Source organism: Streptomyces sp. AK010, from assembly GCF_014207295.1.
GTDB lineage: Bacteria > Actinomycetota > Actinomycetes > Streptomycetales > Streptomycetaceae > Streptomyces > Streptomyces massasporeus.
In genome coordinates, this window is sequence record NZ_JACHCX010000019.1 from 52,608 (window position 1) to 154,488 (window position 101,881).

Genomic DNA, 101,881 nt, shown 5'->3' on the forward strand with positions numbered 1-101,881 from the left:
TCCTTCCCGTACCCGGGCTTGTCTTCCCCGTACCCGGGCTTGTCCTTCCCGTACCCGGGCTTGTCTTCCCCGTACCCGGGCTTGTCCTTCCCGTACTCGGGCTTGTCTTCCCCGTACCCGGGCTTGTCCTTCCCGTACTCGGGCTTGTCTTCCCCGTACCCGGGCTTGTCCTTCCCGTACTCGGGCTTGTCTTCCCCGTACCCGGGCTTCTCGTCGCGGTAACCGCCGTCGTCGTCGTCCCCGTAGCCGCTGTCCTGCGACTCGGACGGCTTCACCTCTGCCGGCAGCGTGCTGGGGGCCGGCGTCGCAGCGGCGCCGGTCGGCTCCTCCGACTCCTCACTGCCGTAAGAGCCCTTACCCTCACCGCCATCCTCGTCACCGCTCGCGGTGGCAACGCGGCTGCTGCCGTCCGTGTCGTCGCTGCCGTCGCCTACGGGTACGGCGGCCGACTGCTTGTCCTTCAACGTGGCCAGAGCGCGCTTGACCACCGTGTCGGCATAGCTCTCCCGCTCGTCCGAGCCGTCGATGCGAGCGGTGCCGGGGGCGCCGTTCGACCCCTGCGCGTTGGTGCCGCTGGTGCAGCCGTTCCCAGAGGAGGGGCCGTTCACGGCTGCCCCACCAGAGGAGTGGCCGCAGGCGTTGGGGAGAGCCTCGCCATGCGAGTTGGCCAACGCCGGAATGCCGTACAGGGGCAGAATGCTCGTCGCGGCCGCAGCCACAACCAGCCCCTTGCTCAGTTTCTTTCGCATCGTCGTCTTCCTGCTCAAGGAAAGAGAAAAGGGGAACAGCCGACCCTGACCAGAAGAGAGAATCCTCAGGGTAGGCCCATGCCGCAGCAATCGAGCCGACGCGTCAACGAACCTCACCCATGACGGACCGGCAGGTGCTACGGGGAATCCGGTACAGGAGCACCGTGGAAACGACCAGGGGAACGACTGAGTGGGATCCAGCTCGCCGGGCTGTGTGCCACGGCGCGCGGATGTCCCCTCAGCGTTTCCCTCTCTTTTTGCGACGGAGGGACGGGGCCACAATTCCTCCTCCCAGAGTCTCCCCTCCGCTTGTTTTCCTGGCTGGCCCAGTGGCGGGTTGCGATGAAGTGCCAGCCCCCACAATCCGAGCACCGGTGGATGCAGTCAGGGGTTTTCTCAACTGATGACTGCTTGACCAGCCAGAGCCTCGCCTCGGATTTACACGAACCGAACTTTCGCATATCCGGGCATCGTGGCAAGATGATCATACCACTCACACCATCTCAACTATGCGCCTTATAGCCTCCTTCACCCAAAAAGCGGAACCGAATGCCCATCTGCAGGAAAGCCGAAATAGGTGGGTGACACCCTTACCGGCCAACCTCCTTCAAGCATCATCCGAACGGCGTCCGTTCGGAAACAGATGCGAATGTACGTCAATCAATGAAGGAAGGTCGCCAGGCCGGCGGCTGATATCTCCAAGCACCTTGAGAGGAGGCCATCGGAAAGGATGGCCGCAACCGGCACTCAGGCGATTGACGCAATGGAACGAAATCGCCCCTCCCTCCGCCAATGAGGATGTTCACCCCATCCGCCCGTAAGGGAGGGACGATTTCAGATCAGAGCTCCATCCCGAGGAATCGAGATAAGGCCCCAAACCGCCGAACGGTATTCGAACTGTCGAAACCCGGACCCAAAGGGATCAGGCTGTTCAGACGCCCGCGTCGAGGAGGTCGGCGATTACCACCGTGGCCGTGGCCGTAGCGGTGTTGGTGTTGCTGTTGGTGTTGCTGTTGGTGTTTTCGTTCTCGTTGACGATGACAATGGAGCCGTCGCGGCCGTTTTCGTCGTCGTCGCAGACGGCGCTGGCAGCGGAAGCGGAACCCGCGAGAAGGGCCACCACCGCGAGGGTCGACGCAGCCCCACGCTTCATGGTCATACGCATTACTTTCTCCGATCCAGTTTTCTTCCCCGTTGGAAGAACGAATCAGATCCTTCCGTGACACTGGAGACCGCACAACTTGGATGGGCTCTGAGTCCGAAACTTCACCCATATGGCCCTGCGCTTCAGGTGATGCTGATGATCAAGCGCTCAGGCAGGCCAAAGAAATGACTGCACTCCAACTCGAGTCAGACGGATAAAACAAGGAGGACAAGGAGGGGCCGACCACCACAGGCGACCAGCCTCTAAGAATGCACAAGAGGAATGCACAAAATTACCCTGGAATCATTCGGGGGCGAGGGCAAACGAAATGCGCGGCTCGAGGCCGCGCATTCGCCTTGGCTTGCCACCCTTCGAGCGGGTCTCCTCTTCCCCGGCGGATGAGGACGTAGCCCCATCCGCCAGTCAGGGAGAAACGCTGCAGGTCGAGCCACGATCCCCGATCGAGAGAATCGAATAGCCGTCGAGCTGGACTCGAACAATCACCAGTCGACTGTATGGGCTCAGCCCAGCGTCACAGCGCCGCCAGCAGGAAACCCAGGATGCTCGGGTCCGAGGCAGAGCTCTGCGCCGCAGGGGCGGCAGCCGGGGCGGGAGCCGGGGCGGCCTCTTCAGTAAGCTCGACCGTGGCGGTGGCCGTGGCGGTCGCCGAGTTGTCGTTGTCGTTGCTGTTGGTGTTGGTGTTCTCGTTCTCGTTGACGATGACGATGCCCGGCTCGTCGAAGTCGCCGGCGCTGGCAACCGAGGCGGAACCGGCGAGAAGGGCCGCCGCCGCGAGGGCCGCCGCAGCCCCGCGCTTCACGTTCTTGCGCATTGATATCTCCGTTCTGTTTCTTCCAGGCTGGAAGAACAAAACCAATATTGCCTCAACTCCGGGGCACGCTCCACTTGGAATGCCCGTAGCTCCGGAACTTCATCCACATGGCCCCCTTAGACGGATCATATGAGTGCGCAATTTCCCTGGTGGCGACGGGTCGATCAACCCATCGGAGTAATGACACACCGGTTAACCAGCAGAGTGGGCTCACGCCCTTATTCCTCGACGGAGTACGCGGCCCTCTTATGGCGAGTGGCGATGCCTCGCCGCTGCTCAGGCGGTTGACGCACTGCTCGACGTGGTGCGCTGCTCGGAGGCGGCGCGGTCGAAGGCCGGTGGCCTGCTGCCCGGCTTCCCAGCCGAAGCCGGTGCCGGCCGTGGTGCGGGACTGTCTGTGGCGCGCCGGGGGAACACGCGGACCGCCGTCGCGTAGGTCAAAGCGGGCATAGCGGCGGCCTGTCCGGCGGTGGAGACGAAGGCTAGGGGTGGTATTTGCCGACAGCTGCGCAATGAAACCTCGTGGTCATCCGCCGGGGGACCGGGTGAGGCCCAGTCGTCAAGCGCGTTGGCCGGGGCCCGTTCTGCGGGCCCCGGCCGCGCGTTGGTGAGCGCGCACGATCGTGGAGAGCACCGAGGGTGCCGTTCAGGTTTTCGTCTTTGTCTGCCGGACCGTCACCGAGGAGGGCGCGCTCGCATCGATCACCTCATGGTGGCCCCACCATCGGCCATCTGGCGTCGGCGGCCCTGGGCTGCGCCTGAGTGCCGGTGACGGCCGTCGCCCACCCAAGCCTTGGGGATCGTGGAGTGGGCGGCGGCGTCGCTAGAGGACTGACGGAGCGGGGCCGAGTCAGCCGCAGATCTTGAAGCTCTCACCATCGGTCTTCAGCGTTGCGCAGACCGGGGCCCTGGGCGCGGTGACAGTGACGCTCTCCTCGACACCCGCCTTGACGGTCTTCTTCACGTTCGCGAGTTCCGTGTCGCCCGAGGTGATGCGGATGCTTACGGTCCGCTTCTGGTCGCAGGTGACGCTGACCGTGAACTTCTTGACCAGCTTGCTGGTGGCCGCGTGGCTGCCGACGCTGCAGGGGAAGGGGTGCTGAGGAGCAGCCTGCGCGGGCGCGGCAGCGATGAGTGGCGCTGAAACCAGCAGCGCGGTGGCCGCAGAACGGAGCATGCGATGAGGCACTGGTTCTCCAAGGTGTTCAATTCGGCTGGCCGCCCGGGCGGCCAGCCGCTCGATCTCGGCGCGAAATGTTCCTTAAGCGCCTTTGGCGGGAAGATGTGACCACGGTCGGGATGAGCTCTGCAACACGGCGAACCATGGCCATCCGCCACTCGGGTGACGCGCCTCCGGAATCGCCCCGTGCCTGCATGTGCTTGGCGCCAACTTCCGTCACGACGTCGGTACCAGCGGGTATGCCGGCTCAGGTCAGTGCGCTGAGTACAGATCATGCCGAGCAGGGGATGGGGAGTTGGAGCCAGCGCGGGCGTCGCCGAAGGGTCGGGCGCTGGTGGTCCGAGCCGGTCTGCCGAAGTCGTGGACGGGGCACCTGGAGCGGCTTCTCCATGCCTGCGGCAGTTCGATCCTTGAGCGGCCGTTAAGGGGTCCTTTCACTATGAGCGTCCGATCAGGGCGCGTGGTCTGGTGCCGTGCGTCGCAAGGCGCCGGGAAGCCCTCGTAGCGGAGCTACTAGGGCTTTTCGGCAACGCGGCGAGGTGCGGCACCAGGCCGCGCGACCCGGACGGGCATAGTGAAAGGACCCCTAAGTGTGCGGGGCCCGGCTCCGGCCGCTCGACCGGCCTGGGGAGCCGACCGCCACGCACACGATTCTCCCGTGCAGGATCATCGCCCGACGCCACGAGCGCAGTCGGCAAGGCCGGGAGGATCCGTTGGTGATCTGTAAGCCCTTGGAGGTGATTAAGGACCAAAAGGGCTAATAGCACATTGTATTGACTAACAGCCAGGTCATCCTCGAATCAGCGTCAGCCAACACGTCAGGAAGGCCATTCAGGATGCGCGAAATCTTCACCGTCCGACGGCGGATCGTCGCAGCGATCTCCGCTATGGCTGCGGCGGCCGTCATCGGGGGCGGTACCGCTCTGCCCGCCGAAGCCACCCCGTCCGCAGGAAGGATCCTGCAAGAGGATTCCGCCAACGCGGTCGAGAACGGCTACATCGTTGTACTGAAGGAGTCCGCCGGGTTCAGGGCGAACTCCACCAAAGGCGAAGATCTGATGGCCAAGTACGGCGCCACCGTGGACTGGACCTACGACGCCGTACTCAACGGCTACGCCATCCGTATCAGCGCCTCCGGAGCGAGAGGTTTGGCAGAGGACCCGGCCGTGGAGTTCATCGAGCAGGACCAGACGGTCCAACTCGAGGCGACCCAGTACGCCCCTCCGTGGGGCCTCGACCGTATCGACCAGCCCCGGCCTCCGCTCGACCTGGCGTACTCCTATCCGGAGACGGCCGGCAAGGCTGCGACCGTGTACGTGATCGACACGGGAGTGCGCATCACGCATACCGAGATCGCGGGGCGCGCCAGGCACGGCTACGACTTCGTCGACCGTGACACCAACGCTTCTGACGGCAACGGTCACGGAACGCACGTTGCCACCACGGTCGCCGGCAGGACGTACGGCGTGGCGAAGCAGTCCAAGATCGTGTCGGTGCGCGTTCTGAACAACAGTGGGTCAGGCACCCTCTCCGGTGTCATCGCGGGTGTCGACTGGGTCACGTTGCGTCGCGTCAGGCCCGCGGTCGCCAACATGTCCCTGGGCGCCGGCATCAGCACGGCACTGGACTCCGCGGTGAGGAACTCCATCGCGTCGGGTGTCACCTACGCGGTGGCCGCCGGCAACGCGAACGCGAACGCCGCCTCCTTCTCACCCGCCCGTGTGAGTTCCGCCCTCACCGTGGGGGCCACTACCCTGACGGACCGCAGATCCAGTTTCTCGAACTACGGTCCCCTGCTCGACATGTTCGCCCCCGGTTCCTTGATCACCGCCGGCTGGAACACCAGCGACACGGCGACGGCCACGCTCTCCGGCACATCCATGGCGACCCCCCATGTCGCGGGAGCCGCGGCCGTCTACCTCACCTCGCACCCCAGTGCCGGTCCGGCGACCGTACGCAACGCCCTCGTGAACGGGGCGACAACCGGAGTCCTGAACGACATCGGGCCCGGTTCACCCAACAGGCTTCTCAGACTCGTGCCCTGACTCCAGCGGCAGCCGCCACGGCCGGCCGCGCTGCACGACACCGCCCCGGCGCCGGACCACGCCGCCGGCCTGGCGAACTGCGACTCGGTCAGCCCGGAGAACGGCTCGATCCACTTCGAGTCATCTGCTGAGATCACCCCGCCCATGCCCAGCCAACGCACCAACCGCCCCACCGGTACGGGACAACCTGGAGCTGATCGACCCCAGTGACGAGTGGTCAAAGGCGGTCCGTGAGCACTGAGCATGACCGGTGAGGCCTGTGTGCCGGACGGCTTGACGAAGTTCAGTGATTGCGCGGGAAGCCCAGGTCCACACCCGCCGGGGCGTCGGCCGGGTCGGGCCAGCGCGTGGTGACGACCTTGCCGCGGGTGTAGAAGTGCGTGCCGTCGTTGCCGTAGATGTGGTGGTCGCCGAAGAGCGAGTCCTTCCAGCCGCCGAAGGAGTGGTAGCCCACGGGGACCGGGATCGGGACGTTGATGCCGACCATGCCGGCCTCGACCTCCAGCTGGAAGCGGCGGGCCGCGCCGCCGTCCCGGGTGAAGATCGCGGTGCCGTTGCCGAACGGCGAGGCGTTGATGAGGTCCAGGGCCTCCTCGTAGGTCTCGGTGCGCAGCACGGTCAGCACCGGACCGAAGATCTCGTCCTGGTAGGCCTTGGCGGACGTGGGCACCTTGTCGAGCAGCGAGATGCCGATCCAGTGGCCGTTCTCGAAGCCGTCGACTGTATGGCCGGTGCCGTCCAGGACGACCTCGCAGCCCTCGGCCGCCGCGCCCTCGACGTAGGAGGCGACCTTGTCGCGGTGGACCTTGGTGATGAGCGGGCCCATCTCGGAGGTCGGGTCGTTGCCCGGGCCGATCTTGATCTTCTCGGCGCGCTCGCGGATCTTCTCCACCAGTTCGTCGCCGATCGAGCCGACCGCGACGACCGCGGAGATGGCCATGCAGCGCTCGCCGGCCGAGCCGTAGGCGGCCGACACGGCGGCGTCGGCGGCCGCGTCGAGGTCGGCGTCCGGCAGCACCAGCATGTGGTTCTTGGCGCCGCCGAGGGCCTGCACGCGCTTGCCGTTGGCGGAGGCGGTGGTGTGGATGTAGCGGGCGATCGGGGTCGAGCCGACGAAGGAGACAGCCTTGACGTCCGGGTGCTCCAGCAGGCGGTCCACGGCCACCTTGTCGCCGTGGACGACGTTGAAGACGCCGTCGGGCAGGCCCGCCTCGGACAGCAGCTCCGCGATCTTCAGCGAGGCCGAGGGGTCCTTCTCGGACGGCTTCAGCACGAAGGTGTTGCCGCACGCGATGGCGATGGGGAACATCCACATCGGCACCATCGCCGGGAAGTTGAACGGGGTGATGCCCGCGACGACACCGAGCGGCTGGCGGATCGAGGAGACGTCGACACGGCTGGCGACCTGCGTGGACAGCTCGCCCTTCAGCTGCACGCTGATGCCGCAGGCGAGGTCGACGATCTCCAGGCCGCGCGCGACCTCACCGAGGGCGTCGCTGTGCACCTTGCCGTGCTCGGCGGTGATCAGCTCGGCGATCGCGTCCCGGTTGGCGTCCAGCAGCGCCCGGAACTTGAACAGGATCGAGGTGCGCTGGGCCAGCGAGGACTGGCCCCAGGTCAGGTAGGCCTCCTTGGCGGCGGCGACCGCCGCGTCCACCTCGTCGACCGAGGCGAACGCGACCTTCGTCGTCACCTCGCCGGTCGCCGGATCGGTCACCGGCCCGTACGTGCCCGAGGCGCCTTCGACGGTCTTGCCGCCGATCCAGTGGTTGACGGTCTTCGTCATGGCCCAGAACTCCTTCACAGATGGCGGCGTCGGGTGGAGACGTGCCGTTCGTACAGCTCACGTGCCTTGACCGCGGACGGCCGTGTCGCGGTCTCGGCCACGGGTACATCCCACCAGGCCTGCGCGGGAGGCGCGCCCGACACTGTGTCTGCCGTTTGGGTCTCGACGTAGACACATGTGGGAGTGTCGGCCGCCCGGGCCTCGGCGAGGGCCTCCCGCAGGTCCCGGACGGTCTTCGCGCGCAGGACGCGCATGCCGAGGCTGGCCGCGTTGGCGGCGAGGTCCACGGGCAGCGGCGGCCCGGTGTACGAGCCGTCCTCGGAGGGGTAGCGGTAGGCGGTGCCGAACCGCTCGCCGCCCACCGACTCCGACAGGCCGCCGATGGACGCGTAGCCGTGGTTCTGGACGATCAGGACCTTGATCGCGACGCCCTCCTGCACGGCCGTGACGATCTCCGTCGGCATCATCAGGTACGTGCCGTCGCCGACCAGCGCCCACACGGGCCGGTCGGGAGCGGCCAGCTTCACACCGATGGCGGCCGGGATCTCGTAGCCCATGCAGGAGTAGCCGTACTCCAGGTGGTACTGGTCGGGCGACCGGGTCCGCCACAGTTTGTGCAGGTCGCCGGGGAGGGAGCCGGCGGCGTTGATCAGGATGTCCGACTCGTCGGCGATCTCGTCCAGGGCGCCGAGGACCTGCGGCTGGGTCGGGCGCGTGTCCGGTTCGTCCACCTCGTAGCAGGCGTCGACGCGCTGCTCCCAGCGCTCCTTGTCCTCGGTGTACTCGGTGGCGTAGGTGCCGGCGACCCGGTGGGCGTGCATCCGGAGTGCGCCGGTGAGCTCCTGGAGGCCGCTGCGGGCGTCGGCGACCAGGGGCTGCCCGGCGAGCTTGTGGCCGTCGTAGGGCGCGATGTTGAGGTTGAGGAACCGGACGTCCGGGTTGCTGAACAGCGTGCCGGAGGCGGTGGTGAAGTCGGTGTAGCGGGTGCCGACGCCGATCACCAGGTCGGCGGTGCGGGCGAGTTCGTCCGCGGTGGCGGTGCCGGTGTGGCCGACGCCGCCGACGTCCTGGGGGTGGTCGTGGCGCAGGGAGCCCTTGCCGGCCTGGGTGGAGGCGACCGGTATGCCGGTGGTCTCGGCGAACTCGGCGAGGGCGTCCTCGGCGCGGCTGTGGTGGACGCCGCCGCCCGCGACGAGCAGGGGCCTCTTCGCCGAGCGGATGATCCGTACCGCCTCGGCCAGTTCCGCCGGGTCGGCGCCGGGACGCCGTACGGTCCAGACGCGCTCGGCGAAGAACTCCTCGGGCCAGTCGTACGCCTCGGCCTGCACGTCCTGGGGCAGGGCGAGGGTGACGGCGCCGGTCTCGACGGGGTCGGTGAGGACGCGCATCGCGTTCAGCGCCGAGGGGATCAGAGCCTCGGGCCGGGTGATCCGGTCGAAGTACCTCGACACCGGGCGCAGGCAGTCGTTGACCGACACGTCGCCCGCGTACGGGACTTCGAGCTGCTGGAGGACCGGGTCGGCGGGGCGCGTGGCGAAGATGTCACCGGGCAGGAGCAGCACCGGCAGGTGGTTGATGGTCGCGAGGGCGGCGCCGGTGACGAGGTTGGTGGCGCCGGGGCCGATGGAGGTCGTCACCGCGTGCGTGGACAGGCGGTTCGACTGGCGGGCGTAGCCGACCGCCGCGTGCACCATGGCCTGTTCGTTGCGGCCCTGGTGGTACGGCATCTGCTCGGCGTGCTCCAGGAGCGCCTGGCCGATGCCGGCGACGTTGCCGTGGCCGAAGATGCCCCAGGTGGCGCCGATGAGCCGCTGCCGGACGCCGTCGCGTTCGGTGTACTGGGCGGACAGGAAGCGCACGAGCGCCTGTGCGACCGTCAGCCTCGTCGTCGACGTCATCGTCGTCCTTCCCTCGGGGTGGTCACGGGTACGCGTCGGCCGCGGCGGGCGTTCACGCCGTGCGCGGGCGCCCGCTCCTTCTCGGCGGAACGCCTCCTGCGGGGGACCTCCGGCGCGGGGCCGTAGCGGGCGGGGAGTTGTCGCTCGCTCTTCGCTCCTGCCAAAGCAAAGCGGCCTCCCGCGCCGGAGGCGATCTGGGCCCGGGACCTGCCCGGGTGAGGGAAAGCTCGGTCTTGTGCGCTGTCGCCCGTGGTGACGGTGTGGGTGGTCATGAGGCGGCCCTCACAGCAGTCCGACGGCGGTGTCCACGGCGGCGGCCACATCCCCGTCCGCCGGGTACAGCAACGAACGTCCCACGACCAGCCCGCACACGGTGGGCAGTTGGAGGGCGCCGCGCCATTTCTCGTACGCCCCGTCCTGATCGTCGCCCACCTCGCCGCCCAGCAGTACGGCGGGCAGCGTGGAGGCCGCCATGACCTCGGCCATGTCGTCGGGGTTGTCGGTGACCGGGACCTTGAGCCAGGTGTAGGCGGAACTGCCGCCGAGGCCCGAGGCGATGGCGATCGACTTGGTCACGGCCTCGGCGGAGAGGTCGTTGCGGAGCCGGCCCCGTTCGTCGCGGTGGCTGATGAACGGCTCGACGAAGACGGGGAGCCGCCGGGCGGCCATGGCGTCGACGGCCCGGGCGGTGGACTCCAGGGTGGTCAGCGAGCCCGGGTCGTCGTAGTCGATGCGCACAAGCAGCTTGCCCGCGTCGAAGCCGAGGCGCTCGATGTCCTCGGGGCGGTGGCCGGTGAAGCGGTCGTCGAGTTCGAAGCGGGCGCCCTGGAGGCCGCCGCGGTTCATCGAGCCGACGACGACCTTGCCGTCGAGGGCGCCGAGCAGGAGCAGGTCGTCGAGGATGTCGGCGGTGGCGAGGACGCCGTCCACGCCGGGGCGGGACAGGGCCAGGCAGAGGCGTTCGAGGAGGTCGGCACGGTTGGCCATGGCGAGGGCACGGCCGCCGACGCCGAGGGCGCCGCGGGCGGGGTGGTCGGCGGCGACGATCATCAGGCGGCCGTCGCCGTTCAGCAGCGGCCGGCGGGGGCGGCGGGCGGCGGCCTCGGCGATCGCCTCCGGGCGTTGGCCGCGCAGGCGGACGAGTTCGGAGACGTCGACGGTCACTGGACGGCCCCCGCGGTGACGGCCGCCTCGATCTCGTCCGGCGTGGGCATCGCGGAGGAGCACTCCAGGCGGGAGGCGACGATGGCACCGGCGGCGTTGGCGTGCCGCATGGTCTTCTCCAGGTCCCAGCCGGCCAGCAGGCCGTGGACGAGGCTGCCGCCGAAGGCGTCGCCGGCGCCGAGTCCGTTGAGGACGTTCACCGGCAGCGGCGGGACCTCGGCGCTCTCACCGGCGCTGTTCACCGCGAGGACGCCCTTGGGGCCCTGCTTGACGACGGCCAGTTCGACGCCCGCGTCGAGCAGGGCGCGGGCGGCGGCGTGGGGTTCGCGCACGCCGGTGGCGACCTCCACCTCGTCGAGGTTGCCGACGGCGACGGTGGTGTGGCGCAGGGCCTCCGCGTAGAAGGGCCGCGCGGCCTCCGGGTCGCTCCAGAACATCGGGCGCCAGTCGAGGTCGAAGACCGTGGTGCCGGCCTTGGCGCGGTGAGCGAGGGCAGCGAGGGTCGCCGTGCGGCTCGGCTCCTCGCTCAGGCCCGTGCCCGTGACCCAGAAGACCCGGGCGTCGCGGATGGCGTCGAGGTCGAGTTCGTGGGCGTCGATCTCCAGGTCGGGGGCCTTGGGCCGCCGGTAGAAGTACAGCGGGAAGTCGTCCGGCGGGAAGACCTCGCAGAAGGTGACCGGCGTGGGCAGGCCGGGGACCGGGGTGACCCAGCGGTCGTCCACGCCGAAGCCCCGCAGGGCCTCGTGGAGGTAGGTGCCGAAGGGGTCGTCGCCGGTGCGGGTGATCAGCGCCGTGCGCCGTCCCAGGCGGGCCGCGGCCACCGCGACGTTGCTCGCCGAGCCGCCGAGGAACTTGCCGAAGGACGTGACCTGCGGCAGCGGGACGCCGGTCTGGAGCGGATACAGATCCACTCCGATCCGCCCCATGGTGATCAGGTCGTACGCCATCGGTGTCCCCTCGATGCTCGGCTCTCCCCGGTTTTGTAGCCCCCTCTCGAGGCCCTGTCAATGTTTTGTCCAGACATTCTGACCAGATCATGGCAGCGCTTTCCGTTTGTCCGGATCCGCGTCAAGGCACCCCGCCGACGCCGGGACCCGCCCATGTGCCGCAGCTGTGTCACAAACACCTCCCTCGTGTCACGTGTGTCACGAGTACGCAGGTCTTCCGTCACATTCGGCGCACAGGCCCTGCCCCGTGTCACCGAGCGTCGTTGACCGGGCACAGGCTTGTTGATCGCCAGCGCAGCGCCCGGCTCCCCCGGACGGCCGTCCACGGCCGCCGCCGCGGTGCGCGCGGGGAGGTGCACGTCATGGCCGACCGAAGGCTCTGGTCCTACAAGGAGATCGCGGCACACATCCGGGTGCAGCCCGACACCGTGCGGTCCTACCGCAAACACGGGCTGCTGCCCCCGCCCGACCACGTCGAGAGCGGCAAGCCCTACTGGTACGCCGACACGGTCCGGGCCTGGGTCGCCTCCAGGCCCGGCAACCGCCGAAGAGCCGACTGACCCACTCCCCTGCCTCGGTCCCGTGCCCCACCGCCGTGGTGGGGCACGGTCGTTCGCGCGTGCGTCACCTCCACGGTTCGACGACCGTCAGCTCCACGGTTCGACGACAGTCAGCTCCACGGGCTTCACGGGTGGATGACCGTCAGCTCCACTGGTGGATGACCGTCAGCTCCACGGGCGGATGACCGTCGCCCCCGCTCCCGGCGCGGCCCCCATCGCCGCCAGAGCCGCGGGCACCTCGTCCAGGGTGATCGTGGACGTCACCAGCAGGTCGGGGCGGAGCACGCCGCTGCGGACGATGAACGGCACGGTGACCCGGTCCCCGGGCCGCCAACGGGTCACGCGGGCGCCCATCGCCTCGACGACCCCGGCGAGTTCGTGCCCGGGCACGTGCGGCAGCGTGATGTCGGGGTCGTGGCCCTGCCAGCCGTGCCAGTCGCTGCGGCACAGTCCGGTGGCCTCGACCCGCACGACGACCCCGTGCTCCGCGGGCTCCGGGTCCGGCACGTCCCGCACCTCGGCAGCCTCCCCGTACCGCTCGAACACCACGGCCCGCATGGATCCACCCGCCTCTCACTCATGCCGTGCCCGCTCCCGCGGGGGCACGCTAGCGGTGGGCCGGGGAGCGCCGCCGGCCCGGGCGCCGCGTCGGCGGCGGGCGTCGTGAACCGATACCCCCTAGGGGTACAGTGGGGTATGCGGGTCCCCAGCGGACCCCACAGCCCCACATGCCTCGACGAGGAGTAACGACATGACCGCCCAGACCGACACCACGGGCCCCGTCACCACCGTCTTCAAGGTGAGCGGCATGAGCTGCGGACACTGCGAGGGCGCGGTCTCCGGCGAGATCTCCCAGATCCCCGGCGTGAGCTCGGTGACGGCCGTCGCCAAGACCGGCGAGGTCACCGTCGTCTCCGCGGCCCCGATCGACGACAAGGCCGTACGCGACGCCGTCGACGAGGCCGGTTTCGAACTGGCCGGCCGGGCCTGAGACGCACCAGACCTGGCACTCGTACCCGTGTACGGGCCGTACGGCCGCCGCCCCGGCCCGTACGGCCCGTTGCGTTTCCCCGGGCGCCCCGCATCTCCTGGAGTGAGGACATGACCAGCACCACCGACCGGGCACCGGCCGGTCGCGAGCCGGCCCTCGCCGAAATCGAGCTGCTCATCGGCGGGATGACCTGCGCCTCCTGCGCGGCCCGCGTCGAGAAGAAGCTCAACCGGATGGACGGCGTCTCGGCCACGGTGAACTACGCGACGGAGAGGGCCCGGATCACCTGCCCCGAGGGCACCGAGGTCGCCGATCTGATCGCCACCGTCGTGAAGACCGGGTACACCGCCGAGGAGCCCGCACCCCGGCGGGAGGAGGCCTCCACCGCCGAGGACGAGGACCCCGAGCTGACGGCCCTTCGCGGGCGCCTCGCCGTCTCCGCCGCCCTCGCCGTGCCCGTGATCCTTCTGGCGATGGTCCCGGCGCTCCAGTTCGACAACTGGCAGTGGCTCTCGCTGGCCCTCGCCGCGCCGGTCGTCGTCTGGGGCGGGCTGCCCTTCCACCGGGCCGCCTGGACGAACGCCCGGCACGGCGCCGCCACCATGGACACCCTGGTCTCCCTCGGCACCCTGGCCGCGTTCGGCTGGTCCCTGTGGACGCTGTTCCTCGGTGACGCGGGGATGCCGGGCATGCGGCACCCCTTCGAGTTCACGGTCTCGCGCGGCGACGGCGCCTCCTCGATCTACCTGGAGGTCGCCTCCGGCGTCACCGCCTTCATCCTGCTGGGCCGCTGGCTGGAGGCCCGCTCCAAGCGCCGTGCCGGAGCGGCGCTCAGGGTGCTGATGGAACTGGGCGCCAAGGACGTGGCCGTGCTGCGGGGCGGGCGCGAGGTGCGGATTCCGGCGCAGCGGCTGGCCGTCGGCGACCGGTTCGTCGTGCGGCCCGGCGAGAAGATCGCCACCGACGGCACGGTCGTCGAGGGCTCCTCGGCCGTGGACGCCTCGATGCTGACCGGCGAGTCGGTGCCGGTGGACGTGGCGGCCGGGGACCCGGTCACCGGCGCGACGGTCAACGCGGCCGGACGGCTGGTCGTCGAGGCCACCCGGGTCGGCGCCGACACGCGGCTCGCCCGGATGGCGAAGCTGGTGGAGGACGCGCAGAACGGCAAGGCCGAGGTGCAGCGGCTCGCCGACCGGATCTCCGGGATCTTCGTGCCGGTGGTGCTGCTGATCGCCGTCGCCACGGCCGGGGCGTGGCTCGGACTGACGGGCGACGGCGTCGCCGCGTTCACCGCGGCCGTCGCGGTGCTGATCATCGCCTGCCCGTGCGCGCTGGGCCTCGCCACGCCGACCGCGCTGATGGTCGGCACGGGCCGCGGCGCCCAGCTCGGCATCCTCATCAAGGGACCGGAGGTACTGGAGTCCACGCGCCGCGTCGACACCGTCGTCCTGGACAAGACCGGCACGGTCACCACCGGCCGGATGACCCTCCAGGAGGTCCACGCCGCCGAGGGCACCGACGAGAAGGAGGTGCTGCGTCTGGCCGGCGCCGTCGAACACGCCTCCGAGCACCCCGTCGCCCGTGCGATCGCGCTGGGCGCCGAGGAGAGGGCCGGGCGGCTCCCGGAGGTCGACGGGTTCGAGAACGTCCCCGGGCGGGGCGCACGCGGGCGCGTGGAGGGCCGGGACGTCGCCGTGGGACGGCTCTTCGACGACGTGCCGGCGGAGCTGGCCCGCGCGCGGGACGAGGCCGAGCGGGCCGGGCACACGGCCGTCCTGGCCGGCTGGGACGGGACGGCGCAGGCCGTTCTGGCCGTGGCGGACGCGGTCAAGGAGACCAGCGCCGAGGCCGTGCGCGAGTTGCGCGCCCTGGGGCTCACGCCGGTGCTGCTGACCGGGGACAACCGTGCGGTGGCCGAGACGGTGGCCGCGGCCGTGGGGATCGAGAAGGTGGTGGCCGAGGTCCTCCCCGAGGACAAGGTCGACGCGGTACGGCGGCTGCAGGCCGAGGGGCGGGTCGTCGCGATGGTGGGCGACGGCGTCAACGACGCGGCCGCGCTCGCCGCCGCCGATCTGGGCCTGGCCATGGGCACCGGCACGGACGCGGCGATCGAGGCGGGCGACCTGACCCTGGTCCGCGGCGATCTGCGGGTGGCCGCGGACGCGATCCGGCTCTCGCGCCGGACCCTGGGCACGATCAAGGGCAATCTGGTGTGGGCCTTCGGCTACAACGTTGCGGCGCTGCCGCTGGCCGCCGCGGGGCTGCTGAACCCGATGATCGCGGGAGCGGCGATGGCGTTCTCGTCGGTCTTCGTCGTCACGAACAGTCTGCGACTGCGGACATTCCGGTGAAGTCCCCCGAATTCCCCCTAAGTTCACGGCGAACGTGATTTGAGCCCCTCTGGAGTCCCGGGCCGCGCTCACATAAGCTCTTCACAAGGCTCGCGCATCATCCTTACGCTTGGGTCCCGGTCGGCATATCCGGGCTCTTGCGCAGCTGACGGACATATGCGAGAGACGCAGATCACAGTGATGTGAACGTAACCATCGAAGGGGTTCGAAGGTCTAAGTTGACGATGTCAGGGAGCGTCTTGGGGGGCGCCACCTGGCATCTGGAGATGTCTTGGGGGACTTCTCCAGTTGGGGGTACCTCCCTGCTCGAACGGAGTTGAGAGCTTGGGGGAGCGTTGCCGGGGCACGTACGCCGGGAAGCTTTGAGCGGCCCTCCCGGGCGTGCGCTGTCCCGGCAGAGCGCACACCACAGCAGTACGACGAGTTTTGCTCGTTCCGCTCAACAGCGATTCAGGCGCTGTCCTCACAGACGCCCGGCCGGATCCCGTGGGGGGAATCCGTACCGGGACTGGGAAGGCGCCCTGGACGTCGGCCCGTGGGGGGACCGACGCCGGGGCGCCTTCTTCATTGCGTAAGAAATCACGTGAGGGATCATGCGGCGCACGTGAGGGATCACGCGAGACCGGCCGGTGATCCACGAACCACGCCAGGGATCACGCGAGAGCCCCCGCATCAGGATTCCGGATGCGGGGGCTCTGGCGGTACCGCGCCTCAGGGCTCCTGGGCGGCAGCCTCAGCGCTCCTCGACGGGCACGAAGTCGCGCTCGACCACGCCCGTGTAGATCTGGCGCGGGCGGCCGATGCGGGAGCCCGGCTCCTTGATCATCTCGTGCCACTGGGCGATCCAGCCCGGCAGCCGGCCGAGGGCGAACAGGACCGTGAACATCTCGGTCGGGAAGCCCATGGCCCGGTAGATCAGGCCGGTGTAGAAGTCGACGTTCGGGTAGAGGCTGCGCTGGACGAAGTAGTCGTCGGAGAGCGCGTGCTCCTCCAGCTTCAGCGCGATGTCCAGCAGCTCGTCGGACTTGCCGAGGGCGGACAGCACGTCGTGCGCGGCGGCCTTGATGATCTTGGCGCGCGGGTCGAAGTTCTTGTAGACCCGGTGGCCGAAGCCCATCAGGCGGACGCCGTCCTCCTTGTTCTTCACCTTGCGGATGAAGGAGTCGACGTCGCCGCCGGAGTCGCGGATGCCCTCCAGCATCTCCAGCACCGACTGGTTGGCGCCGCCGTGCAGCGGGCCCCACAGGGCGTTGATGCCGGCGGAGATCGAGGCGAACATGTTCGCCTGCGAGGAGCCGACCAGGCGGACCGTGGACGTCGAGCAGTTCTGCTCGTGGTCCGCGTGCAGGATCAGCAGCTTGTCGAGCGCGGAGACCACGGTCGGGTCGAGGTCGTACTCCTGCGCCGGGACCGAGAACGTCATGCGCAGGAAGTTCTCGACGTAGCCGAGGTCGTTGCGCGGGTAGACGAACGGGTGACCGATCGACTTCTTGTACGCGTACGCGGCGATCGTCGGGAGCTTGGCGAGCAGGCGGATCGTCGAGAGGTTGCGCTGGCGTTCGTCGAACGGGTTGTGGCTGTCCTGGTAGAACGTGGACAGCGCCGAGACGACCGAGGACAGCATGGCCATCGGGTGGGCGTCGCGCGGGAAGCCCTTGTAGAAGTTCTTGACGTCCTCGTGCAGCAGGGTGTGCTGCGTGATGTCGTTCTTGAACACCGAGAGCTCGTCGACGGTCGGCAGCTCGCCGTTGATCAGCAGGTAGGCGACCTCCAGGAAGGTGGAGCGCTCGGCCAGCTGCTCGATCGGGTAGCCGCGGTACCGCAGGATGCCCGCTTCGCCGTCCAGGTACGTGACGGCGGATTTGTACGCGGCCGTGTTGCCGTAACCGCTGTCCAGCGTCACCAGACCGGTCTGGGCGCGGAGCTTTCCGATGTCGAAGCCCTTGTCACCGACGGTGCTGTCGATCACCGGGTAGGTGTACTCGCCGTCGCCGTACCGCAGTACTACAGAGTTGTCGCTCACGTCTTCCCTCACCGACGTTGTGCCTCATCTTCGAGGTTGCCCTGACTGTCTCTACCATCCCCCACTTGGCTCAGGAGAGTGCACTCGGGGTCGACCATCGGGCCTATTGACGGCACTGAGTGCCGCCAACTTGCTCATCCTGCCCCCTGCGTTCCCCTTCTGGAAGTGTCTTGTGACCTTCACGACTCGTTTGATCGATCATTTTTCGTTGAACCGAGCCGGAAGTCGAGTGCCGTGCACCGCCGGCCCGCCGAAACCGTGCGCACCGCCTGGCCGATCGCCTTGCGCGAGCCGACGAGGACGACCAGCTGTTTGGCCCGGGTGACGGCCGTGTAGAGCAGGTTCCGCTGGAGCATCATCCAGGCGCTCGTGGTGACCGGGATGACGACCGCGGGGTACTCGCTGCCCTGAGAGCGGTGGATCGTCACGGCGTACGCGTGGGCAAGCTCGTCGAGCTCGTCGAACTCGTACGGCACCTCCTCGTCCTCGTCCGTGAGTACCGTCAGGCGCTGGTCGACGGGGTCGAGCGAGGTGACCACGCCGACGGTGCCGTTGAAGACCCCGTTCTCGCCCTTCTCGTAATTGTTGCGAATCTGGGTGACCTTGTCGCCGACGCGGAACACCCGTCCGCCGAATCTCTTCTCGGGCAGGTCGGGGCGGCCCGGGGTGACGGCCTGTTGCAGCAGGCCGTTGAGGGTGCCCGCGCCGGCCGGGCCGCGATGCATGGGGGCGAGGACCTGGACGTCCCGGCGCGGGTCCAGCCCGAACTTGGCCGGAATGCGACGGGCGGCCACGTCCACGGTGAGGCGTCCGACAGCCTCGGTGTCGTCCTCGACGAAGAGGAAGAAGTCCTTCATGCCGTCCGTGACCGGATGCTGTCCGGAGTTGATCCGGTGCGCGTTCGTGACCACACCGGACTGCTGGGCCTGCCGGAAGACCCGGGTGAGACGGACCGCGGGGATCGGGCCGCCGTCGGCCAGGAGGTCGCGGAGCACCTCCCCCGCGCCGACACTGGGCAGCTGGTCGACGTCCCCCACGAACAGCAGGTGCGCTCCCGGCGGGACGGCCTTCACCAGCTTGTTGGCGAGCAGCAGGTCCAGCATGGACGCCTCGTCGACCACGACCAGATCGGCGTCCAGCGGGCGGTCCCGGTCATAGGCCGCGTCGCCGCCGGGCTTGAGCTCCAGCAGGCGGTGGACGGTGGAGGCCTCGGCGCCGGTGAGCTCCGACAGGCGCTTGGCGGCCCGGCCCGTGGGGGCGGCGAGCACGACCTTCGCCTTCCTGGCGCGGGCCAGCTCCACGATCGAGCGGACCGTGAAGGACTTGCCGCAGCCCGGGCCGCCGGTGAGGACGGCGACCTTCTCGGTCAGCGCCAGCCTGACGGCGGCCTCCTGCTCCGGCGCGAGCTCGGTGCCGGTGCGCCCCTTCAGCCAGCCCAGCGCCTTGTCCCACGCCACGGTCCGGAAGCCCGGCATGCGGTCCTCGCCGGTGTGCAGGAGGCGCAGCAGCTGGGCGGAGAGGGAGAGTTCGGCGCGGTGGAAGGGGACGAGGTAGATCGCGGTGACGGGCTCGCCGCCGTCGGGGCCCGGCACCTTCTCGCGTACGACACCGGGGTCCTCGCCGTCCTCGGGGGGTTCGGCCAGCTCGGCCAGGCACTCGATGACCAGGCCCGTGTCGACCTGGAGGAGTTTGACCGCGTCCTTGATCAGCTGCTCCTCCGGGAGGAAGCAGTGGCCCTGGTCGGTGGACTGGGACAGCGCGTACTGCAGGCCCGCCTTGACGCGGTCCGGGCTGTCGTGCGGGATGCCGACGGACTGGGCGATCTTGTCGGCGGTGAGGAAGCCGATGCCCCAGACGTCGGAGGCGAGCCGGTAGGGCTGGTTCTTCACGACGGAGATGGAGGCGTCGCCGTACTTCTTGTAGATGCGCACGGCGATGGACGTGGACACCTCGACGGTCTGGAGGAAGAGCATGACCTCCTTGATGGCCTTCTGCTCCTCCCAGGCGTCGGCGATCTTCTTCGTCCGCTTGGGGCCGAGGCCGGGGACCTCGATGAGGCGCTTGGGCTCCTCCTCGATGATCCGGAGGGTGTCCATGCCGAAGTGCTGCGTGATGCGGTCGGCGAAGACCGGGCCGATGCCCTTGACCAGACCCGAGCCGAGGTAGCGGCGGATGCCCTGGACGGTGGCCGGCAGGACGGTCGTGTAGTTCTCGACGTGGAACTGCTTTCCGTACTGCGGGTGGGAGCCCCAGCGGCCCTCCATGCGCACGGACTCGCCGACTTGCGCGCCGAGCAGGGCACCGACGACCGTGAGCAGGTCGCCGCCGCCTCTGCCGGTGTCGACCCGGGCGACTGTGTAGCCGTTCTCCTCGTTGGCGTACGTGATGCGTTCGAGTACGCCTTCCAGCGTGGCCAGTCGCCGCTCGCCCGTCTGGGCGGCCCCCGCCTGATCGGTCATGATCCGACGGTACAGCCCGGGTACGACAGTGCGGCCGGGGCGGAACGCCGATGACCGGCGCATGAAGCGACCGATCAGTATGCCGGCCCGCGCTGACGACGACGCCCCGGAGGCTTTCAAAAATCCGGCAAGAATTTCTTACTTCGCCGTGCAACCCTTTCGGCCCCACCGCGGTCGTACTGGGCGTCAGGACTTCTGGAGGGGGATCTGGGGGGATCGCGGGGGACCTGACGGGAGGGGAAAGGCCGAGGGGGCCCGGTCGACGGACCGGGCCCCCTCGAAACCGTTCGGGCCTGTTCAGAGGCCGTTCGGGGCCTCTTCGAGGCCGTCAGAAGAAGACGCCGCACCGCATCAGGACGTTCGCGTACGGCCGTGCCTCGCCCGTGCGGACGACGAGCCGGGCACCCGCCGACAGCTCCTTGAGGCGCTCGTGCGACACCAGGTCCAGTCCGGGGAAGCGCCCCTCCAGCAGGGCCGACGCCTCCGGGTTGGCCTCCCGCACCTCCTGCGCCGCCGTCGCCCCCTCGACCACCAGCTCGGCCAGCAGCCCGTCCAGCACCTCGGCGAACGCCGGCACCCCGGCGCGGAAGGCCAGGTCCACCACCCGGGGGCCGTCGGGGATGGGCATGCCCGCGTCGCACACCAGCACCCCGTCGCCGTGGCCGAGTTCGGCCAGCGCACCGGCGAGGTGACGGTTCAGTATTCCGGTCCTCTTCACGGTGCGGCGACCTCCGCCGCCGTCGGGAAGGACGCCTGCGCGCCCTCCTTCGTCACGGTCGCGGCGCCCACCCGCGCCGCGTACGCCGCCGCCTGGGCGAGCGACGCGCCCGCGCCCAGCCGGTAGGCCAGCGCGGCGGTGAAGGAATCGCCCGCGCCCGTCGTGTCCACCGCGTCCACCGTCACGGCCGGCACCCGCGAGACCCCCTCCGCCGACGCCACCAGCGCGCCCTTTGCGCCCAGCGTCACCACCACCGACTTCGGGCCCTTGGCGAGGAGGATCCGCGCCCAGTCCTCGGGGGTGTCCCCGACGGCTGAGCCGCCCAGGATCACCTTGGCCTCGTGCTCGTTCACGATCAGCGGGTCGCAGGCCGCCAGCACCTCCTGCGGCAGGGGGCGCGGCGGGGAGGGGTTCAGCACGAAACGGCTTTCGGGCGACAGGCTCCGCACCGTCTCCACCACCGTCTCCAGCGGGATCTCCAGCTGCGCCGACACCACCCGCGAGCCCTGGAAGAGGCACCCGGCGGCGCTCACGTCCTGAGGGGTCAGGCGGCCGTTCGCGCCGGGCGAGACCACGATGCTGTTGTCCCCGCACGGGTCGACCGTGATCAGCGCGACGCCGGTCGGTGCGCCGCCCACCAGGACTCCCACCGTGTCGACGCCCGCCGCGCGCTGCGACTCCAGCAGCAGCCGGCCGTGCGCGTCGTCGCCGACCCGGGCCAGCAGCGCCGTACGGGCACCGAGCCGGGCGGCGGCGACCGCCTGGTTCGCGCCCTTGCCGCCCGGGTGGACGGCCAGGTCGGAGCCGAGCACGGTCTCGCCGGCGCCGGGCCGGCGCTCCACAGAGATCACCAGGTCGGCGTTGGCCGACCCCACGACCAGGAGGTCGTAGTCGTACATGAGTTGTCTCCCCACGTGAGTCACATGGGCGGGCGGTCACGCACACCGTGTGCGACCGCCCGCCGTTCCCCGATGTCAGCCGCTGAAGCCGGCCACGTTCTCCTTGGTGACCACCTTCACCGGCACCTTCACCGTCCCCTCGACCTTCTCGCCCTTCAGGGCCCGCAGGGCGTTGTCCACGGCGATCCTGCCGAGCTGGGACGGCTGCTGCGCCACGGACGCGTACAGCGTGCCGCCCTCGACGGCCTTCAGTCCGTCAGGCGTGCCGTCGAAGCCCACGACCGAGACCGACTTGCCGGCCTTGGAACCCAGCGCCTTGATCGCGCCGAGCGCCATCTCGTCGTTGGCGGCGATGACGCCCTGGACGTCCGGGTGGGCCTGGAGCAGGTTCGACATGACGTCGAGGCCCTTGGTGCGGTCGAAGTCGGCGGGCTGCTGGGCGACGACCTGGATGCCCGGGAAGGCCTTGAGGCCGTTCGCGAAGCCCTGCGCGCGCTCCCGGGCCGCGGACGTGCCGGCCTGGCCCTGGAGGATCACGATCTTGCCCTTGCCGCCCAGCTTGTCGGCGACGGTCTTGGCGGCGAGTTCACCGCCGGCGACGTTGTCGGAGGCGACCAGGGCGTCCACCGACGCCTTGTTGACGCCCCGGTCGACCGCGATGACCGGGATCTTCGCCTTGTCGGCGGCCTTGACGGAGTTGCTCGCCGCGTCGGAGTCCACGGGGTTGACGATGATCGCGCCGAGGCCGGAACTGGTGAAGTTCTGCAGCTGGTTGGCCTGCTGGGAGGCGTCGTTCTGGGCGTCGGTGACGGTCAGGTCCACGCCCCGCTTCTTCGCCTCGGCCTGGGCACCCGCCCGGATCTGCACGAAGAAGGGGTTGTTGAGGGTGGACAGCGACAGGCCCAGCTTCGGGGTGCTCGTGGCGGAGGAGCCGTTGTGCAGGAAGGACGTGGCGCCGACGATCGCGACGGTGACCACGGCCGCGAGCCCGTACGTCGCCGCCTGCTTGCCCTTGCCCCCTTGGGAGGCGCCGGACACCGGGGTCGCCCCCGCCTTGCGCCGAAGCGTGTCGAACAGCACCGCGAGCGCGATGACGACACCGATGACGACCTGCTGCCAGAACGCGGAGACGTTCAGCAGGTTGAGGCCGTTGCGCAGCACGGCCAGGATCAGGGCGCCGATGAGCGTGCCGGACGCCTTGCCGGTGCCGCCCGCGAGGGAGGCACCGCCGATGACGACGGCGGCGATCGCGTCCAGCTCGTAGCCGTCGGCGGCCTGGGGCTGCGCGGAGGAGAGCCGGGCGGCGAGGACGACACCGGCGACGGCGGCGAAGACGCCCGAGAAGGCGTAGATGGCGAGCTTCTGCTTCTTCACGCGCAGGCCGGACAGCCGCGCGGCCTCCTCGTTGCCGCCGATCGCGTACATGGAGCGGCCGATGTAGGTCCGGCCGAGTACGAAGGCCGCGATCAGACCCATGACGATCATCACCAGGACCGGCACCGGCAGCCAGCCGCCGAGCGTGTCGCCGAGGTGGGAGACCGAGTCGGGGAAGGCGATCGGGGAGCCCTCGGAGATCACCAGGGACAGGCCGCGGGCCACGGACAGCATGGCCAGCGTGGCGATGAACGGCGGGAGCTTGCCGTAGGAGATCAGGATGCCGTTGACCAGGCCGCAGACGATGCCCGTCGCTATGGCGAGCAGGACGGCGAGGAGGACCGGGACGCCCGCGGAGGTGGCGCTCCAGGCGAGGACCGTGGCGGACAGCGCTGCGACCGAGCCGACCGACAGGTCGATGCCCGCGGAGACGATCACGAAGGTCACGCCGAAGGCGAGGATGGCCGTCACGGCCGCCTGCACACCGACGTTGAGGAGGTTGTCCGTCGTCAGGAAGTCGCCCGACAGCGCCGACATCGCGATGACGAGGACGATGAGCGCGGTGAGCGCGCCGTTGTCGAGCAGGAGGCGGCGCAGGCCTCCCGAGGCGCCACCCGCGCCCGTTGTGCTCTTGAGCGTGTCAGTGGCCACGGGAGGCCTCCGTTCCGTTCGTGGTCGTCGTCGTGGTCGTTGTCGTGCTCGAAGTCGTGGGGGTGCTGACGGCGAGTGCCATCACGGCGTCCTGGGTCGCCTCGTCGGCGGAGAGCTCACCGGCGATCCGGCCCTGCGCCATCACCAGCACCCGGTCGCTCATGCCGAGCACCTCGGGCAGGTCGCTGGAGACCATCAGGACGGCCGCTCCGGCGGCGGTGAGTTCGTTGACGAGCTGGTAGATCTCGACCTTGGCGCCGACGTCGATGCCGCGCGTCGGCTCATCGAGGATCAGCACCTTGGTGTCGGCGAGCAGCCACTTGCCGATGACGACCTTCTGCTGGTTGCCGCCGGAGAGGGTGCGCACGTGCTGGCCGAGCCCGGCCATCCGCACGCCGAGCTGCTCCGCGATCCGCTCGGCGGACTCGCGCCGGCCCTTGAGGTCGACGAGCCCGCCGCGCGTGGCCGACCGCAGCGTCACCAGGCCCAGGTTCTCCTCGACCGAGGCGTCCAGCACCAGGCCCTGGCCCTTGCGGTCCTCGGGCACGAGTCCGATGCCCGCGGTCATCGCCGCGTTGACGTCGGACTTGGCGATCGGGGCGCCGGAGACCTTCACGGTGCCCTTGTCGTACCCGTCGGCCCCGAAGACCGCCCGCACGACCTCGGTCCGGCCCGCGCCGACCAGCCCGGCGATGCCGACGACCTCACCGGCGTGCACCTCGAAGCCGACGTCGTGGAAGACACCGTCGCGCGTGAGGCCCTCGACGGACAGCAACGCGGCGCCGCGGTCGGCGCGTTCACGCGGGTACTGCTGCTCGATGGCGCGGCCGACCATGAGCCGGACGAGCTCGTTTTCGGGGGTGGAGGCGGGGACCTGCCCGACGCTCTTCCCATCCCGGATGACGGTCACCCGGTCGCCGAGGGCGGCGATCTCCTCCAGGTGGTGGGTGATGAAGACGATCCCGACGCCGTCCTCGCGCAGCGTGCGCACGATCGCGAAGAGCTTGTCGACCTCCTCGGAGGTGAGCACGGCGGTCGGCTCGTCCATGATCAGCACGCGGGCGTCCAGGCTGAGCGCCTTGGCGATCTCGACCATCTGCAGGCGTGCGATGCCGAGGTCGCGGACCCGCGCGCGGGGCGAGACGTTCACGCCGACCCGCCGCAGCAGGACCTCGGCGCCGGCCTCCATCTTCTTCCGGTCGATCATCCCGAACCGGCGTGGCTGGCGCCCGAGGAAGATGTTCTCGGCGACCGTCAGATCGGGTACCAGGTTGAACTCCTGGTAGATCGTGGCGATCCCGAGCCGCTCGGAGTCCTGCGCCCCCTGGATGCGCGTCTCCTCGCCGCCGACCAGGATCCGCCCGGCGTCGGGGGTGTAGGCGCCGGAGAGCATCTTGATGAGGGTGCTCTTGCCGGCACCGTTCTCACCGAGCAGCACATGCACCTCGCCCCGGCGCAGGTCGAAGTCGACGCCGTCCAGCGCGACCACGCCCGGGAAGGTCTTCCGTATGCCCTCGATGCGCAGCAACTCGTCCGCGTTGCTCACGTCGTGCTCCTTTGCACTGGGGTGGGGTGTTCGCCGCACGAGCGGCGTACGACGAGCCGGGCGGGGAGCGTGACGGACTCGCCGGGCCGCCCCTCGATGCGGTCGACCAGGGCCCGTACGGCGGCCCGGCCCAGCTCGCCCGTGGGCTGGGCGATCGCGGTGATGGGCGGATCGGTGTGCACGAACCACCGGATGTCGTCGAAGGCGGCCAGCGCGAGGTCGTCCGGTACGCGCAGACCACGCGCGCGTAAGGCGTCCAGGGCGCCGAGCGCCATCAGGTTGTCGGCCGCGAAGACGACCTCGGGCGGGTCGGCCAGGTCGAGGAAGCCCTCGGTGACCAGCCGGCCGCTCTCGGCCTGGAAGTCGCCCTGCCCTGTGTAGGCGTCGGGCAGTTCGAGCCCGTACGCGCCGAGCGCCTCCCGGAATGCCTCCACGCGCTCGCGGCCGGTCGTGGTCGCCGCCGGGCCCGCGATGATGGCGAGCCTGCGGTGTCCCAGCCGGTGCAGATGCGCCACGAGGTCCCGCACGGCGCTCCGCCCGTCCGCCCGCACCACCGGCACGTCCACGCCCGGGATCCACCGGTCCACGAACACCATCGGCGTCCCGGCCCGCGCGGCGTCCAGCATCAGCGGCGAGCCGCCGTCCGTCGGGGAGACGAGCAGCCCGTCGATACGCCGGTCCAGCAGGGTGCGTACGTGGTGGTCCTGGAGGTCCGGCCGCTCGTCGGCGTTGCCGATGATGACGCTGTAGCCGAGCGCGCGGGCCTCCTCCTCGACGGAGCGGGCCAGCTCGGTGAAGTACGGGTTCATCACGTCGCTGATGACCAGGCCGAGGGTGTGGGTCTGGTCGGTGCGCAGGGAGCGGGCGACGGCGTTCGGGCGGTAGCCCAGGGTCTCGACGGCGGCCAGCACGCGGGTGCGTGCGTCGGCGCTGACCGACGGGTGGTCGTTCAGGACGCGCGAGACCGTGGCGACGGAGACGCCGGCCTCGGCAGCGACGTCCTTGATGCTGGCCACCGCCGCTCCACCTCCTTGTGGATCAGTCGTGGGAGCACCGGGTGAGTGCTCGTGGAATCGATTACATCGACGGGAGCATGGAATCGATTCCACACAGCGGAAGCAAGCCCCCGGCGGTACCTCTTGACCGGATCGTGATGTCGCGGGGCGCGGCCCGGCGGGCCAGGCTGGAGGTACGGGGGTTACCTGACGGGCGTTCGAGGCCCTGGCGGGCCGGAGCGGAGGAAACCATGACGGCGGCGACCCGGAACGACGTACCCGTGGCCCTCGAAGGCGACGGAGTGGAACTGCGCATGATGCCGATCGGCGGCGGCATGTCGGTCGGCTACATCACGCTGCCCCAGGGCACGGACATGGGCCCGGCCCTCAAGGGCCTGCCCGACGACGCCTGCCAGTGCCCGCACTGGGGCTACCTGCTCAAGGGCCGGATCATGATGCGCACGGCCACGGGCGAGGAGGAGTACGAGGCGGGGCAGGCGTACTACTGGGGCCCCGGCCATGTGCCGGTGGCGCTGGAGGACAGCGAGCTGGTGGAGTTCTCGCCGAGTGAGGACTTCCAGCAGGTGATCGACCACGTGGTGGCGCAGGCCGGGTGACGCCGGAGCCCTTGGGTCGCCGGGCGGGCGCCGATGAGTTTTGCCGGTCCGGGCGGTCTCTGTTGCGTCGACCTCAGGAGGAGCGCCGTGACACAGCTGCTGCGCGTGCAGAATTTCAACGTCTCGAGTGACGGGTTCGGGGCCGGTGAGGGCCAGAGCCTTGAGAGGCCGTTCGGCCACGCCGACCCCGGCACGATGTTCGCCTGGGCCGGGGCCACGGCCAGCTGGCCCAACCGCACCGACCCGGGCGGGAGCCGCGGCCTCGACGACTACTTGGTGCGCGACTTCCACCACGGCATCGGCGCCGAGATCATGGGCCGCAACAAGTTCAGCCCGCAGCGCGGCCCGTGGGAGAACCACGAGTGGCAGGGCTGGTGGGGTGACGAACCTCCTTTCCACACGCCGGTGTTCGTGATGACCCACCACGAGCGTCCCTCGTTCACCCTCTCCGACACGACGTTCCACTTCGTCGGCGGGGATCCGGCCGAGGTCCTCGCCCAGGCGCGCAAGGCGGCCGGGGGCAAGGACGTACGGCTCGGCGGCGGGGCGGCGACCATCCGGCAGTTCCTGGACGCCGACCTGGTGGACACGCTGCACGTGGCGGTCTCGCCCGGCGTGGTGCTCGGGTCCGGCTCACGGCTGTGGGAGTCGCCCGAGGAACTGCTCGACCGCTTCCACCGCGACGTCGTACCGAGCCCGAGCGGGGTGATCCATCACCTCTTCTGGCGCAAGTGACGCCAGGTCAGGCGCCCTTGCCCCAGTCCAGCCGGTCGGTGAGTCCGGCGGCGGTGAAAGCGGCCTCCAGCGCGTCGCCGCCTTCGGTGAAGTGGGACCAGCTGTCGTAGTGGACGGGGACGACGCGGCGGGCCTCGAGGATCCGGGCGGCCTCGGCGGCCATGGCGCTGTCCAGGACGACGACCCGGTTGTCGAAGAGGACGGGGAAGCGGGGCGCGCCCGCGAAGAGCACGGCGGTGTCGACGGGCGCGAAGCGGCCGGCGATCTCACGGACCGCGTCCAGTGAGGCGTTGTCGCCGCTGACGTAGACGGTGGGCAGGCCCTCGCCGGTCAGGACGAAGCCGACGACCTGGCCGGTGAACGGCTCGACCTGCTTGCGGGGACCGGGGCCGTGCACGGCCGGGACCCCGGTCACGGTGACCGTGCCGCCGCCGGGCCGGTCCACTTCGACGGACTCCCAGTCGGCCAGGCCCCTGACCTTGTCGCCCAGGCTCTCACGCAGGCGCTCGCCGCCGCCGGGCGTGGTCAGCGTCAGCGGTATGCCGGCGAGCAGGGCCCGGCCGGAGGTGTCCAGGTTGTCGGCGTGCTCGTCGTGGGAGAGCAGGACCACGTCGATGCGGCCGAGGTCGGCGGGGCTGCTCGCGGCGGGCGCGGTCTTGGTCAGGACCGGGCCCCCGGGCCGGGCGTAGTCGCCGGGCGCGTCGAAGGTCGGGTCGGTCAGGAAGCGCAGGCCGCCGTACTCGAACAGGGCGGTCGGGCCGCCGAGGACGCGGATGGGGAAGTCGGTCGCCACGGATACAGAAGACATGCAGCACCTCACGGATAGACGTAATCGAACCGTGAGAAGACCGTAGCCGCTCCTCACGGATACAGGCAAGCCGTACCATGAGAAGCATGGAGGAGTCCTTGACCGAACAGCCCGCCCCGCCGCCCGCCCAGGGCGAGGAGGAGCACTCCTCCCTGGCCCTCGCCAACACCGCGATCGCCCTGCCCGGCGGGCGCACGTTCGACCTCCTGGGCACGCCCGCGCAGGCGAACCACTGGCTGGCCCAGCGAGACCTCGCCCCGGTCGACGCCGGCATGCGGGAGATGTGCGCGGCCCAGCTGCGGTCCCTGCGCGAACAGATCAGGTCCCTGTTCGCCGCCCGCGTCGACGGCGTACCCGCCCTGCCCGCCGCGGTGGCGGCCGTCAACGACGCGATGACCAGGGTTCCGACGGCCCCACTGCTGCGGTGGGACGACAGGACCGGCCCCTACCGGACCGCCCCCCACCCCACCACCGCGATCGTCGACCTCGCGCTGGCGACCCTCGCCGCCGACGCCGCCGACCTGCTCACCTCCCCCGAGGCCGAGCGCCTGACCGCCTGCGGCTCCCCGCCCTGCAGCCGCTACCTGCTCCGCCACGGCCGCCGCCAGTGGTGTTCCACCCGCTGTGGCGACCGCGCCCGCGCAGCCCGGGCGTACGCCCGCCGCACCGAGCAGCGCTGACACCGTCTCGGTCAGCGCCGGGGCGGACGGGCGAGCCGCGCCCCTCTGCTCTCCGCGACCCCCGTGACGTCCCGTAGCGACTCGCTGAGCCGCAGGGCCAGGTAGTGCAGCTCCGCGCCGGTCACGCGGCGTTCCGTGAGGAGTTCGGCGGCGTGCCCGAGCAGCTGGTCCGCCATGTCGATCTGCACGTCCTCGATCTCGTCGGCGAGCCGTGAGACATGGCCGGTTCCGTCCCCCACGAGGTAGCACGGCTTTCCGTCGACGCCGGTCCACGGCAACAGCCGCCCGGCCACCGCGCGGTCGCGTTCTCCGCCGGTCATGCACCCGCCTCCGCCATCAGGTAGGGGCGCACCAGTCGGTTGTCCTCTCCCCGGAGCGGACGCGCGTCGGGACGGCAGCAGGCCACCGGGCATGCGTACGGGCTCGGGGAGGGTGCCGCCGATCGCCGTCGCCTGCCCCGGGGAGGGAAAAGGATGCGGAGGAACGGTTCCAGGAGCCGGGCGATGAGGTCTGCCAGACCGCCTACGCTCTGGCTCTGAGCGACGCGTTGTCGCGGCAGGAATCACTGGCCCTCGTCAGATCGGCAGCGGAGGATCACGCGCATGATCAGCAGTGAGTACACCGGGTGGTTCAAGTCCAGTTACAGCGGCGGTAGTCAAGCCGAGTGCCTCGAAGTCGCCCCCGGCCGCCCCGACGTCCCCGTGCGGGACAGCAAGGCCACCCACATCCCCGCCCTGCTCTTCTCGCACCGCGGCTGGACCGCGTTCGTCGCCGCCGTCAAGGACGGGCACATAGAGGCCTAGGAGGACAGCGCGAGGCCGAGCGGCGGGTAGTTCTCGCCGCCGACGCGTTCGGCCGCCTCGATGTAGTCGGCGAGGGCGTCACGGGACTGCGCGAGGCTCGCCAGCTGGTCGTCCAGCCGCCGCAGCCGTGACCGCATCGCGGCCAGCAACTCGGGACACCCGACCAGCGTCGGGGCCTCCCCCGTCGCACAGGGCAGCAGATAGGCGATGTCCTCCGAGGACAGGCCGGCCCCGAGCAGGTGGCGGATCTGTTTCACGCGCAGCAGGGCGCTCTCGTCGTACTCGCGGTAGCCGTTCGCCCCGCGGGCCGGTTCCAGCAGGCCCTGGGCCTCGTAGTAGCGGAGCTGATGGGCGTGGACACCCGTCCGTCGGCTCAGTTCCCCGATCCGCATCGACAGCCTCTCTTGACCTTCACACCGGTATCAACGTTGACGATGCTGCCATGGACGACAACACCGGAACACCCGTGACTGTCCTCGGACTTGGCCTGATGGGTCAGGCGCTCGCCGGGGCGTTCCTGAAGGCAGGACACCCCACGACCGTGTGGAACCGTACGGCCGGCAAGGCCGACCGGCTGGTGGCCGAGGGGGCGCGACCGGCGCCGACCGTCGGCGACGCGATCGAGCCCGGTTCCCTGACGGTCATCTGTGTCACCGACTACCGAGCCGTGCGCGAGACACTCGGCGCGGCCGATGTGAAGCTGGACGGCACGACCCTGATCAACCTGACCTCGGGCGACTCGGGCCAGGCCCGGGAGACGGCCCGGTGGGCCGCAGCGCGAGGCGCCCGCTACCTGGACGGCGCCGTCATGGCCGTCCCGTCGACCATCGGCACCCCTGACGCGGTGATCCTGCAGAGCGGGGCGCGCGCGGACTTCGACGCGCACGAGCCGGCACTCGGCGCGCTCGGCACCGTCACCTACCTCGGTGCGGACCACCGTCTGGCGTCGCTGTACGACGTGGCCGGCCTGGCCATGATGTGGAGCGTGCTGAACGCCTGGCTCCAGGGCACGGCCCTCCTCCGGACGGCCGGCGTCGACGCGGCGGCGTACGCGCCCTTCGCGCGGCAGATCGCCGCCGGTGTCGCCGAATGGCTGCCGGGGTACGCCGAGCAGATCGACAGGGGTTCGTTCCCCGCCGAGGTCTCGGCGCTGGAGACCGACCTGCGGGCGATGGCGCATCTGATCGAGGAGAGCGAGGCGGCGGGGATCAATGCCGAGTTGCCCAGGCTGCTCAAGGCGATGGCCGATCGTGCGGTCGCCGCCGGGCACGGCAGGGAGCAGTATCCGGTGCTGATCGAGGAGTTCGGCAAGCCCGGCGCCCGCTGACCGACGCCTTCGGCCGGAGTGCGACATCACCCCTGACCGGCACGGGTGCCGTCGAGGCCATGCTGCTCGGCGAGTGCGTCGCCCTGCTCGCGGTCCTGGCCCTGGGGGCCGCCCGGGCCGCCGAGGGCTGACGCGTCACGCCGACTCGTTCAGCAGCCTGCTCAGGTGCTCACGTCCGGACTCCAGGAGGTCGGGCAGCGGCGCGGCCTCCTGGTACCAGCGCTTCTCGTACTCCCAGCAGAGCCAGCCGTCCCAGTTGTGGCGGGAGAGGACCTCGACGCATTCGGCCAGGGGGAGCACGCCCGCACCGAGCGGCAGGGGGGTGGTGTCCTCGACGGAGGCGATGTCCTTGACCTGGACGTAGCCGAGGTGGGGGGAGAGGGCAGCGTAGGTCTCGGAGGGCTGTTCGCCGCCGAGCCAGGTGTGCATCACGTCCCAGAGGGCGCCGACCTGGCGGTGCCCGACGAGGCCGAGGATCCGCATCGCGTCGGCGGCGGTGCGGTGCGAGTCGTGGGTTTCGAGGAGGATGCGTACGCCGAGGTCATTGGCGTGTTCGGCAGCCGTGCCCAGGCGGCGGGCGGCCGTCGCGTCGGCCTCCTCGGGAGTCTGGACGTCGAGGTCGCCGCCGGGGAAGACCCGGATGTACGGGGCGCCGAGGTCGCGGGCCAGGTCCAGGAGGGCGCGGATCTCGGCCAGGACGGGCTCGTCGTCGCCCGGCGCGGCGACCTGTGCGTAGCCCGCCAGACCCAGGAGCTCTACGCCCGCTCCCTTGAACTCGGCCGCGACGTCCGCCCGTTCGGCGGGGCCGAGGCCGGTGTGGACCGGTTCCTCGGGATGGGTGCGCAGCTCCACGCCGTGATAACCGTGGGCGGTCGCGAGCCGCAGGACGTCGGGCAGGGGCAGGCCGGGGACACCGAGGGTGGAGAACGCCAGCTTCATGTGGACGGACCCTACCCGGCGCCTCCCCCCATGACTCCTCTTGGTCACTCGGGTGTTGCGTGAAGATCCAGTCGCCAGTCCTGGCCCGTCAGGTCCTGGCCGAAGGAATGGTGCGGTTGCTCCGCGACCAGGACGAAACCGCGGCGCCGGTAGATGCGGCGGGCCGCTCCGAGGATGCCGTTGGTCCACAGGACGACCTCGCGGTAGCCGGCCTCGCGGGCGAAGTCGACGAGCGCCCCGACCAGGCGGTCGCCGATGCGGAGGCCGCGCGCGTGCCGGCTCGACGAGCAGGAGCCGCAGGCGGGCTGCGCCGGGCGTGTCGTCCCGGACGCACATCACGCACCCCACCGGCCGGCCGTCCAGCTCGGCGATCCAGGTCCGCTCCAGGTTCGGGTCGTGGTCCTCGCCGTAGTCGGCGACGATCCTCGCCACCAGTGCCTCGTAGTCGGCGTCGAAGCCGTACTCGGCGGCGTAGAGCACGGCGTTGCGCTGCACGATCCAGCCGAGGTCGCCGGGGGCGGGCTCGCGCAGGACGACGTCCTCGGGGCGTGGGGCGCCGCGGTCGCCGTCGCCAGGGCCACCACCGTCGCCGTCGCCGTCGCCGTCGCCAGGGCCACCACCGTCACCGTCACCGTCACCAGGGCCACCACCACCGTCGCCGTCGCCGTCGCCGTCGCCCAGGATCGTCCGGACGGTCCGCATGGCCTCCGCCAGCCGCGGGCGGTCCTTGTCCGGGACCGTGTCCAGCATCGCCCCGACCGTCTCCCGCGCCCGCTCGTCGAGCAGCGCGGCGGCCTCCCGTCCGGGTGCGGTGAGCGTGATGCGTCGGCGGCGCGGCCTATCCCAACGGGCTGCAGAAGAACGTCTTCGACGTCGTCCGCTGACGCCCCCCGCCCGGACGAGGCTCGCGCACTCGCCCTGCCTACGCGTTCCCAGGCGGGGCACGCGCCGGAGGTGCCTGCCCGGCGGGCTTGCCCGGAAGTGGCTGCCCGGCGGGGCCTGCCCGGAAGTGGCTGCCCAGCGGGCCTGCCCGGAACGGGCTACCCGGCGGGGCCTGCCCGGAAGTGGCTGCCCAGTGGAGCCTGCCCGGAGCGGGCTGCCCGGCGGGGCCTGCCCGGAGGTGACTGCCCAGCGGGGCCTGCCCGGAACGGGCTACCCGGCGGGGCCTGCCCGGAAGTGGCTGCCCAGTGGAGCCTGCCCGGAGCGGGCTGCCCGGCGGGCGTCGGGCGGATGAGGGCCGAGGCCGTTCACGCCGAAGCGAGCCCCCGGCATCAACCCCCCGAGCCCCCAAGCCGCAGCGGCTCAAGAAGTCCGCGGCACCCCGGAGGACCCGCGCACCATCAACTCCCCCCGCACCGAGGCGATCCCCCCGGGCGGTGCATCCTCGCGTCCCATCGCGATCCGGCCGGCCCGCGCCCCGGCCTCCGCCAGCGGCAGCCGTACCGTCGTCAGCGACGGCACCGCGTCGATGCTGAACGGCAGGTCGTCGAAGCCCGCCACCGACACGTCCTCCGGGATCCGCAGGCCGGAGTCGCGCAGGGCGGCGCACGCCCCCAGCGCGACGGAGTCGTTCGCCGCGACGACCGCCGTCAGCGACGGGTCACGGCGCAGCAGTTCCAGCGTCGCCTCGTAGCCGGACCGCCGGTCGTAGCGCCCGTGCACCGTCCACCGGGGGTCCTCCTCGATCCCGTGCGCGGCCAGCGCGGCCCGGTGCCCTTCCAGCCGGTGGCGCGTGGTCGTGCGCTCCTCGGGGCCCCCGATGTAGCCGAGCCGCCGGTGCCCGAGGCCGATGAGGTGTTCGGTCAGCTCCTGTCCGCCGCCGCGGTTGTCGAAGGTCAGCGCGATCGCCCCGGTCTCCGGCGCCGGCGGGCGTCCGCACAGCACGACCCGTGTCCCGGCCTCCGCCAGCTTCCGCACCTTCGCGTCCATGGCCGCCTGGTGCGCCGCGTCCTCGATCGCCCCGCCGGTCAGCACCACGGCCGCGGCCCGCTGCCGCTGCAGCAGCGTGAGATACGTCAGCTCCCGCTCCGGGGAGCCGCCCGTGTTGCAGACCACCGCGAGCCGCTCCCCGCCCGCCCGGCCGCCCGGTCCGCCGATCTCGGCCTGGATCGCGCTCGCCATGATCCCGAAGAACGGGTCGGCGATGTCGTTCACCAGGATCCCGACCAGGTCGGAGGTGGCGGCGGCCAGGGCGCTGGCCGGCCCGTTGAGCACGTAGTCCAGCTCGTCCACGGCCTTCAGCACCCGCTCCCGGGTGGACGCGGCCACGGGGTAGTTCCCGTTCAGCACGCGCGACACCGTCGCGGGCGAGACCTGCGCGCGGGCCGCCACGTCCGCCAGGGTCACCGTCATCTCGTCGTCCTCCGGTCGCGCATCTCGTTGCTCGTCTCCGCCCTCGTACACACCTGGACCACGGGCCATGGTTCCGAACGGAACAGCAGGTCGACCGCCTTGGTCCCGACGGACCCATGGCCAAGGTTCCGTGCAGACCCTAAGCCCCCGGCCCCGGGTTGTTCGCCCCCTCGAACAACTCGTCCTGGTCACGGTCTTGTCCGGACCGCGGTTCAGAGGCTAGCTTCTTCGTACATAGAAAGCGCTTGCTGCAACGCTCACCAGTCCACAGGCGCCCCCAGGGGCCGCCTGTGAAGGGCGGGGCGTACGCGGCGCGACGACCGCGTACGAAAGGGACCGACGTGACACGCAAGACGGTGCGTATCGCCATGAACGGCGTGACCGGGCGCATGGGCTACCGCCAGCACCTGGTCCGCTCCATCCTCGCCCTGCGCGAGCAGGGCGGCCTCGACCTCGGTGACGGCACCGTGCTGTGGCCCGAGCCGATCCTGGTCGGCCGCCGGGAGCACGCGCTGAAGGCGATGGCCGAGCAGCACGGGCTGGAGCACGTCTCGACGGACGTGGACGCGGTCCTCGCCGACGAGACGGTCGACATCTACTTCGACGCGCAGGTCACCTCCGCCCGCGAGGAGGCGCTGAAGAAGGCCATCGCGGCCGGCAAGCACATCTACACCGAGAAGCCGACCGCCACCGGCCTCGACGGCGCCCTGGACCTCGCCCGGCGGGCGAACGCGGCCGGCATCAAGCACGGCGTCGTCCAGGACAAGCTCTTCCTCCCGGGCCTGCTGAAGCTGAAGCGCCTGATCGACGGCGGCTTCTTCGGCCGGATCCTCTCCGTGCGCGGCGAGTTCGGCTACTGGGTCTTCGAGGGCGACTGGCAGACCGCCCAGCGCCCCTCCTGGAACTACCGGTCCGAGGACGGCGGCGGCATCGTCGTCGACATGTTCCCGCACTGGGAGTACGTGCTGCACGAGCTGTTCGGCCGGGTGAAGTCCGTCCAGGCGCTCACCGCCACGCACATCCCGCAGCGCTGGGACGAGAACGACAAGCCCTACGACGCGACCGCCGACGACGCCGCCTACGGCGTCTTCGAGCTGGAGGGCGGCACGATCGCCCAGATCAACTCCTCCTGGGCCGTCCGCGTCAACCGCGACGAGCTGGTGGAGTTCCAGGTGGACGGCACCGAGGGCTCCGCGGTCGCGGGTCTGCGCAACTGCCGCGTCCAGCACCGCAGCGCCACCCCCAAGCCGGTCTGGAACCCGGACATCCCCGCCACGGAGGTCTTCCGCGACCAGTGGCAGGAGGTGCCGGACAACACCGAGTTCGACAACGGCTTCAAGGCCCAGTGGGAGCTGTTCCTGCGGCACGTCTACGCCGACGCCCCCTACCACTGGGACCTGCTGGCCGGTGCCCGCGGTGTCCAGCTCGCCGAGCTGGGCCTCAAGTCCTCGGCCGAGGGCCGCCGTCTCGACGTACCGGAGATCACGCTGTGACGATCCGACTCCCCGGCGCCGACGGGGCGTTGCGGACCTACGAGCCCCGCACCGAGCCCCTGGCCGTGCCCCCCGGCACGCCCTTCACCTCCCGCACCGTCTTCTCGGCGGCGCACGTCGTCGCGGACCCGTTCGCCGACGTCTCCCCCGACTCGCCCGCCGCGGTCGACTGGGACGCCACCCTCGCCTTCCGCCGCCACCTGTGGTCGCACGGGCTGGGGGTCGCCGAGGCCATGGACACCGCCCAGCGCGGCATGGGCCTGGACTGGGCGGGCGCGGCGGAGCTGATCCGCCGGTCGGCGGCCGAGGCCACGTCGGTCGGCGGGCGCATCGCCTGCGGTGTGGGCACCGACCAGATCGCCTCCGGTTCGCTCGCGGAGGTCCGCGCTGCCTACGAGGAGCAGCTCGCCCTCGTCGAGGAGTCCGGCGCGCAGGCCATCCTGATGGCGTCCCGGGCGCTCGCGGCGGCGGCCTCCTCCCCCGAGGACTACCTGGAGGTCTACGGCCATCTGCTGCGCCAGGCGGCCGAGCCGGTGGTCCTGCACTGGCTGGGCCCGATGTTCGACCCGGCCCTCGAGGGCTACTGGGGGTCGGCCGACCTGGACGCGGCGACGGACACGTTCCTGGAGGTCATCGCCGCCCACCCCGACAAGGTCGACGGCATCAAGGTCTCCCTGCTGGACGCCCGGCGCGAGGTCGACATCCGCCGCCGGCTCCCCAAGGGCGTGCGCTGCTACACGGGCGACGACTTCAACTACCCCGAGCTGATCGCGGGCGACGAGCAGAACTTCAGCCACGCGCTGCTCGGCATCTTCGACCCGCTGGGCCCGCTGGCGGCTCAGGCGGTCCGGGCCCTGGACACCGGCGATGTGCAGGGCTTCCGCGATCTGCTGGACCCCACGGTCGGGCTCTCCCGGCACCTGTTCCAGACCCCGACCCGCTTCTACAAGACGGGCGTGGTCTTCCTGGCCTGGCTGGCCGGCCACCAGTCGCACTTCACGATGGTCGGCGGCCTGCAGTCGGCCCGCTCGCTGCCGCACTTCGCGACGGCGTACGAACTGGCCGACGGGCTGGGGCTGTTCCCCGACCCGAAGCTGGCGGAAGAGCGGATGAAGACACTGCTGAGCGTGTACGGGGTGAACCAGTGAGCGGATCCCTGGAACGCTTCTCCATCAACCAGATGACCGTGAAGCAGCTGTCGCTCCCGGAACTGGTGGACGGTTGCGCCCGCTTGCGCATCCGCAACGTGGGGCTCTGGCGCGAGCCGGTGCGGGCGCACGGCCTGGAGGCCACCGCCAAGCTGGTCCGGGACGCGGGGCTGACGGTGACGACGCTGTGCCGGGGCGGCTTCTTCACGGCCGTCGATCCGCGGGAGCGGGCGGAGGCCCTGGCCGACAACCGCCGCGCGATCGACGAGGCTGCGGCGCTGGGCACGGACACGCTGGTCCTGGTCTCGGGCGGGCTGCCCGCGGGTTCGAAGGACCTGCACGGCGCCCGGGAGCGCATCGCGGACGCCCTCGCGGAACTCGGCCCGTACGCGGAGCGGCACGGCGTCCGTCTGGCGATCGAGCCGCTGCACCCCATGTACGCCTCGGACCGCTGTGTGGTGTCGACGCTGGCCCAGGCCCTGGACATCGCCGAACGCTTCCCGGCGCAGCAGGTCGGCGTCACGGTCGACACGTACCACATCTGGTGGGACGACACCGCGCCCGCGCAGATCGCCCGGGCGGGCGCGGGCGGCCGTATCCACACCTTCCAGCTCGCCGACTGGACGACGCCCCTCCCGGAGGGCGTCCTCACCGGCCGCGGTCAGATCGGCGACGGGTCGATCGACATGCGGGAGTGGCAGGATCACGTGGAGGCGGCCGGTTACACCGGCGCCATCGAGGTGGAGCTGTTCAACGACGTCCTATGGGCACGGGACGGCCAGGAGGTCCTGGCCGAGACGGCGCGGAGGTTCACCGAGCACACCCGCTGACCGGGCCGCTGCCCCGCCCCGCCGGCCAGGGGGCGGGGCAGCGGCGTGTCCGGGCCGTGGGCCCCGCCCGACCACGGCCGGCACCGGCGTCGGCGGCGCCCCGCCGCTCCGGATGCACCCGTCCCTGGGCGCGACACGCTTTTCCCAAGGACTCGGCCGGTCGTACCGCTCTGGCTTCCCCTCGCCCTGATTCGGAGAGCAGCCATGGCTGACTTCCTCGTCAACACCACCAAGGAGCTCGGCGGCGAGCGGTGGATCTGCCAGCCGCCGGGGCGGGTCTGCCACGACTGGCTGCTGCGGACGCTGCGCACGGCCGGGCACGAGCCGGACATCGTCCACCAGGCCGACGAGAACCCCACCCTCGTGGCCCTGGTCGCGGCCGGGCTCGGGGGGGGGCGCTCATCCCGCGGCTGGGACGCGGGCCGCTGCCCGCCGGGGTGGTGGAGGTGCCGCTCGATCCGATGCCGGTGCGCCGGCTGTACGCGCTGTGGCGGACGGGGCGGCGCGGCGTCCGGCCATCGCGGAATGCGTCCGGGTGCTCGGCGAGCAGTGGCCGAGGGTGGCGGCTCACCCGCCCCGTTGAGCCCCTGGTTCCTCCCGCGTACCGACTTGCGGAAATCCGGGCCGAGTCGGGAACCCGGGCCGGACCGGGCCCGTCCAATCGCAGGCCGCCGGAGAGTCACCACGGTGCGGTGTCGGCCCTCGCCACTGGCTGCGATCGCTGACCACCCTCTCCGCCGTACCGCGGCAGGCGGCCCCACCGCCATCGGCGCGCCCCCCTCCAACCGCGCCGGTGGCGGCCCCTGTGCGGTTGCTGCGCGCTCCCTTGACTGGCAGAAACTTCCATAATGGTGACCTCTTGGAAGTTTCCTTCAGTGGATCCGAGCGGATCACCTCCGGAAGGGGCGCACGTGCACGACACCGGCACGGGAAGCACGGGAAACACCGCACAGCCCTCCAGACGCACCGTCCTCGCCACCACGGCCGGCGTCACCGCCGCCCTCGCGGCCGCCGGGCCCGCGCACGCCGCCGCCCCGGACGACAGCCGGCTGCGCGCCCTCGTCTCCCGCATGACGCTGGAGGAGAAGGTCGGCCAGCTCTTCGTGATGCGGGTCTACGGCCATTCCGCCACCGCACCCGACCAGGCCGACATCGACGCCAACCTCAAGGAGATCGGGGTCCGCACGGCCGCCGAGCTGCTCGCGAAGTACCGGGTCGGCGGCATCATCTACTTCGCCTGGGCGCACAACACCCGCGAGCCGCACCAGATCGCCGACCTCTCCAACGGCATCCAGAAGGCCTCCCTGCGGCTGCCGCGCGGGCTGCCCGTGCTCATCTCCACCGACCAGGAGCACGGGATCGTCGCCCGGGTGGGCAAGCCCGCGACGCTGTTCCCCGGGGCGATGGCCGTCGGGGCGGGCGGGTCGCGGTCCGACGCCCGGACGCTCGGCCGGATCGCGGGCGCCGAGCTGCGGGCGATGGGCATCCGGCAGGACTACTCCCCCGTGGCCGACGTGAACGTCAACCCGGCCAACCCGGTCATCGGCGTACGGTCCTTCGGCGCCGACCCACGGGCGGTGTCCCGGCTGGTGGCCGCCGAGGTCGCCGGGTACCAGGGGTCCGGGGTCGCCGCGACCGCCAAGCACTTCCCCGGGCACGGGGACACCAACGTCGACAGCCACACCGGCTTCCCCACCATCACGCACAGCCGGGAGCTGTGGGAGAAGCTGGACGCACCGCCGTTCCGGGCCGCGATCGCCGCGGGCATCGACTCGATCATGACCGCGCATCTGATGGTCCCGGCCCTCGACGACTCCGGCGACCCGGCCACCCTCTCCCGCCCGATCCTCACCGGCATCCTGCGCGAACGCCTCGGCTACGACGGGGTCGTGGTCACCGACTCCCTCGGCATGGAGGGTGTGCGCAGCAAGTACGGGGACGCCCGGGTGCCGGTGCTCGCCCTGAAGGCGGGCGTGGACCAGCTGCTCAACCCGCCCGATCTCGACCTCGCCTGGAACGCCGTCCTGACCGCCGTGCGCGAGGGCGAGCTCACCGAGGCACGGCTCGACGAATCGATCCTGCGGGTGCTGCGGCTGAAGTCCAGGCTGGGGCTGTTCCGTTCGCCGTACGTCGGTCAGGGCGGGGTCGACCGCACGGTCGGGACCCGGGCACATCTGGCGGCGGCCGACCGGATCGCCGAGCGGACGACCACGCTGCTCGTCAACGAGGGGCGGCTGCTGCCGCTGTCGCGCCGCCGGTACCCCAAGGTGCTGGTCGTCGGGGCGGACCCGGCGTCGCCGTCCGGTACGACGGGACCGCCCACGGGCGTGCTCGCGGGCGCGCTGAACGAACTGGGCTTCACCGCCACGGCCCTGTCGACCGGCACGGCCCCTTCGGCGGCGACGATCGCCAAGGCGGTCGCGGCGGCGCGGGACGCGGACGCGGTGGTGGCCGCCACGTACAACGTCACTGCGGGCAGCGGCCAGAAGGCGCTGGTGGAGCAGCTCGTGGCGACCGGCAGGCCGGTCGTGGCGGTGGCGATCCGCAACCCCTACGACGTGGCCCAGCTGCCGACCGCGCCGGCCTGTCTGGCCGCCTACTCCTGGACCGACGTCGAACTGCGGTCCGCCGCACGGGTGATCGCCGGGCGGGTGAAGCCACGCGGGAAACTGCCGGTGCCGGTGCAGCGGGCGGATGATCCGGAGCAGGTGCTGTACCCCGTCGGCTACGGGCTGTCGTACTAGACGTACGCCACAGCCCGGGCGCACCACCCCCAACGTGCGCAAACCGCCCCGTGTGCCTGGCGTGCGCCCGCTACGGCGGGTCACGCTGGGCGAGCACACTCGGGGGGACGGCGATGCGTGAGCGAAGTGGTGTGGGGGTGGTCCGCGGGGTTCTGGTCCTGCTCGGCGTGTTGCTGACCGGCTGCCAGAGTCCGGCGGGCGGTGTGGCGGAGGACGGTGGGCTGGGCGAGCGGACGACCGGGAGGACCGGGGAGACCGCCACGGTGTCGCCGGCACCGACCCGGCCGTCCGGGTACGGGGCGGTGTTCCTCGCGGTCGGCGAGTGCAGTTCCTTCGGCACGACCAGCTTCACCGAGGTGCCGTGCACCGGTGAGCGGGCGGCGGCCCGGGTCGCAGCACGGCACGACGGCACGGTGCGGGACGGGCCGCGCTGCCCGTCGACCACCGACTTCGTGCTGCACATCAGCGAGCAGCGGCCCGCGTCCGACGAGGACGGCGACGGGACGGTCCCGCAGGGCTACGCCTGCATGCGCAACCTCCAGCCGCCGCACCCCGGTGACCCGGGCGGCGGGGGCGGGCCCCGCACGATCGTCGGCGACTGCGTCTACGGCTCCGGCGACGGGCAGGTCCGCGAGACCGCCTGCGACGGCACGGGCCGGCGCGAGCCGCAGTACAAGGTGGTCCGAGCGGTCACCGAACGCGCCGACTGCCCCTCCCCGACCGCCCTGTACGTCCGGCTGGGCGGGAAGCGGCCCGTGGGGTGCGCCCGGCCGCTGTGACACGGCCGGGCGCACCGGCACGCCTTACGGACGCAGCGTCATCTCACGCTGCTGGTCCCGCTTGTCGAGCCTGGCGTCGAACTTCGCCAGCGGCTTGGCCGCCTGCGGGTCGGCCTGCACCGCGCTGGGGGCTACACCGGCCCAGTCGAGGATGCGGGCGGTGGCCAGCGCCTTCTGCTCGGGCACGAGGCCCGCGACGTTGGCGCCGTGGTTCATGCCGGGGGCGGTCATGACGTAGGAGTCCTTCGCGCCCTTGCCGACGCGGAAGGGCTCCGCGCCCCACGGGTCGTTCTGGCCGTAGACGAACAGCATCTGCCGGGCGTTGTGCCGGACCCAGGTGTCCACGTCGCGCATCGCCGACGGCTGGAACCTCATGGGGATGTCCCGGGGGACGAAGTTGCGCGGCGGCTGGTAGCCGTAGCGGATGTACTGCTTCTCGACGTGCGGGAAGCGGATGGTCGGCGCGCCGAGTTGGGTGCCGGCCTGGTAGTAGTACGGCGTGTAGGTCGTCAGGCCCTGGTCGGCGTAGGCGGAGAAGCCGGAGATCGTGTCGACGGAGTCCCAGATGGCGTCGTCGGTGGCGTTCTTGGCGTCGGCCGGGATCTGGTCGCAGTCGGCCAGCAGGCTGTACTGCCAGAAGCCCCACACGTAGTCGAGGACGGTCGCCTCGTAGGCCTTGTCCAGGCTGCCGATGGTGGTGAAGGTGAGGCCGTTGTCCTGCGCGAAGGCCGCGTACTTCTTCTCCAGCGGCTCGCGGCGCACCAGCGCCTCGCGCTGCACGGCGTTGAGCCGGTCGCGGCACTCCTTGGTGCCGACGCGGGCGAAGAAGCGGTCGTAGGCCGAGTCCTCCTTGTTCACCACGTCGTTGGGGGCGACGTAGGCGACGACGCCGTCCATGTCCCGCGGGTAGAAGCGCTCGTAGTAGGTGGCGGTCATGCCGCCCTTCGAACCGCCCGTGGAGATCCAGTTCTTGGAGTAGATGCCCTTCAGGGCCTTGAAGACGCGGTGCTGGTCGCTGGCGGCCTGCCAGATGTCCAGCTTGGACCAGTCCGCCGGGGCGGGCCGGGACGGGGTGAAGAAGCGGTACTCCAGGGAGACCTGGTTGCCGTCCACGATCTGCGTGGGCTCGCTGCGGCGGGGCGTCGTGGAGACGTTGTAGCCGCTGGTGAAGAACACCGTCGGACGCGAGACGTCCTTGTGCAGCACGGTGATGCGCTGCTGGAACGTGCCCTTGGAGGGCTTGTGGTGGTCGACCGGCTGCGTGTAGTTCAGGACGAAGAAGCGGTAGCCGGTGTACGGCTTCTCCTCGACCAGGCTCATGCCCGGTATGGAGAGCAGCCTCTCCTTGATGTCGGTGGTGCCGGCGGCGTCGGCGGCGGTGGCCGCTCCCGCCGTGCCCAGTGTGCCTATGAGCACCGTGAGCGCCAGCAGCCATCTGAGCGCCTTGCGCATGCGCACTCCCCTGTGAGACAGATGTGCGCCGGAAGCTAGCGGACCAACTCACCGGAGCACCAGGGGACATAGGGAAAACCCTGTGCGCGGGGGGCGTGTCACCGGGCGCGGGACCTCAGCAGAGGATCCAGCCGGAGCTGAACTTCCCCCTGCCGACCTGCCCCTTGAGCCAGACGCAACGGCGCCCGGCGTGCACGGTCACCGGACCCGCGTGGTGGGCGTACCTGCCCGCGTCGACGACGGGCCGGTTGCCGCGCGCCTGCACGCTCACCGACATCTTTCGCGGGGTGCCGGGTCTCTTGGGGAGAGTGACGGCGCAGACGTAGCCGCCGCGCTTGTAGACGAGCACGGTCCCGGTGGAGAACGGCAGGGCGCGGACCTTGCGACCGGGGCAGAGCGCGGTGGCGGCCCGTGCGTCACCCGGCGCCGCGACGGCGAGCAGTCCGGACGCGGTCAGCACGGCCAGCCCGAGCGCGAGCCGCCGGCGTATCGCTCCACGGTGCACTGTCGTCCTCCCGTACCGCGTCGTCCGCGACCATCGGCGTACGCATGTACGGACGCATGACGTATGTCGGACGGTTGCGCGAGCGTTACGAAAACGCGGCACGGCGAGACCGTCAGCGGGACACGCCGACCGGCTCCTCGGGTTCGGGTGCGCCGATGAACGTCCGCCACAGCTCCGCGTACCGGCCCTCGCGCGCGAGGAGCTCCTCGTGCGTGCCGTCCTCGACGACCCGGCCGTGGTCCATGACGACGACCCGGTCGGCGCGGGCGGCGGTGGTGAGGCGGTGGGCGACCACGAGCGTGGTGCGGCGGCCGGCCAGGCGGTCGGTGGCCTGGTTGACCTGGGCCTCCGTGGCCAGGTCCAGGGCTGCCGTGGCCTCGTCGAGCAGCAGCACGTCCGGGTCGACCAGCTCGGCGCGGGCCAGCGCGATCAGCTGGCGCTGCCCGGCGGACAGGTTGCGCCCGCGCTCGGCGACCTCGTGGAGGTAGCCGCCGTCCAGCGTGGCGATCATGTCGTGCGCACCGACCGCCCGGGCCGCCGCCTCGACCTCGGCGTCGGTGGCGTCGGGGCGGCCGTAGGCGATGGCGTCACGGACGGTGCCCTGGAAGAGGTACGCCTCCTGCGGGACGACCCCCAGACGGTGCCGGTACGAGGTGAGGTCGAGGGCCCGCAGATCGGTGCCGTCGACGGTGACCCGGCCGCCGGTGGGGTCGTAGAAGCGGGCCACGAGCTTGACCAGGGTCGACTTGCCCGCGCCGGTCTCGCCGACGAAGGCGACGGTCTGCCCGGCGGGGATGCGCAGGTCGACCCCGCCCAGGGCCGCCTCGCCCTCGCCGGCGGCGCCGTATGCGAAGCGCACGTCCTCGAAGGCGATCTCGCCCCGCAGGGACCGGACCTCCAGGGGCTCGTCGGCGGACTTCGTCGATGTCGGCTCCCGGAGCAGCTCCTGGATGCGGCCCAGCGACACGGTCGCCTGCTGGTAGCCGTCGAAGACCTGGGAGAGCTGCTGCACGGGCGCGAAGAACAGGTCGATGTAGAGCAGGTACGCCACCAGCGAGCCGATCGCCAGCGTCCCGTCGTCGACCCGGGCCCCGCCCACGATCAGCACGGCCGCTGCGGCCACCGACGACAGGAACTGCACGAACGGGAAGTACACCGAGATCAGCCACTGGCCACGGATGCGGGCCTGACGGTAGCTGTCGCTGCGCTCGGTGAACCGCCGCCCGCCGTCCCGCTCGCGCCGGAAGGCCTGCACGATCCGCAGCCCGGACACCGACTCCTGGAGGTCGGCGTTGACCACCGACACGCGTTCGCGGGCCAGCTCGTACGCCTTCACGCTCGCCCGGCGGAAGAAGAAGGTGGCGATGATCAGCGGGGGCAGCGTCGCGAAGACGACCAGCGCCAGCTCCACGTCGATCACCAGCAGCGCGACCATGATCCCGAAGAAGGTGACGACCGAGACGAAGGCCGTGACCAGGCCCGTCTGGAGGAACGTCGACAGCGCGTCCACGTCGGTCGTCATCCGGGTCATGATCCGCCCGGTCAGCTCGCGCTCGTAGTAGTCGAGCCCGAGGCGCTGGAGCTGGGAGAAGATCTTCAGCCGCAGCGAGTACAGGACCCGCTCGCCGGTACGGCCGGTCATCCGGGTCTCGCCGATCTGGGCCGCCCACTGCACGGCCACCGTCAGCAGCCCGAGCAGGGCCGCCGCCCACACCGCGCCGAGCGCGGCCTGGGTGACGCCCGAGTCGATGCCGTGCCGGATCAGCACGGGCAGCAGCAGGCCCATGCCCGCGTCGGTGGCGACCAGGGCCAGGCTGACCAGCAGCGGCAGCCCGAAGCCGCGCAGCAGCCGGCGCAGGCCGTAGGACTCCTCCGGCTGGACGGCCTTGGCCTCGTCGACGTCCGGCACGTCGCTGGCCGGGGGCAGCGCCTCGACCTGGGCGAGCAGCTCGGGGGTGGCGGGGCTCTCGGCGAGGGCCAGGTCCTTGCGCTCGCGGTCGCCGGTCCACAGCCGCGGGGTGACCCCGCGCTCGGCGTCGAACTCGGCGTCGAGCTCGTCCAGTACCGAGGTGTCCTCCTGGGGGCAGGCCGGCCGGGTGTGGCCCGGGGAGACCGCGCCCAGCTCGTCCGGGTCGGTGAGCAGGCGCCGGTACAGGGCGGAGCGCCGCTGGAGCTCTTCGTGGGTGCCGATGTCGGCGAGGCGGCCGCCGTCCAGGACGGCGATGCGGTCGGCGAGGTTCAGGGTGGAGCGGCGGTGGGCGATCAGCAGGGTCGTACGGCCCCGCATGACGCCCTTCAGCGCCTCGTGGATCTCGTGCTCGACCCTCGCGTCCACGGCGGAGGTGGCGTCGTCCAGGACCAGCAGGCGCGGGTCGCTGAGGATGGCGCGGGCCAGGGCGACGCGCTGGCGCTGACCGCCGGAGAGGGTGAGGCCGTGCTCGCCGACGGTGGTGTCGTAGCCGTCGGGCAGCTCGGCGATGAAACGGTCCGCCTGGGCGGCGCGGGCGGCCTTCTCGATCTCCTCCCGGGTGGCCTCCGGGTGACCGTAGGCGATGTTGTTGCGGACCGTGTCGGAGAAGAGGAAGGAATCCTCGGGGACGAGGCCGATCGCGGCGCGCAGCGACTGCGTCGTCAGCTCGCGCACATCGTGCCCGCCGACCAGGACGGCCCCGCGGGTGACGTCGTAGAAGCGCGGCAGCAGGAGGGAGACCGTGGACTTGCCGGAGCCGGAGGAACCGACCACGGCGAGGGTCTCGCCCGGCTGGATCTCGAAGGAGAGCCCGTCCAGGACGGGGCTGGTCTTGCCGTGGGCCCCGTCGTAGCCGAAGGAGACGTCGTCGAACTCGACCGACGCCGGGGCGTCGGCGGGCAGGTCCTTGTGGCCGTCCTCGATCGACGGCTCGGTGTCGATCAGCTCCAGGACGCGCTCGGTGCCGGCGCGGGCCTGCTGGCCGACGGTGAGCACCACCGCGAGCATGCGGACCGGGCCGACCAGCTGGGCGAGGTAGGCGGAGAAGGCGACGAACGTGCCGAGCGTGATGTGCCCGCGCACCGCCAGCCAGCCGCCGAGCGCGAGCATGGCGACCTGGCCGAGGGCGGGGACGGCCTGGAGTGCCGGGGTGTAGACGGAGTTCAGGCGGACGGTGCGCAGCCGGCCCGCGAACAGCCGGCGGCCGGCCTCCCGGAGCTTGCCGGTCTCCTGCTCCTCCTGCCCGAAGCCCTTCACCACGCGTACGCCGCTGACGGCGCCGTCGACCACGCCCGCGACGGCGGCGGCCTGGGCCTGGGCGTACCAGGTGGAGGGGTGCAGCCGGGTGCGGCTGCGCTTGGCGATCCACCAGATGGCGGGCGCGACGGCCAGGGCGACCAGGGTGAGCGGCCAGGACAGCCACGCCATGATCACCAGGGAGATCAGGAAGAGCATGAAGTTCCCGATGGTCATCGGGAGCATGAAGAGCAGGCCCTGGATCAGCTGGAGGTCGCTGGTGGCGCGGCCGACGACCTGGCCGGTGGACAGCTCGTCCTGGCGGCGGCCGTCGAGCCGGGTGATCGTGCCGTACATCTCGGTCCGCAGGTCGTGCTGGACGTCGAGGGCGAGACGGCCGCCGTAGTAGCGGCGGATGTAGGTGAAGACGTAGACGACCAGGGCGGCGGCGACGAGGAGGCCGGCCCAGGTGGTCATGTCCCTGGTGTGGTCGCTGATGACATCGTCGATGATCACCTTGGTGATCAGCGGGACGAGGGCCATCACGGCCATGCCGGCCAGCGAGGAACCGAGGGCGAGCACGACGTCCTTCGGGTGGCGCCACGCATAGGCCCACAGTCGTCGGGCCCATCCCCGTTCCGTTGTCACACCGGTGCCTTCCATCCGTCCTGAGCTGCCGGAAGGCGTCAACATGCGCGAGGGCGGATTTCATCCCGCCGTAACGATTCCTCCTGGGGGAAGGTCGGCCGTTCCGGTGAGTCGGCCACACGGAGAGCCACTCGCCCGCTTCGTGGCCATTTGCCCGGATATGGAAAACGTCCTTCCCCCCCCCGCCCTCTACGCCATCCTCGCCATCCTCGCCATCGTCAGGAGGCTCCTGGACATCCTCGGCTGGAGCCGGTCAGCTCGCCGCCAGATCCTTGTGGATGACCTTGGCCACGGCCTGGATGGTGGCGATACCGTAGTTCATCGTGCTGTTGCCGTGGGACAGCACGGTCATCACGTAGTCGTGGCCACCGCCCTTGAACGCGCCGACGCTGTGCACCCGCCACCCGTTCGTGGAGCGCTGCAGCCAGCCGTTCTTGACGGCCACCGAGACGCCTGAGGGCACTCCGTACGGGGTGCCCCAGCGCTGGGACGAGACGACCTGGCCCATCAGCTTGACGATGTAGGAACGGGAGTTGTCGCTGAGGACCGCGTTCTTGGCGGTGAGGAGCTTCAGCAGCTTCTGCTCGTCGGTGACGGTGATCTGCGTCAGACCCCAGTAGCCGTTCGCGCCGGGCTTGGTCTGCGTCATTCCGGCGGCCTCGAGGAAGTTCTTGATCTTCGTCATGCCGAGCTGCTTCCACAGGGTGGAGGTCGCCGCGTTGTCCGACTTGGTGATCATCGCCTTGGCGAGGGTGTTCTCGCGGTCGGTGAGGTACCGGTTCGCCTTCTTCGCGTCCCACAGCAGCGTGGCGAGGACGGTGACCTTGACGACACTGGCCGAGTCGTAGGCGGAACTCGCGCGCAGGGTGCAGGTCGTGTCGGTGCTGCGGTCGTAGAGGCCGACGGCCACCGTGCCCTTGCGGGTGGCGAGCGCGGCGGTGATGTCCTTCTTCAGCTTGGCGGCGAGCCCGGCCTTGGCGGACGTGCAGGTCACGGCCGGCGGGGCAGCGGCGGCGGGGGTGGCGGCGGCGACGAGCGGCACGAGAACGCCCGTACCCACGGCCGCCGCGAGCACTCTCGCGCGGCGGGATATCCCAGAAGTCATGCACCCCTTGACTCCCGGACACGGGCGAAAGGTTGCACGGGCGACGAAGGCTTGTACGAGTCGTTATCGGAAGCCGCCCGGTTTCACAGGCGACGGCCGGCTTCGGCACAGCGGCCTCCCAACGGGGCTGCCCACCATGCTCGGGTGACATCTGCCACCGATACCCAGCTCCGTGCCGCCGAGCCCCCTGCGGCCCCGCCCCAGGACACCGCCCCCGCGCCGCGTTGGTCCCTCCCCGCGCTGCTCGCGATCCTCGCGCCGGCCGCGGTGCTGTACTCCTGGAACCTGTCCGCAGCCGGCCTCAACAGCTTCTACAGCGCCGCCGTGCTGAGCGGCACCGAGAGCTGGAAGGCGTGGTTCTTCGGCTCGTTGGACGCCGGGAACTTCCTCACCGTCGACAAGCCACCGCTCGCGCTGATGGTCATGGGCCTGTCCTGCCGGGTCTTCGGCTACGGCACCTGGCAGATGATCGCGCCGATGGTCGTGGCCGCCCTGGGCACCATCTGGATCCTCCACTCCTCCGTGAAGCGGGTGTTCGGGCACGCGGCGGCGGCCGTGGCGGCCCTGGTCCTGGCCCTCACCCCGATCACGGTCGCCATCAACCGGGACAACAACCCCGACACTCTGCTGGTGTTCCTGATGGTGGCCGGTGCCGCACTCGCCCTGCGCGCGACGCGCGACGCCCGGCTGCTGCCGCTGCTCGGCTCGGCGGCCTGCTTCGGGCTCGCCTTCAACACCAAGATGCTCCAGGGGTACATCGCCCTGCCCGCCGTGTTCCTGGTGTATCTGTACGCGGCGAAGCCCGCGGTGGTCAAGCGCGTGGTGAATCTGGCCCTCGCCGCGGTGGTGCTGGCCGTCTCCAGCTTCTGGTGGGCCGCGGCCGTGTCGCTGGTCCCGGCCTCGGAGCGGCCGTACATCGGCGGTTCGACGGACGGCACCGCCTGGAACCTGATCATGGGCTACAACGGCCTCGGCCGGATCCTCGGCGGCGAGGGCAACGGCGGGGGCGGCGGAGGCGGCGGCTTCTCCGGCACCGCGGGGCTCGGCCGGATGTTCAACGACATCCTCGGCGGCCAGATCTCCTGGCTGATCCCCTTCGCGGGCATCGCGCTCGTCGGCGGCCTGGTGCTGTGCGGCCGGGCCGCGCGCACGGACCTCACCCGGGCCGCGCTCGTGCTGTGGGGCGGCTGGACCGTACTGCACTACCTGACCTTCGCGCTGGCCGAGGGCACCATGCACCCGTACTACACGACCGCGCTCGCCCCGGGCATCGCGGCGCTGTGCGGAGGCGGCGGAGTGCTGCTGCTGCGGGCCTTCCGCGCGGACCGGCGGTGGGTGTGGGTGCTGCCTCTGGCGCTGGGTGTCACGGCCGTCTGGGCGGCGGTGCTGCTGCGACGGGCCTCCGGCTGGAACACCTGGCTGTGGCCGGCCGTCCTGGTCGTCATGGCGCTGGCCGTCGTGGGGCTGTTCGTCTTCCGGTCCGGCGCCTCGGGGCTGCGGCTGCGGTTGCTGGCGGTGTCGGTGGCGGCGGCGGTGGTCGCGGCGGTGGCGGGTCCGGCGGCGTACGCCTGGTCGGTTCCGTCGTCGGGAGCGGGCGGCGGCATGGGCGGTACGAACCCGACGGCCGGGCCGACCACGGGCAGCGGCTTCGGCGGGCCCGGGGGCGGGGGCCGGGGGATCCCGGGCGAGGGCTCTGGCGGTCCTGGGGAGAGCGGCGGGCAGGGCGGCAACGCCCAGGCCGGGGGCGGCTTTCCCGGGGGCGGGATGCCGCCCGGCATGCAGAGCGGGCAGGCTCCGGAAGGCACGCAGAGCGGGCAGGGCGGCAACGCCCAGGCCGGGGGCGGCTTTCCCGGGGGCGGGATGCCGCCCGGCATGCAGAGCGGGCAGGCTCCCGGCGGCACGCAGGACGGCCCCGGCAGTGGCGGCATGGGCGGTGGCGGCATGGGCGGTGGCGGCGGCATGGGCGGCGGTGGCGCGAGCAGCGAGCTGATCGCGTACCTGAAGAAGCACCGGGACGGCGCCAAGTGGCTGCTGGCGGTGTCGAGTTCACAGGGCGCCGCCCAGCTCATCGTGAGCAGCGGGGAGCCCGTCATCTCGATGTGGGGCTGGTCCGGCAGCGACAAGGCGATGACGCTCGCCAAGCTCAAGGAGCTGGTGAAGAAGGGCGAACTGCACTACGTCCAGCTCGGCGGCGGCATGGGCGGCGGCCCGGGCGGCGGTTCCTCCGTCAGCTCCGAGGTCACGGCGTGGGTGCAGAAGCACGGCACGGCGGTGAAGGAGAGCGACTACAGCAACCGTACGAGTACGGCCTCCGGCAACGGCTCCGAATCCTCCTCGCAGTCCGGCCAGTCGGCCGTCTACCGCCTGGACGCGTCCGACGTCAGCTGACCCGACGCGACCGCACACCGTCGAACGGCCCCGGCACTCGGTCCGGGGCCGTTCCCGCGTCCCCGATCATGTACACCGGGTGTCCGGCGAACGGATGAAGGGAAACGCAACGGTGAGCTGCTGCCTCGAGATGAGCACCGGCGACATGAGAACGGTGGTGCGGCTGCTCACGGCGGTGGAGCGGACCGAGCAGCAGGAGCGCACCCTCGCCCGGGTGCGCACGGAGTGCGAGCGGACCGACGCCCGCTTCCGGGAAGAGGGCATCGACCTCGACGTCTCCATCAGCCGGGCCCTGGACGAGCTGATCGACGGCACCCCGAGCACCGATCTCTGCCCCGCGTACAGCTACGCCTTCTACCAGGCCGTCGCGGCGCACTTCTCCGACCCGGCCGACCTCGGCGCCTGGCGCCGCCCGTCCTGGTTCCACGCCATGGACGACGAACTGGCCCGGCACGGCGTGCCGTCCGACCTCCTCCCGGGCGCGTTCCTGTTCAGCGGCCCGCCGCTGCGGCTGCCCCACCCCGGCGACGCGGTGCCCGCGATCGGCACGCTGCCGGCCCGGCGCGCCGCCGACCTCGCCGACGCCTACACGCGCGTACTCGACCGCCTGGACCCCGAGTTCCGTGGCGCGGCCCGCCGGTTCGTCGACGCCATGCGGTGCGAGGCCGAGGAGTGGGAGAGCGCGCGGCAGCTCGGGACGAACCCCGACACGCTGCTCTTCTGGTTCCACTGACACCTGCCGGAACTCTTGACGCCGTCTTTCCCACCGGGATACTTGCGGTCGACAGCGCGCCAACTGCCGCGTCGAACAAGGGATTTGAGTGGCCGGCGGCGTCAGTTTGTCCGAGATCCCGAACGTCGTTCGAAATTTCGCAAATTTCGTGACGACCACCCCCACAGGAGGATCCGCACATGAGCCCACGCAAGGCCCTCATAGCCGCCCTGACCGCCGTCCTGCTGGCAGGCCCCGGGGTCGCCCAGGCCGCCACCCCCCAGGCTCCGTCCGCTCCCGCCCGGGACCGCGCCGCTGCGGCGACCATCACCTGGTCCCTCGTCCGCGCGAGCAACCCCACGGCGGACCAGCGCTCGGCCTACGACCTCATCACCAAGGCCATGAACGCGGCGGTGGCCCGCTACAACAACCTCAGCGACCTGGGCAAGACCCTCACCGTCCGCTACGAGCCGGGCGTCCCCACCGCCGACGGCAACATCAACGGCACGATCCGCTTCGGCAGCAACCGCGGCTACATGAGCGAGCGGACGGCCCTGCACGAGATCGCCCACACCATCGGCGTGGGCACCAGCTCCGGCTGGTCCCGCCTCGGCGGCAGCGGCACCTGGACCGGCGGCCAGGCCACCGCCCTCGTCAGGCAGTACGACGGCTCCGGCGCCAAGATCTCCACCGGCGGCGGCCACTTCTGGCCCTACGGCCTGAACTACGACAACGAGTGGTCGGGCACGGCCGCCGACCGCCACGTCCACATCGTCGCCGCGATGGTCCGCGACGGTCTGTAGACGACCGGGCGGTCGAACGCCGGGCCCCTCGGACGGCGCGTCGGATGCTGCGGGCCGGCCGGCGCTCACCCCAGGCGCGGGCCGACCGGAGCTCACCCCAGGCGCGGGCCGGCCGGAGCTCACCCCAGGCGCGGGCCGGCCGGAGCTCACCCCAGGCGCGGGCCGGCCGGAGCTCACCCCAGGCGCGGGCCGGCCGGCGCTCACCCCAGGCGCGGGCCGGCCGGCGCTCACCCCAGGCGCGGGCCGGCCGGCGCTCACCCCAGGTGCGTCGGCGCGAACATCCGCAGCACGGCCGGGAGCAGGACCACCGAGGGCCCGGGCGCCGCGAGCGCCTTGGCGAGGTCCTGCTCCAGGGTCTCCGGGGTCGTCCGGACCCCGGGGACGCCGAAGGACTCCGCCAGGGCCACGTAGTCGGGCCGTGACAGTTCCGTCGCGGTCGCCTCGCCGAACGCGTCGTTCATGTACTCGCGCAGGATGCCGTAGCCGCCGTCGTCCACGATCAGCCAGGTGACGTCCAGGTCGTACTGGCGGGCCGTCGCCAGCTCGGCGATGGAGTACAGGGCGCCGCCGTCGCCGGAGACCGCGAGGACCGGCCGGGCCGGGTCGGCCGCCGCCGCGCCCAGGGCCGCGGGGAAGGCGTAGCCGAGGCCGCCCGCGCCCTGGGCGGAGTGCATGTGGTTGGGGCCCTTGGCGTCGAAGGCCGACCAGGCCCAGTACGCCAGGATCGTCATGTCCCAGAAGGACGGGGAGCTCGCGGGGAGCGCCCCGCGGACGGACGCCAGCACGTCCTGCTCCAGGGTGAGTTCCTGGGAGTCGATACGGTCGGCGACCTTCGCGAGGACCTCGCGGACCCGGTCCTCGGCCGTCGCGTCCTCGCGGACCGGAACCGTCTCCAGCAGCGCCTGCAACGCGAGGCGGGCGTCCGCGTGGATGCCCAGCGCCGGGTGGTTGGACTCCAGCTTGCCGAGGTCGGCCTCGATCTGGACGACCCGGCCGCGCGGCTTGAACGTGTGGTAGTTCGAGGAGAGTTCACCGAGGCCGGAGCCGACGACCAGGAGGACGTCGGCGTCCTCCAGGAAGTCGGTGGTGTGCCGGTCCTCGATCCACGACTGGAGCGACAGCGGGTGCGTCCAGGGGAACGCGCCCTTGCCGCCGGGAGTGGTGACGACGGGTGCCTGGAGCCGCTCCGCCAGTTGCCTCAGCTTGCCGGAGGCGTCCGCCCGGACCACTCCCCCGCCCGCGATGATCGCCGGACGGGCGGCCTTGGACAGCAGGTCGGCGGCCACGGCGGTCAGTTCGGGGCGCGGCGGCAGCTCCTCGGGGAAGGCGTCGCCGCCCGTCACGACCGGGATGGCCGTCTCGGCGAGCAGCGCGTCCTGCGGGATCTCCACCCACACCGGGCCGTGCGGGGCGGTCAGCGCCGACGTCCAGGCCGCCTCGATCGCCGAGGGGATCTGGGACTGGGTGCGGACGGTGTGGACGGACTTGACCACGCCCCGGAACGAGGCGGCCTGGTCCGGGAGTTCGTGGAGGTAGCCGTGCCGGCCGCCGCCCAGGCCCGCCGTCGGGACCTGGCTGCTGATCGCCAGCACGGGCGCGGAGGCCGCCGCCGCCTCCTGGAGAGCGGCCAGGGAGGTCAGGGCCCCCGGGCCGGTCGACAGCAGCAGCGGCGCGGCCTCACCGGTGATCCGGCCGTAGGCGTCCGCCGCGAACCCGGCGTTGTTCTCCACCCGCAGGCCGATGTACCTCAGGTCCGAGCGGCGCAGCGCGTCGAACATGCCGAGGGCGTGCTGGCCGGGCAGCCCGAAGACGGTCGTGGCGCCGAGCCCGGCCAGCGTCTCCACGACCAGGTCTCCGCCGGTGCGGCCGGGAGGAGGGTTGAGGGCGGCCTCCGTCTGGGCGGGCGTGGGCCGGAGCACCAGGTCGTGGTCGTGAGTCACTTCGCTTCCGAGTCCTTCCGGGCCGCGGCGATCTGGCGCGACATGATCGTGGTCAGTTCGTAGGCGGTGTGGGACGCCGCCACCGACGTGATCTCCGCGTGGTCGTACGCGGGGGCCACCTCGACGACGTCGGCCGACACCAGGTTGCAGGATGCCAGGCCGCGCAGGATCTCCAGCAGTTCGCGCGAGGTCATGCCGCCGGCCTCGGGGGTGCCGGTGCCGGGGGCGTGGGCCGGGTCGAGGCAGTCGATGTCGATGGAGATGTACAGCGGCCGGTCGCCGATGCGCTGGCGGAGCTGGTCGGCGACCTCGTCGGCGCCGCGCCGGTAGACGTCGGCGGAGGTGACGATGCCGAAGCCCATCTTCTCGTCGTCGGTCAGGTCCTGCTTGCCGTAGAGGGGGCCGCGGGTGCCGACGTGGGACAGGGCCGAGGTGTCGAGGATGCCCTCCTCGACCGCGCGGCGGAACGGGGTGCCGTGCGTGTACTCGGCGCCGAAGTAGGTGTCCCAGGTGTCGAGGTGGGCGTCGAAGTGCAGCAGGGCGACCGGGCCGTGCTTCTTGGCGACCGAGCGCAGCAGGGGCAGCGCGATGGTGTGGTCGCCGCCGAGGGTCATCAGGCGGGCGCCGGTGCCGAGCAGGTCGTCGGCGGCGGCCTCGACGGTCTCGACGGCCTCGTTGATGTTGAACGGGTTCACGGCGATGTCGCCGCCGTCCGCGACCTGGGCGAGGGCGAACGGGGAGGCGTCCTGCGCCGGGTTGTACGGGCGCAGCAGCCGGGACGCCTCACGGATCGCGTTGCCGCCGAAGCGGGCGCCCGGCCGGTACGAGACGCCCGAGTCGAACGGCACGCCCACGACCGCGACATCGGCCCGGCCGACCTCGTCCAGCCGGGGCAGCCGGGCGAAGGTCGCCGGCCCCGCGTACCGGGGGACGCGGGAGGAGTCGACGGGCCCGCGCGGAGTCTCGTTGCTGCTCATGAAGAAATGCTCTCTTTCCTACGCTTCATCGCGTGTGTACTGCTATGCACTGCTTGTTCTCCGACTCTACTGGGGAGCCGCGACCGGTTCGGACGCGAGTTCGACAGAGCGGCCCGCGAGCCGCTCGCGCCAGGCGGTGAGGACGGCGGCGTCGGTGGCGGGGGTGGCCAGGGAGACGACCAGATAGGCGGCGAGGGAGGCGAGCAGGCCGTAGTAGACGGGCTCGTTGGCGAGGATGCCGTACGTCGCCATCAGCACGATGACCGCGAGTCCGCCGGCCACGACCGAGGCGAGAGCTCCGTGGACGGTGCCCCGCTTCCAGACCAGCCCGCCCAGGATCGGCACCAGCAGTCCGCCGACGAGGAGGTTGTAGGCGACGGTCAGGGCCTCCACGACGTTGTCGATCGCGATGGCCGTGCAGATGACCGCGAGGCCCATGATCAGGATGAAGAGACGGTTGCCCTTCACCTCGTCGTGGTCGTCCGCGTTGCCGGCCGGTGCCTTGCCGAGGCCCCGCAGCCGGGACCAGATGTCGTTGTTGGCGACGGTCGCGCAGGCGATCAGCGCGCCGGAGGACGTCGACATCACGGCGGCGAGGGCGGCGGCCAGCACCAGGCCGCGCACTCCGACGGGCAGTTCGTCCTTGACGATGGTCGCGAAGGCGTCGTCCGGGCTGCCGAGCTTGGGGTACAGCACCTTGGCCGCGGTGCCGATGACCGCGCCGGCGAGGGCGTAGGCGAGGCAGTAGGTGCCGGCGACGGTCCCGCCCCACTTGGCGGTCCGGTCACCGCGGGCGGTGAAGACGCGCTGCCAGATGTCCTGCCCGATGAGCATGCCGAAGGTGTAGATCAGCACGTAGGTGAAGATCGTCTCGCCGCCGATGCCCAGCGGGTCGAAGTACTCGGTGGGCAGCTGCGCCTTCATCTCGCTGAACCCGCCCGCCTTCACGACGGCGATGGGCAGCAGCAGGAGCAGCACGCCGATGGTCTTCACGACGAACTGCACCATGTCGGTCAGGGTGATCGACCACATGCCGCCGAGGGTGGAGTACGCGACGACGATCGAGCCGCCGAGGACGATCGCGACCGCGCGGTTCATGTCGAACAGGACGTCGAAGATCGTGGCGTACGCGATGGTCGAGGTGACCGCGAGCATCAGCGTGTAGGCCCACATGACGACACCGGAGATGATCCCGGCGCGCCCGCCGCCGTAGCGCAGGTCGAGCATCTCGGAGACGGTGTAGACCTTCAGCCGGGCGATGCGGGCGGAGAAGAAGACGGACAGGGCGAGCAGGCCGAGGCCGATGGTGAAGACCATCCAGGCACCGGACAGGCCGTACTGGTAGCCGAGGCCCACACCGCCGATGGTGGAGGCACCGCCGAGGACGATCGCGGCCATGGTGCCGGAGTACATGGCCGGGCCGAGGCGGCGGCCCGCCACGAGGAACTCGCTCTTGGAGCGGGCGCGGCGCATGCCCCACCAGCCCATGGCCAGCATGCCGGCCAGGTACACGAGGATGACGGCGTAGTCGACGGCCATGGGGCCTCCTTCGATCGGTGTCGCCGGCGGGTGACGAGGACTGACCTTAGGTGGCCGGAAAGCGACTGCGAAGTGTACGTTTCATCCATTGGAGCCGGTGCTGGATGGAGGGAACGCACACCATGCCGGATCCGGCGGTCCCGCCCACCCCACCCGTCCCGCTGACCGCGCTGCTGGCCCGCGAGGACCTTGGCCTGCGGCAGCTCGCGGGGCCGCCCGCCGAGGGCGTCGTCGTCCACTGGGTGCACACCTCGGAGATGGCCGACCCGTACCCCTATCTGCTGGGCGGCGAGCTGCTGCTCAGCGCCGGCGTGCACATCCCGGAGGAGGCGGGCCCGGGGACCTCGTACTTCGACGCCTACGTCTCCCGGATCGTGGCGGCGGGCGGCGCCGCCCTCGGCTTCGGGGTGGCGCCGGTGCACGACACGGTGCCGGAGGCCCTGGTCGCGGCCTGCGCCTCGCACGGCCTGCCACTGCTGGAGGTGCCGCCCCGCACCACCTTCTCGGGCGTGGCCCGCGCGGTCTGGCAGCTGATGGCCCGGGCCCGCCTCGCCGAACTCCGCCGCGTCACCGAGGCCCAGCAGAGCCTCGCCGCCGCCGCGTCCCGCCCCGACCCGGTCCCCTCCGTCCTCCGCCAACTCGCCCAGCGGCTCGGCGGCTGGGCGGTGCTGTACGGGCCGGAGGGGACGGAGATCGCGGGGGCGGGGCGGGAGCCAGGGGACGAGGCGCGGGCGGCGTTGACGCGGCTGGGAGAGGTGCTGCGGCCGGTTCGTTCGATGCCTACGGCGAGTGCGTCATCGCAGAGCGACTCCACCTCGCCCGCAGGCCCGCCACGGCCGGTCGAGCCCGGCGCCACGACCCGGCCCGACCGCCCCACCGCGGCAGCGCCCACCGACCCCGGCCGCCCCGCCCCCTCCTCCGCCACCGACTCCGTCGCCGGGCTGCATCTGGCCGCCTACAGCCTGGGCGCCGGGCACGGGTTCGTGCTCGGGGTCGCAGCGCCGCAGCGGACCGCCGGTGACCACACCGTCGCCTCCGTCGCGGCCGTGCTGCTGTCGCTGCTCACCGGCGAGCAGCAGAGCGGCACCGGGGCCGCCCGTTCCTCCGCGCTGGTGCGGATGCTGCTCGGCGTGCCGCCCGAGGAGGTCGCGTCGCTGCTCGGCGACGGGCCGTGGGTCGTCGTGCGGGCCCGGCCGGACGGGGACGGCGCCCCCGACCCCGTCGCGGCCTCCGCGCTCGGCGCCGCGCTCGGGTCCGCGCTGGTCGACCCGGCGGGGGACGTCGTACGGGTCCTGGTCCCGGCCGACCGGGCGCCGGCCGACCCGCTGCCCGGCTGGACCCTGGGCATCAGCAGCGCCGTGGAACCGGAGGACTGGCCCGCCGCCGACACCCAGGCCGCCCGCGCCCTGGCCCGGGCCCGTGCCACCCGCGCCCCCCTGCTCCGGCACGGCGCCCGCCACGCCTTCGCCGACCTGGTCCCGCCCGGCGAGGCGGCGGCCCACGCCCGCGCCCTGCTCGCCCCCGTCACGGCCCATCCCGCGCTCACCGAGACCCTGCGCACCTGGCTCTCCCTGCACGGCAGATGGGACCGCACGGCCGTCGCCCTGTCCGTGCACCGCAACACCGTGCGCCAGCGCATCGCCCGCTGCGCGGCCCTGCTCGCGACGGACCTCGACGACCCGGACGTACGGATGGAACTCTGGTTCGCGCTGCGGCACATCTGAGTACGTGAGCGGTGTCCCGCTGAGTACGTGACGCACGTCCCAGCGCGCGATACGCCAGGGACGCCCATCAGTCGGCTGCCTCACAATGGATGCCATGCCGATATCCGGGACACCCAGCCGCGCCGAACTCGTCGAACACCTCGTCAGGACGCGCATCGCGGGCGACGTCGCCACCCCCCGCGAGAACAACCTCTCCCACTACCGCAAGCTGGCGAACAGCGACCGCCACTACTGGCTCGGGCTGGAGCTCGGCGACCGCTGGGGAGACGAGCAGGACGTCCTCGCGGTGATGGCGGAGCGGGTCGGCGTGAACGACGACCCCGAATACCGGTACGGCCAGGACACCATCGACCCGGAGCTGACGGTCGACGGGCTGGAGCGGATGGCCGGGCGGCTGCGCAAGGCGGCCGACGGCCAGCAGCGCGTCCTCTTCGCCACCGGCCACCCCGGCGGCCTCCTCGACGTGCACCGCGCGACCGCGGCGGCGCTGCGCGCGGCCGGCTGCGAGATCGTCGTGATCCCGGAGGGGCTGACGACCGAGGAGGGCTACGTGATGCAGTTCGCGGACGTGGCGGTCCTGGAGCACGGCGCCACCCTGTGGCACACCCACTCGGGCGAACCCATGAAGGCGATCCTGAAGGGTCTGGAGCGCGAGGGCCGCCCGCTGCCCGACCTGGTCGTCGCCGACCACGGCTGGGCGGGCTACGCGGGCCGGCACGGCGTCGACTCCGTCGGCTACGCCGACTGCAACGACCCGGCCCTCTTCATCGGCGAGGCCGAGGGCACCGTGCAGGTGACGGTGCCCCTCGACGACCACGTGATCAGCCCCCGCCACTACGACCCGATGACGGCGTACCTGCTGGCGGCGGCCGGGCTGGACTGACCGGCCGGACTGACCGGCGGGCGCCCGGGCCCGGCGCCCCGGGCAGGTCCAGGCGAAGTCCGCGCGGCGGGCGACCGTACGCCTCCGGCGCCCCCGGCGGCGGCCGTCTCGGCCCGGCCCTCCTCGTCCGACAGGGCGTGGAAGCGCAGATCGCGGCCGAGCACCTCGGCGGGCACGGCCAGACGGTCGGCCGGCAGCAGCGGCTCGGGGCCGCCGAGCGGATGGACGCACTCCTCGTGCCGGCCGGCCGGGCTCGTCGTCCCCTCCCCGAGGTCGGTACGCAGAACGCCGGACCGGCCTCGGCCCATTCCTGTCGGCGAGGGGAGACGCGCACGACTCAGCGGGGAACGCGCACCACGCCCTCCTGGATGACCGACACGGCGAGCCGGCCGTCCTGGGTGTAGATGCGGGCCTGGCCGAGGCCGCGGCCGCCGGACGCCGAGGGCGACTCCTGGTCGTACAGCAGCCATTCGTCGGCGCGGAAGGGGCGGTGGAACCACATGGCGTGGTCCAGGGAAGCCCCGACGACGTCGCCGACGGCCCAGCCGCCGCGGCCGTGCGCGAGCAGGACCGAGTCGAGCAGGGTCATGTCGGAGACGTAGGTGGCGAGGACGATGTGCAACAGGGCGCTGTCCACCGGCCCGTCGAGCTTGCCGTTGGTGCGGAACCACACCTGGGAGTGCGGCTCGCGGGGCTCTCCGTACTGCCCGTAGGGCGGCTCCTCGGCATAGCGCAGGTCGATGGCCTCACGGGCGGCGAGGAAGTGCTCGACGACCTTGGGGTCGAGGTGGTCGTAGCCGTGGAACCGGTCCTGCGAGGTGGGCAGGGCCGACGGGTCCGGGGCGGGCGGCATGGGCGCCTGGTGGTCCATGCCCTCCTCGTGCTCCTGGAAGGACGCGGACAGCGAGAAGATCGGCCGGCCGTGCTGGACCGCCACCACCCGCCGGGTGGTGAAGGAGCGGCCGTCACGGATGCGCTCGACGTCGTAGACGATGGGCGCGCCGGGGTCGCCCATGCGCAGGAAGTACGCGTGGAGCGAGTGGGGCGGCCGGTCCGCCGGGACGGTACGCCCGGCGGCGACCAGCGCCTGGGCCGCGACCTGGCCGCCGAAGACCCGGGGGACCACGGCGGACCGGGACTGGCCGCGGAAGATGTTCTCCTCGATCGGCTCGAGGTCGAGCAGATCGAGGAGATCCTGGAGTGCCTGGCTCATGAAGTCAGTTGTATACGCCAGTGATTTCGGGAGCCTTACAGGCCCATGTTCTTGGCGATGATCGACTTCATGATCTCGCTCGTGCCGCCGTAGATGCGGTTGACGCGGTTGTCCGCGTACAGGCGGGCGATCGGGTACTCGTTCATGAAGCCGTAGCCGCCGTGCAGCTGGAGGCAGCGGTCGATGACGCGGTGGGCGACCTCGGTGCAGAACAGCTTGGCGCTCGCGGCCTCGGCGGGGGTGAGCTCACCTGCGTCCAGGGCCTCGGTCGCGCGGTCGGCGACGGCCTCGGCGGCGTCCACCTCGGCCTGGCAGGCGGCCAGCTCGAACTTGGTGTTCTGGAAGGACGCGACCGTCTTGCCGAAGACGGTGCGGTCCTGGACGTACTGCTTGGCGAACCGCACGGCGGCCTTGGCCTGGGCGTAGGCACCGAAGGCGATGCCCCAGCGCTCGGAGGCCAGGTTGTGGCCGAGGTAGTAGAAGCCCTTGTTCTCCTCGCCGAGCAGGTCCTCGACGGGCACCTTGACGTCGACGAACGCCAGCTCGGCGGTGTCGGAGGTCTTCAGGCCGAGCTTGTCGAGCTTGCGGCCGACGGAGTAGCCCTCGGACTTGGTGTCCACGGCGAAGAGGGAGATGCCGTGGCGGCGGTCCTCGGCGGTCGGCGCGGAGGTACGGGCGCAGACGATCATGCGGTCGGCGTGCACGCCGCCGGTGATGAAGGTCTTGGCGCCGTTGAGGACGTAGTGGGTCCCGTCCTCGCTCAGCTTGGCGGTGGACTTCATGCCCGCGAGGTCGGAACCGGTGCCCGGCTCCGTCATCGCGATGGCCCACATCTCCTCGCCGGAGACGAACTTCGGCAGGAACCGCTTCTTCTGCTCGTCGGTGGCGAGCATCTTGAGGTACGGCAGGGCGAGCAGCACGTGCACGCCGGAGCCGCCGAACGCGACGCCCGCGCGAGCGGTCTCCTCGTACAGCACGGCCTCGAACTTGTGGCTGTCCAGGCCCGCGCCGCCGAACTCCTCGGGCACGTTGATGCCGAAGATGCCCAGCTCACCGAGCTTGTAGTAGAAGTCGCGGGGAGCCTGGCCCGCCGCGAACCACTCGTCGTACACCGGTACGACCTCGGCCTCGATGAAGGCGCGAAGGGTCTCCCGGAACGCCTCGTGATCCTCGTTGAACACCGTACGGCGCACGCCGCCACCTCCACGACTTCGCATGTCTAAGCGCTTGCTCAGCCCAAGATACCGGCGGGTATCAACGACCGTCCAGGGTGGGGGCGGGGTAACGCTCGTCACGCCGGGAGGGGGTGTGCCCCCGCCGCCGCGAACGCCCCCCGGGCCATCCGGTGCAACAACTCCGCCATGGCCCCCCGCCCGGGCAACGACCCCGCCCTCCCCAGATGCGGCGTCGAGTTCAACAACCCGAACACCGAGTGCACGGCGGACCGAGCCGCGGGCTCCCCCAACCCCGCGTACACCTCCCGCACCACCCCGACCCACAGCTCCACGTACTGCCGCTGCAACTGCCGCACCATCTTCCGGTCGGTGTCCCGGAGGCGGTCCAGCTCACGGTCGTGCAGGGTGATCAGAGGCCGGTCGTCGAGCGCGAAGTCGATGTGCCCCTCGATCAGCGAGTCGAGGACCGCCTCCGCCCCACCCCCGTCCGCCTCCGCCAGCCTCCGCTTCGCCCCGGTCAGCAACTGCCCGCTGATCCCCACCAGCAGCTCCGCGAGCATCGCGTCCTTGCCCGCGAAGTGCCGGTACAGCCCGGGCCCGCTGATCCCGACCGCGGCGCCTATCTCGTCGACCCCGACCCCATGGAAGCCCCGCTCGGCGAACAGCCGAGCGGCCTCCTTGAGGATCTGCTCACGGCGGGTGGGGGCGTCGGTTCTGGTGGCCATGAAAACAATTCTAGACAGGGAGGTTAGCGGTCGTTAACCTGAAGGAAATGCGTTAACGCTCATTAACAAGGTGAGGGGACCCGCAGGATGCACGAGGCACCGGAGCTCACGAGCGCGGCAGACCCCGCGTCGGAGGCCTTTCGGGCCAACGAGGAGGGGCACCACGCCCTCGTCGAGGAGCTGCGCACCAAGCTCGCCGCCGCCGCACAGGGCGGCGGCGAGAAGGCCCGCGCCCGCCACACGGCCCGCGGCAAGCTGCTCCCCCGCGACCGCGTGGACACCCTCCTCGACCCGGGCTCGCCCTTCCTGGAGCTGGCCCCGCTCGCGGCCGACGGGATGTACGAGGGGCAGGCCCCGGCCGCCGGCGTCATCGCCGGCATCGGCCGGGTCAGCGGCCGCGAGACGGTGGTCATCGCCAACGACGCCACGGTCAAGGGCGGCACGTACTACCCGATGACGGTCAAGAAGCACCTCCGCGCCCAGGAGGTCGCCCTCGACAACCGCCTTCCCTGCGTCTACCTGGTGGACTCCGGCGGCGCCTTCCTCCCCATGCAGGACGAGGTCTTCCCGGACCGCGACCACTTCGGCCGCATCTTCTACAACCAGGCCCGCATGTCCGGCGCCGGCATCCCCCAGATCGCCGCCGTCCTCGGCTCGTGCACGGCCGGCGGGGCGTACGTCCCGGCGATGAGCGACGAGGCGGTGATCGTCCGCGGCCAGGGCACCATCTTCCTGGGCGGCCCGCCCCTGGTGAAGGCGGCCACCGGCGAGGTCGTCACGGCGGAGGAGCTCGGCGGCGGCGAGGTCCACTCCCGCACCTCGGGCGTCACCGACCACCTCGCGGAGAACGACGCGCACGCGCTCCGCATCGTCCGCACCATCGTCTCCACGCTCCCCTCCCGAGGAGCGCTCCCCTGGGAGGTCACGGAGGCGACGGAACCCAAGGTCGACCCGCACAGCCTCTACGGCGCGGTCCCGGTCGACTCCCGCACCCCCTACGACGTGCGCGAGATCATCGCCCGGGTCGTCGACGGCTCCCGCTTCGCCGAGTTCAAGTCCGAGTTCGGCCAGACCCTGGTCACGGGCTTCGCCCGGATCCACGGCCACCCGGTGGGCATCGTCGCCAACAACGGCATCCTGTTCTCCGAGTCAGCCCAGAAGGGCGCCCACTTCATCGAGCTGTGCGACCAGCGCGGCATCCCCCTGGTCTTCCTCCAGAACATCTCGGGCTTCATGGTCGGCAAGGACTACGAGGCGGGCGGCATCGCCAAGCACGGCGCCAAGATGGTCACGGCGGTGGCCTGCACCCGCGTACCGAAGCTGACGGTCGTGGTCGGCGGCTCGTACGGCGCGGGCAACTACTCGATGTGCGGCAGGGCGTACTCCCCCCGCTTTCTGTGGATGTGGCCGAACGCCAAGATCTCGGTGATGGGCGGTGAGCAGGCCGCCTCGGTCCTCGCGACCGTCAAGCGGGACCAGCTGGAGGGCCGCGGCGAGTCCTGGCCCCCGGAGGACGAGGACGCCTTCAAGGCCCCGATCCGCGCCCAGTACGAGCGCCAGGGCAACGCCTACTACGCGTCGGCCCGCCTCTGGGACGACGGTGTGATCGACCCGCTGGACACCCGTCAGGTCCTGGGCCTGGCCCTGACCGCGTGCGCCAACGCGCCCCTGGGTGAAGCCCAGTTCGGCGTCTTCCGGATGTGAGGGGACGGACGACGATGTTCGAGACAGTACTGGTGGCCAACCGCGGCGAGATCGCCGTACGGGTGATCCGTACGCTGCGGTCGATGGGCGTGCGCTCGGTGGCCGTCTTCTCCGACGCGGACGCCGACGCCCGGCACGTCGGCGAGGCGGACACGGCGGTCCGGATCGGCCCGGCCCCCGCGTCCGAGAGTTACCTGTCGGTGGAGCGCCTGCTGGAGGCCGCGGCCCGCACGGGCGCGCAGGCCGTCCACCCCGGCTACGGCTTCCTCGCCGAGAACGCCGCCTTCGCGCGCGCCTGCGCCGAGGCCGGCCTGGTCTTCATCGGCCCTCCGGCGGACGCCATCGCCCTGATGGGCGACAAGATCCGCGCCAAGGAGACGGTCCAGAAGGCGGGGGTTCCGGTCGTGCCCGGCGGGCGGGACCCGGATCTGGCCGACGCGGCCCGCGAGCTGGGCGCGCCCGTGCTGCTGAAGCCCAGTGCGGGCGGCGGCGGCAAGGGCATGCGCCTGGTGCGGGACCTGACCCGGCTGGAGGACGAGATCGCGTCGGCCCGTCGTGAGGCCCGCGCCTTCTTCGGCGACGACACACTCCTCGTCGAGCGCTGGATCGACCGCCCCCGCCACATCGAGATCCAGGTCCTGGCGGACGGCCACGGGAACGTGGTCCACCTCGGGGAGCGCGAGTGCTCCCTCCAGCGCCGCCACCAGAAGATCATCGAGGAGGCGCCGAGCGTCCTCCTCGACGAGGAGACGCGCTCCGCGATGGGCGAGGCGGCGGTCCAGGCGGCCCGCTCCTGCGGCTACCGGGGCGCGGGCACGGTGGAGTTCATCGTCCCCGGCAACGACCCGTCGTCGTACTACTTCATGGAGATGAACACCCGCCTCCAGGTGGAGCACCCGGTCACGGAGCTGATCACGGGCCTGGACCTGGTCGAGTGGCAGCTGCGGGTCGCGGCCGGGGAGCCCCTCGGCTTCACCCAGCGGGACGTACGGCTGACCGGTCACGCCGTGGAGGCCCGCATCTGCGCCGAGGACCCGGCCCGCGGCTTCCTCCCCTCCGGCGGCACCGTCCTGAAGCTGCGCGAACCGCAGGGCGACGGCGTCCGCACCGACTCGGGCCTCACCGAGGGCACGGAGGTCGGCAGCCTCTACGACCCGATGCTCTCCAAGGTCATCGCCTACGGCCCCGACCGCGCGACCGCCCTGCGCAAACTCCGGGCGGCCCTGGCCGAGACGGTCACGCTCGGCGTGCAGACGAACGCCGGTTTCCTGCGCCGCCTGCTCGGCCACCCGGCGGTCGTCTCCGGCGACATGGACACGGGCCTGGTCGAGCGCGAGGTCGAGGGACTGGTCCCCACGGACGTACCGGAGGAGGTGTACGAGGCGGCGGCTGCCGTACGCCTCGAGGCCCTGAAGCCGGAGCCGGGCGGCTGGACGGACCCGTTCTCGGTGCCGAGCGGCTGGCGCCTGGGCGGCGAACCGAAACCGCCGGCCTTCCACCTGCGGGTGCGGAAGCCGGAGGAGTACACCCCGCGCGGCACGGCCACGGTCACCGACGACCGGGTCGCGGTCACCCTGGACGGCGTCCGCCACACGTTCCACCGCGCCGCCGACTGGCTCGGCCGCGACGGCGACGCCTGGCATGTGCGCGACCACGACCCGGTCGCCGCGTCCCTCACCCGCGCCGCCCACGCGGGCGCCGACTCGCTGACCGCGCCGATGCCCGGCACGGTGACGGTGGTGAAGGTCGCCGTCGGCGACGAGGTGAGCGCCGGTCAGAGCCTGCTGGTGGTGGAGGCGATGAAGATGGAGCACGTCATCTCCGCGCCGCACGCCGGCAAGGTCACCGAGCTGGACGTGGCCCCCGGCACCACGGTCGCCATGGACCAGGTGCTGGCGGTCATCGCACCGCTCGAGGAGGCGGCGGAATGACGGTCCCAGGACTCCCGATGGCCGTCCCGAGCAGGGACCTGCCCACCCGCGTCCGCATCCACGAGGTCGGCGCGCGCGACGGCCTGCAGAACGAGAAGGCGACGGTCCCCACGGAGGTCAAGGCGGAGTTCATCCGCCGCCTGGCCGACGCGGGCCTGACGACGATCGAGGCGACGAGCTTCGTCCACCCCAAGTGGGTCCCCCAACTGGCGGACGCGGAGCAGCTGTTCCCTCTCGTCAGCGGCCTCCCGGTGGCGCTCCCGGTGCTCGTCCCGAACGAGAGGGGCCTGGACCGCGCCCTGGCGCTGGGCTCCCGGCGGGTGGCGGTCTTCGCCAGCGCGACGGAGTCCTTCGCCAAGGCCAACCTCAACCGCACGGTGGACGAGGCACTGGCGATGTTCGAGCCGGTGGTCAGCCGCGCGAAGTCCGAGGACGTCCATGTCCGCGGCTATCTCTCCATGTGCTTCGGCGACCCGTGGGAGGGCGCGGTCCCGATCCCCCAGGTGGTGCAGGTCTGCAGGGCCCTGGTGGACATGGGCTGCGACGAGCTGAGCCTGGGCGACACGATCGGCGTGGCCACCCCGGGGCACGTGGTCGCGCTCCTCGCGGCCCTGGACGAGGCGGGCGTCCCGCCCACCGCCCTCGGCGTCCACTTCCACGACACCTACGGCCAGGCCCTCGCCAACACGCTCGCGGCGCTCCAGCAGGGCGTCACGACGGTCGACGCCTCGGCGGGCGGCCTGGGCGGCTGCCCGTACGCGAAGTCGGCGACCGGCAACCTGGCCACCGAAGACCTCGTGTGGATGCTGCGGGGCCTCGGCATCGACACCGGAATCGACCTCGGCCGCCTCGTCGCCACGAGCGCGTGGATGGCCACCCACCTGGGCCGACCCAGCCCGTCCCGCACCGTCCGAGCCCTGTCCCACGAGGACACCGAGGAGCACTGATCACCATGGACTACCGTCTCTCCCCCGAGCTGGAGGAACTCCGCCGTACGGTCGAGGAGTTCGCGCACGAGGTGGTGGCGCCGAAGATCGGCGACTTCTACGAGCGGCACGAGTTCCCGTACGAGATCGTCCGGGAGATGGGCCGCATGGGCCTGTTCGGTCTGCCGTTCCCCGAGGAGTACGGCGGCATGGGCGGCGACTACCTGGCCCTCGGTGTGGCCCTGGAGGAACTGGCGCGGGTCGACTCCTCGGTGGCGATCACCCTGGAGGCCGGCGTCTCACTCGGCGCGATGCCGATCCACCTCTACGGCACCGAGGCCCAGAAGCGGGAATGGCTCCCCCGCCTCTGCTCCGGCGAGCTCCTGGGCGCGTTCGGCCTGACGGAGCCGGACGGCGGCAGCGACGCGGGCGCGACCCGTACGACGGCCCGTCTGGACTCCGCCACGAACGAATGGGTGATCAACGGCACGAAGTGCTTCATCACCAACTCGGGCACGGACATCACGGGCCTGGTGACGGTCACGGCGGTCACGGGCCGCAAGCCCGACGGCAAGCCCCACATCTCCTCGATCATCGTCCCGTCCGGCACCCCGGGCTTCACGGTCGCGGCCCCCTACTCCAAGGTCGGCTGGAACGCCTCGGACACCCGCGAGCTGTCCTTCACGGACGTCCGCGTCCCGGCGGAGAACCTCCTGGGCGAGGAGGGCCGCGGTTACGCCCAGTTCCTGCGCATCCTCGACGAGGGCCGCATCGCGATCGCGGCGCTGGCGACGGGTCTGGCACAGGGTTGCGTGGACGAGTCGGTCAAGTACGCCAAGGAACGCCACGCCTTCGGCAAGCCGATCGCCGCCAACCAGGCCATTCAGTTCAAGATCGCGGACATGGAGATGAAGGCCCACACGTCCCGCCTCGCCTGGCGCGACGCGGCGGCCCGCCTGGTGACCGGAGCCCCCTTCAAGAAGGAAGCGGCCCTGGCGAAGCTCCACTCCTCCACGGTCGCGGTCGACAACGCCCGAGAGGCCACCCAGATCCACGGCGGCTACGGCTTCATGAACGAATACCCGGTCGCCCGCATGTGGCGAGACTCCAAGATCCTGGAGATCGGTGAGGGCACGAGCGAGGTGCAGCGGATGTTGATCGCGCGGGAGTTGGGGCTGGTGGGCTGACCTCAGCCAGGTCCGACACGACCGCCACAGAAACTCTCTTCAGGGATTTCCTCGCCCGCCTTGTTGCTTCCCACCGCCGTTACGGCAAGGGAACCAACAAGGCACGCTTGTTTTCGGCTACTAGGGCGGCTTGCTTTCGCCCGCCACCCATCAGCCCCCATCCAGCCATCTGACTTGAAAGCGCCCCGACCTGACGCCGTCCCCGAGGGCCTCGCTCCCGCCAAGTGGCGCCGCCGCGGCCTGCCTTGGTATGCGAAGCCCGCGGCGGACCAGGGCGGGGCCTTCGCTCTTCAGATCTCCCGTACCGACCTGGTCAGGGCCGTGGCGCGACGGCTCAAACCGTAGGTCCGGGCCCGGTCGGACGTACCCGTGCAACGCCGTGGGCGCCGACCCGACGGAGGCTACCCGCGTACGGCACCCTCGTGATCCGGATCACTGGATCCTCAGGCATCCAGGCCCCCACCCCCGGGCACACACCCCCCGACCCTCTGGACAAGATCTCAGGTTAGGCTAACCTAAGGTCGATCTCAGCCACAGGGTTGTCGGCCGTGCCCGCAGTGGCTCCGTACGCACGAAAGCAGACCCAGTCATGTCGAACGCCAGAACCGCCCGCTACTCCCGCCGCGGCCTGCTCGCCGCCGGTGGTGCTCTCGGGCTCGGCGCCCTCGTGACCGCGTGTGGCAGTGAGGACTCCAAGGACGGCGGCGGCTCGGACGCGAAGGGCGCCGCCAAGTCCGGCCCCTGGTCGTTCAAGGACGACCGCGGCAAGACGGTGAGCCTGGACCACGTCCCCACGAGGATCGTCGCGTTCACCGGTGTCGCCGCCGCCCTGTACGACTACGGCATCGAGGTCAAGGGCGTCTTCGGCCCGACCAGGACCAAGGACGGCAAGGCCGACGTCCAGGCCGGCGACATGGACGTCAGCAAGCTGACCGTCTTCGGCAACAGGTTCGACCAGTTCAACGTCGAGCAGTACGCGGCCTTCCAGCCCGAGGTGCTCATCACCACCACCTTCGACGCAGCCGGCAGCCTCTGGTACGTCCCGCTGGCATCCAAGGACAAGATCGCCAAGCTCGCCCCGAGCGTGGCCGTCTCGGTCTTCGACCGTCAGATGCCGAAGCCGCTGCAGCGCATGGCCGAGCTCGCCCAGTCGCTCGGCGCCGACCTGAAGGCCGCGAACGTCGTCGAGGCGAAGAAGCGCTTCGAGGCCGCCTCCGAGCGGCTGCGCAAGGCCGCCAAGTCCCGCCCCGAGATCAAGGTGCTGGCCGGTTCCGCCTCGGACGCCATCTTCTACGTCTCCGGCTCCAACTTCTCCATCGACCTGGAGTACTTCAAGGCCCTCGGCGTGAACTTCGTCGAGCCCCCGAAGAAGGCCATGGAGGCCAACGGCGGCTGGTTCGAGAACCTCAGCTGGGAGAACGTCGACAAGTACCCGGCGGACGTCATCATGATGGACGACCGTGCCTCGACCATCCAGCCGGCCGACATCACCGAGGCGACCTGGAAGAAGCTGCCCGCGGTCAAGGCCGGTCAGGTCATCTCGCGTTCGCCCGAGCCGATCCTGTCGTACGACAAGTGCACGCCTCTGGTGGAGAACCTCGCGAAGGCCATCGAGTCGGCCAAGAAGGTCGCCTGACCCCCTGCCCCTTCCTGACGTCCAGGAGCCGCACGTGACCACCGCCGTAGCCGCCCCGTTCCGCTTCTTCTCCCTCCAGGTCGTGCGGACGAGGCGGCTCGGGCCGTCTCTGGTCCGGGTCACCTTCCGGGGACCCGATCTGCACGCCTTCCATTCCGGCGGGCGGGACCAGTCCCTGTCGCTGTTCCTGCCGCACCCCGGGCAGCCCGAGCCGGTCGTCCCGCTCGAGCTCGGCGACGGCTGGTGGCAGGGCTGGCGTGAACTCCCGGACGACGTACGGGCCGTGATGCGGTCGTACACCCTGCGCGCCCTGCGCCGCGACCCGGACGAGGTCGACATCGACTTCGCCCTGCACGGCATCGAGCCGGGCGCCACGGTCCAGGCGGGCCCCGCCTCCCGCTGGGCCGCCCGGGCCGCCGCCGGTGACCGGGTCCTGCTGCTCGGGCCGGCCGTCGCCGACAACCGGGCGATCCGGTTCCGGCCGCCCGAGGACACCGACCTCGTCGTCGTCTGGGGCGACGAGACCGCCGTACCGGCCGCCTCGGCCATCGTCGAGGCGCTGCCGGCCGGCACCCGCGCCCGGGTCTGGCTGGAGGTCCCGCACGCCGGCGACATCCAGCACGTGGCGACCGAGGCCGACGCCGAGATCACCTGGCTGGTCCGGGACGAGAGGGGCACCGAGGGGTCCCCCATGGCCCTCGACGCCCTCCGTGCCGCCCGGCTGCCCCCGGCCGAACGGCCGTACGTCTGGATCGCCGGCGAGTCCGGATGCGTGAAGGAGCTGCGCCGGCACTTCGTGCGCGAACGCGGGATCGACCGCCGCAGGGTGACGTTCGTCGGCTACTGGCGGCGCGGCGCGAGCGAGGAGCAGCTGCGGGCGGAGGCGTAGCCGCAGCTCACCGGCGCTGAGGTGACACGAGTGACCACCGTCACGGCAGAGCGCGCTCTCCCCTCGATCAAGTCAGGTTAGGCTTACCTAAGTTCTGGACGTCGGAGACCAGCCCACCCCGTCCCACACCGGACTGTCCCCACCGGAGGACCCCCACATGCGCTCGCACCTGCTCAACGACACCACCGCGGAGCAGTACCGCCGCTCCGTGACCGACGGAGTCGAGCGGGTGGCCGCCAAACTCGCCGCCACCGCCCGGCCGTTCACCGGCATCACCGTCGACGCGCTCTCCCCGCGCATCGACGGGATCGACCTCGACCAGCCGCTGCACGACACCGGCGCGGTGCTCGACGAACTGGAGGACGTCTACCTCCGGGACGCGATCTACTTCCACCACCCCCGCTACCTGGCCCACCTCAACTGCCCGGTCGTCATCCCGGCGGTGCTCGGCGAGGCCGTCCTGTCCGCCGTGAACTCCTCGCTGGACACCTGGGACCAGTCGGCCGGCGGCACGCTCATCGAGCGGAAACTGATCGACTGGACGACCGAGCGGATCGGCCTCGGCCCGGCCGCCGACGGCGTGTTCACCTCGGGCGGCACCCAGTCCAACCTCCAGGCGCTGCTGCTGGCCCGCGAGGAGGCGAAGCCAGGGCGGGATGGGTGGGAAGGTCCTGCCTCCCTGGCCAAACTGCGCATCTTCGCCTCCGAGGTCAGCCACTTCAGCGTGAAGAAGTCCGCTAAGCTGCTCGGGCTCGGCCCGGACGCCGTGGTCTCCGTACCCGTCGACCACGACAAGCGCATGCAGACCGTCGCGCTCGCCCGCGAGCTGGAGCGCTGCGCGACGGACGGCCTCGTCCCCATGGCCGTCGTCGCCACCGCAGGCACCACCGACTTCGGCTCCATCGACCCGCTGCCCGAGATCGCCGAGCTGTGCGAGCAGTTCGGCACCTGGATGCACGTCGACGCCGCCTACGGCTGCGGCCTGCTGGCCTCCCTGAAGCACCGGGACCGCATCAGCGGCATCGAGCGCGCCGACTCGGTCACCGTCGACTACCACAAGTCCTTCTTCCAGCCGGTGAGTTCCTCGGCCGTGCTCGTGCGGGACGCCGCCACGCTCCGCCACGCCACCTACCACGCCGAGTACCTCAACCCGCGGCGCATGGTGGAGGAGCGCATCCCCAACCAGGTGGACAAGTCCCTGCAGACCACCCGCCGCTTCGACGCCCTCAAGCTGTGGATGACCCTGCGGACCATGGGCGCCGACGGCATCGGGCAGCTCTTCGACGAGGTGTGCGACCTGGCCCGGGAGGGCTGGAAGCTGATCGCCGCCGACCCGCGCTTCGACGTCGTCGTCGAGCCGAGCCTGTCGACGCTGGTCTTCCGCTACATCCCGGCGGCCGTCACCGACCCCGCCGAGATCGACCGCGCCAACCTCTACGCCCGCAAGGCCCTGTTCGCCTCCGGTGACGCCATCGTCGCGGGCACCAAGGTCGGAGGCCGCCACTACCTGAAGTTCACCCTGCTCAACCCCGAGACGCAGGCGTCCGACATCGCCGCCGTCCTCGATCTGATCGCCGGCCACGCCGAGCAGTACCTGGGAGAGTCCCTTGACCGCGCGTCCTGACACCCCGACCAGAACCCATGACTTCGTGGGCATCGGGCTCGGCCCGTTCAACCTCGGCCTGGCCTGCCTGACCGAGCCGATCGACGAGCTCGACGGCGTCTTCCTGGAGTCGAAGCCCGACTTCGAGTGGCACGCGGGCATGTTCCTGGACGGCGCCCACCTCCAGACCCCGTTCATGTCGGACCTGGTCACCCTCGCCGACCCCACGTCGCCGTACTCCTTCCTGAACTACCTGAAGGAGAAGGGCCGGCTGTACTCGTTCTACATCCGCGAGAACTTCTATCCGCTGCGCGTCGAGTACGACGACTACTGCCGCTGGGCCGCGGGCAAACTGAGCAGCATCCGCTTCGGCACGACGGTCGCCGAGGTGACGTACGAGGACGAGCTGTACGTCGTGCGTACCACCGCCGGGGGCACCTACCGGGCCCGTCGCCTGGTCCTCGGCACCGGCACCCCGCCCCACATACCCGAGGCCTGCCAGGGCCTGGGCGGCGACTTCCTGCACAACTCCCGCTACCTGGACAGCAAGGCGGAGCTGCAGAAGAAGGACTCGATCACCCTGGTCGGCTCGGGCCAGTCGGCCGCCGAGATCTACTACGACCTGCTCAGCGAGATCGACGTCCACGGCTACCGGCTGAACTGGGTCACCCGCTCCCCGCGCTTCTTCCCGCTGGAGTACACCAAGCTCACGCTGGAGATGACGTCCCCGGAGTACGTCGACTACTTCCGCGAGCTGCCCGAGGCGACCCGCTACCGCCTCACGGCCGAGCAGAAGGGCCTGTTCAAGGGCATCGACGGCGACCTCATCAACGAGATCTTCGACCTGCTCTACCAGAAGAACCTCGGCGGCCCCGTCCCCACCCGGCTGCTCACCAACTCCTCGCTGCACAGCGCGCGGTACGAGAACGGCACGTACACGCTCGGCTTCCGCCAGGAGGAGCAGGGCAAGGACTTCGAGCTGGACTCGCGGGGCCTGGTCCTGGCGACCGGCTACAAGTACGCCGAGCCGGAGTTCCTGGCCCCCGTCAAGGACCGCCTGGTCTACGACTCGCAGGGCAACTTCGACGTCGCCCGCAACTACGCGATCGACGTCACCGGCCGGGGGGTCTTCCTGCAGAACGCCGGCGTCCACACGCACAGCATCACCAGCCCGGACCTCGGCATGGGCCCCTACCGGAACGCGTACATCATCCGCGAGCTGCTCGGCAGCGAGTACTACCCGGTCGAGAAGAGCATCGCGTTCCAGGAGTTCGCCGTATGAGCGCCACCACCGGCATCGGATCGCTCACCGTCCGCCCGCTCGACCCCCTGCGGGACGCCGAGCTGCTGCACTCCTGGGTCACCCACCCCAAGGCGGCCTACTGGATGATGCAGGACGCGAAACTCCAGGACGTCGAGCGCGAGTACATGCGGATCGCCGCGCACGAGCACCACGACGCCTGCATCGGTCTGCACGAGGGCCGCCCGGCGTTCCTGATGGAGAAGTACGACCCCCGGTACGTCGAGCTGGTAGGCCTGTACGACCCGGAGCCCGGCGACGTCGGCATGCACTTCCTGGTGGCGCCGACCGACCGGCCGATCCACGGTTTCACCAGGGCCGTCATCACCGCCGTGATGGACGAGCTGTTCGCCGATCCGCGCACCCGCCGGGTCGTGGTGGAGCCCGACGTGAGCAACAAGGCAGTACATGCGCTCAACGAGGCCGTGGGCTTCGTGGCCGAGCGCGAGATCGACAAGCCGGAGAAGCGCGCGCTGCTCAGCTTCTGCACGCGCGCACAGTTCCTGGCTGCCCGAGGAGTGGCGATATGACCCTGTCCGACGCCGTGGCACACCTGTCCCCCGAGCGCTGGGACCAGGCGGGCCGCCTGCTGGTCCGCAAAGCGCTCGCCGAGTTCGCGCACGAGCGGCTGATCACCCCCGAGCAGGACGGCGAGAGCTACGTCGTCCGCAGCGACGACGGCCTGACGAGCTACCGCTTCTCCGCCACCCGCCGCGCCCTGGACCACTGGCAGGTCGACGCCGCCTCCATCACCCGTCACCGGGACGGCGCCGAACTCCCGCTCGCCGCCCTGGACTTCTTCATCGAACTGCGGAAGTCCCTGGGCCTGAGCGACGACATCCTGCCGGTCTACCTGGAGGAGATCTCCTCCACCCTCTCCGGCACCTGCTACAAGCTCACCAAGCCGAAAACCACGGCGGCCGAGCTGGCGCGCGGCGACTTCCAGGCCATCGAGACCGGCATGACCGAGGGCCACCCCTGCTTCGTCGCCAACAACGGCCGGCTCGGCTTCGGTATCCACGAGTACCTGTCGTACGCGCCGGAGACGGCGAGCCCGGTCCGGCTCGTCTGGCTCGCGGCACACCGCTCGCGTGCGGCGTTCACGGCCGGGGTGGGCATCGAGTACGAGTCGTTCCTGCGCGAGGAACTGGGCGAGAAGACCGTCGAGCGCTTCCACGGCGTCCTGCGCGAGGCGGGCCTGGACCCCGCCGACTACCTGTTCATCCCGGTCCACCCCTGGCAGTGGTGGAACAAGCTCGCCGTCACCTTCGCCGCCGAGGTCGCACGGGGGCACCTGGTGTGCCTGGGCGAGGGCGACGACGAGTACCTGGCCCAGCAGTCCATCCGGACCTTCTTCAACCGGACCAGCCCCGAGAAGCACTACGTCAAGACCGCGCTGTCGGTCATCAACATGGGCTTCATGCGCGGCCTGTCGGCTGCCTACATGGAGGCCACCCCGGCGATCAACGACTGGCTGGCCCAGCTCATCGAGGGCGACCCGGTGCTGCGGTCCACGGGCCTGTCGATCATCCGGGAGCGCGCCGCGGTCGGCTACCGGCACCTGGAGTACGAGCAGGCGACGGACCGCTACTCGCCGTACCGCAAGATGCTCGCCGCGCTGTGGCGGGAGAGCCCGGTGCCGTCCCTCCAGGAGGGCGAGTCGCTGGCGACCATGGCGTCCCTGGTCCACGTCGACCACCAGGGGGCGTCCGTCGCGGGCGCCCTGATCGAGCAGTCGGGCCTCACCCCGAAGGAGTGGCTGCGCCGCTACCTCCAGGCCTACTTCACGCCCCTCCTGCACAGCTTCTACGCCTACGACCTGGTGTTCATGCCGCACGGCGAGAACGTCATCCTGGTGCTGAAGGACGGAGTCGTGCAGCGCGCGATCTACAAGGACATCGCCGAGGAGATCGCGGTCATGGACCCGGACGCGGTGCTGCCGCCGACGGTCGAGCGGCTCCGCGTGGAGGTCCCGGAGGACAAGAAGCTCCTGTCGGTCTTCACGGACGTCTTCGACTGCTTCTTCCGCTTCCTCGCGGCGAACCTCGCCACCGAGGGGATCCTGGAGGAGGACGACTTCTGGCAGACGGTGGCGGACGTGACCCGCGCCTACCAGGACTCGATGCCCGAACTCGCCGACAAGTTCAAGCAGTACGACATGTTCGCCCCCGAGTTCGCGCTGTCCTGCCTCAACCGCCTCCAACTCCGCAACAACGAACAGATGGTCGACCTGTCGGACCCGTCCGGCGCCCTCCAGCTGGTGGGCACCCTGAGGAACCCCATAGCGGACCTCTGACCTCACAGACAGACGCGCACCCCCGGTGTACGGTCCACCGGGGGTGCGCGTCGGCGTCGGTACTTTCAGGGGCGCGGGGCTGAATCGATGTGCGGCTCCGCCGCGCGGGCGCGACAACGGCCACCAGCCGTTCGAGCGCCCGTGAACCTCAACCCGAAAAGGTTGGAATCTCGCTCTTTCAGAGGGGGAGGATGTCAACCCATGACGGAAATCATCCAGAAGGACGGCACGTGGGCCTTCGACGGGGACGCGCTGCGACTGACTCCCGGGCGGGACAAGAACGTCAGTCTGCTGCGCAGGGAGCTGGGTGAACTGAACGTCCCGCTGGGGGCGTTGGCGGGCATTTCCCTGGAGCAGGGCAAGAAGTCGGGTCGGCTCAGGCTCCGGCTGCGCGACGGCGCCGACCCGCTGCTGCACGCCACCGGCGGCCGGCTCACCGAGCCCCACGACCCGTACCAGCTGATCGTGGAGTCCGACCGCTACGGCGTCGCCGAGTACTTCGTGGACGAGGTCCGCAGCGCCCTGCTGCTCGACCAGGTCCCCGCCGGCCCGGTCGACGCGTATCTGCTGCCGGGCCCGTCGGTCCCCCTGTCGGTCTCCGCCGGGGACGGCACCGCCGGTTTCGACGGCGAGCGCATACGCCTGGAGTGGAACTGGAAGACGGAGGACGCCAAGGCCGCCGCCGGCGCCCGCACGCTCGCGCTCGCCGACATCACGGGTGTGGAGTGGCACCCGGCGGCCGGTCTGGAGAACGGTCACCTGCGCTTCACCGTGCGGCACGCACCCACCAAGACCCCGCCCAAGTACGACCCCAACGCCGTGGAGCTGTGGGGCTTCAAGAAGGACCCGCTGATGGCGCTGGTCGCGGCGGCGGTCCAGGCCAGGCTTCCGCACCCGGCCCGGGCCGCCGCCGCGCACCCGGTGGACGCGCGACCGGAGCTGCCTTCTCCTGCGGTCGCGTCCGCCGAGGACGACCACGACGCCCTGCTGCGCCGCTTGCGCGAGCTCGGGGAACTGCACCGCACGGGCGTGCTGACGGACGACGAGTTCGCCCTGGCCAAACAGGCGATCCTCAAGCGGATGTAGGACGCGCGGCTACTTCGCCCGGCGGGCCACCGTGAAGTGGTCGATCTGGTCCCCGGTCTCGGCGATGCCGCGCACCTTCAGCGTGGCCAGGCGCCCCTTCGGCGCGGGGGTGACGTCCACGCGCAGGAAGGAGTAGTCGAGGTAGCGCACCCGGGACCAGGCGACGGTCTCGTTCTGCTTGCCGCCCTTGACGTTGACGAACGAGGCCACGGACTCCACGTCGTGCTCGTTGCCCTCGTACGACAGCGGGGCGCTGAACGCGTAGAGGCTGCGGCCCGCCGCACCGGCCGTCACATAGACCACGCCGTCGGTCTCGGGGTAGGCCGTGCCGCCGATGGGGAGCTTTTTGGTGACCTTGTTCCCCTTGATCACGTCGGTGCGCTCGTACTGGTGGTTGTGACCGTTGATGACCAGGTCCACCGTGTACTTCTCGAACAGCGGCACCCACTCCTGCCGGACCCCGCCCTCGGAGGCGTGGGAGGTGGAGGTGCAGTAGGCGCAGTGGTGGAAGAACACGACGATGAAGTCGACGTCGTGAGCCGCCCGGTACTTCTTGAGCTGGGTCTCCAGCCACGTGGTCTGGGTGCCTCCGGAGATGCCGAGGTTGGCGGGGATCTCGAAGGAGATGTCGTTGGCGTCGAGCGAGATGACCGCGGTGTTGCCGTAGACGAAGGAGTAGACGCCCGGGAGGTTCTTCTTGTCGGGGCCGTTGTCCGGGAGGGTCCAGCGGGCCTCCTCGCCGCCGTAGCCGCCCGGCGAGTACCAGGCCTCCATGTCGTGGTTGCCGTAGGCGGGCATCCAGGGGACGGACTTGGCGACGGACTCGGTCTGGGCGAGGAACTGATCCCAGATCCGCGAGTCGAATCCGGTGTCGGAGGTCTGTCCGGAGCCGGACGGGTCGGCGTAGGCGATGTCGCCGGCGTGCAGGTGGAAGGCCGGGTTCTGGCCGAGCAGCAGGGCGTTGTTGGCCAGGCCGTGGTAGCTCACGCCCTCGTCGCCGAAGGCCGTGAAGGTGAACGGCGCCTTGTGCGCGGGGGCGGTGGTGAAGGTGCCGAGAGTGCCCAGCAGGTGCGGCTCGGCCGGGTCGAAGCCCTGGTGGCCGACGCCGTAGTAGTACGTCCGGCCCGGCTTCAGATGGGTCAGCTTGGCGTGGACGTAGTACTGGGTGTGGTCGCCGCTCGCGCCGACACCGGCGGGCGTGAAGAGGGTGCGGACCTCGGCGTCGATCTTGCGGGAGAGGTCCGTGGGGTGGGCGCCGATCCGGATGAAGGGCTTTTTGACGGCGACCGGGACCTGCCAGGAGACGGTCATCTCGGTGCGCGGGTCGGTGCCGTAGGCGAGGTGACGGCCGAAGGGGGCCACATGGGCGCCGTCGACGGTCTCGGTGCCGGGGCGGCCGCTCGGGACGGCTGCCTGGGCGGTGGCGCCGGGCACGAACGCGCCACCCGCGACGGCGCCGAGCGTGACGGCGCCGCCTCTGATCATCGTGCGCCGGGAGAACCTGGCGCGCAGGTACTCGTGCTGCTCGGCCATGGTCATGCGCTCGGCGAGCCGCTCGGGTACGCCCATACGAGGAGTGTCCATGGCGTCCAAAAATCGACGCCTCGGGCAACGGGATTCCGGACACCCGGTGGACGCGTCACGAACAAGCCCTCATGACACGTTCAACGTTCTCCCAAAGGATCCCCTCAGACGCTTGCCCGAAATCGGGCAGAATTCTTGCGAAAGCGCCGCCAGTACCCCAAGATCTAGCGAGTGCACGACGAACTCGTTGATCATCTGACGCGGTCCACCGCCCTCGGGCGGGGCGAGGCGCTGCGCGTGATCCAGGACGTGCTCGCCTACTTCGACGAGACGACCGAGGAGTACGTCCGTCGCCGCCACCGCGAGCTCCAGGCCCAGGGCCTGGTCAACGCGGCGATCTTCGAGCGGATCAAGGCGGATCTCACATACCGCGCGGTGGCCCCGCCGGAGCTCTCGCTCCGGCAGCTGCGGCGCATCGTCTACGGCTAGGAATACGTATACATGTGCGGAATCGTCGGTTACATCGGGAAGCGTGACGTCGCGCCCCTCCTCCTGGAGGGCCTGCAGCGACTGGAGTACCGCGGCTACGACTCCGCGGGCATCGTCGTCACGTCCCCGAAGACGTCCGGCCTGAGGATGGTCAAGGCCAAGGGCCGCGTCCGCGACCTGGAGGCCAAGGTCCCGGCCCGCTTCAAGGGCACGACCGGTATCGCCCACACCCGCTGGGCCACCCACGGCGCCCCGTCCGACGTCAACGCCCACCCGCACATGTCGGCCGACAACAAGGTCGCCGTCGTGCACAACGGCATCATCGACAACGCCTCCGACCTGCGCCGCAAGCTGGAGGCCGACGGCGTCGAGTTCCTCTCCGAGACCGACACCGAGGTCCTCACCCACCTCATCGCCCGCGCGCAGGCACCCAAGCTGGAGGACAGGGTTCGCGAGACCCTCCGGCTCGTCGAGGGCACGTACGGCATCGCCGTCATGCACGCCGACTTCCCCGACCGGATCGTCGTCGCCCGCAACGGCTCCCCGGTCGTCCTCGGCATCGGCGAGAAGGAGATGTTCGTCGCCTCGGACATCGCCGCGCTGGTCGCCCACACCCGCCAGATCGTCACCCTGGACGACGGCGAGATGGCCACCCTGAAGGCCGACGACTTCCGTACCTACACCACGGAGGGCACCCGCACCACGGCGGAGCCCACCACCGTGGAGTGGGAGGCCGCCTCCTACGACATGGGCGGCCACGACACCTACATGCACAAGGAGATCCACGAGCAGGCCGATGCCGTGGACCGTGTGCTGCGCGGCCGCATCGACGACCGCTTCTCCACCGTGCACCTGGGCGGCCTGAACCTGGACGCCCGCGAGGCCCGGCGGATCCGCCGCGTGAAGATCCTCGGCTGCGGCACCTCGTACCACGCTGGCATGATCGGCGCCCAGATGATCGAGGAACTGGCGCGCATCCCCGCCGACGCCGAGCCCGCCTCGGAGTTCCGCTACCGCAACGCCGTCGTCGACCCCGACACCCTCTACGTCGCCGTCTCCCAGTCCGGCGAGACCTACGACGTCCTGGCCGCCGTGCAGGAGCTCAAGCGCAAGGGCGCCCGCGTCCTCGGCGTGGTGAACGTGGTCGGCTCGGCGATCGCCCGCGAGGCCGACGGCGGCATCTACGTGCACGCCGGCCCGGAGGTCTGCGTCGTCTCCACCAAGTGCTTCACCAACACCACGGTGGCCTTCGCCCTCCTCGCCCTGCACCTGGGCCGCACCCGTGACCTGTCGGTCCGCGACGGCAAGCGCATCATCGAGGGCCTGCGCAAGCTGCCCGCCCAGATCGCCGAGATCATGGAGCAGGAGGAGGACGTCAAGAAGCTGGCCCTGCAGTTCGCCGAGGCCCGCTCGATGCTCTTCATCGGCCGCGTCCGGGGCTACCCCGTGGCCCGCGAGGCCTCCCTGAAGCTCAAGGAGGTCTCGTACATCCACGCCGAGGCCTACCCCGCCTCGGAGCTCAAGCACGGCCCGCTGGCCCTGATCGAGCCGGCCCTCCCGACGGTCGCGATCGTCCCCGACGACGACCTGCTGGAGAAGAACCGCGCCGCCATGGAGGAGATCAAGGCCCGCAGCGGCAGGATCCTCGCGGTGGCCCACCAGCCCCAGGAGAAGGCCGACGAGACGATCGTCGTCCCGAAGAACGAGGACGAACTCGACCCCATCCTGATGGGCATCCCCCTCCAGCTCCTGGCGTACCACACGGCCCTGGCCCTGGGCCGCGACATCGACAAGCCCCGCAACCTCGCCAAGTCGGTAACGGTGGAGTAGAGGGTTTCCTTCAAGGGGCGCGGGGAACTGCGCGAGCAACCACAACGCACCCGCACCGGCCGACGAACGAAAACGGACCCCCCGTGCTGCCACCACGCACGGGGGGTCCGTTTCATCGCCGGGAAGCCGCCCAACTCCCCAGCCGGCGCAGCTAACCGGTGGCCGTCACGCCCCGGCCCGCAGCGCGTCGCGGAATCGCAGTGGGCCAGTGCGCCAGCGCCGCGGTCGCCGCGTACCAGGCCACCGCCCCCGCGGCGACGGCGAACCAGCCGCCCACCTTCACGAGCCCGTCGTTGCCGGCGAAACTCGCGATCGCCATGAGCAGCAGGGCCACGAAGAACAGCCCGTACACGCCCTGACCGAGCTGGTCCCCGCCCGCGAGTGTCAGGGACAGCGCCACGAGCGCGAACAACAGCAGGAACAGCCCCGCCGCGTTGCCGGAGGCACTGTCGGACACGGCCCAGGTGAACCACAGCGCCCCGAGCACCGAGAACGCCGTACCACCGGCGGCGTCACCCTCCCGCAGGGCCACCAGCCCCGCGACGAAGAGCGCAATGCCGCCCACGTACTGAGCGATTGACACGGCGTCAGCGGCCGACACGCCGTCGATCAGAGCGGTATGCCCCAGCCCGAAGGCCAACAGGGTGATTCCCAGGGCGAGTCGACCGGCCACGGTCGTGATTCCACTTCCCGCGGAGACGTCTTTGTCCACGGCGGGCTCCCTTCGTGCAGGTGCAGTTGTGCGGTGTGTCCCGTATATGCCCTTCACAAGGGCACAAACACCTCTACGCGCGAGTAGATTTGCGCGGTGCACAAGGGAGTTGCCGCAGGGCGTCGCTCCTGCGTGAACGTCAGGGAATGACGATGACGGGCCGCTGCGCCCGCTTGGCGAGCCGCCCCGCGACCGAGCCGAAGATGCGCCCGACGATGCCGTGGGTGGAGCCGACGACGATCGCGTCGGCCTCGTACTCCCGCCCGACCTCTTCGAGTTCGTGGCAGATGTCGCCGCCGCGCTCGACCAGGATCCAGGGCACCTCGGCGAGGTAGTCCGCACAGGCCAGCTCGAGGCCGAGCACCTCGGTGCGGTGGTCCGGCACGTCCACGAAGACGGGCGGCTCGCAGCCCGCCCACACCGTGGTCGGCAGCCGGTTGGCGACGTGGACGATGATCAGGCCCGACCCGGAGCGATGGGCCATGCCGATCGCGTACGCCAGGGCGCGCTCACTGGAGGTGGAGCCGTCGAAGCCGACGACGACCCCGTGCTTGAAGGCGGGATCGCAGGAATGGCGTGGCTCTTCCGCCGCCAGGGGCTCGGCCGCCGTGGGATCGGCGACGGGCCGCTTGCGGTCCGCGGGTTCGAAGAATTCGTGACCGGCCATGGCTGTCTCGGCGTCGTGATCCTTATATGGGGGACAACAGTGTGCGGCGGAGCTGTGTCCGGGAATGGTCTTCCCACCCCCATACCCTCAAGGGTACGGCGGCACGCCTCCTTAGCCCAGATCCCGCTCACGGTGCGTGCGGGTTCCAGGGAGCATGCACGAGGCACCGCCCGTAACGCAATGGTTGCTGCGCTGTACAGGCGGTTTGCACGGGATTCACTCAGCCGTGGGCACGTGCGGCGATCCGGGCCGCCGGTGACCGACGCCCCGGCCACGCGTTGAACTCCGTGAGTCACGCCACAGGGAGTACCCATGTCCGCACCACGCCCCGCCGCCGAGGCGGACCGCGCGACCCCGCCGCCGCGGGACACCGCGACCGATGTGGTTCGCTGGGCTGCCTTCAGCTGCCTGCTCGTTCCGATGGTGCTCCTCGGCTACGGCGCCTCTCTGGCCGGTGCCGCCGGCACCGCCCTCGGGCTCGCGGCCGTCACGGGCGCCTGCCGGGTGCTGCTGCGCCAGTCCGAGCGCGGTGCGGCCCGGCTCGCGGCCGAGGACCGGGCACCCCACCGGGGCCGGCGTCACCGCACCGGAACGGGGTCGCACCGTGGCGGACGGCACACCGCAGGGGATACACCGGTCGGCTGACCGGTTTCCGCGCACACGCACATCGGTTTTCAGCCAACTTCTCATTGTGGCGCATCCCCCTGCCCGACCACCCCCCAACCCCCGTTCGACCTGCACGGAAAGGACCTCAGGCGGTCCGCGCACCCTACGTGGATTGGCCACCTCGACAAGGCGCACTTCCCTGCACGCCCCACGAGTGCAACGCTTCGTGATCGAATGCTTCACGCCAAGTTGCCAAGTCGACAATGTGCCGGGTGACTAACCGGCCACTTCGGCACGACGGCACACAGTAGATTCGATCTTGACTGTCTACGGCGGGGGACTCGTGCAGGACCGAGGGGAAACGTGCAGGAGCGACACAACCGAGGAGCCGCGACCACCGAGGGGGGCTTAGCAGTATGAGCCACGACTCCACTGCCGCGCCGGAAGCCGCGGCCCGGAAGCTTTCCGGGCGACGCCGCAAGGAGATCGTCGCGGTGCTGCTGTTCAGCGGCGGCCCCATCTTCGAGAGTTCCATACCGCTGTCGGTGTTCGGGGTTGACCGCCAGGACGCCGGCGTACCGCGCTACCGACTACTGGTGTGCGGGGGCGAGGACGGCCCGCTACGGACCACGGGGGGCCTCGAACTCACCGCACCACATGGCCTGGAAGCGATCTCACGCGCGGGCACGGTCGTCGTACCGGCCTGGCGTTCGATCACTTCTCCGCCACCGGAGGAGGCGCTCGACGCGCTGCGCCGCGCCCACGAGGAGGGCGCCCGCATCGTCGGGCTGTGCACCGGCGCCTTCGTCCTCGCGGCGGCGGGCCTGCTGGACGGCCGCCCCGCGACCACCCACTGGATGTACGCACCGACGCTGGCCAAGCGCTACCCGTCGGTGCACGTGGACCCGCGTGAGCTGTTCGTCGACGACGGCGACGTGCTGACGTCGGCGGGCACGGCCGCGGGCATCGACCTGTGCCTGCACATCGTGCGCACGGACCACGGCAACGAGGCGGCCGGGGCCCTGGCCAGGCGGCTCGTCGTGCCGCCGCGCCGCAGCGGCGGGCAGGAGCGCTACCTCGACAGGTCTTTACCGGAGGAGATCGGCGCCGACCCGCTCGCCGAGGTCGTCGCCTGGGCGCTGGAGCACCTCCACGAACAGTTCGACGTGGAGACGCTGGCGGCACGCGCGTACATGAGCAGGCGTACGTTCGACCGCCGCTTCCGCTCGCTGACCGGGAGCGCTCCACTGCAGTGGCTGATCACGCAGCGGGTCCTCCAGGCGCAGCGCCTGCTGGAGACGTCGGACTACTCGGTGGACGAGGTGGCGGGGCGCTGCGGCTTCCGGTCGCCGGTCGCCCTGCGCGGGCACTTCCGCCGCCAGCTGGGTTCGTCCCCGGCCGCGTACCGGGCGGCGTACCGGGCCCGGCGTCCGCAGGGCGAGCGGCCCCAGGAGACCGAGAGCGCGCCGGGCGGTCCCGGGCCCGGCATGCCGGGCCATCCGGGCCACGCGGGGCACCATCCGGGCCAGCCCGGCCAGGCGCCCGCCCCGCTGCACCCGGAGCACCCGGTCCCGCTGCAGTCCCGCCGTACCGCGGCGGCGAGTGCGGTCGGCCAGGCGCAGGCCCTGTCGGCGAGTCTGCCCGGGCAGCGCAGCGCGCCGTGATCCGGTAGCCGGGGCCCGCGGGGAGCACGTCTCCCAGCGGGCCCTTCGGCTTTCCCGGCACGGGCGGCCCGGCCGGTGGCGGCGGGCCGTAGGGTTAGACACATGAACGATCGCATGGTGTGGATCGACTGCGAGATGACCGGCCTCTCGCTGTCGGACGACGCGCTCATCGAGGTGGCCGCCCTCGTGACCGACTCCGAGCTGAACGTGCTCGGCGAGGGCGTGGACATCGTCATCCGGCCGCCGGATCAGGCGCTGGAGACGATGCCGGACGTGGTGCGTCAGATGCACACCGCCTCGGGGCTGCTCGAGGAGCTCGCCGGCGGCACGACGCTGAAGGACGCCGAGGACCAGGTCCTGACGTACGTGAGGGAGTTCGTCAAGGAGCCGGGCAAGGCCCCGCTGTGCGGGAACTCCGTCGGCACCGACCGCGGCTTCCTGCTGCGTGACATGGCGACGCTGGAGAGCTACCTCCACTACCGGATCGTCGACGTGTCGTCGATCAAGGAGCTGGCGCGCCGCTGGTACCCACGGGCGTACTTCAACAGCCCGCAGAAGAACGGCAACCACCGCGCGCTCGCCGACATCCGCGAGTCCATCGCGGAGCTGCGGTACTACCGCGAGGCCCTGTTCGTCCCGCAGCCCGGGCCCGACTCGGACACCGCGCGGACGATCGCCGCGAAGCACGTCCTGCCTGCTCAGTAGGCAGAACGGGGGGCCGTCGGGGGGCGCGGAGAAAGCCGGGCGCGAGCACCCCTTCGGACCCTGTACACTTTTTCTCGGCCGGTCGGGGACATCACTGATCTCCAAGCCGGTCATGGTGGGTGTAGCTCAGCTGGTAGAGCACCTGGTTGTGGTCCAGGATGCCGCGGGTTCGAGTCCCGTCACTCACCCTGAGTATTCAGCCGGTGGTCTCGGAAGAGGCCACCGGCTGAAGCGTTTCCAAGCGCGGGTGTTTCCGGCGCGCGTGTTTCCAGCGCGCCGGTCGAGGGCGCGTCCGCGGGCCGCGGCTACCGTCGGCCGCATGGACGGTGGACGCCCGGGATGGCGCGCGTGTGTGCTCGGCGGGGCGGTCTTCGCCGTCTGCATGGCCGGCACCACACTCCCGACTCCCCTCTATCCCCTCTACCAGGACAAGTTCGGCTTCTCCGAGCTGACGGTCACCGTGGTCTACGCCCTGTACGCCTTCGCGGTGATCGGTGTGCTGCTGCTGGTCGGCAACGCCTCGGACGCCGTGGGCCGGCGCCCGGTGCTGCTGTGCGGTCTGGGCTTCGCGGCGCTGAGTGCCGTCTGCTTCCTGTGCGCCACCGGGCTCGGCTGGCTCTATGGGGGACGGCTGCTGTCGGGACTGTCCGCCGGGCTGTTCACCGGAGCCGCCACGGCGTACGTGATGGAGCTGGCGCCCGAGGGCGGTGCCTCCCGGGCCACGTTCGTGGCGACGGCCGCCAACATGGGCGGACTGGGCTGCGGCCCGCTGCTCTCCGGGCTTCTCGCACAGTACGCACCCTGGCCGCTGTACCTGCCGTTCGTCACCCACCTCGCCCTGGTGGCCGTCTCGGCCGCCGTCCTGCTGCGGCTCGCGGAGACGGTACGGAAACGGCAGCCGCTGCGCTCCGTACGCCCGCAGCGTCCCGTACTGCCCCCGCAGGTGCGCGCGGTGTTCGGCCCCGCCGCCACCGCCTCCTTCGTCGGCTTCGCCCTGTTCGGGGTGTTCACCTCCGTCAGCCCTGCCTTCCTCGTGGAGTCCCTGGACGTCGACGACCACGCCGTGAGCGGGCTGATCGTCGCGCTGGCCTTCTTCTCCTCGACGGCCGGACAACTGGCGGTCGGCCGGGTCGGCGTACGGCGTTCCCTGCCGCTGGGCTGCGCCGGGCTCCTCGCCGGGCTGGCGCTGCTCGCCGGTGCGCTGCGGTGGGACCAGATGGCCCTGCTGGTCGCCAGCGCGCTCATCGGCGGAATCGGCCAGGGCCTGGCGTTCCGCGGCGCCCTGTCCGACGTGGCCGAGGCCTCGCCGGAGCACCAGCGGGCGGCGGTGATCTCGACGCTGTTCGTGGTGGCCTACACGGGCATCTCCGTCCCGGTGATCGGCGTCGGCCTGCTGACCGGGCCGATCGGCCTGGAGGGGGCCGGGCTGGTGTTCATCGCCTGCATGGCCGTCCTGGTCGTGACGGCGGCGGTGTATCTGCTGCGACGGCCTGCGCCGGCTCGGGTGTGAGGGCGTGGGACCGTGACGCCCATGAGTGAGCGGGTGGAACGGGTCGGCGAGCAGGACCGGGTGCTCGGGGTGGCCGACCGGGACGGGCGATCCGCGAGGGCCGGCCGCACCGGGTCGCGGCGACGGTCTGCCGAGACGCTCGGGGCCGCGTCCTGGTGCACCGCAGGCCGGAGCACCTGTCCCGCTTCCCGGGCCACCACGACTGGCTGATCGGCGGGGCCGTCGAGGTCGGCGAGTCCTACGAGGAGGCCGCGGTCCGGGAGTTGACGGAGGAGCTGGGCGTCCGGGCACGGGTGCGGGTTCGTCTTCACTCTGCCGGGGAGCGATCAGCCCTTACTGGCTCGGGGTGCACGAGGCCGTCGTGACGGAGCCCCTCACCCCCGACCCGTCCGAGATCGCCTGGCACGGCTGGTTCAGCGAGGCGGAGTTCCGGGAGGTGATCCGGGAGCGGCTGTTCGTGCCCGACGGCCTGGCAGCCCTGCGGCGCCACCCCGGTCTCGGCCCGCGGACCGCCGTCACGCCCTGGGGGGCTTCTGACGGATCTCCGCGGAGGAAAGAGCGGCGTGCGGTGCGTGTTCTCGGCGTGCCGGACGGAAGGTCTCGTAGCGGAGCCACCAGGCCTATCGTCCGGTGCGGCGAGAGCGCGTGCCGGGCGTCGCGACGCCGCGGAGATCCGTCAGAAGCCCCCTGGCCGACTCCCCCGCGCCCGTGGGCCGTTGCGTCACGAGGAGGACCGGGACACCAGCTCCGTGGCCAGGACCATCTGCCGGCGCTCCAGGCCCCGGGACGCCAGCGGACGGCGGTCGGCGACCTCGGTGAGCAGGAGGTCTATCATCCGGCGACCCATCTCCTCTATGGGCTGGCGGACGCTGGTCAGCGGCGGTTCCATGTGGCGGGCGATGGCGGAGTCGTCGTAGCCGACGAGCGCCACGTCCTCCGGAATGCGGCGGCCCGCATCGCGCAGCGCCCGGCGGGCGCCGGCCGCGGTGACGTCGGAGGCGGCGAAGACCGCGTCGATGTCGGGGTGGCGCTCCAGCAGGGCCGCCATGGCCCGGTGTCCGCCCTCTTCTGTGAAGTCCCCCGCCTCGATCAGCCCCTCGTCCACCCCGAGGCCGGCGTCGCTCATGGCCTCGCGGTAGCCGTCGACACGGCGCTGGGCACCGTAGACGTCGAGGCGGCCGGTGATGTGGGCCACCCGGCTCCGGCCCCGGGACAGCAGGTGCTCGACGGCCTGGCGGGCGCCGCCGTAGTTGTCCGAGTCGACGGACGGCAGGGTCTCCGCCGACGAGCGCGGTCCGCTGATCACCGCGGGGATCTCCAGCTGGGCCAGCAGGTCGGGCAGCGGGTCGTCCGCGTGCACCGAGACGAGCAGGACGCCGTCCACGCGGTGGGCCGCCAGGTACTGGGCGAGGCGGGCGCGTTCCCGGTCACTGCCCGCGAAGATCAGCAGCAGCTGCATCTCCGTGTCGGACAGCGCCGACCCGACGCCCTTCAGCATGTCCGAGAAGTACGGCTCCGCGAAGAACCGGGTCTCCGGCTCGGGGACGACCAGCGCGATCGCGTCCGTACGGTTGGCGGCCAGGGCACGGGCCGCGGTGTTGGGGACGTAGCCGAGCTCCGCGACCGCTGCCTCGACGGCCGCGCGGGTCGCGTCGCTGACCCGGGGCGAGCCGTTGATCACCCGCGAGACGGTACCGCGGCCGACACCGGCGCGCGCCGCCACCTCTTCGAGGGTGGGCCGGCCACCACTTCGGCCCCGCGCTCCGTGGGTTGCCATGGGCTCCGCCTTCCCTCCACACCCGCACTCTGCGACTGGCCTGGAATTTAACAGGCTCGTCAGCTGTGACGGCCCTCGCCGAGGCTCGTCGCCCCGGCCCTCCGTTGCGGCCGGACGATCCGGCGCGACCGGTGGTCCGACTGCGTCGATTCAACCGGCCCGGGACTTCGACATCGGCCCGAGCGGTCTCTTCTTCCTGTCAGCCTTGGGTTCGCCGCACCCGGGCTGACAGCCCGACAAGTCAGCTGCCTGCCGCCACTGCCGCCAGGCTTGCGCTGCGGGCACCACTGGCCGTGGTGTTCCGAACAGATCAACCTCCTTCGAACGAGCGACTGCCCCAGCGTCGCCCCTCGTCTCTTTCCAACAGAGCTGAACCAGCCAGGACATGGCCACGACGACGGAAACATCTCGAAGCTATATAGCGCCGTCCACTCCCTTGACACCCTCGCCGGGACCGGGGACTCTTCAACACATCACTGGTGGGAGCGCTCCCACACTACCTGACACATACACAACCCGCACGTTCCCCGCCCGAGCCTTAAGCGCGTAAAACGGTCCGACAATGCAGTTGGCCGGGGGGTCGGCACGTCAGGGCAACAGGAGGACGACATGCGAGCACGCATCCGAACCGCCCGCAAGGCGATGGTCGTCGCGGCCGTCGCGTCGCTGGGCGCCGGGCTGCTGGCCGGCTGTGCCGACGACGGCGGAAGCGGCTCGTCGTCGAGCGGCGGCAGCGGCGACAGCGGCGGCAAGACCAAGATCACTCTGGGGCTCTTCGGCACCTTCGGCTTCGAGGAGGCCGGCCTCTACAAGGAGTACGAGAAGCTCCACCCGGACATCGACATCCAGCAGACGGTCGTCGAGCGGAATGAGAACTACTACCCCACCCTGGTCAACCACCTGACCACCAACAGCGGCCTGCAGGACATCCAGGGCGTCGAGGTCGGCAACATCGCCGAGATCGTCAAGACCCAGTCCGCCAAGCTGCTGGACCTCTCCAAGTACGGCGAGAAGAGCGACTACCTGGAGTGGAAGTGGCAGCAGGCCACCACCGAGGGCGGTGAGACCGTCGGCCTGGGCACGGACGTCGGCCCGATGGCCATCTGCTACCGCAAGGACCTCTTCGAGAAGGCCGGTCTGCCCACCGACCGCGAGGAGGTCGCCAAACTGTGGGCCGGTGACTGGAAGAAGCTGGTCGAGGTCGGCGAGGACTACAAGAAGAAGGCTCCGAAGGGCACCACCTTCCTGGACTCCCCCGGCGGTCTGCTCCAGGCGATTCTCAGCAGTGAGAAGGACCGCTTCTACGACTCCTCCGGCAAGGTCATATACAAGTCGAACCCGGCTGTGAAGGACGCGTTCGACCTCACCGCGAAGGCTGCCGAGGACGGACTGATCGGCAACCAGACTCAGTTCCAGCCCGCTTGGGACACGACGATCGCCAACAGCAAGTTCGCCGCGATGTCCTGCCCGCCGTGGATGCTCGGCTACATCAAGGGCAAGTCGAAGCCGGACGCCAAGGGCAAGTGGGACGTGGCCGCGTCGCCGAAGTCCGGCAACTGGGGCGGTTCCTTCCTGGCAGTTCCCAAGTCGGGCAAGAACGCCGAGGAGGCCGCGAAGCTGGCCGCCTGGCTGACCGCACCCGAGCAGCAGGCCAAGCTGTTCGCCGTGCAGGGCAGCTTCCCGAGCACCCCGGCGGCCTACGAGTCGGACGCGGTGAAGAGCGCCAAGAACGAGATGACCGGTGACGCGCCGATCGGCACCATCTTCGCCGCGGCCGCCAAGAGCAGCCCGGTACAGACGATCGGCCCGAAGGACCAGATCATCCAGCAGGGTCTGACGGACAACGGCGTCATCCTCGTCACCCAGGGCAAGTCGCCCGAGGAGGCGTGGAACACGGCCGTCAAGACCATCGACAACAACCTGGACCAGTGACCGGAATGGCATCCAGGCACGACACCGCCGCGCCCCCCGTGCAGGAGGGGGGCGCGGCCCCGGGCCGCCCGCCGGCCGACGCGGACACGGAGCGGGCGAGGAAGAAGCGCGCCCGGCTCTCCCGTCGCTGGCAACGCGACATGCGGTGGAGCCCCTACGCGTTCGTCTCGCCCTTCTTCCTGCTCTTCCTCGCGTTCGGCCTGTTCCCGCTGCTGTACACCGGCTGGGCCTCGCTCCACCAGGTAGAGCTGACGGCACCCACGGACATGTCCTGGGTCGGGCTGCGCAACTACACCCGGATCTTCGACGACGACTTCTTCTGGAACGCGGCGAAGAACACCCTGACGATCGGCATCATCTCCACGGTTCCGCAGCTGCTGATGGCCATGGGCCTGGCACACATCCTCAACTACAAGCTGCGCGGCTCCACCTTCTACCGCGTCGTCATGCTGGCGCCCTACGCCACGTCGATCGCCGCCGCCTCGCTGGTCTTCGTGCTGCTCTTCGGTCGCGACTACGGCATGATCAACTGGGCGCTGAACGCGGTCGGCATCGACCACGTCGACTGGCAGAACGACAAGTGGCCTTCCCAGATCGCCGTGTCCAGCATCATCGTCTGGCGCTGGACGGGGTACAACGCGCTGATCTACCTGGCCGCGATGCAGGCGATCCCGCAGGACCTCTACGAGTCGGCGGCACTGGACGGAGCCAGCCGTTGGCGGCAGTTCCTCCACGTCACGCTGCCCTCGCTGCGTCCGACGATCCTGTTCACAGTCGTGGTGTCGACCATCGGCGCCTCGCAGGTGTTCGGTGAGCCGCTGCTGTTCGACGCGAACAAGGGCGCCTCCGGCGGATCCCAGCACCAGTTCCAGACGCTCGGCCTGTACCTGTACGAGCAGGGCTGGATCAACCAGCACCTGGGCCGCGCCTCCGCCATCGCCTGGACGATGTTCCTGATCCTCATCGTGATCGGGGTCGTCAACTACGTCATCTCGCGCCGGCTGCGCGCCAGTAGCTAAGGAGAACCGGCCGTGACGACGACCCTGACGAAACCCCCGGCCGACGCGGTCCCCGAGCCGCCGAAGCGCTCACGTGGCATGAAGGCGGCACGCGCGGGCGGGCAGCTGCACGCCGGCCCGGTGGCGTACGTCATTCTTGCCCTCTTCACCGTCATCTCGCTGTTCCCGCTGGTGTGGACAGCTATCGCCGCCTCGCGCGACAACCAGCGTCTGGCGCAGACCCCGCCGCCGTTCTGGTTCGGCTCCGGCCTCTTCGACAAGCTCGAAGTGGCCTGGACGGACGCCAACCTGGGGGAAGCGTTCCTCAACACCACCCTGGTGGCCGGCATCTCGTCGTTCACCATCGTGTTCCTGTCGACGATCGCCGGATTCGCCTTCGCCAAGCTGCGCTTCAAGGGCCGCGGCGCGGCGATGCTGGTGGTGATCGGCACGATGATGGTGCCGCCGCAGCTCAGCATCATCCCGCTGTACATGATGGTCGCGAAGCTCGACTGGACGGACCAGCTCCAAGCGGTGATCTTCCCGTCGCTGGTGAGCGCGTTCGGTGTGTTCTTCATGCGGCAGTACCTGATCCAGGCGCTGCCGGACGAGATCATCGAGGCGGCCCGGGTGGACGGCGCGAGCAGCTGGCGCGTGGTGTGGCACGTGGTGTTCCCGACCGCGCGGCCCGCCATGGCCGTCCTGGGCATGCTGATGTTCGTGCAGACCTGGAACGACTTCCTGTGGCCCTTCCTGGTCCTGACCCAGACCGGCAACCCGACCGTGCAGGTGGCGGTGGCGGGGCTGGGACGCGGCTACACCCCGGACCAGTCGCTGATCATGGCCGGCGCCCTGCTGGGCACACTGCCGCTCCTGATCGTCTTCGCGATCTTCGGCAAGCAGATCGTCGGTGGCATCATGCAGGGCGCCGTCAAGGGCTGAGTCCCGCTTTCCCAGGGGCCGAGCCACAGCCGCCTCGGCCCCTTTCCCCTCCCCCTCCACTCGTCGGTCCATACGACCCCCCTGGGAGCGCTTCCATGCCTGACTCCGAGTACCCGGCCACCCCGGTGACCTTTCCCCCCGCCTTCCTGTGGGGCGCGGCGACGTCCGCGTACCAGATCGAGGGTGCGGTGCGGGAGGACGGCCGTACGCCGTCGATCTGGGACACCTTCAGCCACACGCCGGGCAAGACGGCCGGTGGCGAGACCGGTGACATCGCTGTCGACCACTACCACCGCTACCGCGACGACGTGGCGCTGATGGCGGAGCTGGGCCTGGGCGCCTACCGCTTCTCCATCTCGTGGTCGCGGGTGCAGCCGACCGGGCGGGGCCCGGCGGTGCAGAAGGGCCTGGACTTCTACCGGCGACTGGTGGACGAGCTGCTGGCCAAGAACATCAAGCCGGCCGTGACCCTCTACCACTGGGACCTGCCGCAGGAGCTGGAGGACGCGGGCGGCTGGCCGGAGCGCGACACGGCGCACCGGTTCGCGGAGTACGCGCAGATCGTCGGCGAGGCGCTGGGCGACCGGGTGGAGCAGTGGATCACGCTCAACGAGCCGTGGTGCAGCGCGTTCCTGGGCTATGCCTCCGGGGTGCACGCCCCGGGCCGTACGGACCCGGCGGCCTCGCTGCGTGCCGCGCACCATCTGAATCTGGCGCACGGGCTGGGCGCGTCGGCGCTGCGGTCGGTGATGCCGGCCCGCAACACGGTCGCGATCAGCCTCAACTCCTCGGTGGTGCGCCCGCTTTCGCAGGACCCGGCGGATCTGGACGCGGCCCGCAGGATCGACGACCTGGCCAACGGCGTGTTCCACGGGCCGATGCTGCACGGCGCCTACCCGGAGTCGCTGTACGTGGCGACGGCGTCCCTCACGGACTGGGACTTCGTCCTCGACGGCGACCTGGAGCTGATCAACCAGCCGCTGGACGCGCTGGGCCTCAACTACTACACGCCCTCGCTGGTCTCGGCGGCCGACGCGTCGGCTCGGGCGCCGCGCGCCGACGGTCACGGGGCGAGCGACCACTCGCCGTGGCCGGCCGCGGACGACGTCGCCTTCCACCAGACGCCCGGCGACCGCACGGAGATGGGCTGGACGATCGACCCGACCGGTCTGTACGAGCTGATCATGCGCTACACCCGGGAGGCGCCGGGCCTGCCGCTGTACATCACGGAGAACGGCGCTGCCTACGACGACAAGATCGACTCCGACGGCCGGGTGCACGACCCGGAGCGGGTCGCCTATCTGCACGGCCACCTGTCGGCGGTCCGCCGGGCGATCGCGGACGGCGCGGACGTCCGGGGCTACTACCTGTGGTCCCTGATGGACAACTTCGAGTGGGCGTACGGCTACGGCAAGCGCTTCGGCGCGGTCTACGTGGACTACGCGACGCTGGAACGCACGCCGAAGACGAGCGCCCTCTGGTACGGCCGGGCGGCGCGGACCGGCGCGCTGCCCGAGGCCGAGGCGGTCTGACCGACGGGGGAACGGGGGTGGGGCGCGGCACGATTAGGGGAGTGCCGCGCCCCGGCCGTCTCTCAGCGGCGGGTGCCCGACAGGAACCGGCGGGTCGTCTCCACGCCCCACGGGTCCAGGGACAGCAGCCGGTCGCTGGAGGCCATCAGACGCCCGGTGGACTCCACGTGCGCCGCCCCCTGTTCGCGGGTCTCGACCGCCGGGCGGGCCATCAGGCAGTCCGGGTCGTTGGTCCAGAGGCGCTGGTGCTGCCACTGGCGGGCCGGAGTCGTGAAGAGGTTCTCTTTCGGGGAGTGGGCGTCAGCCCTTGTTGGCGCCCAGGGTGAGGCCGCTGACGAACTGGCGCTGGAGCGCGAAGTACACGATCAGGGTCGGGATCGCGGTGAGCAGGGCTCCGGCGGCGACCAGGTTGGGGTCGGTGAAGTACTGGCCGGAGAGGTTGTTCAGCGCCGAGGTGATCGGCATGTTCTCGCCGGTGGAGATGAGGACGATCGCCCAGAAGAAGTCGTTGTAGATCCAGATGGAGAGCAGGGTGGCCAGGGCGGCCATGGCCGGTTTGCACAGGGGCAGCACGATCTGCCAGTACAGGCGCCAGACGGAGGCACCGTCGACCAGGGCGGCCTCGGTGAGTTCGTGCGGCAGGGAGCGCATGTAGTTGCTCAGCACGAAGGCGCAGAAGCCGGACTGGAACGCCACGTGGATCAGCACCAGGCCGAGCGCGGAGTCGTAGAGCTTGCCGCTCATGGTGATGCCGGGCAGGTCGATCAGCAGGTACAGCCGGTACAGCGGCGTGATGATGACCTGCTGGGGCAGCAGGTTGCCGGCCGTGAACACCAGCAGCAGGAACAGATTGACCCGGAAGTCGAAGCGGCTGACGTAGAAGGCGACCATCGACGACAACAGCAGCGTCAGCAGCACGGCCGGGACGGCGATCAGCAGCGTGTTGCCGAAGTAGTGCAGCATGTCCGACTGCTGGAAGGCGCCTGTGAAGTTGTCGAAGGTGAGCTTGTCGGGCCAGGAGACATAGCCCCTGGTGCTGGTCTCCCCGTACGGCCGCATCGCCGCGAGCAGCGCCCACAGCAGGGGCGCGAGCCAGGCCAGGGCCGTGACGACGAGGAAGGTGTGCAGCAGGATCCGGGCGGGGCGGATCGGGGTGCGCTGCCCCCGCGGGCCGCCAGAGTTCAAAGGGGCGGCGCGAAGCGCCACGTTCGGGGTGGTGGTGGGCGACGGGTGGGAGCTCATGCGCGCCGCTCCTTGTGGAAGGCGGCGATCAGATACGGGATGATCACCGCGAGCGATATCACCAGCAGGACGACGGCGATCGCGGAGCCGTATCCGATGCGGCTGGACTCGCCGATGATGTTGTTGGTCACCAGGATCGACAGCAGTTCGGTGCCCTGGGCGCCCTTGTTGAAGACGAAGACCAGGTCGAACGCGCGCAGCGCCTCGATGATCGTGACGACCAGGACGACGGTGTTGGTGGGCCGCAGGGTCGGGAAGATGACGTTTTTGAACGTCTGCCACTCACTGGCGCCGTCCAGGGCGGACGCCTCGCGCAGGGCGGGGTCGACGCTCTTCAGGCCGGCCAGGTAGAGGATCATCATGTAGCCGGCGTGCCGCCAGGACGCGGCGACGAGCACGGCCCACAGGTTGAGGTCCGGGTCGCCGATCCAGTCGATGTAGTGGCCGGGCTTGTTGGCGCCGATGATGCTGTTGATCAGGCCCGTGTCCGGGTTGTAGACCAGCTGCCAGACGAACCCGATGACCGCGAGCGACATCACGACCGGCAGGAAGAACGCGGTCTGGTAGACGCGGCTGAAGCGGATCTTCTTGTCCAGCTGCACGGCGAGGAACAGGCCGAAGGGCGTGGGCAGCAGGATGAGCACCACGAACCAGATCACGTTGTGCTCGACGGCGGGCCAGAACTGCGGGTTGCTGGTGAACAGTTCCCTGAAGTTCTGCAGTCCGACCCACTTGATGGAGTCGAAGCCGATGCCGTCCCAGGTGGTGAAGGCCAGCGCGATCGAAGCCAGCGCGGTCAGCCACACCAGGGCGACGTGCAGAATCGTTGGCACGCCCGCCATCAGGCCGAGCGTGAGGCGGTCGCGGCGGGTGAGCAGCCGCCGGTGCCCGTCGGGCGCCTTGGCGGACGGGGACGTGGGGGCGGGCTCCGGAGCGGGCGGGGTGGCCGGCTCCGGAGCATTCGCGGGTGTGGCGGTCATGTCGTGATCCGAGTCGTCGGGTCTCCGTTCGGTCAGGAGGAGGCGAAGATCGTCTTCTTCTGGCGTTCGATCGACGAGAGGATGCTGTCGATGTTCTTCGGGTTGCGGACGAAGTTCTGCAGCGCGGGCTGCATCACCGTCGAGGTGAAGTCCGGGCGGGAGTCGCGGTCCATGAACTGCGTCAGGCTCTTCGCGCCGGAGATCATCTCGTAGGACTTCTTCTGCAGCGCGGTGTAGGAAGAGGTGTCGGCCTTGGTGGAGGCGGCCACCACGCTGGAGTCGGCCTTGAGGTAGATCTGCTCGGCCTCGGGCGTGCCCAGGTACTCCAGGAGCTTGACGGCGCCGTCGCGGTTCTTCGGGGCCTTGGAGAGCATGAAGCCGTCGGTGGGCGCCTCGACGGTCTCCTGCCCGAACTGCGGGTCGATCTCCGGGAAGGCGAAGAAGTCCAGGTCGTCCAGGTCGGCCTTGTCGGTGAACTGCTGACCGACGAAGGTGCCCAGCAGGTACATGCCGGCCTTCTTGGCCACCAGTGTCTGCGCCGCGTCCTGCCAGGTACGGCCCACCGCGCCCTCCTGGTGGTAGGGCAGGATCTCCGTCCAGTGGTCGAAGACCTTGCGCACCTTGGCGTCGGTCCAGGACGCCTTGCCGGCCATCAGCTCGACGTGGAAGTCGTAGCCGTTGGTGCGGAAGTTGATCTGGTCGAAGGTGCCCATCGCGGGCCAGGCGTCCTTGTCGCCGAAGGCGATCGGGACGAGCCCGTCCTTCTGCATCCGCTTGCACAGGGCGACGAAGTCGTCCCAGGTGGTGGGGACCTTGTAGCCGTGCTGGGCGAAGACGCTCCTGCGGTAGAACACCGCCCACGGGTACGTGTACAGCGGCACGAAGTAGTACTTGCCGTCCTCGCCCTTGCTGAGCTTCTGCATCGCTGCGGGGAAGTTGCCGCCGATCTTCTGCCACACGTCGTCGATCGGCGTGGCCAGCTTCTTCGAGGCGAAGAACTGCATGCGGTAGCCGGCGAACCAGGTGAACACGTCGTCGGGCGTGCCCTGCAGGTAGGAGTTGATCTGCTCCTGGAACGTGTTGTGGTCCTTGGTGTTCACGTCGACCTTGATGCCGGACTTCTTGGTGAAGGCGGCGTAGATCTCCGCGAACGCCTTCTTCGGCACGGCGTCGGACGAGTTGGAGCCGAGACTGACCGTCTTCGGGTCGGCGGTCGAGCCGCTGCCGCCGCAGGCGCTCAGCAGGGGTATGCCGGCGCCGAGCAGGGCCGCGCCGCCCATTCCGCGCAGCAGGGTGCGGCGGCTGGGAGCGGGGAGGGAGAGACCGGAGGGAGAGAGGTCGCGCATGGACGGCTCCTGAAGGCAGGGTTCGGCCACGAGGGTATGGCGTGAAATCCAGTCGCAATCGACCAGAAATCAACTCGACCGAACACGGTGGCGCAATGACAGCCGCATGTCCGGTCATGCGTCAAGAGCCGGTCCGTGCATTTGTCGAAACGTGACCGTCCCGTGAAGGCGGCGGTCCGGGAGCGCTCAGTGGGTCCGGGAACGGCTGTACACGGCAGCGAATCTGCCGGGGCGGCGGCGCCGCATCTGCCGGTGTCCTCCGCTCGCGGGGGCGCGGCCGTCCAGCTGGATCCAGATCCGCACCTCGGTGCCGCCGAGCACCGAGGATCCGAGCCGTACGTCACCGCCGGTGGACTCCGCGAGCCGGCGCACGATGTCCAGGCCGAGCCCGGTGGAGCCGTCGCTGCCGGAGCCGCGGCCCCGCGCCATCGCGGCCTCGGGGTCGGGTATGCCGGGACCCGCGTCGGAGACGAGGACGATCACCGCGTCCTCGCCGTTGTGCACGTCGACCGCGAAGGCGGTGCCCTCCGCGGTGTGCCGGAAGACGTTCCCCAGCAGCGCGTCGAGTGCGGCGGCCAGGTCGGCGCGGGCCACGGGTATGCGCACCGGCCGGTCGGCCCCGGCCACCCGCCACTTGCGGCCCTCGTCCTCGGCGAGCGCCGACCAGAACGCCATCCGCTCCCGGACCACCTCGGCCGCGTCGCACCCGGCGCCCGGACCGGCCGCGGCCGTCTGCGGTTTGGCCTCCCGGGCCGTACGGATGATGGTGTCGACCTCGCGCTCCAGCTGCTCGACCGCGGTCCGGGTCTGGTCCGCGGCCGGGCCCTCCCCCAGTGAGGCGGTGTTGAGCCGCAGCACGGTCAAGGGTGTCCGCAGCCGGTGGGACAGGTCGGCCGCGAGCTCCCGCTCGTTCGCCAGGAGCTGGACGACCTGGTCGGCCATCGAGTTGAACGCGACCGCCGCGAGCCGCAGTTCGCTCGGGCCCTCCTCGGGCACGCGGGCGCCGAGCCGGCCCTCCCCCAGGTCGTGCGCCCCCTCGACCAGACGCTGTGCGGGCCGGACCATGCGGACGCCCAGCCGGTCGGCGACCGCGACCGAACCGAGGATCAGCGCCACCCCGACCCCGGCGAGCACCGCCCAGGCGGTCCCCACGCCGTTGGTGACGTCGGACTCGGGCACGTACACCTCGACGACCGCGATCTTGCCGGTGCTGAGGGCGACCGGCTGGAGCAGTGTCCAGCCGCCGGTGACGCCGGTGGTGGAGGCGCGGCCCAGCTTCCGCACGGCCGCGATGTCCTCGTCGGTGGCGCGGCGGCGCCCGAGTTCGAGGGCCTCATGGCCGTCACCCGCCGGGAGGTGGACGGCCATCCCGGCGTCGGAGCCGGCCGAGGCGACGACCCGCTCCAGCTGGTCGCGGTCGGTGGTGATGGACAGGGCGGGGGCGACGGCCGCGGCCTCCCGCTCGGCGTTGGAGAAGGCACGGTCGCGGGCCATCTCGCGGATGACGAGTCCGAGCGGTACGGCGAAGGCCAGCACGACCATGGTGGTCACCGCCAGCGACACCTTGACCAGGGCCCACCTCATCGCGGCGCCCCCGGTGGTTCGAGCTTCACTCCGACGCCCCGCAGGGTGTGCAGATAGCGCGGGCTGGCCGCCGTCTCGCCCAGTTTCCTGCGCAGCCAGGACAGATGGACGTCGATGGTCTGGTCGTCGCCGTAGGACTGCTGCCACACCTCGGCGAGCAGCTCCTTGCGGGGGACGACGACGCCGGGCCGGCCGGCGAGGAAGGCGAGCAGGTCGAACTCGCGCCGGGTGAGGTCGAGTCGCGCGCCGTCCAGCTCGGCCTGGCGGCGCTGCGGGTCGAGGGTCAGGCCGCCGACCCGGATCACGGGGGACGGTTGCCCTTCCGCGGCGCCGGAGCGGGCGCGGCGCAGCACGGCCGCCATCCGGGCCGAGAGGTGCTCGACCGAGAAGGGTTTGGTGAGGTAGTCGTCCGCCCCGGCGTTCAACAGCCGTACGATCTCGGTCTCGTCGTCCCGGGCCGTGGCGACGATCACCGGCACGTCCGTGATCCCGCGCAGCATCTTCAGGGCCTCGGACCCGTCGAGATCGGGCAGTCCGAGGTCCAGGATCACCACGTCGAAGCGGACATGGGCGACCTCGCGCAGCGCCTCCAGCGCCGTCCCGACGCTGCGCACGGTGTGCGAGGCGTCGGTCAGGTGCCGGATCAGCGCCGAGCGTACGAACTGGTCGTCCTCGACCACGAGAACACTTGCCATGCGCCGCACCGTACGCCATCTCGAACAGCCGGGTGCGGGCCTGTGGACAACTCCCCGGCTGTGGACAACTGCGTACCGCGGGACGCCGTTTGCGGGCCACGCGTGGGGCGCGTGAGGCAGTATGACCCGCGATGCGCAGAGGACTCGTACACGGACTGGCCTGGCTGCTCGCCACGGGCGCGGCGGTCACGCTGTCGTGGTGGGGTGTCCACACGGTGATGGCGGGAACGGCCTACGACCCGCCGCGTGCCCTGCCCGTCAAGGCCGCCGACGCGGCCACGCGGGAGCCGAGGGCGCTGGCCACGCCGGAGCCGGAACGGACGCCTCCGCCGAAGCGGCGGCAGCCGAGCACGCCTCCGGCGTCCGCGTCCGGGAAGCCCTCCCCCTCCCCCACCCCGTCCACGTCCTCGCCCGGCACCGCCCCCGCCGCCTCCGGCCGCGTCAAGAGCTACGACACCGACGGCGGCCGGGCGGTCTTCGACCTGGGCAGGACCTCCGCCTCGCTCGTCTCGGCGACGCCCGGGGCGGGCTGGTCGATGCAGGTGTGGAAGACGGAGTCGTGGATCCGCGTGGAGTTCTCCTCGGGAGCGGACCGGGTGTCGGTGTTCTGCACCTGGCACGACGGGCCGCCGCGGGTGGAGATCGGGACCTACTGAATGCGGTACGCGGTGATCGGCGTCTGCTGGGGGCCGTCGGCGGGCATCGGCGTCCCTCGAGTGCCGTCGGGGGTCTGCCCAGTGCGATCGGGGGCCTGTCGAGTGCCGTCGGGGGCCTGTCGAGTGCCGTCGGGGGCCTGTCGAGTGCCGTCGGGGGCCTGTCGAGTGCCGTCGGGGGTCTGTCGAGTGCCGTCGGGGGTCTGCCCAGTGCGATCGGGGGTCTGTCGAGTGCCGTCGGGGGTCTGCCCAGTGCGATCGGGGGCCTGTCGAGTGCCGTCGGGGGTCTGCCCAGTGCGATCGGGGGCCTGTCGAGTGCCGTCGGGGGTCATCTGAACACCGACGCGGGTGGTGCGGGCGACGCCACCGCCGCTACGTCCGTGACGGGCGCGGCCCCGCCGGTGAAGTCCGTGAGGGTCCTGCCGTGCTCGACCCGGGCGGGATGCGGGTCGGAGGCGGCGAGGCGGGTCAGCTCGGCGACGGGCAGCGGGTGGTCGGAGGCGACCAGGACCGCGTTCCCGAAGCGCTTGCCGCGCAGCACCGCCGGATCCGCGACCAGCGCGAGCTCCTCGAACCGGGCGGCGGCGGTGGCGATCTGGCCCCGCAGGTGGGCGAGCGGCGGTCCGTCGGCGAGGTTGGCGGCGTAGACCCCGCCGGGCTTGAGGGCCCTGCGCACGTCGTCGAGGAACTCGGTCGTGGTCAGGTGGGCCGGTGTCCGGGCCCCGCTGAACACGTCGGTGATGACGAGGTCGGCCCAGCCGTCCGGCACCTTGGCGAGGCCCTCGCGGGCGTCGGTGGAGCGCACCCGTATGCGCGCGTTCGGATCCAACGGCAGCTCGCGGCGGACCAGTTGGACAAGGGCGCCGTCCCGTTCGACGACCTGCTGGGTGGAGCGAGGCCGGGTGGCGGCGACGTAGCGCGCGAGGGTGAGGGCGCCGCCACCGAGGTGCACGGCGTGCACGGGCCGGCCGGGCGGGGCGACGAGGTCGATCACGTGCCCGAGGCGGCGCTGGTACTCGAAGGACAGGTACGCCGGGTCGTCCAGGTCGACGTGCGACTGCGGGGCCCCGTCGATCACCAGGGTCCGGGCCCGGGCCCGCTCGCGGTCGGGGATCAGCTCGGCGAGCCCGCCGTCGACGCTCTCGACGACGGCCTCCGCACCGGCCTGTCTGCGCCGGCCGCCCTTGGACTTTCCCATGGGGTCATTATCGGGGTGGACTGTTAAGCAGGGCGTACGCTCTGGCGGCCGGGCGTGCGGGGGCGTCAGCGGCAGGTGGCCGGGACGGCCCGGCGACAACCGGCCAGGGACGTCAGCGGCAAGCCGCCGGGACGACCCGAGCGACAACCGACCGGGCGCCTCAGCGGCAGATGGCG

Annotated in this window: 81 protein-coding genes, 1 tRNA gene and 7 pseudogenes; 44 read left to right on the top strand and 45 right to left on the bottom strand. The window is 70.9% G+C overall.

Going from position 1 to position 101,881, the window contains the following annotated elements:
- The 4 genes and pseudogenes from HDC93_RS29805 to HDC93_RS29820 form a co-directional block, all read right to left on the bottom strand.
- Positions 1-767 (bottom strand): annotated as a pseudogene (locus HDC93_RS29805) (hypothetical protein); the annotation flags it as partial.
- 913 nt (positions 768-1,680) lie between these two features.
- Positions 1,681-1,908: a hypothetical protein gene (locus HDC93_RS29810; RefSeq protein WP_185013945.1), complete on the bottom strand. Its 228-nt coding sequence runs from the start codon at positions 1,906-1,908 to the stop codon at positions 1,681-1,683.
- A gap of 517 nt (positions 1,909-2,425) precedes the next feature.
- Entirely contained in the window at positions 2,426-2,725 is a 300-nt protein-coding gene (locus HDC93_RS29815) for a hypothetical protein (protein ID WP_185013946.1), read from the bottom strand.
- Positions 2,726-3,575: 850 nt separating this feature from the next.
- Complete coding sequence (locus HDC93_RS29820; protein WP_185013947.1) at positions 3,576-3,902, bottom strand: hypothetical protein; 327 nt, start codon at positions 3,900-3,902, stop codon at positions 3,576-3,578.
- A gap of 839 nt (positions 3,903-4,741) precedes the next feature.
- Between HDC93_RS29820 and HDC93_RS29825 the strand changes: the two genes are divergently transcribed.
- The gene (locus HDC93_RS29825; protein ID WP_185013948.1) at positions 4,742-5,950 is read left to right on the top strand and encodes a S8 family peptidase; all 1,209 of its coding nucleotides are present in this window, start codon (positions 4,742-4,744) and stop codon (positions 5,948-5,950) included.
- Here the strand turns inward: HDC93_RS29825 and HDC93_RS29830 are convergent.
- From HDC93_RS29830 to iolC, 5 genes and pseudogenes are all read right to left on the bottom strand, one after another.
- A pseudogene (locus tag HDC93_RS29830) lies at positions 5,951-6,096 on the bottom strand (IS5/IS1182 family transposase); the annotation flags it as partial.
- Positions 6,097-6,233: 137 nt separating this feature from the next.
- Complete coding sequence (gene mmsA / locus HDC93_RS29835) at positions 6,234-7,736, bottom strand: CoA-acylating methylmalonate-semialdehyde dehydrogenase (protein ID WP_185013949.1); 1,503 nt, start codon at positions 7,734-7,736, stop codon at positions 6,234-6,236.
- 14 nt (positions 7,737-7,750) lie between these two features.
- Positions 7,751-9,634, bottom strand: a complete 1,884-nt coding sequence (iolD, locus tag HDC93_RS29840) for a 3D-(3,5/4)-trihydroxycyclohexane-1,2-dione acylhydrolase (decyclizing) (protein ID WP_185013950.1) — start codon at positions 9,632-9,634, stop codon at positions 7,751-7,753.
- A 282-nt stretch (positions 9,635-9,916) separates the two neighbouring features.
- Entirely contained in the window at positions 9,917-10,798 is an 882-nt protein-coding gene (locus tag HDC93_RS29845; RefSeq protein WP_185013951.1) for a deoxyribose-phosphate aldolase, read from the bottom strand.
- Positions 10,795-11,745, bottom strand: coding sequence for a 5-dehydro-2-deoxygluconokinase (gene iolC, locus HDC93_RS29850; RefSeq protein WP_185013952.1), 951 nt, complete (start codon positions 11,743-11,745; stop codon positions 10,795-10,797). Before iolC ends, HDC93_RS29845 begins: the two co-directional genes overlap by 4 nt.
- Before the next feature lie 362 nt (positions 11,746-12,107).
- Here iolC and HDC93_RS29855 point away from each other — a divergent pair, with 362 nt between their 5' ends.
- The gene (locus tag HDC93_RS29855) at positions 12,108-12,305 is read left to right on the top strand and encodes an AlpA family transcriptional regulator (protein ID WP_185013953.1); all 198 of its coding nucleotides are present in this window, start codon (positions 12,108-12,110) and stop codon (positions 12,303-12,305) included.
- Positions 12,306-12,590: 285 nt separating this feature from the next.
- Here the strand turns inward: HDC93_RS29855 and HDC93_RS29860 are convergent.
- Positions 12,591-12,863 (bottom strand): annotated as a pseudogene (locus HDC93_RS29860) (alcohol dehydrogenase catalytic domain-containing protein); the annotation flags it as partial.
- Between the two features lie 193 nt (positions 12,864-13,056).
- Between HDC93_RS29860 and HDC93_RS29865 the strand changes: the two are divergent.
- Both HDC93_RS29865 and HDC93_RS29870 read left to right on the top strand, forming a co-directional pair.
- Positions 13,057-13,296, top strand: coding sequence for a heavy-metal-associated domain-containing protein (locus HDC93_RS29865; RefSeq protein ID WP_185013954.1), 240 nt, complete (start codon positions 13,057-13,059; stop codon positions 13,294-13,296).
- Between the two features lie 110 nt (positions 13,297-13,406).
- Entirely contained in the window at positions 13,407-15,647 is a 2,241-nt protein-coding gene (locus tag HDC93_RS29870; RefSeq protein WP_185013955.1) for a cation-translocating P-type ATPase, read from the top strand.
- A gap of 733 nt (positions 15,648-16,380) precedes the next feature.
- On the opposite strand, the gene HDC93_RS29875 is transcribed toward HDC93_RS29870, so the two are convergent.
- The 7 genes from HDC93_RS29875 to HDC93_RS29905 form a co-directional block, all read right to left on the bottom strand.
- Entirely contained in the window at positions 16,381-17,670 is a 1,290-nt protein-coding gene (locus HDC93_RS29875; RefSeq protein ID WP_185013956.1) for a citrate synthase, read from the bottom strand.
- Between the two features lie 179 nt (positions 17,671-17,849).
- On the bottom strand, positions 17,850-20,129 hold the full coding sequence (locus HDC93_RS29880) for an ATP-dependent RecD-like DNA helicase (RefSeq protein ID WP_185013957.1): 2,280 nt from the start codon (positions 20,127-20,129) through the stop codon (positions 17,850-17,852).
- A gap of 328 nt (positions 20,130-20,457) precedes the next feature.
- A complete protein-coding gene (rbsD, locus tag HDC93_RS29885; protein ID WP_185013958.1) occupies positions 20,458-20,847 on the bottom strand; it encodes a D-ribose pyranase in 390 nt (129 codons plus the stop codon).
- Positions 20,844-21,746 (bottom strand): ribokinase, encoded by a 903-nt coding sequence (locus tag HDC93_RS29890; RefSeq protein WP_185013959.1) that lies wholly within the window; start codon positions 21,744-21,746, stop codon positions 20,844-20,846. Before HDC93_RS29890 ends, rbsD begins: the two co-directional genes overlap by 4 nt.
- A 75-nt stretch (positions 21,747-21,821) precedes the next feature.
- On the bottom strand, positions 21,822-23,771 hold the full coding sequence (locus HDC93_RS29895) for a substrate-binding domain-containing protein (RefSeq protein ID WP_185013960.1): 1,950 nt from the start codon (positions 23,769-23,771) through the stop codon (positions 21,822-21,824).
- A complete protein-coding gene (locus tag HDC93_RS29900) occupies positions 23,761-25,317 on the bottom strand; it encodes a sugar ABC transporter ATP-binding protein (RefSeq protein ID WP_185013961.1) in 1,557 nt (518 codons plus the stop codon). Before HDC93_RS29900 ends, HDC93_RS29895 begins: the two co-directional genes overlap by 11 nt.
- Positions 25,314-26,333 (bottom strand): LacI family DNA-binding transcriptional regulator, encoded by a 1,020-nt coding sequence (locus tag HDC93_RS29905; RefSeq protein WP_185013962.1) that lies wholly within the window; start codon positions 26,331-26,333, stop codon positions 25,314-25,316. The genes HDC93_RS29900 and HDC93_RS29905 overlap by 4 nt, the downstream gene beginning before the upstream one ends.
- Positions 26,334-26,563: 230 nt before the next feature.
- On the opposite strand from HDC93_RS29905, the gene HDC93_RS29910 reads away from it, so the two are divergent.
- The gene (locus HDC93_RS29910) at positions 26,564-26,929 is read left to right on the top strand and encodes a hypothetical protein (RefSeq protein WP_185013963.1); all 366 of its coding nucleotides are present in this window, start codon (positions 26,564-26,566) and stop codon (positions 26,927-26,929) included.
- 87 nt (positions 26,930-27,016) lie between these two features.
- Entirely contained in the window at positions 27,017-27,664 is a 648-nt protein-coding gene (locus tag HDC93_RS29915; RefSeq protein ID WP_185013964.1) for a dihydrofolate reductase family protein, read from the top strand.
- 7 nt (positions 27,665-27,671) lie between these two features.
- Here the strand turns inward: HDC93_RS29915 and HDC93_RS29920 are convergent, their stop codons facing one another.
- The gene (locus tag HDC93_RS29920; RefSeq protein WP_185013965.1) at positions 27,672-28,472 is read right to left on the bottom strand and encodes an MBL fold metallo-hydrolase; all 801 of its coding nucleotides are present in this window, start codon (positions 28,470-28,472) and stop codon (positions 27,672-27,674) included.
- Positions 28,473-28,558: 86 nt separating this feature from the next.
- On the opposite strand from HDC93_RS29920, the gene HDC93_RS29925 reads away from it, so the two are divergent.
- Entirely contained in the window at positions 28,559-29,152 is a 594-nt protein-coding gene (locus HDC93_RS29925) for an ABATE domain-containing protein (protein ID WP_185013966.1), read from the top strand.
- An 11-nt stretch (positions 29,153-29,163) separates the two neighbouring features.
- Here HDC93_RS29925 and HDC93_RS29930 read toward each other — a convergent pair whose 3' ends face one another.
- The gene (locus HDC93_RS29930) at positions 29,164-29,472 is read right to left on the bottom strand and encodes a hypothetical protein (RefSeq protein ID WP_185013967.1); all 309 of its coding nucleotides are present in this window, start codon (positions 29,470-29,472) and stop codon (positions 29,164-29,166) included.
- A gap of 282 nt (positions 29,473-29,754) precedes the next feature.
- On the opposite strand from HDC93_RS29930, the gene HDC93_RS29935 reads away from it, so the two are divergent.
- On the top strand, positions 29,755-29,955 hold the full coding sequence (locus HDC93_RS29935) for a DUF397 domain-containing protein (protein ID WP_185013968.1): 201 nt from the start codon (positions 29,755-29,757) through the stop codon (positions 29,953-29,955).
- Here HDC93_RS29935 and HDC93_RS29940 read toward each other — a convergent pair.
- Entirely contained in the window at positions 29,952-30,347 is a 396-nt protein-coding gene (locus tag HDC93_RS29940) for a MerR family transcriptional regulator (protein WP_185013969.1), read from the bottom strand. The genes HDC93_RS29935 and HDC93_RS29940 overlap by 4 nt on opposite strands.
- A 50-nt stretch (positions 30,348-30,397) precedes the next feature.
- Here HDC93_RS29940 and HDC93_RS29945 point away from each other — a divergent pair, with 50 nt between their 5' ends.
- Complete coding sequence (locus HDC93_RS29945; RefSeq protein ID WP_185013970.1) at positions 30,398-31,282, top strand: NAD(P)-dependent oxidoreductase; 885 nt, start codon at positions 30,398-30,400, stop codon at positions 31,280-31,282.
- A gap of 135 nt (positions 31,283-31,417) precedes the next feature.
- Here the strand turns inward: HDC93_RS29945 and HDC93_RS29950 are convergent, their stop codons facing one another.
- From HDC93_RS29950 to HDC93_RS29960, 3 genes and pseudogenes are all read right to left on the bottom strand, one after another.
- Positions 31,418-32,221 (bottom strand): sugar phosphate isomerase/epimerase, encoded by an 804-nt coding sequence (locus tag HDC93_RS29950; protein ID WP_185013971.1) that lies wholly within the window; start codon positions 32,219-32,221, stop codon positions 31,418-31,420.
- Between the two features lie 44 nt (positions 32,222-32,265).
- Positions 32,266-33,058: pseudogene (locus HDC93_RS38870) on the bottom strand (GNAT family N-acetyltransferase); the annotation flags it as partial.
- Between the two features lie 465 nt (positions 33,059-33,523).
- Positions 33,524-34,573, bottom strand: a complete 1,050-nt coding sequence (locus HDC93_RS29960; RefSeq protein WP_185013972.1) for a LacI family DNA-binding transcriptional regulator — start codon at positions 34,571-34,573, stop codon at positions 33,524-33,526.
- 341 nt (positions 34,574-34,914) lie between these two features.
- Between HDC93_RS29960 and HDC93_RS29965 the strand changes: the two genes are divergently transcribed.
- The 6 genes and pseudogenes from HDC93_RS29965 (at position 34,915) to HDC93_RS29990 (ending at position 41,567) form a co-directional block, all read left to right on the top strand.
- Positions 34,915-36,066 carry a Gfo/Idh/MocA family protein gene (locus HDC93_RS29965; protein WP_185013973.1) on the top strand — a complete coding sequence of 384 codons (1,152 nt, stop codon included), beginning with the start codon at positions 34,915-34,917 and terminating at the stop codon, positions 36,064-36,066.
- Positions 36,063-37,214, top strand: coding sequence for a dihydrodipicolinate synthase family protein (locus tag HDC93_RS29970; protein ID WP_185013974.1), 1,152 nt, complete (start codon positions 36,063-36,065; stop codon positions 37,212-37,214). The genes HDC93_RS29965 and HDC93_RS29970 overlap by 4 nt, the downstream gene beginning before the upstream one ends.
- A 32-nt stretch (positions 37,215-37,246) precedes the next feature.
- Positions 37,247-38,044 (top strand): sugar phosphate isomerase/epimerase, encoded by a 798-nt coding sequence (locus tag HDC93_RS29975; RefSeq protein ID WP_185014036.1) that lies wholly within the window; start codon positions 37,247-37,249, stop codon positions 38,042-38,044.
- Between the two features lie 231 nt (positions 38,045-38,275).
- Positions 38,276-38,627 (top strand): annotated as a pseudogene (locus HDC93_RS29980) (LysR substrate-binding domain-containing protein); the annotation flags it as partial.
- Positions 38,628-38,955: 328 nt separating this feature from the next.
- A complete protein-coding gene (locus HDC93_RS29985; protein WP_185013975.1) occupies positions 38,956-40,788 on the top strand; it encodes a glycoside hydrolase family 3 protein in 1,833 nt (610 codons plus the stop codon).
- 113 nt (positions 40,789-40,901) lie between these two features.
- Positions 40,902-41,567, top strand: a complete 666-nt coding sequence (locus HDC93_RS29990) for a hypothetical protein (RefSeq protein WP_185013976.1) — start codon at positions 40,902-40,904, stop codon at positions 41,565-41,567.
- Between the two features lie 24 nt (positions 41,568-41,591).
- Here the strand turns inward: HDC93_RS29990 and HDC93_RS29995 are convergent, their stop codons facing one another.
- From HDC93_RS29995 to HDC93_RS30010, 4 genes are all read right to left on the bottom strand, one after another.
- Positions 41,592-43,019: a S28 family serine protease gene (locus HDC93_RS29995; RefSeq protein ID WP_185013977.1), complete on the bottom strand. Its 1,428-nt coding sequence runs from the start codon at positions 43,017-43,019 to the stop codon at positions 41,592-41,594.
- A gap of 115 nt (positions 43,020-43,134) precedes the next feature.
- Positions 43,135-43,524, bottom strand: coding sequence for a hypothetical protein (locus HDC93_RS30000; protein WP_185013978.1), 390 nt, complete (start codon positions 43,522-43,524; stop codon positions 43,135-43,137).
- Between the two features lie 112 nt (positions 43,525-43,636).
- Positions 43,637-47,377 carry an ABC transporter ATP-binding protein gene (locus tag HDC93_RS30005; RefSeq protein WP_185013979.1) on the bottom strand — a complete coding sequence of 1,247 codons (3,741 nt, stop codon included), beginning with the start codon at positions 47,375-47,377 and terminating at the stop codon, positions 43,637-43,639.
- A gap of 253 nt (positions 47,378-47,630) precedes the next feature.
- A complete protein-coding gene (locus HDC93_RS30010; protein ID WP_185013980.1) occupies positions 47,631-48,482 on the bottom strand; it encodes a serine hydrolase in 852 nt (283 codons plus the stop codon).
- 144 nt (positions 48,483-48,626) lie between these two features.
- Here HDC93_RS30010 and HDC93_RS30015 point away from each other — a divergent pair, with 144 nt between their 5' ends.
- The 3 genes from HDC93_RS30015 (at position 48,627) to HDC93_RS30025 (ending at position 52,385) form a co-directional block, all read left to right on the top strand.
- Entirely contained in the window at positions 48,627-50,870 is a 2,244-nt protein-coding gene (locus HDC93_RS30015) for a glycosyltransferase family 39 protein (protein ID WP_185013981.1), read from the top strand.
- 145 nt (positions 50,871-51,015) lie between these two features.
- Complete coding sequence (locus tag HDC93_RS30020) at positions 51,016-51,603, top strand: hypothetical protein (RefSeq protein ID WP_260419835.1); 588 nt, start codon at positions 51,016-51,018, stop codon at positions 51,601-51,603.
- 179 nt (positions 51,604-51,782) lie between these two features.
- The gene (locus HDC93_RS30025; protein WP_185013983.1) at positions 51,783-52,385 is read left to right on the top strand and encodes a hypothetical protein; all 603 of its coding nucleotides are present in this window, start codon (positions 51,783-51,785) and stop codon (positions 52,383-52,385) included.
- A 254-nt stretch (positions 52,386-52,639) separates the two neighbouring features.
- On the opposite strand, the gene HDC93_RS30030 is transcribed toward HDC93_RS30025, so the two are convergent.
- The 3 genes from HDC93_RS30030 to HDC93_RS30040 form a co-directional block, all read right to left on the bottom strand.
- Positions 52,640-54,325 (bottom strand): thiamine pyrophosphate-binding protein, encoded by a 1,686-nt coding sequence (locus HDC93_RS30030; RefSeq protein ID WP_185013984.1) that lies wholly within the window; start codon positions 54,323-54,325, stop codon positions 52,640-52,642.
- On the bottom strand, positions 54,322-55,302 hold the full coding sequence (speB, locus tag HDC93_RS30035) for an agmatinase (RefSeq protein ID WP_030838119.1): 981 nt from the start codon (positions 55,300-55,302) through the stop codon (positions 54,322-54,324). The genes HDC93_RS30030 and speB overlap by 4 nt, the downstream gene beginning before the upstream one ends.
- 66 nt (positions 55,303-55,368) lie before the next feature.
- A complete protein-coding gene (locus tag HDC93_RS30040) occupies positions 55,369-56,841 on the bottom strand; it encodes a sodium:solute symporter (protein ID WP_185013985.1) in 1,473 nt (490 codons plus the stop codon).
- Between the two features lie 122 nt (positions 56,842-56,963).
- Between HDC93_RS30040 and HDC93_RS30045 the strand changes: the two genes are divergently transcribed.
- Both HDC93_RS30045 and HDC93_RS30050 read left to right on the top strand, forming a co-directional pair.
- On the top strand, positions 56,964-58,565 hold the full coding sequence (locus tag HDC93_RS30045; protein WP_185013986.1) for a PucR family transcriptional regulator: 1,602 nt from the start codon (positions 56,964-56,966) through the stop codon (positions 58,563-58,565).
- A 94-nt stretch (positions 58,566-58,659) separates the two neighbouring features.
- Positions 58,660-59,448 (top strand): phosphatase, encoded by a 789-nt coding sequence (locus HDC93_RS30050; RefSeq protein WP_185013987.1) that lies wholly within the window; start codon positions 58,660-58,662, stop codon positions 59,446-59,448.
- Here HDC93_RS30050 and HDC93_RS30055 read toward each other — a convergent pair.
- The 4 genes from HDC93_RS30055 to HDC93_RS30070 form a co-directional block, all read right to left on the bottom strand.
- Entirely contained in the window at positions 59,400-59,756 is a 357-nt protein-coding gene (locus tag HDC93_RS30055; RefSeq protein ID WP_185013988.1) for a hypothetical protein, read from the bottom strand. The genes HDC93_RS30050 and HDC93_RS30055 overlap by 49 nt on opposite strands.
- A gap of 29 nt (positions 59,757-59,785) precedes the next feature.
- A complete protein-coding gene (locus tag HDC93_RS30060) occupies positions 59,786-60,661 on the bottom strand; it encodes an acyl-CoA thioesterase II (protein WP_185013989.1) in 876 nt (291 codons plus the stop codon).
- 35 nt (positions 60,662-60,696) lie between these two features.
- A complete protein-coding gene (locus HDC93_RS30065) occupies positions 60,697-61,854 on the bottom strand; it encodes an acyl-CoA dehydrogenase family protein (RefSeq protein ID WP_031111252.1) in 1,158 nt (385 codons plus the stop codon).
- A 98-nt stretch (positions 61,855-61,952) separates the two neighbouring features.
- Entirely contained in the window at positions 61,953-62,561 is a 609-nt protein-coding gene (locus HDC93_RS30070) for a TetR/AcrR family transcriptional regulator (RefSeq protein ID WP_185013990.1), read from the bottom strand.
- Between the two features lie 87 nt (positions 62,562-62,648).
- Here HDC93_RS30070 and HDC93_RS30075 point away from each other — a divergent pair, with 87 nt between their 5' ends.
- The 11 genes from HDC93_RS30075 (at position 62,649) to HDC93_RS30125 (ending at position 77,119) form a co-directional block, all read left to right on the top strand.
- Positions 62,649-64,265 (top strand): carboxyl transferase domain-containing protein, encoded by a 1,617-nt coding sequence (locus HDC93_RS30075; RefSeq protein ID WP_185013991.1) that lies wholly within the window; start codon positions 62,649-62,651, stop codon positions 64,263-64,265.
- Between the two features lie 14 nt (positions 64,266-64,279).
- Positions 64,280-66,196 carry an acetyl/propionyl/methylcrotonyl-CoA carboxylase subunit alpha gene (locus HDC93_RS30080; protein WP_185013992.1) on the top strand — a complete coding sequence of 639 codons (1,917 nt, stop codon included), beginning with the start codon at positions 64,280-64,282 and terminating at the stop codon, positions 66,194-66,196.
- Positions 66,193-67,143, top strand: coding sequence for a hydroxymethylglutaryl-CoA lyase (locus HDC93_RS30085; protein ID WP_185013993.1), 951 nt, complete (start codon positions 66,193-66,195; stop codon positions 67,141-67,143). Before HDC93_RS30080 ends, HDC93_RS30085 begins: the two co-directional genes overlap by 4 nt.
- Positions 67,144-67,148: 5 nt before the next feature.
- Positions 67,149-68,309 (top strand): acyl-CoA dehydrogenase family protein, encoded by a 1,161-nt coding sequence (locus HDC93_RS30090; protein WP_185013994.1) that lies wholly within the window; start codon positions 67,149-67,151, stop codon positions 68,307-68,309.
- A gap of 589 nt (positions 68,310-68,898) precedes the next feature.
- On the top strand, positions 68,899-69,945 hold the full coding sequence (locus HDC93_RS30095) for an ABC transporter substrate-binding protein (RefSeq protein WP_185013995.1): 1,047 nt from the start codon (positions 68,899-68,901) through the stop codon (positions 69,943-69,945).
- A gap of 34 nt (positions 69,946-69,979) precedes the next feature.
- A complete protein-coding gene (locus HDC93_RS30100; RefSeq protein ID WP_185013996.1) occupies positions 69,980-70,834 on the top strand; it encodes a siderophore-interacting protein in 855 nt (284 codons plus the stop codon).
- A 157-nt stretch (positions 70,835-70,991) separates the two neighbouring features.
- Positions 70,992-72,458, top strand: a complete 1,467-nt coding sequence (gene desA, locus HDC93_RS30105) for a lysine decarboxylase DesA (protein ID WP_185013997.1) — start codon at positions 70,992-70,994, stop codon at positions 72,456-72,458.
- Positions 72,442-73,719: a lysine N(6)-hydroxylase/L-ornithine N(5)-oxygenase family protein gene (locus HDC93_RS30110; protein ID WP_185013998.1), complete on the top strand. Its 1,278-nt coding sequence runs from the start codon at positions 72,442-72,444 to the stop codon at positions 73,717-73,719. Before desA ends, HDC93_RS30110 begins: the two co-directional genes overlap by 17 nt.
- Positions 73,716-74,267, top strand: a complete 552-nt coding sequence (locus HDC93_RS30115; RefSeq protein ID WP_185013999.1) for a GNAT family N-acetyltransferase — start codon at positions 73,716-73,718, stop codon at positions 74,265-74,267. Before HDC93_RS30110 ends, HDC93_RS30115 begins: the two co-directional genes overlap by 4 nt.
- Positions 74,264-76,033 (top strand): IucA/IucC family siderophore biosynthesis protein, encoded by a 1,770-nt coding sequence (locus HDC93_RS30120; RefSeq protein WP_185014000.1) that lies wholly within the window; start codon positions 74,264-74,266, stop codon positions 76,031-76,033. The genes HDC93_RS30115 and HDC93_RS30120 overlap by 4 nt, the downstream gene beginning before the upstream one ends.
- A gap of 201 nt (positions 76,034-76,234) precedes the next feature.
- Complete coding sequence (locus tag HDC93_RS30125) at positions 76,235-77,119, top strand: DUF4429 domain-containing protein (protein ID WP_185014001.1); 885 nt, start codon at positions 76,235-76,237, stop codon at positions 77,117-77,119.
- A 9-nt stretch (positions 77,120-77,128) separates the two neighbouring features.
- On the opposite strand, the gene HDC93_RS30130 is transcribed toward HDC93_RS30125, so the two are convergent.
- The gene (locus HDC93_RS30130) at positions 77,129-78,688 is read right to left on the bottom strand and encodes a metallophosphoesterase family protein (RefSeq protein ID WP_185014002.1); all 1,560 of its coding nucleotides are present in this window, start codon (positions 78,686-78,688) and stop codon (positions 77,129-77,131) included.
- Between the two features lie 186 nt (positions 78,689-78,874).
- Here HDC93_RS30130 and HDC93_RS30135 point away from each other — a divergent pair, with 186 nt between their 5' ends.
- Complete coding sequence (locus HDC93_RS30135) at positions 78,875-79,132, top strand: hypothetical protein (protein ID WP_185014003.1); 258 nt, start codon at positions 78,875-78,877, stop codon at positions 79,130-79,132.
- A 12-nt stretch (positions 79,133-79,144) separates the two neighbouring features.
- Positions 79,145-80,962: a glutamine--fructose-6-phosphate transaminase (isomerizing) gene (gene glmS / locus HDC93_RS30140; RefSeq protein WP_185014004.1), complete on the top strand. Its 1,818-nt coding sequence runs from the start codon at positions 79,145-79,147 to the stop codon at positions 80,960-80,962.
- A 151-nt stretch (positions 80,963-81,113) separates the two neighbouring features.
- On the opposite strand, the gene HDC93_RS30145 is transcribed toward glmS, so the two are convergent.
- Positions 81,114-81,674, bottom strand: a complete 561-nt coding sequence (locus HDC93_RS30145; RefSeq protein ID WP_185014005.1) for a GPR1/FUN34/YaaH family transporter — start codon at positions 81,672-81,674, stop codon at positions 81,114-81,116.
- Positions 81,675-81,813: 139 nt separating this feature from the next.
- Positions 81,814-82,341: a universal stress protein gene (locus HDC93_RS30150; protein WP_010047889.1), complete on the bottom strand. Its 528-nt coding sequence runs from the start codon at positions 82,339-82,341 to the stop codon at positions 81,814-81,816.
- 312 nt (positions 82,342-82,653) lie between these two features.
- On the opposite strand from HDC93_RS30150, the gene HDC93_RS30155 reads away from it, so the two are divergent.
- The 6 genes and pseudogenes from HDC93_RS30155 to HDC93_RS30180 form a co-directional block, all read left to right on the top strand.
- The gene (locus HDC93_RS30155) at positions 82,654-82,986 is read left to right on the top strand and encodes a hypothetical protein (protein WP_185014006.1); all 333 of its coding nucleotides are present in this window, start codon (positions 82,654-82,656) and stop codon (positions 82,984-82,986) included.
- A 377-nt stretch (positions 82,987-83,363) separates the two neighbouring features.
- Positions 83,364-84,611, top strand: coding sequence for a helix-turn-helix domain-containing protein (locus tag HDC93_RS30160; protein WP_185014007.1), 1,248 nt, complete (start codon positions 83,364-83,366; stop codon positions 84,609-84,611).
- A gap of 102 nt (positions 84,612-84,713) precedes the next feature.
- Positions 84,714-85,316: an oligoribonuclease gene (orn, locus tag HDC93_RS30165; protein WP_185014008.1), complete on the top strand. Its 603-nt coding sequence runs from the start codon at positions 84,714-84,716 to the stop codon at positions 85,314-85,316.
- Between the two features lie 115 nt (positions 85,317-85,431).
- A tRNA-His gene (locus HDC93_RS30170) sits at positions 85,432-85,504 on the top strand.
- 131 nt (positions 85,505-85,635) lie between these two features.
- Positions 85,636-86,826 carry an MFS transporter gene (locus HDC93_RS30175; RefSeq protein WP_185014009.1) on the top strand — a complete coding sequence of 397 codons (1,191 nt, stop codon included), beginning with the start codon at positions 85,636-85,638 and terminating at the stop codon, positions 86,824-86,826.
- Between the two features lie 21 nt (positions 86,827-86,847).
- A pseudogene (locus HDC93_RS30180) lies at positions 86,848-87,316 on the top strand (NUDIX hydrolase); the annotation flags it as partial.
- 231 nt (positions 87,317-87,547) lie between these two features.
- On the opposite strand, the gene HDC93_RS30185 reads toward HDC93_RS30180, so the two are convergent.
- Positions 87,548-88,603: a LacI family DNA-binding transcriptional regulator gene (locus HDC93_RS30185; protein ID WP_185014010.1), complete on the bottom strand. Its 1,056-nt coding sequence runs from the start codon at positions 88,601-88,603 to the stop codon at positions 87,548-87,550.
- A 609-nt stretch (positions 88,604-89,212) separates the two neighbouring features.
- Here HDC93_RS30185 and HDC93_RS30190 point away from each other — a divergent pair.
- The 4 genes from HDC93_RS30190 to HDC93_RS30205 all read left to right on the top strand — a co-directional run bounded on the left by HDC93_RS30190 (position 89,213) and on the right by HDC93_RS30205 (position 94,007).
- Positions 89,213-90,535: an ABC transporter substrate-binding protein gene (locus HDC93_RS30190; protein WP_185014011.1), complete on the top strand. Its 1,323-nt coding sequence runs from the start codon at positions 89,213-89,215 to the stop codon at positions 90,533-90,535.
- A gap of 5 nt (positions 90,536-90,540) precedes the next feature.
- Positions 90,541-91,554 (top strand): carbohydrate ABC transporter permease, encoded by a 1,014-nt coding sequence (locus HDC93_RS30195; RefSeq protein WP_185014012.1) that lies wholly within the window; start codon positions 90,541-90,543, stop codon positions 91,552-91,554.
- A 12-nt stretch (positions 91,555-91,566) separates the two neighbouring features.
- Positions 91,567-92,475, top strand: coding sequence for a carbohydrate ABC transporter permease (locus HDC93_RS30200; RefSeq protein ID WP_102912406.1), 909 nt, complete (start codon positions 91,567-91,569; stop codon positions 92,473-92,475).
- A 95-nt stretch (positions 92,476-92,570) separates the two neighbouring features.
- Positions 92,571-94,007, top strand: coding sequence for a GH1 family beta-glucosidase (locus HDC93_RS30205; RefSeq protein WP_185014013.1), 1,437 nt, complete (start codon positions 92,571-92,573; stop codon positions 94,005-94,007).
- A 62-nt stretch (positions 94,008-94,069) separates the two neighbouring features.
- On the opposite strand, the pseudogene HDC93_RS30210 reads toward HDC93_RS30205, so the two are convergent.
- The 6 genes and pseudogenes from HDC93_RS30210 to HDC93_RS30235 form a co-directional block, all read right to left on the bottom strand.
- Positions 94,070-94,282: pseudogene (locus tag HDC93_RS30210) on the bottom strand (alpha-galactosidase); the annotation flags it as partial.
- A gap of 25 nt (positions 94,283-94,307) precedes the next feature.
- Positions 94,308-95,249 carry a carbohydrate ABC transporter permease gene (locus tag HDC93_RS30215; RefSeq protein WP_260419836.1) on the bottom strand — a complete coding sequence of 314 codons (942 nt, stop codon included), beginning with the start codon at positions 95,247-95,249 and terminating at the stop codon, positions 94,308-94,310.
- Complete coding sequence (locus HDC93_RS30220; RefSeq protein WP_185014014.1) at positions 95,246-96,229, bottom strand: carbohydrate ABC transporter permease; 984 nt, start codon at positions 96,227-96,229, stop codon at positions 95,246-95,248. The genes HDC93_RS30215 and HDC93_RS30220 overlap by 4 nt, the downstream gene beginning before the upstream one ends.
- Before the next feature lie 32 nt (positions 96,230-96,261).
- Positions 96,262-97,575, bottom strand: coding sequence for an ABC transporter substrate-binding protein (locus HDC93_RS30225; protein WP_185014015.1), 1,314 nt, complete (start codon positions 97,573-97,575; stop codon positions 96,262-96,264).
- Between the two features lie 186 nt (positions 97,576-97,761).
- Positions 97,762-99,159 carry a HAMP domain-containing sensor histidine kinase gene (locus HDC93_RS30230; protein ID WP_185014016.1) on the bottom strand — a complete coding sequence of 466 codons (1,398 nt, stop codon included), beginning with the start codon at positions 99,157-99,159 and terminating at the stop codon, positions 97,762-97,764.
- Entirely contained in the window at positions 99,156-99,854 is a 699-nt protein-coding gene (locus tag HDC93_RS30235; RefSeq protein ID WP_185014017.1) for a response regulator transcription factor, read from the bottom strand. The genes HDC93_RS30230 and HDC93_RS30235 overlap by 4 nt, the downstream gene beginning before the upstream one ends.
- A 131-nt stretch (positions 99,855-99,985) precedes the next feature.
- Here HDC93_RS30235 and HDC93_RS30240 point away from each other — a divergent pair, with 131 nt between their 5' ends.
- Complete coding sequence (locus tag HDC93_RS30240; protein WP_185014018.1) at positions 99,986-100,510, top strand: hypothetical protein; 525 nt, start codon at positions 99,986-99,988, stop codon at positions 100,508-100,510.
- 325 nt (positions 100,511-100,835) lie between these two features.
- On the opposite strand, the gene HDC93_RS30245 is transcribed toward HDC93_RS30240, so the two are convergent.
- Positions 100,836-101,705 (bottom strand): spermidine synthase, encoded by an 870-nt coding sequence (locus tag HDC93_RS30245; RefSeq protein ID WP_185014019.1) that lies wholly within the window; start codon positions 101,703-101,705, stop codon positions 100,836-100,838.
- Between the last annotated feature and the right edge of the window lie 176 nt (positions 101,706-101,881).

Coding starts and splice junctions, on each gene's coding strand:
- HDC93_RS30130 (WP_185014002.1), bottom strand. CDS start 78,688: ATGGGCGTACCCGAGCGGCTCGCCGAGCGCATGACCATGGCCGAGCAG.
- mmsA (WP_185013949.1), bottom strand. CDS start 7,736: ATGACGAAGACCGTCAACCACTGGATCGGCGGCAAGACCGTCGAAGGC.
- HDC93_RS30220 (WP_185014014.1), bottom strand. CDS start 96,229: ATGACCGCCACACCCGCGAATGCTCCGGAGCCGGCCACCCCGCCCGCT.
- HDC93_RS30225 (WP_185014015.1), bottom strand. CDS start 97,575: ATGCGCGACCTCTCTCCCTCCGGTCTCTCCCTCCCCGCTCCCAGCCGC.
- HDC93_RS29820 (WP_185013947.1), bottom strand. CDS start 3,902: ATGCTCCGTTCTGCGGCCACCGCGCTGCTGGTTTCAGCGCCACTCATC.
- HDC93_RS30115 (WP_185013999.1), top strand. CDS start 73,716: ATGAGCGCCACCACCGGCATCGGATCGCTCACCGTCCGCCCGCTCGAC.
- HDC93_RS29930 (WP_185013967.1), bottom strand. CDS start 29,472: ATGACCGGCGGAGAACGCGACCGCGCGGTGGCCGGGCGGCTGTTGCCG.
- HDC93_RS30085 (WP_185013993.1), top strand. CDS start 66,193: ATGACGGTCCCAGGACTCCCGATGGCCGTCCCGAGCAGGGACCTGCCC.
- iolC (WP_185013952.1), bottom strand. CDS start 11,745: ATGGCGTACGACCTGATCACCATGGGGCGGATCGGAGTGGATCTGTAT.
- HDC93_RS30175 (WP_185014009.1), top strand. CDS start 85,636: ATGGACGGTGGACGCCCGGGATGGCGCGCGTGTGTGCTCGGCGGGGCG.
- HDC93_RS30125 (WP_185014001.1), top strand. CDS start 76,235: ATGACGGAAATCATCCAGAAGGACGGCACGTGGGCCTTCGACGGGGAC.
- HDC93_RS29815 (WP_185013946.1), bottom strand. CDS start 2,725: ATGCGCAAGAACGTGAAGCGCGGGGCTGCGGCGGCCCTCGCGGCGGCG.
- HDC93_RS30095 (WP_185013995.1), top strand. CDS start 68,899: ATGTCGAACGCCAGAACCGCCCGCTACTCCCGCCGCGGCCTGCTCGCC.
- HDC93_RS29950 (WP_185013971.1), bottom strand. CDS start 32,221: ATGAAGCTGGCGTTCTCCACCCTCGGTGTCCCCGGCCTGCCCCTGCCC.
- glmS (WP_185014004.1), top strand. CDS start 79,145: ATGTGCGGAATCGTCGGTTACATCGGGAAGCGTGACGTCGCGCCCCTC.
- HDC93_RS29880 (WP_185013957.1), bottom strand. CDS start 20,129: ATGACCGATCAGGCGGGGGCCGCCCAGACGGGCGAGCGGCGACTGGCC.
- HDC93_RS29990 (WP_185013976.1), top strand. CDS start 40,902: ATGCGTGAGCGAAGTGGTGTGGGGGTGGTCCGCGGGGTTCTGGTCCTG.
- HDC93_RS29920 (WP_185013965.1), bottom strand. CDS start 28,472: ATGTCTTCTGTATCCGTGGCGACCGACTTCCCCATCCGCGTCCTCGGC.
- HDC93_RS30185 (WP_185014010.1), bottom strand. CDS start 88,603: ATGGCAACCCACGGAGCGCGGGGCCGAAGTGGTGGCCGGCCCACCCTC.
- HDC93_RS29910 (WP_185013963.1), top strand. CDS start 26,564: ATGACGGCGGCGACCCGGAACGACGTACCCGTGGCCCTCGAAGGCGAC.
- HDC93_RS30075 (WP_185013991.1), top strand. CDS start 62,649: ATGCACGAGGCACCGGAGCTCACGAGCGCGGCAGACCCCGCGTCGGAG.
- HDC93_RS29855 (WP_185013953.1), top strand. CDS start 12,108: ATGGCCGACCGAAGGCTCTGGTCCTACAAGGAGATCGCGGCACACATC.
- orn (WP_185014008.1), top strand. CDS start 84,714: ATGAACGATCGCATGGTGTGGATCGACTGCGAGATGACCGGCCTCTCG.
- HDC93_RS29945 (WP_185013970.1), top strand. CDS start 30,398: ATGGACGACAACACCGGAACACCCGTGACTGTCCTCGGACTTGGCCTG.
- HDC93_RS29975 (WP_185014036.1), top strand. CDS start 37,247: ATGACCGTGAAGCAGCTGTCGCTCCCGGAACTGGTGGACGGTTGCGCC.
- HDC93_RS30160 (WP_185014007.1), top strand. CDS start 83,364: ATGAGCCACGACTCCACTGCCGCGCCGGAAGCCGCGGCCCGGAAGCTT.
- HDC93_RS30215 (WP_260419836.1), bottom strand. CDS start 95,249: ATGAGCTCCCACCCGTCGCCCACCACCACCCCGAACGTGGCGCTTCGC.
- HDC93_RS30080 (WP_185013992.1), top strand. CDS start 64,280: ATGTTCGAGACAGTACTGGTGGCCAACCGCGGCGAGATCGCCGTACGG.
- HDC93_RS29890 (WP_185013959.1), bottom strand. CDS start 21,746: ATGTACGACTACGACCTCCTGGTCGTGGGGTCGGCCAACGCCGACCTG.
- HDC93_RS30050 (WP_185013987.1), top strand. CDS start 58,660: ATGCCGATATCCGGGACACCCAGCCGCGCCGAACTCGTCGAACACCTC.
- HDC93_RS30190 (WP_185014011.1), top strand. CDS start 89,213: ATGCGAGCACGCATCCGAACCGCCCGCAAGGCGATGGTCGTCGCGGCC.
- HDC93_RS30245 (WP_185014019.1), bottom strand. CDS start 101,705: ATGGGAAAGTCCAAGGGCGGCCGGCGCAGACAGGCCGGTGCGGAGGCC.
- speB (WP_030838119.1), bottom strand. CDS start 55,302: ATGAGCAGCAACGAGACTCCGCGCGGGCCCGTCGACTCCTCCCGCGTC.
- HDC93_RS30240 (WP_185014018.1), top strand. CDS start 99,986: ATGCGCAGAGGACTCGTACACGGACTGGCCTGGCTGCTCGCCACGGGC.
- HDC93_RS30060 (WP_185013989.1), bottom strand. CDS start 60,661: ATGAGCCAGGCACTCCAGGATCTCCTCGATCTGCTCGACCTCGAGCCG.
- HDC93_RS30045 (WP_185013986.1), top strand. CDS start 56,964: ATGCCGGATCCGGCGGTCCCGCCCACCCCACCCGTCCCGCTGACCGCG.
- HDC93_RS29870 (WP_185013955.1), top strand. CDS start 13,407: ATGACCAGCACCACCGACCGGGCACCGGCCGGTCGCGAGCCGGCCCTC.
- HDC93_RS30150 (WP_010047889.1), bottom strand. CDS start 82,341: ATGGCCGGTCACGAATTCTTCGAACCCGCGGACCGCAAGCGGCCCGTC.
- HDC93_RS29935 (WP_185013968.1), top strand. CDS start 29,755: ATGATCAGCAGTGAGTACACCGGGTGGTTCAAGTCCAGTTACAGCGGC.
- HDC93_RS30010 (WP_185013980.1), bottom strand. CDS start 48,482: ATGACTTCTGGGATATCCCGCCGCGCGAGAGTGCTCGCGGCGGCCGTG.
- HDC93_RS29865 (WP_185013954.1), top strand. CDS start 13,057: ATGACCGCCCAGACCGACACCACGGGCCCCGTCACCACCGTCTTCAAG.
- HDC93_RS30120 (WP_185014000.1), top strand. CDS start 74,264: ATGACCCTGTCCGACGCCGTGGCACACCTGTCCCCCGAGCGCTGGGAC.
- HDC93_RS30025 (WP_185013983.1), top strand. CDS start 51,783: ATGAGCCCACGCAAGGCCCTCATAGCCGCCCTGACCGCCGTCCTGCTG.
- HDC93_RS30230 (WP_185014016.1), bottom strand. CDS start 99,159: ATGAGGTGGGCCCTGGTCAAGGTGTCGCTGGCGGTGACCACCATGGTC.
- HDC93_RS29940 (WP_185013969.1), bottom strand. CDS start 30,347: ATGCGGATCGGGGAACTGAGCCGACGGACGGGTGTCCACGCCCATCAG.
- HDC93_RS29995 (WP_185013977.1), bottom strand. CDS start 43,019: ATGCGCAAGGCGCTCAGATGGCTGCTGGCGCTCACGGTGCTCATAGGC.
- HDC93_RS30020 (WP_260419835.1), top strand. CDS start 51,016: ATGAGAACGGTGGTGCGGCTGCTCACGGCGGTGGAGCGGACCGAGCAG.
- HDC93_RS30235 (WP_185014017.1), bottom strand. CDS start 99,854: ATGGCAAGTGTTCTCGTGGTCGAGGACGACCAGTTCGTACGCTCGGCG.
- HDC93_RS30195 (WP_185014012.1), top strand. CDS start 90,541: ATGGCATCCAGGCACGACACCGCCGCGCCCCCCGTGCAGGAGGGGGGC.
- desA (WP_185013997.1), top strand. CDS start 70,992: ATGCGCTCGCACCTGCTCAACGACACCACCGCGGAGCAGTACCGCCGC.
- HDC93_RS30205 (WP_185014013.1), top strand. CDS start 92,571: ATGCCTGACTCCGAGTACCCGGCCACCCCGGTGACCTTTCCCCCCGCC.
- HDC93_RS29960 (WP_185013972.1), bottom strand. CDS start 34,573: ATGACGGTGACCCTGGCGGACGTGGCGGCCCGCGCGCAGGTCTCGCCC.
- HDC93_RS29925 (WP_185013966.1), top strand. CDS start 28,559: ATGGAGGAGTCCTTGACCGAACAGCCCGCCCCGCCGCCCGCCCAGGGC.
- HDC93_RS30070 (WP_185013990.1), bottom strand. CDS start 62,561: ATGGCCACCAGAACCGACGCCCCCACCCGCCGTGAGCAGATCCTCAAG.
- HDC93_RS30040 (WP_185013985.1), bottom strand. CDS start 56,841: ATGGCCGTCGACTACGCCGTCATCCTCGTGTACCTGGCCGGCATGCTG.
- iolD (WP_185013950.1), bottom strand. CDS start 9,634: ATGACGTCGACGACGAGGCTGACGGTCGCACAGGCGCTCGTGCGCTTC.
- HDC93_RS30155 (WP_185014006.1), top strand. CDS start 82,654: ATGTCCGCACCACGCCCCGCCGCCGAGGCGGACCGCGCGACCCCGCCG.
- HDC93_RS29810 (WP_185013945.1), bottom strand. CDS start 1,908: ATGACCATGAAGCGTGGGGCTGCGTCGACCCTCGCGGTGGTGGCCCTT.
- HDC93_RS30055 (WP_185013988.1), bottom strand. CDS start 59,756: ATGGGCCGAGGCCGGTCCGGCGTTCTGCGTACCGACCTCGGGGAGGGG.
- HDC93_RS29825 (WP_185013948.1), top strand. CDS start 4,742: ATGCGCGAAATCTTCACCGTCCGACGGCGGATCGTCGCAGCGATCTCC.
- HDC93_RS30090 (WP_185013994.1), top strand. CDS start 67,149: ATGGACTACCGTCTCTCCCCCGAGCTGGAGGAACTCCGCCGTACGGTC.